The sequence below is a fragment of the Shewanella sp. SP2S2-6 genome, assembly GCF_031931965.1.
Taxonomy (GTDB): Bacteria; Pseudomonadota; Gammaproteobacteria; order Enterobacterales; family Shewanellaceae; genus Shewanella; species Shewanella baltica.
In genome coordinates this window covers 115,343-230,685 of the sequence record NZ_JAUOEQ010000002.1, presented here as the reverse complement: position 1 = coordinate 230,685, position 115,343 = coordinate 115,343, and the positions used below count along the sequence as shown (strand labels likewise).

At 47.1% G+C, this 115,343-nt stretch carries 91 protein-coding genes and 1 riboswitch (2 of these 92 running past the window's edge); of the genes, 52 read left to right on the top strand and 39 right to left on the bottom strand.

Annotated features, from left to right (window positions below; translation table 11 throughout):
* On the top strand, positions 1 to 491 hold the 3' end of the coding sequence (locus tag Q4Q57_RS02975; protein ID WP_311889738.1) for a CYTH domain-containing protein. The gene continues 1,006 nt to the left of window position 1, outside the view; 491 of the gene's 1,497 nt are visible here — the last part of the coding sequence; its start codon lies off the left edge, out of view; it ends in the stop codon at positions 489 to 491.
* A gap of 145 nt (positions 492 to 636) precedes the next feature.
* Here Q4Q57_RS02975 and Q4Q57_RS02970 read toward each other — a convergent pair whose 3' ends face one another.
* The 8 genes from Q4Q57_RS02970 to Q4Q57_RS02935 form a co-directional block, all read right to left on the bottom strand.
* Positions 637 to 1,461, bottom strand: a complete 825-nt coding sequence (locus Q4Q57_RS02970) for an ion transporter (RefSeq protein ID WP_311889674.1) — start codon at positions 1,459 to 1,461, stop codon at positions 637 to 639.
* Between the two features lie 155 nt (positions 1,462 to 1,616).
* Entirely contained in the window at positions 1,617 to 1,946 is a 330-nt protein-coding gene (locus Q4Q57_RS02965; RefSeq protein WP_006082928.1) for a hypothetical protein, read from the bottom strand.
* A gap of 101 nt (positions 1,947 to 2,047) precedes the next feature.
* Positions 2,048 to 2,701, bottom strand: coding sequence for a DUF4178 domain-containing protein (locus tag Q4Q57_RS02960; protein WP_006082927.1), 654 nt, complete (start codon positions 2,699 to 2,701; stop codon positions 2,048 to 2,050).
* A 162-nt stretch (positions 2,702 to 2,863) separates the two neighbouring features.
* On the bottom strand, positions 2,864 to 3,553 hold the full coding sequence (locus tag Q4Q57_RS02955) for a PspA/IM30 family protein (protein ID WP_006082926.1): 690 nt from the start codon (positions 3,551 to 3,553) through the stop codon (positions 2,864 to 2,866).
* 11 nt (positions 3,554 to 3,564) lie between these two features.
* Positions 3,565 to 3,978, bottom strand: coding sequence for a DUF2170 family protein (locus tag Q4Q57_RS02950; RefSeq protein WP_311889673.1), 414 nt, complete (start codon positions 3,976 to 3,978; stop codon positions 3,565 to 3,567).
* 78 nt (positions 3,979 to 4,056) lie between these two features.
* On the bottom strand, positions 4,057 to 5,781 hold the full coding sequence (locus Q4Q57_RS02945; protein ID WP_311889672.1) for a polyamine aminopropyltransferase: 1,725 nt from the start codon (positions 5,779 to 5,781) through the stop codon (positions 4,057 to 4,059).
* A 4-nt stretch (positions 5,782 to 5,785) separates the two neighbouring features.
* The gene (locus Q4Q57_RS02940) at positions 5,786 to 6,685 is read right to left on the bottom strand and encodes a DUF350 domain-containing protein (RefSeq protein WP_006085958.1); all 900 of its coding nucleotides are present in this window, start codon (positions 6,683 to 6,685) and stop codon (positions 5,786 to 5,788) included.
* Positions 6,686 to 6,698: 13 nt separating this feature from the next.
* On the bottom strand, positions 6,699 to 7,673 hold the full coding sequence (locus Q4Q57_RS02935; protein ID WP_012088366.1) for a hypothetical protein: 975 nt from the start codon (positions 7,671 to 7,673) through the stop codon (positions 6,699 to 6,701).
* Between the two features lie 238 nt (positions 7,674 to 7,911).
* Between Q4Q57_RS02935 and glnE the strand changes: the two genes are divergently transcribed.
* Entirely contained in the window at positions 7,912 to 10,767 is a 2,856-nt protein-coding gene (gene glnE, locus Q4Q57_RS02930; protein ID WP_311889670.1) for a bifunctional [glutamate--ammonia ligase]-adenylyl-L-tyrosine phosphorylase/[glutamate--ammonia-ligase] adenylyltransferase, read from the top strand.
* 105 nt (positions 10,768 to 10,872) lie between these two features.
* Positions 10,873 to 11,844: a sensor domain-containing diguanylate cyclase gene (locus Q4Q57_RS02925; RefSeq protein WP_311889669.1), complete on the top strand. Its 972-nt coding sequence runs from the start codon at positions 10,873 to 10,875 to the stop codon at positions 11,842 to 11,844.
* A 91-nt stretch (positions 11,845 to 11,935) separates the two neighbouring features.
* Here the strand turns inward: Q4Q57_RS02925 and Q4Q57_RS02920 are convergent, their stop codons facing one another.
* Positions 11,936 to 12,895 (bottom strand): sodium-dependent bicarbonate transport family permease, encoded by a 960-nt coding sequence (locus Q4Q57_RS02920; protein ID WP_311889668.1) that lies wholly within the window; start codon positions 12,893 to 12,895, stop codon positions 11,936 to 11,938.
* A 138-nt stretch (positions 12,896 to 13,033) separates the two neighbouring features.
* Between Q4Q57_RS02920 and Q4Q57_RS02915 the strand changes: the two genes are divergently transcribed.
* The gene (locus tag Q4Q57_RS02915; RefSeq protein WP_311889667.1) at positions 13,034 to 14,032 is read left to right on the top strand and encodes a LysR family transcriptional regulator; all 999 of its coding nucleotides are present in this window, start codon (positions 13,034 to 13,036) and stop codon (positions 14,030 to 14,032) included.
* A 155-nt stretch (positions 14,033 to 14,187) separates the two neighbouring features.
* Here the strand turns inward: Q4Q57_RS02915 and Q4Q57_RS02910 are convergent, their stop codons facing one another.
* Both Q4Q57_RS02910 and zapE read right to left on the bottom strand, forming a co-directional pair.
* Entirely contained in the window at positions 14,188 to 15,813 is a 1,626-nt protein-coding gene (locus Q4Q57_RS02910) for a methyl-accepting chemotaxis protein (protein ID WP_311889666.1), read from the bottom strand.
* Positions 15,814 to 16,507: 694 nt separating this feature from the next.
* Entirely contained in the window at positions 16,508 to 17,827 is a 1,320-nt protein-coding gene (gene zapE, locus Q4Q57_RS02905; RefSeq protein ID WP_311889665.1) for a cell division protein ZapE, read from the bottom strand.
* A 282-nt stretch (positions 17,828 to 18,109) separates the two neighbouring features.
* Here zapE and Q4Q57_RS02900 point away from each other — a divergent pair, with 282 nt between their 5' ends.
* The 7 genes from Q4Q57_RS02900 to Q4Q57_RS02870 all read left to right on the top strand — a co-directional run bounded on the left by Q4Q57_RS02900 (position 18,110) and on the right by Q4Q57_RS02870 (position 26,061).
* Positions 18,110 to 18,913, top strand: coding sequence for a polymer-forming cytoskeletal protein (locus Q4Q57_RS02900; protein WP_311889663.1), 804 nt, complete (start codon positions 18,110 to 18,112; stop codon positions 18,911 to 18,913).
* Positions 18,914 to 19,505: 592 nt separating this feature from the next.
* Positions 19,506 to 20,786, top strand: coding sequence for a porin (locus Q4Q57_RS02895; protein WP_311889662.1), 1,281 nt, complete (start codon positions 19,506 to 19,508; stop codon positions 20,784 to 20,786).
* Positions 20,787 to 20,798: 12 nt separating this feature from the next.
* Positions 20,799 to 21,752 carry a tripartite tricarboxylate transporter substrate-binding protein gene (locus tag Q4Q57_RS02890; RefSeq protein WP_311889661.1) on the top strand — a complete coding sequence of 318 codons (954 nt, stop codon included), beginning with the start codon at positions 20,799 to 20,801 and terminating at the stop codon, positions 21,750 to 21,752.
* A 10-nt stretch (positions 21,753 to 21,762) separates the two neighbouring features.
* Positions 21,763 to 22,230 carry a tripartite tricarboxylate transporter TctB family protein gene (locus Q4Q57_RS02885; protein WP_006082912.1) on the top strand — a complete coding sequence of 156 codons (468 nt, stop codon included), beginning with the start codon at positions 21,763 to 21,765 and terminating at the stop codon, positions 22,228 to 22,230.
* Between the two features lie 2 nt (positions 22,231 to 22,232).
* The gene (locus Q4Q57_RS02880) at positions 22,233 to 23,753 is read left to right on the top strand and encodes a tripartite tricarboxylate transporter permease (RefSeq protein ID WP_011623841.1); all 1,521 of its coding nucleotides are present in this window, start codon (positions 22,233 to 22,235) and stop codon (positions 23,751 to 23,753) included.
* A 14-nt stretch (positions 23,754 to 23,767) separates the two neighbouring features.
* A complete protein-coding gene (locus Q4Q57_RS02875; RefSeq protein WP_012088375.1) occupies positions 23,768 to 25,381 on the top strand; it encodes a sensor histidine kinase in 1,614 nt (537 codons plus the stop codon).
* Entirely contained in the window at positions 25,381 to 26,061 is a 681-nt protein-coding gene (locus Q4Q57_RS02870) for a response regulator (RefSeq protein WP_311889654.1), read from the top strand. Before Q4Q57_RS02875 ends, Q4Q57_RS02870 begins: the two co-directional genes overlap by 1 nt.
* A 36-nt stretch (positions 26,062 to 26,097) precedes the next feature.
* On the opposite strand, the gene Q4Q57_RS02865 is transcribed toward Q4Q57_RS02870, so the two are convergent.
* Positions 26,098 to 27,756: an insulinase family protein gene (locus tag Q4Q57_RS02865; RefSeq protein ID WP_311889653.1), complete on the bottom strand. Its 1,659-nt coding sequence runs from the start codon at positions 27,754 to 27,756 to the stop codon at positions 26,098 to 26,100.
* Complete coding sequence (locus tag Q4Q57_RS02860; RefSeq protein ID WP_259520734.1) at positions 27,753 to 29,171, bottom strand: pitrilysin family protein; 1,419 nt, start codon at positions 29,169 to 29,171, stop codon at positions 27,753 to 27,755. Before Q4Q57_RS02860 ends, Q4Q57_RS02865 begins: the two co-directional genes overlap by 4 nt.
* A gap of 217 nt (positions 29,172 to 29,388) precedes the next feature.
* Between Q4Q57_RS02860 and Q4Q57_RS02855 the strand changes: the two genes are divergently transcribed.
* Positions 29,389 to 30,216, top strand: a complete 828-nt coding sequence (locus Q4Q57_RS02855; RefSeq protein WP_012196740.1) for a M14 family metallocarboxypeptidase — start codon at positions 29,389 to 29,391, stop codon at positions 30,214 to 30,216.
* Positions 30,217 to 30,310: 94 nt separating this feature from the next.
* Here the strand turns inward: Q4Q57_RS02855 and Q4Q57_RS02850 are convergent, their stop codons facing one another.
* On the bottom strand, positions 30,311 to 31,225 hold the full coding sequence (locus tag Q4Q57_RS02850; RefSeq protein WP_311889652.1) for a L,D-transpeptidase family protein: 915 nt from the start codon (positions 31,223 to 31,225) through the stop codon (positions 30,311 to 30,313).
* 879 nt (positions 31,226 to 32,104) lie between these two features.
* Here Q4Q57_RS02850 and Q4Q57_RS02845 point away from each other — a divergent pair.
* The gene (locus Q4Q57_RS02845; protein ID WP_006082903.1) at positions 32,105 to 33,835 is read left to right on the top strand and encodes a potassium/proton antiporter; all 1,731 of its coding nucleotides are present in this window, start codon (positions 32,105 to 32,107) and stop codon (positions 33,833 to 33,835) included.
* 130 nt (positions 33,836 to 33,965) lie between these two features.
* Here Q4Q57_RS02845 and Q4Q57_RS02840 read toward each other — a convergent pair whose 3' ends face one another.
* Positions 33,966 to 34,892 carry an LpxL/LpxP family Kdo(2)-lipid IV(A) lauroyl/palmitoleoyl acyltransferase gene (locus tag Q4Q57_RS02840; protein WP_006082902.1) on the bottom strand — a complete coding sequence of 309 codons (927 nt, stop codon included), beginning with the start codon at positions 34,890 to 34,892 and terminating at the stop codon, positions 33,966 to 33,968.
* A gap of 103 nt (positions 34,893 to 34,995) precedes the next feature.
* On the opposite strand from Q4Q57_RS02840, the gene hldE reads away from it, so the two are divergent.
* The 4 genes from hldE to Q4Q57_RS02820 all read left to right on the top strand — a co-directional run bounded on the left by hldE (position 34,996) and on the right by Q4Q57_RS02820 (position 38,621).
* The gene (gene hldE, locus Q4Q57_RS02835) at positions 34,996 to 36,426 is read left to right on the top strand and encodes a bifunctional D-glycero-beta-D-manno-heptose-7-phosphate kinase/D-glycero-beta-D-manno-heptose 1-phosphate adenylyltransferase HldE (protein ID WP_006085938.1); all 1,431 of its coding nucleotides are present in this window, start codon (positions 34,996 to 34,998) and stop codon (positions 36,424 to 36,426) included.
* Positions 36,423 to 37,250: a hypothetical protein gene (locus Q4Q57_RS02830; RefSeq protein ID WP_311889651.1), complete on the top strand. Its 828-nt coding sequence runs from the start codon at positions 36,423 to 36,425 to the stop codon at positions 37,248 to 37,250. Before hldE ends, Q4Q57_RS02830 begins: the two co-directional genes overlap by 4 nt.
* Before the next feature lie 151 nt (positions 37,251 to 37,401).
* Complete coding sequence (locus tag Q4Q57_RS02825; RefSeq protein WP_006082899.1) at positions 37,402 to 37,881, top strand: TetR family transcriptional regulator; 480 nt, start codon at positions 37,402 to 37,404, stop codon at positions 37,879 to 37,881.
* Between the two features lie 155 nt (positions 37,882 to 38,036).
* Positions 38,037 to 38,621: a hypothetical protein gene (locus tag Q4Q57_RS02820; protein WP_311889650.1), complete on the top strand. Its 585-nt coding sequence runs from the start codon at positions 38,037 to 38,039 to the stop codon at positions 38,619 to 38,621.
* A 197-nt stretch (positions 38,622 to 38,818) separates the two neighbouring features.
* Here the strand turns inward: Q4Q57_RS02820 and Q4Q57_RS02815 are convergent, their stop codons facing one another.
* From Q4Q57_RS02815 to Q4Q57_RS02805, 3 genes are all read right to left on the bottom strand, one after another.
* Positions 38,819 to 39,199, bottom strand: coding sequence for a hypothetical protein (locus Q4Q57_RS02815; protein WP_311889649.1), 381 nt, complete (start codon positions 39,197 to 39,199; stop codon positions 38,819 to 38,821).
* Positions 39,200 to 39,418: 219 nt separating this feature from the next.
* Positions 39,419 to 40,903, bottom strand: a complete 1,485-nt coding sequence (gene pntB, locus Q4Q57_RS02810; RefSeq protein WP_006085934.1) for a Re/Si-specific NAD(P)(+) transhydrogenase subunit beta — start codon at positions 40,901 to 40,903, stop codon at positions 39,419 to 39,421.
* Between the two features lie 11 nt (positions 40,904 to 40,914).
* Positions 40,915 to 42,441 (bottom strand): Re/Si-specific NAD(P)(+) transhydrogenase subunit alpha, encoded by a 1,527-nt coding sequence (locus Q4Q57_RS02805; RefSeq protein ID WP_311889648.1) that lies wholly within the window; start codon positions 42,439 to 42,441, stop codon positions 40,915 to 40,917.
* A 419-nt stretch (positions 42,442 to 42,860) separates the two neighbouring features.
* Here Q4Q57_RS02805 and Q4Q57_RS02800 point away from each other — a divergent pair, with 419 nt between their 5' ends.
* The 6 genes from Q4Q57_RS02800 to Q4Q57_RS02775 all read left to right on the top strand — a co-directional run bounded on the left by Q4Q57_RS02800 (position 42,861) and on the right by Q4Q57_RS02775 (position 50,864).
* Positions 42,861 to 44,660: an assimilatory sulfite reductase (NADPH) flavoprotein subunit gene (locus tag Q4Q57_RS02800; RefSeq protein ID WP_311889647.1), complete on the top strand. Its 1,800-nt coding sequence runs from the start codon at positions 42,861 to 42,863 to the stop codon at positions 44,658 to 44,660.
* A gap of 99 nt (positions 44,661 to 44,759) precedes the next feature.
* The gene (cysI, locus tag Q4Q57_RS02795; protein WP_311889646.1) at positions 44,760 to 46,457 is read left to right on the top strand and encodes an assimilatory sulfite reductase (NADPH) hemoprotein subunit; all 1,698 of its coding nucleotides are present in this window, start codon (positions 44,760 to 44,762) and stop codon (positions 46,455 to 46,457) included.
* The gene (locus Q4Q57_RS02790; protein ID WP_311889645.1) at positions 46,450 to 47,232 is read left to right on the top strand and encodes a phosphoadenylyl-sulfate reductase; all 783 of its coding nucleotides are present in this window, start codon (positions 46,450 to 46,452) and stop codon (positions 47,230 to 47,232) included. The genes cysI and Q4Q57_RS02790 overlap by 8 nt, the downstream gene beginning before the upstream one ends.
* 314 nt (positions 47,233 to 47,546) lie before the next feature.
* A complete protein-coding gene (locus Q4Q57_RS02785; RefSeq protein ID WP_311889644.1) occupies positions 47,547 to 47,690 on the top strand; it encodes a hypothetical protein in 144 nt (47 codons plus the stop codon).
* 312 nt (positions 47,691 to 48,002) lie between these two features.
* A complete protein-coding gene (mtgA, locus tag Q4Q57_RS02780; protein WP_311889642.1) occupies positions 48,003 to 48,788 on the top strand; it encodes a monofunctional biosynthetic peptidoglycan transglycosylase in 786 nt (261 codons plus the stop codon).
* A gap of 339 nt (positions 48,789 to 49,127) precedes the next feature.
* Positions 49,128 to 50,864: a hypothetical protein gene (locus Q4Q57_RS02775; protein ID WP_006085928.1), complete on the top strand. Its 1,737-nt coding sequence runs from the start codon at positions 49,128 to 49,130 to the stop codon at positions 50,862 to 50,864.
* 88 nt (positions 50,865 to 50,952) lie between these two features.
* On the opposite strand, the gene Q4Q57_RS02770 is transcribed toward Q4Q57_RS02775, so the two are convergent.
* Together Q4Q57_RS02770 and Q4Q57_RS02765 are read right to left on the bottom strand one after the other, a co-directional pair.
* Positions 50,953 to 52,509, bottom strand: coding sequence for a S41 family peptidase (locus Q4Q57_RS02770; RefSeq protein ID WP_311889641.1), 1,557 nt, complete (start codon positions 52,507 to 52,509; stop codon positions 50,953 to 50,955).
* Positions 52,510 to 52,742: 233 nt separating this feature from the next.
* Positions 52,743 to 53,627 carry a phospholipase A gene (locus Q4Q57_RS02765; RefSeq protein WP_113939007.1) on the bottom strand — a complete coding sequence of 295 codons (885 nt, stop codon included), beginning with the start codon at positions 53,625 to 53,627 and terminating at the stop codon, positions 52,743 to 52,745.
* Between the two features lie 442 nt (positions 53,628 to 54,069).
* Between Q4Q57_RS02765 and cobA the strand changes: the two genes are divergently transcribed.
* The 5 genes from cobA (at position 54,070) to cysC (ending at position 59,857) form a co-directional block, all read left to right on the top strand.
* Complete coding sequence (cobA, locus tag Q4Q57_RS02760) at positions 54,070 to 54,912, top strand: uroporphyrinogen-III C-methyltransferase (RefSeq protein ID WP_311889639.1); 843 nt, start codon at positions 54,070 to 54,072, stop codon at positions 54,910 to 54,912.
* Positions 54,913 to 55,013: 101 nt separating this feature from the next.
* The gene (cysD, locus tag Q4Q57_RS02755; RefSeq protein ID WP_006085924.1) at positions 55,014 to 55,922 is read left to right on the top strand and encodes a sulfate adenylyltransferase subunit CysD; all 909 of its coding nucleotides are present in this window, start codon (positions 55,014 to 55,016) and stop codon (positions 55,920 to 55,922) included.
* 82 nt (positions 55,923 to 56,004) lie between these two features.
* A complete protein-coding gene (cysN, locus tag Q4Q57_RS02750) occupies positions 56,005 to 57,447 on the top strand; it encodes a sulfate adenylyltransferase subunit CysN (RefSeq protein ID WP_311889638.1) in 1,443 nt (480 codons plus the stop codon).
* A gap of 3 nt (positions 57,448 to 57,450) precedes the next feature.
* A complete protein-coding gene (locus Q4Q57_RS02745) occupies positions 57,451 to 59,175 on the top strand; it encodes an SLC13 family permease (protein ID WP_311889637.1) in 1,725 nt (574 codons plus the stop codon).
* A 64-nt stretch (positions 59,176 to 59,239) separates the two neighbouring features.
* Complete coding sequence (cysC, locus tag Q4Q57_RS02740) at positions 59,240 to 59,857, top strand: adenylyl-sulfate kinase (protein WP_107946645.1); 618 nt, start codon at positions 59,240 to 59,242, stop codon at positions 59,855 to 59,857.
* 101 nt (positions 59,858 to 59,958) lie between these two features.
* Here cysC and Q4Q57_RS02735 read toward each other — a convergent pair whose 3' ends face one another.
* Together Q4Q57_RS02735 and Q4Q57_RS02730 are read right to left on the bottom strand one after the other, a co-directional pair.
* Positions 59,959 to 60,798 (bottom strand): TIGR03899 family protein, encoded by an 840-nt coding sequence (locus Q4Q57_RS02735; protein ID WP_259504516.1) that lies wholly within the window; start codon positions 60,796 to 60,798, stop codon positions 59,959 to 59,961.
* 160 nt (positions 60,799 to 60,958) lie between these two features.
* Complete coding sequence (locus tag Q4Q57_RS02730; RefSeq protein WP_311889635.1) at positions 60,959 to 62,167, bottom strand: MFS transporter; 1,209 nt, start codon at positions 62,165 to 62,167, stop codon at positions 60,959 to 60,961.
* Positions 62,168 to 62,433: 266 nt separating this feature from the next.
* On the opposite strand from Q4Q57_RS02730, the gene Q4Q57_RS02725 reads away from it, so the two are divergent.
* The 5 genes from Q4Q57_RS02725 (at position 62,434) to Q4Q57_RS02705 (ending at position 68,208) form a co-directional block, all read left to right on the top strand.
* Positions 62,434 to 63,840, top strand: coding sequence for a hypothetical protein (locus Q4Q57_RS02725; protein ID WP_106649611.1), 1,407 nt, complete (start codon positions 62,434 to 62,436; stop codon positions 63,838 to 63,840).
* Positions 63,841 to 63,881: 41 nt separating this feature from the next.
* Positions 63,882 to 65,042, top strand: a complete 1,161-nt coding sequence (locus Q4Q57_RS02720; RefSeq protein ID WP_259590505.1) for an imelysin family protein — start codon at positions 63,882 to 63,884, stop codon at positions 65,040 to 65,042.
* A 155-nt stretch (positions 65,043 to 65,197) separates the two neighbouring features.
* Positions 65,198 to 66,823, top strand: a complete 1,626-nt coding sequence (locus Q4Q57_RS02715) for a di-heme oxidoredictase family protein (protein ID WP_071940124.1) — start codon at positions 65,198 to 65,200, stop codon at positions 66,821 to 66,823.
* A 216-nt stretch (positions 66,824 to 67,039) separates the two neighbouring features.
* On the top strand, positions 67,040 to 67,561 hold the full coding sequence (gene hemG / locus Q4Q57_RS02710; RefSeq protein WP_107404864.1) for a menaquinone-dependent protoporphyrinogen IX dehydrogenase: 522 nt from the start codon (positions 67,040 to 67,042) through the stop codon (positions 67,559 to 67,561).
* A 119-nt stretch (positions 67,562 to 67,680) separates the two neighbouring features.
* The gene (locus Q4Q57_RS02705; RefSeq protein WP_259578384.1) at positions 67,681 to 68,208 is read left to right on the top strand and encodes a cytochrome b/b6 domain-containing protein; all 528 of its coding nucleotides are present in this window, start codon (positions 67,681 to 67,683) and stop codon (positions 68,206 to 68,208) included.
* A gap of 177 nt (positions 68,209 to 68,385) precedes the next feature.
* Here Q4Q57_RS02705 and Q4Q57_RS02700 read toward each other — a convergent pair whose 3' ends face one another.
* The 3 genes from Q4Q57_RS02700 to nfsB form a co-directional block, all read right to left on the bottom strand.
* Entirely contained in the window at positions 68,386 to 69,141 is a 756-nt protein-coding gene (locus tag Q4Q57_RS02700) for a DsbA family protein (protein WP_311889628.1), read from the bottom strand.
* A gap of 352 nt (positions 69,142 to 69,493) precedes the next feature.
* Entirely contained in the window at positions 69,494 to 70,138 is a 645-nt protein-coding gene (locus Q4Q57_RS02695) for a DNA-J related domain-containing protein (protein WP_071940128.1), read from the bottom strand.
* Between the two features lie 347 nt (positions 70,139 to 70,485).
* Positions 70,486 to 71,139 (bottom strand): oxygen-insensitive NAD(P)H nitroreductase, encoded by a 654-nt coding sequence (gene nfsB, locus Q4Q57_RS02690; protein ID WP_220592143.1) that lies wholly within the window; start codon positions 71,137 to 71,139, stop codon positions 70,486 to 70,488.
* A 747-nt stretch (positions 71,140 to 71,886) separates the two neighbouring features.
* Between nfsB and Q4Q57_RS02685 the strand changes: the two genes are divergently transcribed.
* Genes Q4Q57_RS02685 through Q4Q57_RS02675 form a run of 3 tightly spaced genes read left to right on the top strand, consistent with a single transcriptional unit; the run spans position 71,887 to position 73,963 of the window.
* Positions 71,887 to 72,594 carry a hypothetical protein gene (locus Q4Q57_RS02685; RefSeq protein ID WP_311889627.1) on the top strand — a complete coding sequence of 236 codons (708 nt, stop codon included), beginning with the start codon at positions 71,887 to 71,889 and terminating at the stop codon, positions 72,592 to 72,594.
* Entirely contained in the window at positions 72,591 to 73,295 is a 705-nt protein-coding gene (locus Q4Q57_RS02680) for a hypothetical protein (protein WP_311889626.1), read from the top strand. The genes Q4Q57_RS02685 and Q4Q57_RS02680 overlap by 4 nt, the downstream gene beginning before the upstream one ends.
* On the top strand, positions 73,292 to 73,963 hold the full coding sequence (locus tag Q4Q57_RS02675; RefSeq protein WP_259562554.1) for a PP2C family protein-serine/threonine phosphatase: 672 nt from the start codon (positions 73,292 to 73,294) through the stop codon (positions 73,961 to 73,963). The genes Q4Q57_RS02680 and Q4Q57_RS02675 overlap by 4 nt, the downstream gene beginning before the upstream one ends.
* 454 nt (positions 73,964 to 74,417) lie before the next feature.
* Here Q4Q57_RS02675 and Q4Q57_RS02670 read toward each other — a convergent pair whose 3' ends face one another.
* The 3 genes from Q4Q57_RS02670 to Q4Q57_RS02660 are packed head-to-tail and all read right to left on the bottom strand — an operon-like array spanning position 74,418 to position 76,558.
* Complete coding sequence (locus tag Q4Q57_RS02670; RefSeq protein WP_283629999.1) at positions 74,418 to 75,143, bottom strand: amino acid ABC transporter ATP-binding protein; 726 nt, start codon at positions 75,141 to 75,143, stop codon at positions 74,418 to 74,420.
* Positions 75,136 to 75,816, bottom strand: coding sequence for an amino acid ABC transporter permease (locus tag Q4Q57_RS02665; protein ID WP_006085903.1), 681 nt, complete (start codon positions 75,814 to 75,816; stop codon positions 75,136 to 75,138). The genes Q4Q57_RS02670 and Q4Q57_RS02665 overlap by 8 nt, the downstream gene beginning before the upstream one ends.
* A 7-nt stretch (positions 75,817 to 75,823) precedes the next feature.
* Positions 75,824 to 76,558 (bottom strand): basic amino acid ABC transporter substrate-binding protein, encoded by a 735-nt coding sequence (locus Q4Q57_RS02660; RefSeq protein ID WP_011847627.1) that lies wholly within the window; start codon positions 76,556 to 76,558, stop codon positions 75,824 to 75,826.
* Positions 76,559 to 76,991: 433 nt separating this feature from the next.
* On the opposite strand from Q4Q57_RS02660, the gene Q4Q57_RS02655 reads away from it, so the two are divergent.
* A complete protein-coding gene (locus Q4Q57_RS02655) occupies positions 76,992 to 77,810 on the top strand; it encodes a hypothetical protein (protein ID WP_409438182.1) in 819 nt (272 codons plus the stop codon).
* 7 nt (positions 77,811 to 77,817) lie between these two features.
* Here Q4Q57_RS02655 and Q4Q57_RS02650 read toward each other — a convergent pair whose 3' ends face one another.
* Positions 77,818 to 78,708 (bottom strand): LysR family transcriptional regulator, encoded by an 891-nt coding sequence (locus tag Q4Q57_RS02650; RefSeq protein ID WP_063883785.1) that lies wholly within the window; start codon positions 78,706 to 78,708, stop codon positions 77,818 to 77,820.
* A 122-nt stretch (positions 78,709 to 78,830) separates the two neighbouring features.
* On the opposite strand from Q4Q57_RS02650, the gene Q4Q57_RS02645 reads away from it, so the two are divergent.
* The 5 genes from Q4Q57_RS02645 to Q4Q57_RS02625 all read left to right on the top strand — a co-directional run bounded on the left by Q4Q57_RS02645 (position 78,831) and on the right by Q4Q57_RS02625 (position 83,835).
* Entirely contained in the window at positions 78,831 to 79,265 is a 435-nt protein-coding gene (locus Q4Q57_RS02645) for a CidA/LrgA family protein (RefSeq protein ID WP_006082862.1), read from the top strand.
* A gap of 2 nt (positions 79,266 to 79,267) precedes the next feature.
* A complete protein-coding gene (locus Q4Q57_RS02640) occupies positions 79,268 to 79,987 on the top strand; it encodes an LrgB family protein (RefSeq protein ID WP_063883784.1) in 720 nt (239 codons plus the stop codon).
* Positions 79,988 to 80,165: 178 nt separating this feature from the next.
* Positions 80,166 to 80,657, top strand: a complete 492-nt coding sequence (locus Q4Q57_RS02635; protein ID WP_311889624.1) for a GNAT family N-acetyltransferase — start codon at positions 80,166 to 80,168, stop codon at positions 80,655 to 80,657.
* Positions 80,658 to 81,051: 394 nt separating this feature from the next.
* A complete protein-coding gene (pbpG, locus tag Q4Q57_RS02630; RefSeq protein ID WP_220592148.1) occupies positions 81,052 to 82,017 on the top strand; it encodes a D-alanyl-D-alanine endopeptidase in 966 nt (321 codons plus the stop codon).
* A gap of 192 nt (positions 82,018 to 82,209) precedes the next feature.
* On the top strand, positions 82,210 to 83,835 hold the full coding sequence (locus tag Q4Q57_RS02625; RefSeq protein ID WP_311889621.1) for a rhomboid family intramembrane serine protease: 1,626 nt from the start codon (positions 82,210 to 82,212) through the stop codon (positions 83,833 to 83,835).
* A gap of 29 nt (positions 83,836 to 83,864) precedes the next feature.
* Here Q4Q57_RS02625 and Q4Q57_RS02620 read toward each other — a convergent pair whose 3' ends face one another.
* The 6 genes from Q4Q57_RS02620 to Q4Q57_RS02595 form a co-directional block, all read right to left on the bottom strand.
* A complete protein-coding gene (locus tag Q4Q57_RS02620; RefSeq protein ID WP_063883781.1) occupies positions 83,865 to 84,962 on the bottom strand; it encodes a calcium:proton antiporter in 1,098 nt (365 codons plus the stop codon).
* 142 nt (positions 84,963 to 85,104) lie between these two features.
* Positions 85,105 to 87,417: a hypothetical protein gene (locus Q4Q57_RS02615; RefSeq protein WP_311889619.1), complete on the bottom strand. Its 2,313-nt coding sequence runs from the start codon at positions 87,415 to 87,417 to the stop codon at positions 85,105 to 85,107.
* Between the two features lie 116 nt (positions 87,418 to 87,533).
* The gene (locus Q4Q57_RS02610) at positions 87,534 to 89,261 is read right to left on the bottom strand and encodes a hypothetical protein (protein ID WP_311889617.1); all 1,728 of its coding nucleotides are present in this window, start codon (positions 89,259 to 89,261) and stop codon (positions 87,534 to 87,536) included.
* 12 nt (positions 89,262 to 89,273) lie between these two features.
* The gene (locus Q4Q57_RS02605) at positions 89,274 to 91,571 is read right to left on the bottom strand and encodes a hypothetical protein (RefSeq protein ID WP_311889616.1); all 2,298 of its coding nucleotides are present in this window, start codon (positions 91,569 to 91,571) and stop codon (positions 89,274 to 89,276) included.
* Between the two features lie 351 nt (positions 91,572 to 91,922).
* Positions 91,923 to 93,131 carry a NupC/NupG family nucleoside CNT transporter gene (locus Q4Q57_RS02600; protein ID WP_311889614.1) on the bottom strand — a complete coding sequence of 403 codons (1,209 nt, stop codon included), beginning with the start codon at positions 93,129 to 93,131 and terminating at the stop codon, positions 91,923 to 91,925.
* A gap of 295 nt (positions 93,132 to 93,426) precedes the next feature.
* Positions 93,427 to 94,374: a LysR family transcriptional regulator gene (locus Q4Q57_RS02595; protein WP_006082852.1), complete on the bottom strand. Its 948-nt coding sequence runs from the start codon at positions 94,372 to 94,374 to the stop codon at positions 93,427 to 93,429.
* Positions 94,375 to 94,594: 220 nt separating this feature from the next.
* On the opposite strand from Q4Q57_RS02595, the gene Q4Q57_RS02590 reads away from it, so the two are divergent.
* Positions 94,595 to 95,578, top strand: coding sequence for a dienelactone hydrolase family protein (locus tag Q4Q57_RS02590; RefSeq protein ID WP_311889613.1), 984 nt, complete (start codon positions 94,595 to 94,597; stop codon positions 95,576 to 95,578).
* 145 nt (positions 95,579 to 95,723) lie between these two features.
* On the opposite strand, the gene Q4Q57_RS02585 is transcribed toward Q4Q57_RS02590, so the two are convergent.
* From Q4Q57_RS02585 to Q4Q57_RS02575, 3 genes are read right to left on the bottom strand one after another with little or no spacing between them, the layout of a single operon-like run.
* Complete coding sequence (locus tag Q4Q57_RS02585; protein WP_311889612.1) at positions 95,724 to 97,004, bottom strand: cytochrome c; 1,281 nt, start codon at positions 97,002 to 97,004, stop codon at positions 95,724 to 95,726.
* The gene (locus tag Q4Q57_RS02580; RefSeq protein ID WP_006085889.1) at positions 97,004 to 97,537 is read right to left on the bottom strand and encodes a (2Fe-2S)-binding protein; all 534 of its coding nucleotides are present in this window, start codon (positions 97,535 to 97,537) and stop codon (positions 97,004 to 97,006) included. Before Q4Q57_RS02580 ends, Q4Q57_RS02585 begins: the two co-directional genes overlap by 1 nt.
* Entirely contained in the window at positions 97,534 to 100,431 is a 2,898-nt protein-coding gene (locus Q4Q57_RS02575) for a molybdopterin cofactor-binding domain-containing protein (protein ID WP_311889611.1), read from the bottom strand. Before Q4Q57_RS02575 ends, Q4Q57_RS02580 begins: the two co-directional genes overlap by 4 nt.
* Positions 100,432 to 101,528: 1,097 nt before the next feature.
* On the opposite strand from Q4Q57_RS02575, the gene Q4Q57_RS02570 reads away from it, so the two are divergent.
* Entirely contained in the window at positions 101,529 to 101,948 is a 420-nt protein-coding gene (locus tag Q4Q57_RS02570; protein WP_311889610.1) for a hypothetical protein, read from the top strand.
* A gap of 99 nt (positions 101,949 to 102,047) precedes the next feature.
* Complete coding sequence (locus tag Q4Q57_RS02565; RefSeq protein WP_259578420.1) at positions 102,048 to 103,871, top strand: ATP-dependent nuclease; 1,824 nt, start codon at positions 102,048 to 102,050, stop codon at positions 103,869 to 103,871.
* A 467-nt stretch (positions 103,872 to 104,338) separates the two neighbouring features.
* Here Q4Q57_RS02565 and metH read toward each other — a convergent pair whose 3' ends face one another.
* Positions 104,339 to 108,073, bottom strand: a complete 3,735-nt coding sequence (gene metH / locus Q4Q57_RS02560) for a methionine synthase (protein WP_311889609.1) — start codon at positions 108,071 to 108,073, stop codon at positions 104,339 to 104,341.
* 453 nt (positions 108,074 to 108,526) lie between these two features.
* Here metH and Q4Q57_RS02555 point away from each other — a divergent pair, with 453 nt between their 5' ends.
* From Q4Q57_RS02555 to Q4Q57_RS02525, 7 genes are all read left to right on the top strand, one after another.
* On the top strand, positions 108,527 to 109,246 hold the full coding sequence (locus Q4Q57_RS02555) for a histidine phosphatase family protein (RefSeq protein WP_311889607.1): 720 nt from the start codon (positions 108,527 to 108,529) through the stop codon (positions 109,244 to 109,246).
* Positions 109,247 to 109,449: 203 nt separating this feature from the next.
* Positions 109,450 to 109,616: riboswitch (cobalamin riboswitch) on the top strand.
* Positions 109,617 to 109,715: 99 nt separating this feature from the next.
* Positions 109,716 to 110,609, top strand: a complete 894-nt coding sequence (locus tag Q4Q57_RS02550; protein WP_012088423.1) for an ABC transporter ATP-binding protein — start codon at positions 109,716 to 109,718, stop codon at positions 110,607 to 110,609.
* Positions 110,578 to 111,735, top strand: coding sequence for an iron ABC transporter permease (locus Q4Q57_RS02545; protein WP_311889736.1), 1,158 nt, complete (start codon positions 110,578 to 110,580; stop codon positions 111,733 to 111,735). Before Q4Q57_RS02550 ends, Q4Q57_RS02545 begins: the two co-directional genes overlap by 32 nt.
* A 170-nt stretch (positions 111,736 to 111,905) precedes the next feature.
* Positions 111,906 to 112,988 carry a nicotinate-nucleotide--dimethylbenzimidazole phosphoribosyltransferase gene (gene cobT, locus Q4Q57_RS02540; protein WP_311889604.1) on the top strand — a complete coding sequence of 361 codons (1,083 nt, stop codon included), beginning with the start codon at positions 111,906 to 111,908 and terminating at the stop codon, positions 112,986 to 112,988.
* A gap of 106 nt (positions 112,989 to 113,094) precedes the next feature.
* A complete protein-coding gene (locus tag Q4Q57_RS02535; RefSeq protein ID WP_212599388.1) occupies positions 113,095 to 113,883 on the top strand; it encodes an adenosylcobinamide-GDP ribazoletransferase in 789 nt (262 codons plus the stop codon).
* Positions 113,880 to 114,506, top strand: a complete 627-nt coding sequence (cobU, locus tag Q4Q57_RS02530) for a bifunctional adenosylcobinamide kinase/adenosylcobinamide-phosphate guanylyltransferase (protein ID WP_311889602.1) — start codon at positions 113,880 to 113,882, stop codon at positions 114,504 to 114,506. The genes Q4Q57_RS02535 and cobU overlap by 4 nt, the downstream gene beginning before the upstream one ends.
* A gap of 105 nt (positions 114,507 to 114,611) precedes the next feature.
* On the top strand, positions 114,612 to 115,343 hold the 5' end (the start) of the coding sequence (locus tag Q4Q57_RS02525) for a cobyric acid synthase (RefSeq protein ID WP_311889601.1). Its footprint extends 903 nt past the window's final position; only the first 732 of its 1,635 coding nucleotides appear in the window; its start codon is at positions 114,612 to 114,614; its stop codon lies beyond the right edge, outside the window.

Sequence of the window (115,343 nt, the reverse complement as noted above, 5' to 3'; positions counted from 1 at the left end):
AGATGAATCTGAAGGGACGTTTACTCTCCCTGTGGCAACAAACTGAATATGGTCAATTACAGCTGGCGATAGTTGAACTATTGCTTAAGATCAGTGCAGGTGAAGTGGACATCAGTAATCAGCCTAGCTTACGCCAGCATGCCGACCGCGCCCAGCAAGCCTCTTGGATGGCAATCGTGGAGGTAATGCCACTCAATAGTGTCATGACCAGTGCAAATTACCTGCAAGTGGCTGCAGTGCTTGATGAGAGCATCTTAGTCGGTCACGCCTATGGCAGTTTATATGAGGCGAAATCACGGGATGCATTTCGCGCACCTTGGCAAGATCTGGTGCTCGGGATTAAAACCTTAGCCTGCTACCGCGCGGTGCAGGATGCGAGCCGAGCGTTGGATATTGATTTAACTGAATGGCTGGAAGATAAACAGCAAAGTTTGTTATTTGCCATGGAGTCGACGCGTCGTAATGCGATGCAGCAACAGGCCTATTGGTAGGGTTATGTTTATAACGTTGAACTAATTCTAAGTCTATTGACTGGCGCAGCACTGATTCTAGCTCGGCACTGAAAAATACTAAGGGCTCAATCCACATTGGATTGAGCCCTTTCTTTTGCAGATTGTTAGCCCATTCTTCGCTAAATCAGTTATTTCTGGTTTCGATAACCTGTTTAAGCTCTGCAATTTTTGCGAGCATTTGCGCTTGGTTCTGTTCCATTTTCTGCTGGTTTTCTTCCATTCTAGCTAACGCTAGTTCAAGCTCTGATTTGATTTCGGCTTTATGGGCCTCTTGGCGTTCTTGACGCTCAGTTTCATCGGGCGCGACAAATACCGACGCCATATAACCTGAGATCACCCCAAAAAAGCTCACGCCGCTGACAATCACAATACCGCCTATGATATGGCCAGCTGTCGTCACCGGATAATAATCGCCGTAACCGACGGTCGAGATAGTGACTAACGCCCACCAAATCGCTTGTTCTGCGGTTTGGATATTAGCGCCTTCGGTGCCGCTCTCGACGATCAAAATGATCACTGAGGCTAAGGTTAGAATCGTCACCATGGCGACCAGCAAACTGGCTAAGGTGGCTTGTTTACGTTGTTTGATCAGTGGAAGCAGCAGTGAACGACTCATGCGGATCAGGCGTATTACCCGCAGGATTTGGAACAGCCGCGCCATCCGCAGGGCTTCAATTGCCGGAATGCTGGCAATAAAATCAATCCAATGGTGTTTAATGAAAAAGCGTTTATCGCGAGCACGGATCAACCCAATAAAGAAGTTGATCATGAAAATCATACAAATGCTGGTATCGACGAAAAAGAGTAAGCGATAGGTTTCGCTATCGAGGCGGCCGAAGGTCATGACGAGCACTATGATCACCGACAGCAAGGATAGCAACATCATCGCCATTTCGAATGGAGAAGGGCTGCCAAGGGTGCGAAGTGACCATGGGGTTTTATCTGTCATGCCAAACATGATCCCTGTTAAGTGCGGCGAATGTCTCAACTAAAGTAAAAGACTTTAGGCTATGAGTAAATTGTCTTAGTCAATAAAAGGGCTATTTGTCGATTAATCACGCCAGCCATTCACATAAAGGGCTGGCGCGTGAAGTGATTGCGGCGTTAGGTTTCATCCACAAAGTGAACTAAATCGTCGAGTACACGGCGTTTAATTTCTAGCTGTGAATCGGCGCTTAACCCATATTTTTCTGCCAGTTGTACATAGTCATCGGCATTGAGTGACACGGTAAGGCGCGGACGCGATGGCCGCTTCGATACGCTTAGGCCCAAAATCGTGCGAATTTGATCCGAAGGGCTCACACCTGCATCTAACGCGGCTTTACGAATTGAGTATTGAAATTTTTCATCGAGATCGAAAGCCACTTGCGTTGCTTTTGCGGCTTGTTGGTTCTTCAACCATTGCTCGGGGAGAGGGTGTTTGGTTTTACTCATGGCGTATTACCTATTGCTATCAACCGTTTCTAGCGCTTATCTGTGAGATTGTATTGGGATTATCGATAAAGTGCGAGCACGCACTTTATCTTATTTTTGGGTTATTTCGCTGGCCAGTAATCTCGAATATCCGTCAGTGGACGATATAGGGTCAAGACAACATCTGTGTCGCCACCTTCGTAGACTTCCACTTCGACGGCGCAGCTTTCGTCGTCATCGAGCAGTAAATAGTACTCGAAGGGCTCACCCGTGGCGCCATTGGCGTCTTGTGGTGGTTTTTGACCGCGGTAATCTTGACGATGGAAATAGCCAAAAGCGGCAAACGTCACTTGGTGATATTGCTTTCCAAGCCATTGTTCCAGTTGTTCCGCTAAGTCGGCCGGTAATATTTGAGTGGTTAACTCGGCATGACCCGGTTCATCGAACAGGGCGCTGAACTGCTCAAGATCGAATAACTGTTCCACTTGGGCGCGGGAAATCTTAATCGAAAAGGCGAGATAGGTTTCGTCGTCTTCTTCGATACTTAAAAAGAGTGTATCGCTGCCATGACCTTTGAGTAACCATTCGGTTTGCTGTTTACGTTCAGACTCGTAGGTATGTACGGCTTCGACCCTCAATTGCTGACCACGAAGTTGTGGCGGCAGGGCAAAACTGTCATCAATTGAGATCATGTCGCCCACATTGAGCTGGGATGGGTGATTGAGCTCACGCTGTGGCGCTGCTTTCTTACCAAAAATACTATTGAAAAATCCCATAGTGACTCCTGCTGACTATGCTCGCGTGCGGCTTCAAATCGATTGGCTGCGGATCGTAACGGGCAATAGTGGTCAATTATTTTATGCGGATGAAACAAAAAAATGCCGAGGTCAGTAGGGGGTGATGATCCCACTGATACTCGGCATTCGGTCAATCATTGCTTAGCTTTTACGTGCTTTGATTCGGTCTAGCACAGCATTTGCATTCGACTTTTGCTCACCAATACCGGCTTCGGCTAGCTTAGATTGCAGTGACTTGTCACTGTTTTCATCGGCTAAGGTTTCTGCCGCTTTGAGACGGTCGTCAAACTGTTGCTGACGAGCCTTGATGCGCTCGAGTGAATCTTTAGCGTTCAGCAGCTTAGAGTTGCTAGACGCGAACGAATCAGTAATGGTTGCCGTGGCTTTTTGCACGCTTTCAGTGGTTTTAACCATGCTCAGCTGACGTTGATAATCAGACAGTTGGCGCTCGGTTTTCTTCACTAAATCTTTCAAACGTGCAGCATGGGCGCTAAAGCTATCGTTAGCGCTTTGTTGCTCAGACAGCTCTTGATCTAACTCGGCAATTTTCTCTGCAATTTCAATTGCTAAGGCTTCATTACCTTTGTCCAACGCTTGAGTCGCATAACCTTCGTGTTCGGCAATCGAACGTTTCAGGCGGTCGATTTCACGGCTGGCTTGCATTTCTTTCGCCATGACATCGGTCAGTTCACGTTTAGCATTGGTTAAATGCTTTTCTGCGTCACGGATTTCCTGTTCGAAAATACGGGTTGAGTTTGCGTCAACGATGCCTTGACCCACTTCGGTAGCACCACCACGAAACGCTGTTAAAATTTTATTCAGAATGCCCATTTTGTGGCTCCTTATTTCAGATAGTCGACCATTTCATCGATAACTTCTAAACAGTTATCGGATAAAACTGATAATTCTTGCTCGATTTCGAGCATGCTAGATTGTAGTGATAGCGCACCGTAAACTACGTATTTGTCATCAATTTTGGCAAAGGATGACAGAGGCATTGGAATGTTGAGCTCTAGCATGGTTTCAAACATTTCGCTGCGACGTTCTTGGTTTACTTCGTTCTCGCCCCACAGGTAACTGATGCAAAGAATCTGGTTATCCGTCACCGATACGAATACTGGGATTTCTTCACGGCCAACCACATTCACTTGCAGTACTTCGACTTCGCCATCAATAGGATAACAATCGAATTGAAAGCCGGTTTGGCTATTATTGCCAAGACTGTTGAGGTGATTGGCAAGGGTATGGATATTCATATTTGTCCTTATTGACATATTATGTCTGTGTTCAAAGATAGCACTGAGACATAATATGTCAAGCACTATCTCATCCTATTAAAAAAGATTCAGTCCCTGATTCTCGGACCAATCTTGCAAATGGTAGTGATACAGCTGCAACGAACCCAATTCATTGGGTTTTATTTTGGCGGCATCTTGATAAAAATTGGCTGGAAACTCAAAGGCACCATCCACTAAACCTAAGGTGAGCCAGTCATCTTTGATGGGTAGCTCAGTTAACTTAGCTAATCTGTGTTGTGCATCGAGTCCGCCTGCGGTGGCGATACTCCAGCCCCATTCGCCAAAACTGGGCACATTATGGTGGTACTGTTTGACGTCAAATCCTGCCAATGACAAGGTTTTTGCTACCGAAATAAAGGCCTTAGGGGCATGGTAAGGCGATGTTGACTGTACTGTCAGAGCGCCATCACTGCTCATAAGTTCCTTTAATTTACGGTAGAAATAATCCGAATATAGCTTATTAAGATCGGGATGGCTCGGATCGGGCAAGTCCACAATAATCGCATCGTATTTCACGCCTGTGGCAATCAGCTTATCGACGCCATTAAATGCATCGTCGTTGATCACAGTAACACGGGGATCGTTCAGCGCATTGCCGTTGAGCGTCAACATAGCGCGGCTCAAACGCTCGGGCATATCCGTATCGGGCGACTTAAATAATTGCACTAGGCCGACATCGAGATCGAGCAGCGTCACTTGCTCAGGCTCCCAGCGCAGCACTTGCTTAAGACCGAGTCCATCGCCACCGCCAATGATCAACACCTTGTTATGGCGAGCACTGGCGGCGAGTGTAGGGTGCACGAGAAACGCATGGTAGATGTGTTCGTCTATGCTCGAAAACTGTAAGCGACCATTGATGTATAACGCATAAACGGGCGGCAGACCGTTACCGCGCAGTCGCTCGGTGAAGGTCAACTGCTGGAAACGTGTCGCCTTGGCGTAAACCACTTTGTCTTTATAGAGCAAATTATTGAATTCTTGCTCCCAGCGTGGGCCGTGGATGGCTAACACGAGTAAAATGCCTGTCACGATAAAGTGCCCAGTTAAAAGCAGTTTAGGGCGGCGGATTTTAGGCCAGAAGCGCCAGATAAACACAAAACCCGCCAATAAGTTGAAGCTGGCGGTTAAGGCGGCGGCAAGTTGGATATCAATGGCAAGCATAAAGCCCACCCAAATGGCGGCACCTATGCCTGCACCTATGTAATCGGCGCCGTAAATTGTTCCCGCATTGTGCAGCAAATGCTCGTCAGAGAGTGATTGGCGCACCCTGGCGATCAGTGGGATTTCCATACCTATCATCAGGCCCAGTAACACGCCCCACACATAGGGTAGGTATTCGCTGAGTTTTTGCAGCGAGCCTATCATGCCGCCTTCGGGCAGTTGATCTGGCGGTAAACCTAAGGTGTTGGCAATCATTAAGGGCAGTTGTTGGCCGAAACCAATCACCGCCGCTGTGATTAAAATGGCGAGTGAGCCACAGAGTGCGACTGTGAGTTCTAAGATCACAAAACCAGTAAAGGCATCACGGATCTTACGGGCGGCGAAGGCACCTAGCCCCATGGAGACTATCATCAAGCCAATCATGGTGTAGATGGCGGCTTCTAATGCGCCTAAAATGCGCCCCGCATAGTGGGATAAAAGATATTCGTAAATCAGGCCGCAGCCTGCTAATACGGCCATGATGCCCAATAATAGGACATCGTCGAACCAACCTAGGCGGCTAGGTTTAGCCGCCGAGGGGGTTAAGCTGGTTTCTTGCATTCGATTAGGCCATCAGTGCCGTAAGGATAAGTGCGATAGCGATACTGATCGCCATTTCAACGGCGGCGATGCCGATATTGTGTTGTCTTTCTACTTCATCGGCTAAATCGATACGGGCTAATACCAGTTTCTTCACGACGAACAGCAGTAAGGAAAGCGCGATCAGCATGATGACTGAGAACACTAACCAGCCGATCACGTTAGTCACATAAGCCGTTGGATTGAATATAATAAAGTGGCTGGCAGCGTTAAAGCTCAGCGCCATGGCTATCATATAACCCGCATGACGCAGTGCTAATGCTGTATGACCTTGTACTAAGGCTTGCTGCATTGACGAGTCTTGATTGCGGCTTGCAAAACGGTTTTCGCGCCAGCGTGTCAGTAGCACTAACATCAACTGCGAAATCGCAAAGGCGCTGAAGATAGCGATAAAGGTATCTAGGGTTAAGTCTTCTGCCCATAACAACACGGCGCGGATGATAATCGCAGTGGCGATGGCAGCACTGGCATCGACAATTGCGACAGACACATTGCCTTTGATGATTTGCTCGTTCTTATCGAACTCGTTTAACGCAATCTTATCGTGGAGGAAACGACCCAGTTTAATCAGCACTAAGCCGAATAAACCGTAGGCGCTCATGCCAATGGCTTCATTCAGATAAGAGTGTGCGGCAGCACCAGTGATAGCGCCCGTGAGCACTATACCCAATGCGGCAACGGCGCCCGCGGTACTGATACCGAAGGCAAAGTTATCACGCTCCGCCAGTTCTTTACTGCTGTTAACTTTAACGCTCCAACCTTGCAAATAACGCATCAGCGTTAGCAAAATTACGGCTATGGTGAGATCGATAGCCAGAATGATGGCTAGCTCTGGTGTGATACCGAAATCCTGAAATAGTGTCATTGGAAATCCTTAGTTACTTGCCCCGGCGCACACTGCGGGTAGTGCGATTACTGGAATTACGGAAACTGCTGTCTTTAGCATAGTTAGAGCGGAACTTACTACTCGAACTCTTGCTTGCGCTCGTGGTGTTGCTGGCCTTGGGCGTGCTGGTGCTTTCACGGGATAACGCCGTGCCACCGGTACGCGGTTTGGCATAAGGGCTGTCGAAGCGCTTACCTTGGGAATCGAAACGTTTTTTCGTTTGTTCGAAGGTCTTATTTTGCGCATCCGCTTGTTTGGGTGAGGTATAGCGATAACGACCTACGTCATTGTAATAGCTATAACCTCGGTTACCCGACCAACGATCGTAGGAAACTGGGCGATTGAAAACATTCGAAAACATCGAATACATGCCATACCAAGCCCAAAACGACGTGCCGCTCGAGTCGGTTTGCCAGTTACCGTAAGACGGATTACCAACTAGCTGACTGCCTGGACCAAAATCTTCGCCGCCATTGGCTAATGTTGCGGCCTCACGGCTAATCGCATTCACGCGGGCCAGTTTGCCGTCGGACATATCGGCGACCACGTTGACAGGATCTGACAACATATCGTTAAACAGACTGGGATCTGCGGCTTGATAAAGATTTTCCGCTTCGGCCAGCTGTTGATCGAGATCAGCAAAGTTACTCGCCACTTTCGACTCATCTAATCGACGTTTCAGCGAGGTATACATGGGACCTTGGGTGCCAGAATCCTTTGCTAATTCATCAAGTAATGGGGCTAAATCAGGTTTCTGCTGCTTTAACAGTGTGGTGTATTGTTTTAAGAGGTTAGCGTTACGCAACTGCCCGTCATCGATCATCGTCGTGAGCGTAGCGAGACGTTGCTGCGTGAGTTGTTGATACTTCGCGATTTTATCCGGTCTCTCATCGCCACAACCCGTCAGCGACAGCATAACGGCTAAAAAGAGGATCGATGTGAGAACACGGGTTAGCATTCCTGCCATGTTTTCTCCAAATGGTAATGAAATAAAACTCAAATACTTGCAGGCAATAATAATCTGCTTGCCCAATATGCCTGCTGCGCAGGTTATAGTACCCTTAAATGCCACAGATAAAAGGGGATACCTTTATTTGTGTGCTACATCAGGTAGCTGCAAGTCTCGTCGAACATAACATGATGTGGCGTCAATCTATATCATTTACGACATAATATGTCGATAGCTAAATTTGTTAGGGATTATTATGACCATGCAAAAAGACAGTAATAAGTCATTGTCTATTCTCGTTAATCAAACCGCTGAGCACAACTGGCTGCGGTTAGAGGAAGTATGGTCCGAAGGACTCGCGCAATTAATACCTGCCCAGCAGCAAGAACTCAAAACGGTTCTAGGGCTCAGTGATTACGTGGCGGCCCAGTTATGCCGACATCCCGAGTGGATTAACAGGCTGTTTGCCGGCGAGTTAAGCTTGATTGAGCGTAAAAACTTTGATCTTGAGTTACACGAAGTGCTGAGCAGCGCCACAACTGAAGAGATGGCAAAAGCCAGCCTGCGACGGTTTCGTAACTACCAAATGGTGCGCTTAGCTTGGCGTGACTTTTTAGACTACGCCAGTTTAGAAGCATCCCTGCTCGATCTGTCGGCGCTTGCCGAAGCGTTAGTGATTTGCGCCCGCGATTGGCTCTATAAAGATATGTGCGCCCAATACGGCACGCCGATGGACAAAGAAGGCAATGCACAGCCATTGCTGATTTTAGGCATGGGCAAGTTAGGCGGCCGCGAGCTCAATTTCTCCTCCGATATCGACTTGATTTTCACTTTCCCTGAACATGGTGAAACCGTCGGTGGGCGTCGCAGTTTAGACAATCAACAATTTTTTATCCGCATGGGACAAAGGTTAGTGAACTTGCTAGACCAAGTTACCGTCGATGGTTTCGTGTTCCGCGTGGATATGCGTTTGCGCCCCTACGGAGAAAGTGGGCCGCTGGTGGTGAGTTTTAGTGGCCTTGAGGATTATTACCAAGAACAGGGCCGAGATTGGGAACGCTATGCCATGGTCAAGGCGCGTGCGCTCGGACCTTGGAGCCATTTCTCCGATGAATTACACAGCCTGCTCAGACCCTTTGTGTATCGCCGCTATATCGACTTTTCAGCGATTGAATCCCTGCGAAAAATGAAGCAACTCATCGCCCAAGAAGTGCGACGTCGTCATTTGACCGACAATATTAAACTCGGCGCGGGCGGTATTCGTGAGGTCGAGTTCGTGGTGCAGAGTTTCCAATTAATTCGTGGTGGCCGCGAGCCTGCGCTGCGTCAGCAGAGTTTATTCGGCGCTATCGATACGCTCTACAGCTTAGGGCAGTTTGAATATTTGGCGGTCGATGAGCTTAAACACAGCTATTTACTGCTGCGCCGAGTGGAGAATTTACTGCAAGCCATAGACGATAAACAAACCCAAACCTTGCCGAATAATCCACTCGATTGGGCGCGATTGTGCCATGTGCTCGATATGGCCAACGAGGTCGATTTACGCACCCATATCGAAGCGGCAATGAGCAAAATCCATCGTCACTTTAAAGCCACCGTGGGCGGTGAAGAAGGCGAAGAAAAGGCCGAGCATTGGACAACGCAGCTGTGGCATGTGCAAGATATTGATGATGCCGTCGCGCTATTGGCCGAACAGCAAATCGACGATGACAAGCTGTGCCCTATGCTCAGCAGCTGGCGTGAGACTGTCACTAAGCGTTCCATTGGTCCACGCGGGCGGGAAACCTTAGATAAATTAATGCCAAGATTATTGGAAGAGTTGATTAATCAACAGAGTCCATCGGCTGCCTTTGAGCCCGTGTCTAAGGTGCTGGAGCAGATTTTAACTCGCACCACTTACCTTGAGCTTTTGTGTGAAAACCCTGGCGCGCGGCAACAGTTAGTGAGCCTGTGCTGCGCCAGTCCTTGGATTGCCGCGCAGTTAGCTAAGTTTCCCATGCTGCTCGATGAGCTTATCGATCCGTCGCAGCTTTATGACACAACCTCCATCGATGATTATCCGAGCGAGCTGCGCCAGTACATGTTGCGGGTGCCCGAGGATGATATGGAGCAGCAGATGGAAGCGCTGCGACAATTTAAGCTGTCACAACAACTTAAAATCGCCGCCGCCGATGTCACGGGTGTTTTACCTGTGATGCAAGTGAGCGATCACTTAACCTTTTTAGCCGAAGCCATCATAGAGCAAGTGGTGATGCAGGCGTGGCAACAGGTTTCAGTGCGCCACGGTGTGCCCGCTCACCTTGAGGGCAATGACACCGGCTTTGCCGTTGTCGGCTATGGCAAGCTCGGTGGGATCGAATTAGGTTACGGCTCCGATCTCGATTTAGTTTTCTTGTGTGAAAACAAAGCAGATAACAGCCAGACCAATGGTGAACGGCCGATTGAAGTCGGCCATTTCTACCTCAAACTCGCCCAGCGTATTCTGCATTTGTTCTCTACTCGTACCACTTCGGGTGAGTTGTACGAAGTGGATATGCGTTTGCGTCCTTCTGGCGCCTCGGGTTTGATGGTCAGTGAGATTGAACGCTTTGGCGAATACCAAGCTAACGAGGCATGGACGTGGGAACATCAAGCCTTAGTGCGCTCACGTTTTGTTTTCGGCGACAATAGTTTAGCGGTCAAATTTAGCCGAATTCGCGCCTCGATATTAGAAAAACCACGGGATAAAGTTGAGCTGCAAAAAGCAGTACGTGAGATGCGTCAGAAGATGCGTGATCACTTGCTCAAAGCCAGCGATGGCATGTTTGATCTAAAACAGAGTCCCGGCGGTATTGCTGATATCGAGTTTATTGCCCAGTACTTAGTGCTGGCTAATGCCCATGAGTATCCAGAACTAACGATTTGGTCTGACAATGTGCGGATTTTTGGGGTGTTAGCTGAGCTTGAACTTTTGCCTATAATGAGTGCCCAGCATTTAACCCAAACCTATTGCTTGCTCAGGGATGAAAATCATCGCCTGACTCTGCAACAAAAGGCGGGGCAGTTACCTGTGTTAGAGGTTGAGGAACATGCCGAGCGAGTGCTTAATATCTATCGCGCTGTGCTGGAATAGTACAGTCATCTAAAGGGAGTAAGGCTGGAACGAATATCGGCCTTAACTCCGCAAGAATAAGCAATTTAGGCTAGAGTTTAATGAGAGCAGTTAGCAGAGAGCACCATGCAATTACCTACTATCCCTGAAAACGAGCTGCAACGTTTGGCCACGTTACGCGCACTCAATGTGCTCGACACCGATGCCGAGGAACGTTTCGATCGTATCACTCGGCTCACGCGCAGAATTTTCTCCTTGCCGACTTGTGTTGTGACCTTAGTGGATGCCGAGCGGCAGTGGTTTAAATCTCGTCAAGGACTAGAGGTGACTGAAACACCAAGGGAAATTTCATTTTGTGGCCATGCGATCAATCAAGGCGATATTTTTATCGTGAACGACGCCCTCAAAGATCCGCGTTTTAGTGACAATCCACTGGTGACGGAGCAGCCGCGTATTCGCTTTTACGCTGGCTATCCCTTAACCATTCATAGGCAATATCGGGTCGGGACCTTGTGTTTAATCGGCACTGAACCGCGAGAGTTTACGGCTGAAGATATTGAAACCTTGACGGATTTAGGCGAAATGGTGGAGGCGGAATTACTCTCTATCGCGCAAAACACCTTAGATCCTTTGACCACGATTTCGAATCGGCGTGGATTTGAGTTACTGGCCCATCAGGCGCTGGCGAGTTGTCGACGTACCGAATCTGAGGCGGCCTTACTCTTCTTCGATCTCGATTTCTTTAAGGAAGTGAATGACAACTTTGGTCACCTCAAGGGCGACCAAGTGTTATACGATTTTGCTCATATCCTGATGACCGCTTTTAGGGAGTCGGATGTGATTGCAAGGCTTGGCGGCGATGAGTTTGTGGTGCTATTAAGTTTTGTGCATAGGGATACAGTCGATCGCGTGATTGAGCGTTTTAAGCAATTACTTGAGCAATATAATCAACAGCATCCTAAGCAACATAGCTTAGCGACCAGTATTGGTATCGCCCATTGGACGCCAGATTCTGAGATGAGTTTAGAGGATCTATTAGATTCCGCCGATAAGGCCATGTATCAGGATAAAGCCGCGCACCACAGTGATGCGCCTTAAATCATGTGTGCTTAAGCAAGATGAAAAGGGAGACAATTATGTCTCCCTTTTCATTGATTTTTATTCGACCAAGAAGTACTAAGCTACGCCATTAAGCCGTAATGAGCATGACCCAGTGTTGATATAAAGGTAAGCCAATTAACACATTAACCGGAAACGTAATGCCGAGTGAGGCCAGCATAGCCAGTCCAATATTGGCTTCGGGTATTGCGGCTCGAATGGCCGCAGGCGCTGCGATATAAGATGCACTGGCACTTAATGCCGCTAGCACTAAAATACTGCCAGAAGGTAAGTCCAGCCATAATCCTACGGCAATACCGCACCAAGCCAATACAAAGGGCGTTACGGCGGCGAACACCAATAAGCGCCATTGTTTCAGTGGTAACGGCAAACACACTTTAGCCGTCACTAAGCCCATTTCCAGTAAAAATAATGCCAGTAAAGTTTTGAACCCACCGAGTAACACAGGTGTGAGCGGCGCAAGCCCCGTTGGGCCGTAAAGCCAACCTATCACCACACCACCAACGAGTAGTACAACGCCGCGGCTGGTTAACGCTTCGTGCAATACGCTCGATTGAGTTTCATTCTTGGGTGATGATTCAATTGCTTTTTTGGCGCTTAAGTACCTGTGTAGCCAGAGCATTACGACGATCGCAGGCAGCTCCAGCAGCACGAGATACAGGGTGGTTTCGGGCCTTAAGATCAGTCCAGATTTTTCCACCATAGCCATCACCACCGCAAAGGTTCCCGCGCTGACGGAGCCGTAATGGGCGGCAATGCTAATGGCATCTGTGTGACCAATGCGAACCAGCCGAGTTAACACTGGGTATAGGGCCAAGGGGATAATGAAGCCTAAAGCAACAACCGCTAACAGCTCAGTGAGCACTAAGTTTTGGGTGTGACCGTGGAGCGCCATTCCGCCCTTTAAGCCCAAAGTGAGCATTAACAGTATGGATAGGGTTTCGTAGATCGCGGGAGGGACTTTAAGATCTGACTTCACTAGGCCAGCTAACAAGCCTAAGGCAAAAAAGGCAATGACAATATCGGGCATAAGTATCTCATTAAGTTTGATTTTTAAGCCGTGCAGAACAGGCTTAAATGTCGGGTGGTCCTGATGGCTGGTGATTTTGGACCTAATTGGTTATATTGAAAAATAAATTGTTTACCACTTAGGTATAGATAATTGTCTATGGATAAGCGTTCGTCATCGACTCAGCTTAAATTGCGGCACTTGAGTTTCCGTTTGCTGCAGGTTTATGTGCAAGTGGTGCGGTTAGGCAATATTTCCGCAGCGGCGAGGGCCTTGCATTTAACCCAACCCACAGTTTCATTACAGCTTAAAAAGCTGGCCGATGTATTGGGTGAGCCGTTACTCGAGAGTCGTGATGGCCGCATGTTACCGACCTTGATTGGCAATGAACTCTACCGCGCCGCCTGCGATACCTTGAGTCGTTTTGAGGATTTCGATGCCTTTATGCAGCAGGCCAAAGGTGGCAGCGTCGGGCATATTAATATCGGTATCGTCACTACCGCCAAATACGTGTTACCACGGATTTTAGGGGCTTTTTATCGGCAGTTTCCGCAGGTTAAAGTGACCTTAAACATAGGTAACCGTGCCCATGTTTTGGGCCGATTTGAGCGCCAAGAAGATGATTTATATCTGTTTAGTCATCCACCTAGTGGCGATAACGTGCTATCTGCGCGGATCATTAAAAACCCGCTGCAACTGATTGCGCCAAAGGATCATTGGGCGGTGGGCCGTGAGCAAGTGAATTTTAACGATCTCAAAAATGAGCGTTTTATCGTGCGCGAGCCAGGTTCTGCCACCCGTTTAATGTTTGAGTCTTGGTGCAGCGGTCAAGGCATCACGCTTAGTGACACTATGCAAATTGAGAGCAATGAGGCGATACGCCTAAGCGTCGCGTCGGGCTTAGGCTTGTCGGTGATTTCGGCGCACACGCTGCAAGAAGGGCGCGAAAAACCGGCTATTTTGCCAGTGATGGGTTTTCCGCTCGAAAGTAACTGGTATCTGGTTGGCCGCAAAGATCGCCGCTTGCCCTATGCTGCCATGCAGCTGGTGGACTTTATGGCGGCGCATTTGGCCGAGTGTATCGAGCCAGAATGGGTTGCTGCCGATATCAGTGAACTGGCTATGCACTTTAATCAGGCGCCGCAAACTCGGTCTTAACTGAGTGCATGTTTTTGATACTGAATAATTTTATTAAGTTAGAGATGTGGTTATAGATTGAGGGTAACGTCTTTTCGCACACCTTGTGCAGTTACCCTCAGGTCCCATTGTAAAACGAGATTTGGCCTTAAATCTGACGACTGTACGAGGCGACTTTACACCTTAAAGCGCGTCAGTAGGTTGTTCAGTTCTACTGCTAACCTTGATAGTTCATGTGCCGATGCACTGGTTTGCTGCGCTCCCGCGGCGCTTTGGCTGGCGAGATCGCTAATGTTCACAATGTTTTTATCGACCTCACGGGCGACTTTCGCTTGTTCTTCTGCGGCGCTTGCGATGACCATATTGCTGTTATTCATCGTACTGATTTGAGCGTTAATCGTGTTTAATGCATCCCCAGCGAGCCTTGCGACAGCGAGTGCTTGCTCTGCCTTTTGGCCACTGTGCTGCATCGATAGCACAGCGGTTTCGGTGCCGTGCTGGATCTTGTTGATCATGTCTTCAATTTCACGGGTCGAAGACTGAGTACGGTGGGCTAGCGCGCGCACTTCATCGGCAACCACCGCAAAACCACGGCCAGTATCGCCCGCTCGTGCCGCTTCAATGGCTGCGTTGAGGGCCAGTAAATTCGTTTGTTCTGCAATCGCGCGGATCACATCTAAAACTTTGCCAATATCGACAGCTTGCATGGCTAAGGTTTGGACGATCTGCGAACTTTGCGTCACATCCTGATTCATGTCGATAATGGCGGCGACGGTTTGATCTACTTGTTTTTTACCTAATTCAGTATTGCGGGCGGTTTCTTCTGAGGCTTCTGAAGCGAGGACTGCGGTATTGGCGACTTCATCCACCGCCGAACTCATCTCGGTAATTGCGGTTGCAGCCTGTTGTATTTCATCATTTTGTTGTTGTATACCGCGGGATGCATCTTCAGTCACAGAATTGAGTTCCTCGGCGGCGGAGGCGAGCTGGTTAGAGGAGTTTGCGATGTGGGATAAGGTATCGCGCAGGTTCTGCTGCATTTTTGCTAGTGCTTGCATCAGTTGACTGGTTTCATCTTCGCCATCGGCACTAATTTTCTGTGTTAAATCACCGCTTGCGACTGTCACTGAAATGTCTACCGCTTCTTTCATTGGCTGCACAATGCTACGGGTTAATAATGTGGCCACGATAAATGCGGCAATCAAGGAGGCTATTATCACTACGCTGTTGAGTAGCTTACTTTCTTCGTAGGCTTGTGCGGTGAGTTCGCCTTGTTTGCCTGCATATTCGGTATTTAAGTCGCCAATGCTGATAAGCGTTTTAGTTATTTTATCAGCTTGTAACGTCATCACTTCATCCATGATCCGTTTAGCTTCAGTCGTGTCATTGGCCTGCAGCTTACTGATCATTTGATCTTGATTCTGTAAATACAGCTCTAAATTATGACTAAAATCCTGATAGAGGGCTTGCTCACCAGGCAAACTAATTAAAGGCTCGTAGGCCTTTTGATCCGTTTCAATGTTCTCGCGAATTTGCCTTAAGGTTTCGAGCCCTTTGTCACGCTCAGCAGCTGAATCGGCGAGTAACAGACGAAATGTAAATACCCTAGCGCGCATCACGTTAAGATTGATGCTAGAAAGGGTGACGAGTGTCGGTAGGGTATTTTTTTCAATTTCTTCAGAGGAGGCGCGCATAGATGACATAGTTTGCAGCGACATGAGCCCCTGAAGTAACAAGACTAGGCCGAGTAAGCCAAAGGCAGTAATGAGTCGTGAGCCAATCTTAATTTGTCGTAACCACATAAGCGAGTCGTCCCTGTATTTAAATGAGTTCCGTCTAAGGTCGTTCTTACTGCTTTTGAGCTAATACTTTTTAATCACTGCTGTCGAGCCATGAAGCTTGAGCCAAAAGGCTGAATTCATGCTTGCTAACGTTAAACTAACTGTTATCGCGCCGAGTCGGAATTGTGAGTTTTTGGTTTAATACACTATAGATTATATTCTCTAACTTTTTCGTTTTGGATTGTAAATTTAGCCGATTAAAAGCGACTGGCCGTAAATTAGTAAAACTTAAACTAAGTTATACCGTACCTTAAATATTGGCGTTAGCAAACTGTATTGCCCAATTGAGTGTGATGATGTCTGTGGTTTTATTTCGACTATCGATTAGAGTCAGGTCAGTTTGAATAAAGGTATGAACGTGATTACTATTTTAATTTTAGATAGTTAAAGTGAATTTTTTGCTGGTTTAATCAGGCTCTAATAAAGCAATTTAGGTCGTTAGCTTTATGTTTAATATCAGCATTTAAAGAGAGTATTCAAACCGTTAGTATTCTTTTTGTATAAAACCTTTGTAATCGACTGTTCCTTTAAGCGTTTTTATTTCTTGTGATCAGGATTGTTCGATAATAAATGGATAAATGAGACGTAAACGATTGGTGCTTATTTCTTGTCTCTTTTCTTATCTCTTTTCTTATTTATGCGAAGCGATAAATAATCAATTATTTTTCGGTAATTCATGCCGGCTCATTTCTATTAATCGGCTGTAGGTACGGCGGAATTCAAAACTAAGTGCGCCACCTTGGTAGAGTTCGCTCAGTGGCACGTCGCAGCTGAGATAAAGGCTGACATTTTGATCGTACAACTCATCAATTAAGCTGATAAAACGTCGCGCAGGGTCGTCGTTGGCGGCGTAGGAGAGTTTGCGCTCGCCCGTCGTTGCGGCTTGGTTTTCTCCTGTGCCGTCCTCCGTGCCGCGGGCACGGATCCAGCCTTTCACTTCGCCGCCTAATTTAGGAACGCCACTCACCATTAAGATCTTAAATCGACTGGCGATTTCGATGTAATCGAGTTGGGATCTCGGGCCGTCACACAGGGCATAAAAGTCGAACCAAGCAACAGCGTTGTCTGTGGGCCCTATAGCTGCGCGGATCACTGGGATTTCACGGTTGCAGATGGTGAGGCTAGCATTGCTCATTCTGCTACCGCAGATACTAGTCTCACGAATACCAGAATCGCTAATGCCAACAGCGCTCATACTGAGTGTATTTGGCGTTAACCCATTCACTAGCTTGTCAAAAATATACTCAAAATCGAGTGTTCCGGTAATGCCGATATTGCGGGAAATCGAGGCACTCATTTCAGCGCTATCAATGCCAATCTCGTTGTTTAATAAAGTATTGATGGCGTGAATCCTGTGGTCTTGGTTGCCATCGAGATGCAGCATTTGCGTGTGTGTTTGTAGCAGTTGGATACAAGGTAAAAATCTGTGTCTCGCTAAGCCGTTCTCATATAAGCGCTCAATAGGAATATTAGAGGTCGCGACCAGTACCACACCTTGTTCGAATAGGCACTCAAATAGCCCTGCGAGTATCATGGCATCGCCAATGTCCGAGACAAAAAACTCATCGAAACACAGCACCTTGCATTCTTTCGCTAGATTTTTTGCTATAAGCGTTAACGGATCGCGTTTACCCGAATGCTCACGCAGTGCATTGTGTATCCGTGCCATAAATCGGTGGAAATGCAGTCTTAACTTGCCTTCACTTGGCAAACAATCGAAAAACAAATCCATCAGAAAGGTTTTACCCCGACCGACATCGCCCCACAGATACAAGCCTTTGATGGATTGTGAATGGGAGTGGCGTGCTGAATAGGGTTGTGGCATCAACTGTTTAAATAACATATCGAGCGCCAACACCGCCTGTTGTTGCGCCGGATCGTCAACTAGATTTTCGCTCACTTTGGCGCGATACACTTCCAGTGGCGTCATCATTGGCGTTATCGATTGCGAGCTAGCGGAGTTTGAATGAGCCATGTCGGGGTCTCGTTGGCGGTTGTTTTAGGTGTTCGCTGCAGTCAGTATGTGCTTTAGCTTTGATTAAGTGCGATATCAGTACTCGCCTTTTGAGGCATCATGCTACTCATACTTAGGTACTCGGGAGCCATATTGCAAGATGCTCAGGGTAACATAGTCGCTGGCGTGACTTAAATCCCGCTCAGAGGCTTAGGTCAAATACTAAACAAAACCAGTGCTTTATTCTTGGGGACTTTTACCTTAACATCTTTGTCACAAAAATAATGATATGGAATGAATCCTATGGCTAGCAAAGGCAATGGCATTACTTTTATCAGTGCACAAACCTCGATTGAGGGTGACATCCAGTTAGAGAGCACGGCATTAATTGCGGGTAAATTGCAGGGCAAGATTGGCTCAGCTGGACAAATTAAGATCGAACTCGGCGGCGAGATCTCCGGTGAAGTCAGCTGTGATGAGTTGCGGGTGTGCGGCGTATTTAGTGGTCGAGTCTGTTGTAATAAGTTGATTATTACCAGTTCTGGAGTGGTTGACGGCGAAGTTGCAAGCCATCAGATGGAGATCTACGAAGGCGGCCAGTTTATTGGTCAGCGGATTAAAGGCCCTGAGCTTGATGCCTTACCTGATATGCTAAAAGCGATCGCCCCAGCGGCTCAACGCTCGGATGCGCACCTATATGCCAGTGAGAGCGGTTCATTAAGAGGCGATAATCGGGCGATTCGCCCTTGGTTGTATGTTGCTGCGGCAACTGTCGTCATCGCCTTGGGCTTTAGTTTTGGACCCGAGCCATTGCGTGAGTGGTTACCGAATGTGAGTGATAGCCCGCTCAACACTGAAGTGTCTCCTGTGACTCAGGGGCTAGATGCTGAAAAAGCTGCCAATCCATTACTGACTGAACAAATGACTGCGCCAGATACCGCGAATGCCGACAATACGGCGGCGTTATCCGCAGATACCGATCCGCTGGCTTTGTCGCAGGATTCGGCGATGGAAGATTTACAGCAAATGGAACAAGGCCATGCACAGATGGCGCAGGGTGATAATGGCACCGCGCCCGCCAGCGAGAATGCAGGCAATAAGCTCTGATTGCTAAGCGAAAGTTCGAATCAATTAGCTTGAATCAATAAGCTCGAATAAATAGGTACTCGCATCGTTGGGTCGAGCATTTGGTGTTTTTTGTTCGACCACTGTTATTTGCTCATCGTTGCTAATGCTTATCGCCCAATATCCAGCTCAATCCTACTCAATATCCCTTCAAGTATTGCTCCAAGTTCCCTCAGAAGCGCTTAACGGCGCTTTGCTTTTATGGATGGCTTCTAGCTTAATTTAACGTTCTAAGGGTAAATCCGTCCTATTTTTATGCTATTTCACTCATCTGTTAACATTCAGCGCCAGCTAATATTCCTGTCATATTTTCATTGAGTTATCTCTCATTCTTACCCGTTTTGTGCACTTCAAGCCATTTCCATTGAGTTAAGTTCATTTTGTTCATGAACTTTATGATTTTTAGTCACCTTAAGTCCCTTAATGAAGATTAAGTGCGTTAAATATCTTTAACGAAATGTTAACGATACATTTCATCCTCTGGGCGAGGAAGTAGTCCGTCACAGACCTGACACAATTCTAATAACACAGGCATTCCCACAGGGAATGGCAGACTGCAATACAGGAGGCATTGATGCCTAGATTGACCTTACTTGCCGCGGCAACCGCTGTGGCTTTTACTGGTTTTGCGAATGCGCAAGACTTAACGCCACAAGAGCTTCAAGCACAACTCACCCAATTGACTCAAGAAGTTAACCAGCTAAAACAACAGCAGGCAGCGAATGCCACTGCGACTCCATCTAAGCCTAGCGCGCCAGCTTTTGAGATAGGTGGTCGCATTCAACTCGATTACAACCTCTTCAATGGTGCCTATAACGCCGAACATAACGGCAGTAGCGCGCAGGATATTTTCCCCCGCCGAGTACGTACCTTTGTTGAAGGCGAATTACAGGATTGGGATTACAAGCTACTGCTTGAATTTGCTGAAAATACTGCTGAAATCGTCATGGCTCGGATGCGTTATTCGGGTTTTGAGAATGGTCCTAAACTGCAATTTGGTAAGTTGCGTGAGGATATCAGCCTCGATGCGCTCACCAGCAGTAATCACATTGCGCTGATCGAACGTTCTAGCCTCGCCGATACTATGTCGCCGTACTTCCGCTGGGGTGTTTCTGCCTATCAATATTTCCCAAGCACAGGTTTGCGTTACGCCTTGGGTGTTTATAAAAACGATGCCTTTGGTAGCGATGGCAAAGATGAAACCGATGATTTGAATTATGCCCTTAGCTCGCGAGTGACTTGGTCACAGGCCAAAGAATCGGGCCAAGTGTTACATGCGGGCTTGTGGTACTCGGCGCGTCAAATGGGCGGCGATGACTTGTCTGCCAGCTTTGCTCGCGGCGAACTGCGCGAGACTAATACTCGCCTGATTAACTATGTCGCCGGTGGTGAAACCGCAGCGATTGATAATCTAAACCAAGCGGGTTTAGAGCTGGCATTTCAACATAAGGCTTTGTTACTACAAGGCGAATACGCTCAGCGTAATTTAACGACTCAAGATCCTCAGTCAGTGCTCGATGGTGAGCGTTATCAGGCGTATTACCTGCAGGCGAGTTATTTCTTAACGGGCGAACAGCGCAGCTATTCCAAGGGCAGCGCGGTGTTTTCCCAGCCTAAGGGCGTAACCGATGCATGGGAATTGGCGGCACGTTTTTCTAGCGTGGATGCGAGCTCCGACTTCCAAGGTACTAAAACTCAGACCTATATCTTAGGCGTGTCTTACTACTTTAATCCAAAAATAAAAGTGATGGCTAACTACATCCATTCTTCCGTCGATGGCGCAGGCACGATTGCCTTAGTCGGCAATGAAGATGTGGGCGATGCCTTCGCTGCCCGTTTGCAATACGTGTTTTAGGAGTAATGAATCATGTTGAAAATGAAATCTTTAGTCATGAGTGCGCTGTTACTCGGTGCCTCTGGCATGGCGAGTGCTGATGTCCACTTTATCATTCCTGGCGGTCCAGGCGGTGGTTGGGATACCACAGCGCGCGGTGTCGGTGAAGCTTTAGTGAAGTCGAAAATCGATGGTAATGCCTCTTTTGAGAACCTCTCGGGTGGCGGTGGCGGTCGTGCGATTGCCTCTATGATCAAATCGAAAAACAAACAGGGCGATATTTTACTGGTTAACTCGACTCCGATTGTGCTCCGTGCACTTTCTGGGCAAATCCCGTTTAGTTATCGTGATTTAACGCCGGTTGCAGGCATAGTCGCCGATTACGGTGCCTTTGTGGTGCGTAACGATTCACCGTTGAAAACCTGGGACGATGTGTTGGCGGCCTTTAAGGCGGACCCACAAAGATTCAACATCGCTGGCGGCTCAGCGCGCGGCAGTATGGATCACTTAGTTGCGGCGCAAGCGATTGCGGCGGCGGGCTTAGATGGCGGTCGTTTGCGTTATGTTCCCTACGATGCGGGTGGTCAAGCTAAGGCTGGCTTACTCTCGGGCGAAGTCGATTTATTGTCGACGGGATTCAGTGAAGCGTTAGAAATTGCAGGCAGTGGTCAAGGTCGGATCCTTGCTATGACGGCACCTGAAATCGTTGCCGAGCATCCAGAGGTTCCGACGATTAAATCTCTCGGTTATGACATGACGTTTACTAACTGGCGCGGCTTTTTTGCGGCACCCGATACGCCTAAAGCCAAAGTTGATGAGTATGTGGCCAAGTTTGCGGCGCTGATTAAGACGCCAGAATGGGAACAAGTGCGTGCCCGTAATGGTTGGATCAATTTGTTTGAACCCCAAGCCGAATTCATTAAGTCATTGGAAGCACAGGAGCAACAGCTTAAAGCCACTATGTTGCAACTGGGCTTTATTAAGTAAGGAGTGACAGATGTTGAATCGTGATCTGATTGGTTCCTTGCTATTTGTCGCCGTGTTTACCGGATATGGCGTGCTGGCATGGCAAATTCCCTTATTGCCGTTTGAAGAATTTGAAGTCGTGACGTCTTCCACTATGCCGAAGATTTATGCTGCCATGGGGCTGATGTTTAGTCTGTTTTCTCTGGTTGCTGTCTTGCTGAAAGGAAACACGGTTCAACAGCGGGGGGCGCTGCTGACAAAAGCCGCCTTACAACAAACCGCGGCGCTGATTGTGCTGATGGTCTTGTATGCCGCCGGACTCGAACCGTTGGGGTTTGTTGTCGCTACTTTATTGTTTTTGGTCGCTGGATTTTGGTTGATGGGAGAGCGCCGCTTTAAGATCTTGTTGCTCGCCTCTGTGCCCGTGGTGTTGGTGTTCTGGGTGTTGATGACGCAAGTCTTAGGTATTTACTTGGCCTCAGGTTCTCTTTGGAGTTAACTATGTTCGATGCAATGTTTATTGGTCTATCGACCGCGTTTGAATTGCAAAACCTCATGTATGTAGTCTTAGGCTGCTTGGTCGGCACAGTGATCGGTATGCTGCCGGGATTAGGGCCGATCACAGCGATCGCCTTGATGATCCCTGTGACTTACAGTATTGGCCCCAGTTCAGGGATGATCTTAATGGCGGGCGTGTACTACGGCGCTATTTTTGGTGGGTCGACATCATCAATTCTGATCAACGCCCCGGGCGTAGCAGGAACGGTTGCGACGTCATTTGATGGTTATCCAATGGCGCAAAAAGGCATGGCGGGCAAAGCATTAGCGATTGCGGCCTATGCTTCGTTTACCGGCGGCACTATCGGCGCCATTATGTTGATGGTCGCGGCGCCATTATTAGCGCAAGTATCACTGAGCTTTCAATCGGGCGATTATGTGGTCTTGATGTTCCTCGGTTTGACGGCCATTGCAGCGTTTTCGAATCGTGGCGATTTCCTCAAGGCCATGATGATGACTCACTTAGGTTTGTTGCTCTCGTCAGTGGGGATCGATCCTTTCTCGGGGATGGAACGCTTCACCTTCGGTCAGCCAGATTTACTCGATGGCATCAGTTTTCTGTTAATCGCTATGGCAACTTTTGCCCTGTCGGAAGCGTTAATGAATGTGATTAAGCCGCCGAAGTCGACAGAAAACATCAACTTTTCAGCGCAGCCTATTGGTAGCACTCGCTTAACCAAAGAGGAAGTGAAAGAGATAGCGCCTGTGATTGGTCGCTCGTCGATTTTTGGTTTTTTGATTGGGGTATTACCGGGCGCAGGCGCAACGATTGCCAGCTTTATGGCCTACGGCACTGAGCGTAATTTATCCCGCGGCGCGAAACGCGATGAGTTTGGTAAGGGCTCGATTCGCGGTGTTGCGGCGCCTGAGTCGGCTAACAATGCGGCCTGTACTGGCTCATTTGTACCCTTATTGACCTTAGGTATTCCGGGGTCGGGTACCACGGCCATCATGCTCGGTGCATTGATCGCTTATGGTATTCAACCTGGCCCTATGTTGATGCAGGAGCGTCCAGACGTGTTTTGGTCTGTGATTATCTCTATGTATTTCGGCAATATTATTCTGCTGGTGCTGAATTTACCGCTGATCCCTTATTTTGCCAAAGTGCTGGCTTTGCCTAAGTCGATTCTGACTGTGATGATTTTGTTCTTCAGTTTGATTGGGGTGTATTTGGTCTCGTTTAATACTTTTGATCTGTTCTTGATGATAGGTTTTGCGATTGTCGCTGTGGTGCTGCGTTTGCTGGCATTCCCAATGGCGCCGCTGCTACTGGGCTTCATCCTCGGTGATATGATTGAGCGTAACTTCCGCCGTGCTATGATCGCTTCCGATGGTTCTTTGAGCTTTCTGTGGGAACGCCCGCTGACGCTGACTATCTTGATTGTGGCAATTGCTATGCTGGCTGTGCCCTTGATCGGTTTTATTCGTAGTCATCGTAGTGATAAATTGGCGAAAGCCTCTTAAGTAAAGGTACGCTAATGAGACGCCCTAAACGCTTAGAAACCTGGTTAATCAGTGGGGTAACTTGCCTGAGTTTGTTGCTGTGCGCCTTATTTGGCGGCATCAGCTATCAAATTTTGAGCCGCAGTATTACTGAGCAATCGGGCGCTAAGGCATTAGGGCTGGCCCATGCGGTCGCGACACGGGCCGATGTGATTACCGCTTTGCAAACGGGGCATTCGAGCCCCCAATTATTGGCCGCGATAGAGGGGATACGCCTAGCGTCGAAGGCCGATTTTATCGTGGTGGGCGATACCCATAAATACCGTATCGTGCACCCAGATTCAGATAAAATTGGCAAGAAGATGGAGGGCGGTGACAGCCAAGCGGCATTAGAAGGGGAGTCCTATATCTCCGAGGCGCAGGGCAGTTTAGGCCGCTCTATTCGCGGTAAAGTGCCAGTGCTTGACGAGCAAGGCCAAATTATCGGCTTGGTTTCGGTGGGCTTTTTGAGTCAGTCCGTGGGCGCGTTAATCGATAAACGTATTCCTGAAATCATCATGACAGTCCTAGGAGTGTTACTGATGGGTGTGCTGGTGGCTTTTTGGATGGGACGGCAAGTACGGGAAATGTTGTTCGGCTTGCAACCTGCTGAAATTGGGCGTTTATTTGTCGAGCAGGACGCGATTCTTAACACAGTGCGAATGGGTGTGGTGGCATTGGATGCCGATGGTCGTATCCGCAAGTTGAATCAAAGGGCGCGGGAGATCTTAGCCTTATCTCCGACCTGCCAACCTAATACTCTGATGTTGAGTGATTTATTGCCGCAGCACGCCGACTTTCTACTGACGAACCAAAACAAAACCATCAGGGGATTCGAGTTATTTGCCAATGAGCAATGGCTGGTGATGTCGCGGGTGCCGTTTCAGGTACGGGATCAAAATGATGGCTTGCTGCTGACGATGCGCCCCGCCGATGAAATTGAGCGCTTGAGCCAGCAACTTGCCAAAGTGCAAGAGTTTGCTGAAATGCTCAGAGTTCAAACCCATGATTACTCGAATAAACTCCATACCCTAGGCGCATTATTACAGCTCAAAGCCTACGACAAAGCGGTCGAATTTATCGGTCAAGAAAGCCAAGGTTGGCAGGCTCAAATCCATTTATTACTGTCGCAAATCCATGAGCCGACGATCGCCGGATTACTCTTGGGTAAGTACCACAAGGCGAAAGAGCTGAATATTGAGTTTCAAATCAGCCCAGATAGTCAACTTAGCGATGTGCAAGACGCCATTATGCTTGAGCGGATGGTGTCGATTATGGGCAACCTTATCGATAATGCCATTGAGGCTGTGCACAGGGCGAACAATCATAAGCCCCGCCGCGTGGTCGTAACTTTAGATGAAACCGCCTCTAACCTGATTTTTGATGTGGAAGACAGTGGCGATGGGATTTCTAAAACCGAGTACAGTACGATATTCGATCCAGATTACAGCTCTAAGCAGGGGGCGCAGCACGGTGTGGGCATGTATATCGTTAATACTTACCTGTGTGCCTGCCATGGCAGCTTAGAGTTTGCCGACTCAGATTTAGGTGGAGCGCGTTTTTCTGTGTATATTCCCACTAAACCTTTACCTGAAGTCGGTACCGTTTAATGCATACAGTGATCATCGTCGAGGATGAAGTCGAAGTCGCCCATTTGGTTGCGCAATATTTGTTCTCGACCAATCGTTATAAAGTGATTGGCATGGCCAGCGATATCAGCACGGCGCGGTCCTTACTGGGCGCTATCACGCCTGACCTTTTACTGTTAGACGTGTATTTACCCGACGGTAATGGTTTGAATTTACTGGCAGAATTACGCAGCCAAGGGATCCGCAGCGAAGTGGTATTGCTCACTGCGGCCAAGGAAGTGCAGATTTTAGAAAAAGCCATGCAGTTAGGGGTGTTCGATTTTCTGGTGAAACCTGTACTCTTGAGCCGATTAGACCAAGCTTTGAGTCGATTCGAGAGCCGGCAGCTCAAACTTTCTGCCACCGAAGAGCTGACTCAATCCGTGGTCGATGCCTTTATGGAAGTGCCGACAGGGACGACCAAGGCTGCCGCTCGTTTGCCAAAGGGGGTCGATCAATTGACCCTACAGAAAATCCGCGAAGTGTTTGATGCTAAGCCGCAGGATAAACTCACGGCGCAAATAGTGGGTGAAAAGCTAGGCGTTAGCCGTTCTACCGCGCGGCGTTATTTAGAATTTTTGTTGGAATGCAATGAGCTGGCGGCGGATCAGAGTTATGGTTCCATCGGCCGCCCCGAACGTTGCTACCACAGAGTGCGCTAGTCTTCTGTTCAGCTTTTGCTTTTCTACTTTAAGAAGTTAGTCCACCTTGATCCTTTCAAGCTGCCACTCTGGCAGCTTAGAGGTTAAGTCTGGGATTATTTTATCGATATCGCCCCGCAAGATAATCAATGGCTCACCGCTAAACGCCCCGTTGGCTAACTGTTGCAGCCTTGCGGGCGTTAGCGCCTGCAACTCGGCATTTAGCTGTTGCACATCAACTTGAGTTAATCCTGTCGCAACTTGTTGGAGATATTGGTTTTCACGCTGAATGCTGTTGTCTTGGCTGAGTAAATCCTCACCTATCAAATAGGTTTTAAGTGCATTGATTTCGCCTTGGCTGGCACTTTGGGTTTTAACGAGCGCGAGGTGATCAAGTATGCCCACCACAAACGCACCCGTATGTTCTATGGCTGTACTGCCGTAAAACTTGATGCTACTGGACAGCGGTGTATTGGCACATTGACCGTAAATGCCATAGGTGAGGCCGCGCTTTTCCCGCAAATCATAATAGAGTCTGCCCGAAAAACTGCGTCCCATCAGCGCGGATAAACTGCGACAGCTTAAGGCGACTTCCTGTGAACTGAGTTGACTCGTCTCGGACATATCGCCTAACTCACTATCAATGGTATGACCTATGGCATGATTTATGGAATGGTCTATGCGATAGTCTATGCGATAGCCTAGGCGGACTTGAGTTTGCACACTTCCCGGCGCATCGATAAGGTAAATCTTTTGGGTTTGCTTAGGTGTGGTTGTTTCTCGCTTATCGGCTTGCTGTGACGGCTTAGGAAAGGATTTAGGCAAGGATGTCGTCAACATAGGCCACTGTTTAATGCTGGCTTGAAGATTAAATTCGGCGTTTTTAGCCTGCGAGTTGGGTAGAAACAGATGCCACTGTGCTTGCGATGCCGCCTGCTGCTGGATCTGTTGCAGCTGCTTTAGGTTAAGTGAATCGAACAGTGCATCATTATTGAGTACTTTATTGTAGGGATGTTCAGGTCCGAGCAATTTCTCGCGCCACAGTTTATCTATCTCTGCGCCACTAAAGGCATTCAAGTGCTTATTGAGCTTGAGTTGACGGCGAATATTGTCAATATCGACGGGGGCGGTTGTCGCATCAACAAAGGTATTTGGCTGCCAAAATTGCACTAGCAAACCGTAGATATGATTAACATCGTCAGGGCAGGTGAGGCTTAGATTTATGCTATGCAAGCTGACGCGAATACTGAAGGTCTCAAGGCAGGGATCTGCGAGGCTAATCGCCAGTGCGCGGGCTTTCTCTTTTAAGGCAATCTGTAAAATATCGGGATTATTGAAGGGAGCCTGCGGACTTATCGTCGCTAAACTGATCCTGTTGCTTAGACTGTTACTGCTTAGAGCATGAGTGCTTAGACAATTGCTGTTTAGATCATGATTGCTTTGCACTGAAGCAAGTCTATGTAACTGATAGGGTAAATCCAACTCGGTATGAACTTCATCGCTAAACATTGGATCCGTTGCGGGGATGATGATGCCGCTTTCTGGTAAATGATTGTCTAAAGGATAGGGCGTGTTGAAGCTCGCTAAGCTCGGTGGTTCAGTCGGTGTAAAGACGATTTGCGTTTGCTGACAGGCACTCAGTAATAACGCCATAACGCAGCACATTAAGCTTTGTAGTTGCTTAGGTCGTCCATGAGTCGCAGTTAGATTCATCATAATACCGCATCCTCTAGGCTGTCGCTCATATCACTAGGCAGCCATTCCAGCAGTGTTTTTCCCCAGCGAATATACCAAGGTGGCAGTAGGTCGACCCGTACATAGTTTTGAGTAAAATACTGTGCCGCAACTCTTTGGATATCGCCTGCCGTGACTGCGTTAATCCGCTGCCACTGCGCGCTAAAGGGATGGTCTTTATCTTGAACTGAGGTTGCCGAAAGCTGCGTGGCTAATGTTTGAGTATCACTGAGTTGTTGTAATCGATTGTTTAACCACACTTGTTTAAGTGTGCACAGGCTGGTTTCATCCAGAGCCTCTTGCTGTGTTTGTGCGACAAGTCCGAGTACTTTTTCCACTAAGGCATCGAGTGAAGTACGAGCGCGAGGAACCAAGACAATATTGGCAATCCCATGATTTTCTAGCTCAAAGGGCAGGGAATAGCTGAGCATCTGCGCGGGATTATGCTGGCTAAGTTTAGCGATTGCACTGGCGGTATTTTGAAATAAATAGCCTTCGAGCAGTTGAATCGCTGCCGCATCGGGATGATCTTTACCTACGGTATGCCAAGCGAGCAATAATCCAGGCCAAGGTCCGCGTTCATCGACTAACTCAGCATGCATTTGTTTAGGCTGGATGTTCAACTCAGTGAATCTAGGTTCAGTCGTCGCTGGTTTAGGCCAAGTCGCAAAATCTTGCTCAATCCATTGCAGGGTTTGTGGACTTAACTTGCCGACAAGGGAAAGCTGCATCGTGTCGGGGCGATAATAAGCACGGTGAAAGGCGGTTAGGCTTTCAGGTGTGGCTTGCAAGATATCTTCGCGACTACCAATAATACCGTGGCCATAGGGCGTGCCTTGCACTTGATCGAGTAAGAACGCCATCGCGCTGCGGACATAGGGCTGATTATCTATGGTTTGCGCCATTTCCTGCTGTACGGTTTCCTGCTGATTTTTAACGGTAGTGGCATTAAGGCTTGGACGGATAAAGCGGTCGGCTTCGAGATACAGCCCCAGTTCTAATGCTGGGCTTGGCAGCGTCACATAGTAATTGGTGTAGTCAAAATGTGTGCTGGCATTAAAACGTGCACCTAAAGCACTGAGCTGCTGGGCATAGGTATCACCGGGGGCATTCTCACTGCCCTTAAATAACATGTGCTCAAACAGATGGGCATAACCGCTCTGACCTTGGGCTTCGTTGCGGGCGCCTAAATTAAATTGGCTGGCGATTGTGACTGTCTGTTTATCAGCCATGGGCAGTAACCGCACCGTCAAGCCATTTTCGAGTGTGTAGATTTTTAGGTTCGCTTCGAGCGCGTATAAGGCTTGTGCATCATGCTCGGCGTTGCATTGTGCCAGCAGCGAATTGCTAAAAGCACTGGTCGCAAGGGCGATAAAAAAGGCGATGTGAGTTCTCATAAGTGCATCCTGCCGAGCATATTTTTTGAATTCGTTAAATAACTCATCGAAGCTGAATGCCGTTACCAAGTGGCGATTAACCCATCAACAGGTATCGATACCGATTGCGATGTGGTTAGCGACTGCTCGGATTTCATCGAAATCAGTTGAATAGCATTCAGTTTTTAAAAAGAACTGCTATGATGGCACAGTTCTTTTTCTGGCATAAGTACAAGATATGGTAAGCAGATCCCCGTTCGAATCCTTTCAGTGGAAAAGCGATATTTTTAACTGTGAAAGCACTGATATTGATAATTTTTATCTGCTGCTTGAGCAGGAAATGACCCGTTTGGGCATGGTTGAGAAGAATTTGGGTGAAGTCGGTAAATACAAGGTTAGCTTGTATCAGTCTCCCGCCGCTAAGTCAGGCTTACCTTCTTTATTGATCAGCGCAGGATTTCATGGCGAAGAATCTGCAGGCCCTTGGGGTTTGCTACATTTTTTGAGTGAAGCTTCAGCAGACCTATTTGAACGGGTGAACTTAAGTTTATTGCCCCTCGTTAATCCAACCGGATTCAGCCGCGGCCATAGATTTAACAAGTACGGCGAAAATCCAAATCGCGGTTTTGTATTTGAGAATGGTAAACCTAAAGCCAACGAACATACGTCGGTGGAAGGTAAGTTGTTGTTAGATCATGCGCAGTTACTGATTGCCGCTTGCCGTGACGGTATTTTAACTTGCCACGAAGATGTCTTGAGCCGTGAAGCCTATGTGTATTCTTTTGAGCCAAGCCAAGTGCCAGGACGCTTTAGCCTCGATTTGCGCGATACCTTAGGCGGTTATTTCCCGATTGCTGAGGATGGCGAGATTGATGCGTGTCCTGTGAAGGATGGCTTAATCTTCAATCACTTCGATACGTCGTTTGAAGCGTGTTTAGTGCGAAGCGGTGCCCGTGTGGGGGCTTGTACCGAAACACCAGCGCTGCAAAACTTCGACCAACGCGTATTGGCAAACAGTGCTGCTATGACTCACTTCTTAGCCCTGTGTGCACCATTATGTGATTGATCTTGTTATTCTATTAGGTGTTTAATCATCTAATAAATGACAAAAAAATACCCGCTGATAGCGGGTATTTTTTTAGGTGATATTTGCCAGTGAATTATTGATTAATTCGCATTGGCACACCGGTACGCTCATCGAGCAGCTTTTTGATCACAGAAGAATTTGTGTCAGCTTTAGCGATAAACTTGGCGATATCTCTAGGTAATGAAATCGCGACTGGCTCATTGGATTCAAACTCAGCCACAGTACGAGAAAGAGGTTGATGCACGGCTAAGTAGCGCTTACCGTCTGGCTCTTCAGTTGCTTTAATCGGCTGGTTCACGAATTGTACGCGGGTGCCCACAGGTACAGTCTTGAATAGATGCTCGATATCATCGTGGCGCAAACGCACACAACCTTGGCTGACACGTAAACCGATACCGAAACTCGCGTTAGTACCGTGAATCGCATACAAGTTGCCGATATACAGCGCATACAGTCCCATAGGGTTGTCTGGACCCGCTGGCCATACTGCTGGCAGGATTTCACCCTTAGCAGCATATTCTTTACGAATGCGCGGTGTCGGGGTCCAAGTTGGATTGGCACGCTTACGTTGTACTGAGGTCACCCAGTTTTCTGGTGTGTCTTTACCAATTTGGCCAATACCAATAGGCAGGACTTCAACTGTTTTTTTGCCTTTTGGATAGTAATACAAACGCATTTCGGCCACGTTGATCACTATGCCTTCACGGGGAGCGTTAGGCAGGATCAGTTGTAATGGAATTAACAGTTGGCTACCTGGCTTTGGCAGAAATGGATCTACACCTGGGTTAGCTTCGAGTAAGTTACTAAGACCGAGCTGGTATTTGGCAGCAATATCTTCGAGAGTGTGTTTACCCTCTGGAACCGTATAATACTGGTTCTCGCCAATTAGCCTGCTTTGGGCGGCTGGTAAAGGATATTCCGTTGCTAAAGCGGACAGACTAGGGAAAACCAAAGTCAATAATAAAGCTGTGGTGCGAAGCATACTCATAAGCGGATACTACGATTCCTGTTAATAAAAAAGCGTGTTTAACGCAGCTTTCTCTGTTAAAACGAGAGCGGCAATTTGACGAGCAAAATGCACTGGCGCGCGAAGCTCGCATCCTTCCTTATTTTGGACATTATTTCAACTGAAATATGATCCGTACAGCGTATTTATCGCTTAATTTTTGTTTTAACGGTTTTCTTCGATGACTGAGGTTGTCAGTATTTAGACTTACCGTTAAACCCTCTGCCTACTTTATCGCCCTATGCGCTGCAATTCCCTGTTTTAGGCTACTGTGCTGTAGTGCTTCTATGATGGTCGCTCAGCCAAAAATGATGGCTGAATGGATTGGTTTTAAGAAAATAGCGTGCGTGCACTTGCTTAAGATACTTTTTGAACTAGGTGATGCTCAACCTGACAAAGTCCGCCGAGTTGAATTGATTGTTAGATAAATAGTGTGAAAACAATTAGCTTGAGAGTGATGTTCGAATATTCGCCGTTTCACTCGACATTGTTTTATCTGGTGCAGAATTCACTATGATACCCTTAGTTTATACAGGTTTATCAGCCTGGTTTGGCTTTAATGATTTAAGTTTATGTTGAGTTCGTTGTTTTTAACTATCTGATATTCATTTATTTTAATTTTTATAAGTCGTGTGAAAATGTTCTGCGGTTCTTTAGGTTTTACGTTAGCCTTTATCTCAAGGTTAATGCAAAGTTACGTTTATGGCATTTTCTATGTAGATGATTGAAATTTAATATTTAACGCTCCAATAATTCGCTATTTTTGTGCTAATATAAAATCATAAAATTGTAAGTTGAGTCATTTTTAACCTCGGTGATTTGTCTATCGTTTAACTAAACAACCTGTATAAGGAGGCGTTTGTGGATGCAAATTCCATCAATAGTTTTTTTCTGATTGGCGCCTTGCTAACTGCAGTGAGTGTTTTACTCAGTCCCATGTCTTCCCGTTTGGGTATCCCGATTCTTTTGATCTTCCTTGCCGTGGGTATTTTGGCTGGTGAAGATGGCCCTGGCGGCATACTGTTTGATGATTATTCCACTGCTTATTTAGTCAGTAACTTAGCGCTTGCTATCATCTTACTCGATGGTGGTATGCGTACCCGTGTCGCCAGTTTTAGGGTGGCGCTGTGGCCTGCATTATCGCTAGCGACCTTTGGCGTCGCTATCACAACCAGTATCACTGGCATGATGGCCGCATGGCTGTTTGACTTGCATTGGTTGCAAGGTTTGCTGGTGGGGGCGATTGTGGGCTCGACCGATGCCGCCGCAGTATTCTCCTTATTGAAAGGGCGCAGTCTCAACGAGCGGGTTGGGGCAACCTTAGAAATCGAGTCCGGTAGTAACGACCCTATGGCGGTGTTTTTAACCGTGACGCTGATTGCGATTCTCGCCAATGTGGACACTGAGATGTCCTTCAGCTTTATGTTTATCAGCTTTATTAAGCAATTTGGTCTGGGTATTTGCTTAGGTTTAGGCGGCGGCTGGATGCTGTGGAAGCTGGTTAATTTGAGCAAATTAGCCGACGGCCTGTACTCTATTTTAGTCTTAAGCGGTGGTCTGATTATTTATGCGGCGTCTAACAAACTCGGCGGCAGTGGCATTTTATCGATTTACTTAGTCGGGCTTTTCCTCGGCAATAAGCCGACCCGTGGTCGTCATGCGATTTTAAACGTACTGGATGGCATGACTTGGGTCAGCCAAATCGGTATGTTCTTGGTATTAGGGTTATTGCTTACCCCTTCAGATTTAGTCGATATCCTGATCCCAGGTTTTGCACTGGCATTTGGGATGATTCTATTCGCTCGTCCTGTCGCTGTGTGGATCAGTTTATTGCCCTTTAAGAGCTTCAGCAGTCGCGACCGCTGGTTTATTTCGTGGGTAGGACTACGCGGTGCTGTACCTATCATCTTAGCGGTATTCCCTATGATGGCGGGCTTACCGGGCGCTCAGTTGTACTTCAACTTAGCCTTCTTCGTTGTACTAGTATCGTTACTGGTTCAAGGTGCGTCTTTGACCACTGCGGCGCGTTTAGCTAAGGTAGAACTGCCCCCAAAGCCGTTGCCCGTTTCGCGTTCGGGAGTTGAAATTTACCCGAGCAGCGAATGGGAAGTGTTTGTCTATCGTTTGAGTGAAAGTAAGTGGTGTATTGGTGAGCCGCTAAAACGCTTAGCTATGCCTGATGGAACACGGATTGCGGCGGTATTTAGGAATGACACTTTACTGCATCCATCGGGCAGTACTCGCCTCGAAGCGGGAGATATACTCTGTGTGCTGGGTCAGGAGAAAAGTTTAGAAGCCTTAAGTAACCTCTTTAGCCAAGCGCCTGAAAATAAAGAAGTACAACGTTTCTTCGGTGATTTCTTTATTGAAACAGATGTTAAGCTTGCAGATCTCGCACCAATTTATGGCTTGAGTTTAGATAATCTCGCCGATGATATGACAGTCGCCGATCTGGTAGTGTCACAGCTTGGCGCTAATCCTGTGCTGGGCGATCAGTTCCAATGGCAATCGCTGCATTGGGTGGTGGCGGGGCTGTATGAAGGCAAAGTCACTAACGTGGGTATTCGTTTACCGACCGAGCATTCGCTGTAATCTCATGGGCTAGATGCTTCTTGCCATAGAGAGTTGAAGTTGAAAGTTGTCATCGACAATTGTAATCGAAAGTCACCATAAAAAATGCCAGCTTATTTGCTGGCATTTTTGTACTCAAAGCTAATTGAGTTTATTGATATAACGACTTGTCCGTTGGATCTGGACGGGTTTTAAAGCGGCGATGCAACCACATATATTGGGCGCGGTTTTTATCTATGATGGATTCGATAATCTTGTTACCGCGAATGGCATCGGCTAATTCATCTTCGCCGGGGAAATTATCCAGCGGTGGCATCACTTCAATCCGATAGCCCTCATCACCTTCAGTACGTTCCACAAAAAAGGGTAAGACTTTGGCTTTGCCGAGTTTGGCTAACGTGGTGGCCCCCGTAATAGTTGCCGCATCTGGCATGGCATAAAACGGGATAAATACCGCGCTTGATCGGCCAAAGTCTTGATCGGCCGTGTACCAAATCACATCGGGATTACGTAGGCAGCGCACCATTTGGCGCAAGTCGCGTTTAGAAACGAGACCTTTATTCGAGCGTAAACGGCCTTTAACTTGGAGGTATTCCATCACAGGATTGTTGTGTGGGCGATAAACCCCCACGCCGGGTTGGAATTGGCCGAAAATACGTGCGCCCATTTCCAGCGGTAAACAATGCACTGCAAACAGGATAACGCCGTGGCCAGCATCGAGGGTGTCTTGCACGTGTTCTTTGCCTGTGATGCTCATGTGTTGCTGCACTTTTTCATCGGACCACCACCATGCATTGATGGTATCGAAAATGGCTTTGCCTGTTTCTTCAAAGTTACGCGTGAGTAGGGCTTCTCGCTGTGCTTCTGACATTTCAGGGAAACAGAGGGCCAAGTTACGGCGCGCCGTATGAGTGCGACTGCCAGCAAATTTCATCACTAAGCGACCTAAACCTTTACCCAGTTTCATCTGCCATGAGAGCGGTAGAAGCTGAGTTAAGCGCATCAAGAATACGCCAAACCACATGGGCCAATGCTTAGGATGATATAAAGAAGATGAAAACTCGGCTTTCTCGACCACAAAAATACTCACTACTTTTGAAAATTACTGCTTATTCTAACTCAATTTTTACTGAAAATTAGGTACAATCACGGTTTAATTTCTGCATAAAGATAAGAGCACTATGAAGGTTTCTCTGCCAGCATTTGAAAAAGCCAGAGTGTTAGTCGTCGGCGATGTGATGTTAGACCGCTATTGGGTTGGCCCAACGGGACGTATCTCCCCCGAAGCCCCCGTACCTGTGGTGAAGATTAATCAAGTCGAAGACAGACCCGGCGGCGCGGCCAACGTGGCGCTCAATATCGCGACCTTAGGTGGTCAAGTCCAACTTGCTGGGCTCGTCGGTCAAGACGATACCGCCCATGCCTTAACGCTTGGCGTGCAAACCTTAGGGGTTGAACCCCAATGGTTAACCATTGCAGACAAGCCAACCATCACTAAGTTGCGGGTGTTATCACGCAACCAGCAATTGATCCGACTCGATTTCGAAGAAGCCTTCGACAAGGCCGATAGTGTGCGTTTGCTCAAGCAATCAGAGGCCTTACTCGATTCCGTCGATGTGGTGGTGTTGTCAGATTATGCGAAGGGCGCTATCGATCAGCCGCGTGATTTCATTGCGCTTGCCCGCGCAAAAGGTGTGATGGTGTTAGTCGATCCTAAGGGCAGTGACTTTGGCCGTTATCAGGGCGCGTCATTGATCACCCCGAATATGAGCGAGTTTGAAGCCGTTGTTGGCACTGTGACCTCAGAAGCGGATCTGCTGGAAAAAGCCCGTGGTTTACTTAAGCAACATCATTTTGATGCCATCTTAGTTACCCGCTCTGAAAAGGGCATGACCTTAGTGACTGCCAATGCGCCCGAGCTGCACATTCCTACCGTTGCCCGTGAAGTCTATGACGTGACGGGTGCTGGCGATACTGTGATTTCTGCCTTAGCAACCTCATTAGCCGCGGGCGCCGATTTACCGCAGGCTTGCGCAATTGCGAACACCGCCGCTGGCGTGGTGGTCGGTAAACTTGGCACTTCTACCGTGAGCCGCATTGAACTTATCGAAGCTCTAGCTTTGCATCATGGAGAATCGGGTTTTGGGGTGGTGAGTGAAGATCAACTCGCCTATGCCCTAGAGCAGGCCAAACTGCGCGGTGAGCGTGTGGTGATGACCAATGGTTGCTTTGATATTTTGCATGCGGGCCACGTGAGTTACCTCAAACAAGCCAAAGCCTTAGGCGATCGTTTGATTGTTGCAGTAAACGATGATGCCTCGGTTAAACGCCTCAAGGGTGATGGTCGTCCGGTCAATCAGGTTGATCGCCGTATGGCCGTGTTAGCGGGCTTAGCCTCTGTCGATTGGGTGGTGCCTTTTAGTGAAGATACGCCGCAGCGCATTATCACTAGACTGCTGCCAAATCTACTGGTTAAAGGCGGCGACTATAAGCTTGAAGATATCGCAGGCGGCGCTGAAGTGATTGCCGCCGGAGGTCAAGTGCAAGTGCTGGGCTTTGAGGATGGTATTTCAACCACGGCGATTATTCAAAATATCATGGCTAATCAGTGAGCTTAGTTGCTCTGGTATTCGCATCTAGCTTGTCTTGGACGCCCATTGCCGATAAGCAGGCTTTGATTTGCCCTTTACCAGAGCTGGGCACTTGCTTGGCATTATTGCCTAAGCAAGTGTTGGCGCAGCTGCCCGCCACGTTAGATCAATTTAGGCGCGATTTAGGCCAGCGAGGCGCCATGGTCATGCCCGTCGATGACAATAAGATTGCGGGCCTAGTCTTAGTCAACGAGTTGCAGTCGCCGCAAGTGCAGTTAGCCAGTGTCGATCTCGTGACTTATCAATTACCTTTGCTCGAACAGCCGCAATTAACCCTATGGCATGAGCTCGGTCATTTAGAGAACCTCGCCCTACAAGGCACAGTATTACCGACTCAATTGAGCGCATATCAGCATGAATGGCTAGCCGATATTTATCTGGTTTGGCGTATCGCGCGGGAGCGAGGTGATTTTGCCTTGGCATGGCAGCAATACCATAGACGCAATCTCGATGCGTTAACAAGTCCGCAATACTTGTCGCATTGGAGTTCGCCTATGCTGATACAAGTGTTGCACCACTATAAGGTGGCTCACGTGGCGAGTTTTGCCGATTATCGGGATTTTTTGGCGGATTTTTATCCTAAAGCCGAGCAATTAGCGCCGAGGTTATTAGGCGAGTATTCGAGCTTAATGCAACGCACTTTTGGCGCGAGTGTGTTGCAACCCCTTCCTGAATATCTATTTTGGCGAAAAGCCGAACTTGGACATTATCTACAACCCACCTTCGTTTTACTCATGGGCGAGGAAAAAGCGCATAACTGGTTGGTACAAAATTCAATGTTATGAAGGTGTTAATGAACTCTATGTTTAAGCCTGTTTTAAACTGAACCCTAGCTGAACAAAAGCGAAATACGCTGGTTGCAGCCGAGTGAACAGCAGTAATCCCTGAGCGGCTTTGGTAAGCTTTCTCCCTAAAAATAAGAGGGGAGACTTTACTATGGCTAAGCGCTCGCGAGTACAAACTGAGCAAACCATAAATCAGATTATGGATGAAGCGTTAAGACAAATTTTGACTATCGGCTTTGAGACTATGTCTTATACCACGTTATCTGAAGCAACGGGGATTAGCCGCACAGGTATTAGCCACCATTTTCCACGCAAGAGCGATTTTCTCGTTCGCTTAGATAGCCGTATTGGTAATCTATTTGTTGCGGCTCTGGATTTTTCTAGCCAAGAGGCATTAGAAACATCATGGATGCAGGCTATGCAGGAAGAGCATTACCGCGCAGTATTGAGACTGTTCTTTAGTCTTTGTGGTGGTGCCAACAATGAGATCACCCTCTTTAGAGCGGTGAGCACAGCACGTCAGCAAGCGATTGCTGAGTTAGGCTTAGCGGGCGATCGCACGATCAACCACTTATTAGGCCGTACTGCTGTGATGTTGTTGTCCAATTTCGATGTGGCAAAAGCTGCATAATAGACTGACCAATTAATATAAAAATGGAGCCTTATGGCTCCTTTTTTATCAGTAAAAATCGTGATTTTTACTGAGGAAACTCATTCTTTAGTCGTGTAAGATATGCCCTCTATTGCGTTATACCGCCTTTACTCTTGATTTGACAGGATAAACATATGGACATGACACCCAACTCTAATGCCGCCGATGCTCCCAAACGTAACATCAAGCTCGATAATACAGAGCTCATCAAAACCAGTTTTTGGGTGAGTCAGATCTTTATGATCATTGCGACGGTTGTCGGTGTGTATTTAGCCGCGCAGGAAGGGTTGTCACAGGCAATTAAATTTGATGCCCTGAGCAATATGCAGAATAACTATCATCTGCGTCATGCCCTATATGATGAAGTGAGTGACAATGTTGAAATCTTGAGTCATTACGCTGACACAGTTGAGACTGTGAGTAGTAATAGTTTAGTGAAAATGCATCCGCAGATGGGATTATTTGTCTGGGATAACATGCGCTATTCTGCCAATGCGCTAGAAACACCGAGTGATATTTTGTCTGATATTCGTCGTTTGTATTTAGAGTCTGAGAAGATCATTAGCAATATTGAAACCCGTCACTATAGCGTTTCTTACGGTAAGGATCAGTTGCAAAATGTATTGAGTAAAATCAAAGAAGATACTTTGCCAAAACTCAAAACGAATTATGAAACCCTGTCAAAAGAGCTTAAAGATAACGATATTGCCGTCGACTAACGTATCTTGGCTTAGCTCCCCCCCAAACATCAGGGGTCATTCTTATCCCTGATGTTTGAATCCATTGATGAATTCAGTGTTGCTGACAAGACTTCTGCATGATCTGCTTTAGTCCCCCAGTATTTTATGGCACTTAAGCTAATGATGAATCTAGCCAGCTTTTATTCGTCTGCATTTGTCATCAAAACCATGTTGAGTTAGCTTAATTCCTGTCGATAGGCTTGAGTTAATTTTTGCTGTTGTAGATAGATGCGAATCGCCAAGAAGGTTAATGCGGCAGCAATAGCAGCGCTGATGATGTGGTGAAACACTAAGTGACTTATCAGAAATGTGGGCAAGTCTTCTAAGCTGTCGATAAGGAAAAGCTTAGTGATTAAGCCGATATAGACCAGAAGATGCAGAGCCGCAGCTGTGATGAAAAGGCGTCTAAATTTCCCAATCAGTTTGATATCCAAATTGAAATGAAACCAGCGACAAAACAGATACCCACTGAGGCCGATGGCAATCGATATCCAGCCAAGTCCGAGTAATGAGGTTTTGATTAATACGCCAGACAGGATAAACAGTCCAAGTAGCATTCACTCTTTCCTTCAAATAGCGTTAGATTCTACTTCGCATTTTGACCTGCGAAAGCGATGGGGATTGTGGGCATGTAAAGCCTCACATCCTATGGGCGCGGAGACTAGCTTAAAAGGCTTAAAGAAATGTGAAATGAAAAGGGAGCCTAAGCTCCCTTTTATCATTGAAACAGGGCGTTTCGCCTAAGCGATTGCCACTCTGTTGAAGTTACATCAGACTCAAAGTGCTTTTAAAATCGCTTCGACACTGGCCTTGGCATCCCCAAACAGCATTTGGGTATTATCTTTGAAGAACAGTGGGTTTTGCACGCCGGCATAACCTGTGTTCATCGAGCGTTTAAAGCCGATAACGTTTTGCGCTTTCCACACTTCGAGCACTGGCATGCCTGCGATTGGGCTACCTGGATCTTCCATTGCCGCAGGGTTAACCGTGTCGTTCGCACCAATTACTAGTACTACGTCAGTGTCGTTAAAGTCGTCGTTGATTTCGTCCATTTCAAGCACGATATCGTAGGGGACTTTCGCTTCCGCCAGCAGTACGTTCATGTGGCCGGGTAAACGGCCTGCAACAGGGTGAATGCCGAAGCGGACTTTCACACCAAGATCGCGGAGTCTTTTGGTGATTTCAGCGACAGGATATTGCGCCTGTGCCACTGCCATTCCGTAACCTGGGGTGATGATGACAGAGGTGGCATTTTTCAGCATATCCGCCACATCTTCGGCGTTGGTTTCACGGTATTCGCCCATTTCTTCATCGGCAGTCGAGGCCACACCATCTGTGCCAAAGCCACCAGCGATTACAGAAATAAACGAGCGATTCATCGCCTTACACATGATGTAAGACAGAATTGCACCCGATGAACCCACTAATGCGCCAACGACAATCAAGAGGTCGTTCGACAACATAAAGCCCGCTGCCGCCGCTGCCCAACCTGAGTAGGAGTTCAGCATAGACACCACCACTGGCATATCTGCGCCACCAATCGATGCGACTAAATGCCAGCCAAAGGCGAAGGCAATCAAGGTCATCAATAGCAGTGCTGGCATAGTGCCGCCAGTTTGGACGAAGTACACTAACAGGGCAAAAGACACGAGCACTGCCACTAGGTTTAACTTGTGGCGATGCGGCAGCATCAAAGGTTTAGATGAAATCACGCCGCGTAACTTGCAAAAGGCCACGATAGAACCTGTGAAGGTGACCGCACCGATGAAGATCCCTAGGAAAACTTCGACCAAGTGAATGTTAAGCATGGCGCCAGTGAGATGTTCTTTGCTGGCGGCTTTGGCCGCTTCACTTAGAGCATCGTGCACTGCGGCGAGGGTCGTATTAATATCGCCACCGACAGCCACGACAACTTGCGACACTTCCTGTGGGTGTAAGTCGATAAAGCTGTTAAAGCCAACCAATACCGCGGCCATACCGACGAAGCTGTGCAAGATGGCAACCAGTTCAGGCATTTCAGTCATTTCGACTTTTAATGCTAAACGGATACCAATCGCGCCGCCAATCACCATGGCGATTAAGATCCACGCAATACCGTTAGTATCAGGGTTGAAAATGGTAGCCAGTAGGGCAATTGCCATACCTAAGATACCGAATAAATTGCCGTGTTTTGCCGTCTCTTGCTTAGACAGTCCCGCGAGACTGAAGATGAAGAGAATGGCGGCAATAATGTAAGCTGCTGTTACCAGTCCTTGAGACACGTTAAACCCCCTTAATCCTTACGGAACATCTTCAGCATGCGCTGAGTGACAGTGAAGCCACCGAAGATGTTAATACTGGCGATCAGCACAGCGATAAACGCCAGTACAGTGACCAAAGTTGAACCCTGACCGATTTGCAGTAGGGCGCCGACCACGATAATGCCCGAAATCGCGTTAGTGACTGACATCAAAGGCGTATGCAGTGAGTGGGATACGTTCCACACCACATAATAACCCACGACGCAGGACAGCAAGAATACCGTGAAATGGGACAGGAACTCTGGCGGTGCAACCGATGCCACGGCAGCAAATCCGGCAACGCCTAAGGCGGCGAGCACGTATTTGAGCTTAGATGGCGCTTTCGGGGTGGTGTCTTTAGGCGCGATTTTTGCGGCAGGTTTTGCTGGCGCCGCAGAAACCGAAATCGGTGGTGGCGGGAAGGTCACTTCACCTTCTTTAATCACAGTCATGTTGCGCATGACCACATCATCGAAGTTGATGCTGGCAGTGCCGTCTTTCTCTTTGCACATTAACTTCATCAGGTTGACTAAGTTAGTGCCGTAAAGCTGTGAGGATTGCGCCGGCAGACGACCGGGTAGGTCGGTATAACCAATCACTTTTACGCCGTTAGGAGTGACAAACAGCTCGCCCGATTGCGTGTATTCGCAGTTACCGCCAGTTGCAGCGGCCAAATCGACGATCACTGAGCCGCTCTTCATGCTATCGACCATCGCTTTAGTGATGAGCTTAGGCGCAGGACGGCCGGGGATCAGCGCCGTAGTGATGATGATATCGACTTCTTTGGCTTGCTCAGCAAACAGCGCCATTTCGGCAGCAATAAATTCATCCGACATGGTTTTAGCATAACCATCGGATGAGCCACCTTCTTCGTTACCAAAATCGAGTTTAAGGAACTGGCCGCCCATAGATTCGATTTGCTCGGCCACTTCTAAGCGCGTATCGAAGGCGCGCACTATGGCGCCAAGCGAACCAGCAGTACCAATGGCAGCAAGACCTGCCACACCAGCACCAATCACTAGCACTTTAGCGGGCGGCACTTTACCGGCAGCGGTAATTTGACCGGTAAAGAAACGGCCAAATTGATGCGCGGCTTCAACAACGGCACGATAACCGCCAATGTTGGCCATAGAGGAGAGTGCATCGAGTGACTGGGCACGGGAGATACGTGGCACCATGTCCATCGCCATCACGTTGATCTTGCGTTTAGCTAACTTCTCAACCAGCTCAGGGTTTTGTGCGGGCCAAATAAAGCTGACGACAGTTGCTCCGTCTTTGATTTGTTCGATTTCGGCGTCGCTTGGCGCATTGACCTTAAAAATCAGATCGGCTTGCCAAACGTCAGTTGTCACTTTCGCGCCTGCAGCTTCAAAGGCTGCATCATCGAAACTTGACAGTTGACCCGCATTGGCCTCAATAACAACTTCAAAGCCGAGTTTTTTAAGCTGCTCGACGGTGGCTGGAGTCGCGGCGACCCTAGTTTCACCGGCGAGACTTTCTCTCGGTATTCCAATCTGCATGACTTCTCCCTGATGGTTTATATAATCGTTCCGCCTGCTGTGCTTCCTTCATCGTACTCAACTGCAAAATCTGTCATCGCCAGCGATTACTCGGCTGGTGATTCGAGTCAGTTCGGGCATTCAATCTAGGATGGACACTTTTTGTTTTAAAAACAAACTATTCTGTGGGCAACAGAAATTTCTGTTCGACAGGCTCATGACCATTGTGGCAATACTTTAGCTTGGCACAAGTGCATATTTCTCAAGCAGGCCGTTTCTGCACTGGTCGGATCAAAAACTTTTAACCAGTGCACACTTTTGTAGCTTAAATTTTGCACTTTGTATATTCCAAAATGGAATTAAAAATCCGATTTTATTCTTTTTTGCTTTTCTTAAACCGCGATAAGCTTGTGGACATTACACTGTCATAGGGCCGTCTCATGTTGTTAAAAGAACTTTCATCGCTGGCTTCGCCATTGTCTCAAGGACAAGTCGAGAAGCTAAAACAACTCACTTCTGAGTTAAGTGCTGTGCAACTGGCTTGGGTGAGTGGTTATCTTGCTGCCACCGCCAATGCTGGCCAACTAGCTCCCGCTACCGAAGCGCAAACTGCTCAAACAGTGACGATTCTCTATGGCAGCCAAACGGGTAATGGCCGTGGTGTTGCCAAAGCGCTCGCCGATAAGGCGCAGGCACAAGGTTATGCGGTCAATCTGGCTTCAATGGGCGAATACAATGTTCGCCAACTGAAACAAGAAACTGTGCTCTTGCTGGTTGTCAGCACCCATGGTGAAGGTGAAGCGCCGGATGACGCGATTGAATTACATAAGTTTTTAGCATCGAAACGTGCGCCTAAGTTAGACAATCTACATTACTCAGTGCTTGCGCTGGGGGATTCAAGCTATGAATTCTTCTGCCAAACCGGTAAAGACTTTAGTACTCGTTTAGCGCTACTGGGTGCTAAGTCATTGTTACCTTTGGTTGAATGTGATGTGGACTATGAAGCCGCCGCTGGTCAGTGGCACGCCGATGTATTAGAGGCCGTTAAGCCGCTTATCGAAACCTCGTCCGCCAGCGTGGTATCTATCGGTACCGCTAAAACGATTGGCGAAAGCGAGTTTACTAAGCAAAACCCCTATAGCGCTGAAGTGCTAGCGAGCCAAAAAATTACCGGCCGCGGTTCAGACCGAGATGTGCGCCATGTTGAAATCGACCTTGGCGATTCAGGCTTAAGCTATCAAGCGGGCGATGCCCTCGGTGTGTGGTTTAGCAATAATGAAGTGTTAGTCGATGAAGTCTTAGTGGGTCTGTCGTTGGCCGCCGATGAGTTAGTGACCTTAGGCACAGAATCCTTGACCCTTAAGCAAGCTTTGCTTGAGAAGAAAGAGCTGACTCAGTTGTATCCTGGATTAGTCAAAGCGTGGGCCGAACTGAGCGGCAGCGCTGAACTGCTGGCATTGAGCGAAGATAAAGAGCAAGTGCGTCACTTTATCCTTAAGCATCAATTTGCGGATTTAGTCGCCCAGTATCCGTTAACAAATAGCGCTGTCACGTTAAGCGCGGCAAGATTGCTTGAGTTACTGCGCCCATTAACCCCAAGACTTTACTCTATCGCCTCAAGCCAAAGTGAAGTGGAAACCGAAGTCCATTTAACCGTAGCGTTAGTGGAAGATGAGCGTCACGGCGCGGCCCGTTTTGGCGGCGCGTCACACTTCTTAGCCTCTGCGCAGGAAGGCACTCAGGTTAAGGTTTATGTTGAGTCGAATAAGCATTTCCGTTTACCTGAGAATCCAGACACGCCAGTGATCATGGTTGGCCCTGGCACAGGTGTTGCGCCGTTTCGTGCCTTTATGCAGGAGCGTGTTGCCCAAGGTATTCAAGGCGATAGCTGGTTATTCTTCGGCAATCCACACTTTGAGCAGGATTTCTTGTATCAAACTGAGTGGCAACAGTATTTGAAAAATGGCGATTTAAGCCGTATCGACGTGGCGTTCTCACGCGATCAAGCCCATAAAGTTTATGTGCAGCACCGTATTAAAGAACAAGGCCAAGCCCTGTGGCAATGGTTGCAAAACGGCGCGCATCTGTACATTTGTGGTGATGCTGAACGTATGGCCAAAGATGTTCACCAAGCCTTGATAGAGGTAGCAGTCGAAGTCGGTGGTTTGAATAACGAAGCGGCTGAAGCCTACTTTGAAACACTGCGCAGCGATAAACGTTACCAAAAAGACGTGTATTAATCTCAACCGTTGCGCATATAAGAAACGCATAAGAATAGCCAAAGCTGCACACGTGATGACCTGTGCAGTCAGCGAACCGAATTTGAAGAGGCAGTTGCCATGAGTGAGCAAAAGTTAGCGTTAAACGAATACCTAAAGACCGACAGTGATTACCTGCGCGGTACGATTAAAGAAGGCTTAGATTCTGCGGTAACCGGCAGTTTCAGTGACGGCGATCAGCAGTTGATCAAATTCCACGGCTTCTATCAGCAAGATGACCGTGATTTACGTAACGAGCGTAAAGAGCAAAAACTTGAGCCTTTATATAGCTTTATGTTGCGTGCCCGTGTACCTGGCGGTATTTGTTCTCCGCAGCAATGGTTAGGCGTAGACAAAATTGCGTCGACCTTAACCAGCTCAAACAGCATTCGTTTGACGACCCGTCAAACCTTCCAATACCACGGTATTCCTAAGCGTAACTTGAAGACCATTATTCAAGACTTAGATCGTGAAGCGCTGGATTCGATTGCCGCTTGTGGTGACGTTAATCGTAACGTGATGTGTAATCCTAATCCGGTGGAATCGAAACTGCATGAGCAGGCCTATGCGGTGGCGAAACAACTGTCTGATCATCTGCTGCCACACACGCGTGCTTATGCCGAAATTTGGTTAGACGAAGAAAAGTTACTCTCAACCGAAGATGAAACCGTTGAACCTGTATATGGCAAAACTTATCTGCCACGTAAGTTCAAAATGGCGGTTGCGGTTCCTCCCGATAACGATGTTGACGTTTACACTAATGATTTAGGCTTTATCGCCGTTGCCGAAAACGGCGAGCTGGTTGGCTTTAACTTAACCGCGGGCGGCGGCATGGGCTCGACCCATGGCGAAGTGGAAACCTTCCCACGCCTAGCGGACGACTTTGGTTTTATCAAAACTGAAGACGTGATGAAGTTTGCCGAAGCTGTCATGACAGTGCAACGCGACTGGGGTAATCGTGTTAACCGTAAACGTTCACGCCTTAAATACACTATCGTCGACCATGGCTACGAGCAGTTTAAAGCCGAAGTCGAACTGCGTGCTGGAGTGAAGTTTGAGCCTAAGCGTGATGTAGTGATTGGCGATCGCGGCGATCGTTATGGTTGGGTTGAAGGTGTTGACGGGAAATGGCATTTAACCTTATTTATCGAAAGCGGCCGCATTAAAGATTTACCGGGTCAAACCCTGCAAACGGGACTGCGTGAAATAGCTAAGATCCACAAAGGCGATTTCCGCATGACCTCGAATCAAAACATGATTATCGCAGGTGTGGCGGCAGAAGATAAAGCCACGATTGAAGGCTTAGCCCGTAAACACGGACTACTGGGCCAAGTGTTAACGCAAACCCGCGGTCACTCGATTGCCTGTGTGGCGTTGCCGACGTGTCCATTAGCGATGGCGGAAGCCGAACGTTATTTTCCTGAGTTTATCGATCACATCGATGCGCTGCAGGCAAAACACGGCATCACTGAGCAAGCGATTGTGGTGCGGATGACGGGTTGTCCAAACGGTTGTGCACGTCCATTTGCCGCTGAAATTGGCCTTGTGGGTAAAGCGCCAGGTCGTTACAACTTGTACTTAGGCGCAAGCTTTGAAGGGACTCGTCTGAACAAGATGCACAGAGAAAATATCCAAGAGGCGGAAATTCTCGCCGAATTGGATGCCCTGTTTGGCCGCTACGCCGTTGAGCGTGATGGAGGCGAAACCTTTGGTAACTTCACCGTCCGCGTGGGCGTTGTGAAGGCGGTGATTGATGCCGCTAAGGATTTTCATGGTTGATCATCAACAAAAAACCAGTGATACAGTGCCGACTGTGGTCAGCACGGCCGAGTTAACGGCGCTATTGAGTGCGCCTAAGGCCGAGCAAGCGATAGAGCTTGAACGCATAAATCAGTTCTTAGCCGGATTGAGCGCACAAGAGCGAGTGTTGTGGGGCTTAACTTATTTGCCCGGTAATCATGCGCTGTCATCAAGCTTTGGTATTCAAGCCGCTGTGATGCTGCATATGGTGAGCCAGGCACAGGCGAATATTCCGGTTATCCTAACGGATACAGGGTATTTGTTCCCTGAAACCTATCAGTTTATCGATGAGCTGACACAGCGTTTGTCACTGAATGTAAAAGTGTATCAGGCGCCGATGACTTCGGCTTGGCAAGAGGCGCGCTTTGGTAAGTTGTGGGAGCAAGGCATAGACGGGCTAGAGCAATACAACCGTTTAAACAAAGTTGAGCCTATGCAACGCGCCTTAGCCGAGCTTGACGTCGGCACTTGGTTTGCAGGGCTGAGACGTAGCCAAGCCACCACCCGTGAGGCGCTGCCGATACTGGCGATTCATGGCACTCGCTTTAAGTTACTGCCGATTATCGAGTGGTCGAATAAAGATGTGCACCTATATTTGACTCAATTTGACTTGCCGTACCACCCACTTTGGGACCAAGGCTATGTTTCTGTTGGTGATACCCATTCGAGTAAACCACTTGAATTAGGCATGACAGAGGAAGAAACGCGCTTTAATGGGCTGAAACGTGAGTGTGGTCTGCACTACGAAATTTAGTTTCCCCATTGAAGTTTAGTCATCTTATTGATTTAAAATATTAAACGCCTCAATTACCATTGGGGGGGGGGTATTGCAGTTAGATAAGTCTTTGGTTGAATTTAATACTCTGGGTTGACGAGAAAGTGAAGCGATGTCATTTAAGCGTCATTTCAGTGAGATATATTGATATTCATAGAGTTAGTGTTGCTGGCTTTTTTCAAGAGTAAAAATGTTGTACATTTTTACTCACAGGGTTATGCACATTGATTGAGCCTGAGCTATATTTTGAAGTTCCCGTAGATGGTTTTGAGGGGTTTTACTGTGAAATAGACATGACTTGTGTCTTTTTCGAGGTTAAGTGGTTGTATATCGGTATTTATGGGCTGGGTTTGCTGTGTATTGATATCATTCGACTGGATGCAGTGAAAGCGTTGAAAACCGGACTCGCAGCTGCGAGTATCAAGCAGTTTGATTGACTTGCTAGCCCTCGTTAATCAGCCATCATTACCTCGGTCAGCTGTCGTCAAAGCTGCCGAGGTCAAGTTAAGTCAAGCCCTCGCCATCTTCAATAGTGATTTGTCATTGTGGTTATTTCTCTGCCTATCTTTGATTCTCGAGTAAGATATCCTTGGTGTTTCCTCTATTGTCGTAGCATGATCGACCCGCAACTCCCTTAACGCTTTAGGCGGTTTTCTAATAAGCCTTGGGTGTTGCAAAGAATGCCTAATGGATTGGCTTGGCTGGATATCATAAATGAGAGATGAGAGTGCGCGGATGAGATGGTGTAAATGACGGCTCCTTTATATGCGATGCGAGATCATGTCAGGCGTCCTAGTGCCAATAAGTCGAGTAGTCCTGCTCCTCAGAGGCGTAAGCGTGGCTTTCGTCGTTTATTGTCTTGGCTATTCAAGGGATTAGTATGGGCATTAATTGGCTCAATCTTATTGGTTATTCTACTCAGATTCGTTAATCCACCCATGTGGACTTGGCGGATTGAGCGCGCCTTATTTCCACCTGCACCTATGGGGGAAGTCATGCATCAGTGGCGCGATTTAGCGCACATTTCTCCTGAGTTACAATTGGCGGTGATCGCCGCAGAAGATCAACGTTTTGCCGAGCATGCGGGATTCGATTTAGCCGCGATAAGCTCGGCGCTGAAATACAATCAGAAAGGCACTAAAGTTCGCGGAGCCAGCACCTTAAGTCAGCAGGCGGCGAAAAACCTGTTTATGTGGTCTAGCCGCAGTTTTTTTCGTAAGGGACTAGAAGCTTGGTTTACCTTAATGATGGAACTGACTTGGGATAAGTCACGCATCCTTGAAGTGTATTTAAATATCGTCGAATTTGGCCCAGGTATTTACGGCGCCGAAGCGGCATCAAAGCATTATTTTGGCAAGTCTGCGGCAAAACTGACCCAATATGAAGCTTCATTACTTGCAGCTATCTTACCCAATCCTTGGCGTTATAAAGTGTCACCTCCGTCGTCCTATGTGCAGCAGCGTTCCGCTTGGATCCGCAAACAAATGCGCCAGTTAGGTGACGTCACGCTTAAAAAAGTCCACGAAGCGGGATGAAGGTCTGACGTGTGAGTTTGGCCCAGATGCATTTATGTGTCATTGGGCACTTTGTTAATCGTCGACGACTTAAAGATCTTTTATTACTGAATTGAAATAAGATTGGAAACCTGTTGAATTAAGGTTAACGCTGATGCGTTTTAACGGTTTGATTCCCTATCCTGTTCGCTTCTGTATCGGTTTAATGTTAAATTATCGGGCAAAATTTATACCTTAGTTTTCTGATTTTGCATTATCTGCGTAAGGGATATGTAAGAGCGGATAAATATTCAAATACCTAGGTATTACTTTAGGTATTGATTTCATAAAATTGAATTGTCATTAAATGGAGTTTCTTAAATGAAAAAGATTGTGATTGCCGCGGCAATTATTGCAGCTGGTGCGGGCGGTTATTGGTATACGCAGAATGGTGCTGGCTCGAGTGCCTCTGCCAACCCTTTGCTCGACTATGTGCCTGCTGATACGCCGATTTTTTCGGGTCAGCTAAAACCCTTCCCGTTAAAAGCGTATTTACAGTCTATTTCTGGAAATTACCAGCAATATCCAAGTAACGCGCTTGCCGAATTTGGTGAGCTGGATAGCCCTATGGGTAAGTTCTTCGTCAGCATTTATCAGCAGTATATGGATGGCATTAAAGAGCCAGCCTTACTGTTGAAAACCTTTGGTTTTCCAGATGAAGTTAAGCCTTATATCTACACGTTAGGCGCTTTGCCTGTATTAAAGATTGACGTTAATCAAGTCGATGCTTTTTGGGCTGTATTAGATAAAGCCGAAAAAGACAGTGGTGTGACCCACGAAATGCGTAAAGTGGGTGATGTTGATTATCGCGCTTATGCATTATCGGATGAGACTTCAACTGAGAAAGCTGAACTGTTATTTGCCCAGAAAGATGGCATTTTAACGATTACTTTCAGCACCTCTATTACCGAGCCTGAGTTATTAGAAATGGCATTCGGTATTAAGAAGGCGCCGCACTCATTGGCCGCTTCTGGCATATTAGACGATATTATTAAGACCCATGGTTTTAAAGATGACAGCATCAGCTTTATCAACCATGTGGAAATTGTAAAGGCGTTGACTTCAGCCGATAGCAATATGTTATCCAAGCAATTGACAAAGTTTTTTGCTAATGAAAGCGTTGGTGAAGATCCATTAGCTCAAATTAGAACACCAGAATGTCGCACCGAATTAACCGCTATTGCGGCTAATTGGCCGCGCACGGTTGCGGGTTTAACCGCGTTTTCTGTGACAGAAAAAGAAAGCCATATGGCGGCCTCATTTGTGGTTGAAACTAAGAATCAACCGATTCTTGCGGCAATGCAAAAGATGCGTGGCTTTATTCCTGCACATCTGGCGGATATCGACAGCACTATTTTCTCTATGGGCATAGGCTTAGATGTCAACGAAGTTGCACCTTCATTAACGGCTATTTGGGATGATCTGCAAAAGCCGCAATTGACCTGTGCGCCACTGGCCGAGTTGCAAGCTGAGTTGAGCCAACAGAGCCCAGCTATGCTAGGCATGTTCACTGGTATGGCGAACGGTGTGAAAGGCATGAGCGTTTCATTGCTCGACTTTAAAATGAGCACACAAGATCAAGAGCCTAAGTTAGAAAGCTTAGATGCGTTAGTCAGCCTCAGCGCCGAAAATCCATCTATGTTGTTCAATATGGTGAAACCTTTCGCGCCTATGTTGGCCGAAGTGCAATTAGCCGATAACGGCGATGCCACTGACTTATCACCCATATTGATGTTGCCTCCTGAGTTAGGTGTTAAGCCTATGCTCGCGATTAAAGGTCAGCATTTAGTGGTGTATAGCGGTGATAAAGGTCTGGCGTTGGCAAACAAATTAGCGGGCGAGAAACTGTCTGCGAATGGCATGTACAGCTTATCTGCTGACTACGGCAAGATGTTCACTCCAATGCTGACGTTGTTAGAAATGAGCGGCGAGCCAATCCCTGAAGAAATGAAAATGCTTAAAGATTACAACATGCGAGTTCAAATGAGCTTCGATGTGAATAAGCAAGGTTTGGTTATAGGTTCAGTTGCCAATTCTAAAGCGACTGAAAAGAAATAATTCTAGGATCCATTCTTTAGCTAACTGATATCAGTTAACGAATCAATGTTTGAAATGAGCCAGCAGATTGCTGGCTCTTTTTTTTGATTCAATTCAGCTTAGCTTGAGCTAGCTTAGTGGGTTGTGATGTTTGAATTATCTGAGTTTTTGGTTTAGCGGAACGCACTAAACTCACTAATCCTTGCCATTGAATATCACTGTTTTGGGGGAGCCAAATATCGGGCTCAGTCCCAGCACCTGACAAGAGTTTTCCCTGTGCATCATAGGTTAACGAACTACTGAATCTTATGTCTAACCCACTGTTTGGCAGTTTAAAATGGTACTGTCGAGCAAAGTCGCCCGAGGTTTTTTCACCAATCAAATTCGCCCTAGACCAAGATTTAGTGCGATAGGCAATCCACTCACATTCTTGGCGGCATTTAGGGCTCACGAGCAGCGCTAAGCGATTTCGCCCTTCAGGAGTCACCGCAGGTTTAGTGCGAATATACCAAGGGCTGAATTTATCTTCATCGACTGAGGGTAAGTTGCGGGTGAGGGATTTTAGTCGTGGCACACTGTATTCGAGCGCAGCTAAAGGCTTAAAGTTGAGTGGCTGCAGATAGTCATTTCTCAGCTCCGGTGAGCGGCGATAGTGTGCAAATCCCATCACGTTCGGCGCTAAAGTGTTATTTAAATCCGCATCTTGATATCGCGATAATAGGGTCAATAACTTTGGGCTAAAACCACTAGCATCACGTAAGTCGATGATCAGTAATGGATGCGTCATACCCTTGAGCAGTTCTTGCTGTAGATCTCTATCCAATTCAAAGGCGTACAGATCGCTGATCTTCAGTTTGACCGTAGTATTGTTAACTGTTTCTAATTGATTTGGAGTGTCTTGAAATTCGGTGCGCTCAAACTGAGATAACTGATTAATGAATTCAAAAACACTCATATCTTGTGTCTGATCTTCTTGATTATTTTCCACTAATTGAGTCTGCGGTTCGCGGCTTGGCAGGGCGAGAGTCACCTGCTGGGTTTGCAGATCATCATTAATCAGCGTAACCAGCACATAGGGCTTGATGCTGAGCCCCAAATCTTCACGCAGCAGGTTCAGTTTTTTCAGCCAAGGTAACTGCATTTCTTGGCTCTGTTTTGCAGGCTCAGGTAGATAGGCCTGGCTGGCTGCCACCCATTTACTCATAGGTAAACCGTCGATATGAGTCACAAAGGGAAAGTCGTTGTTGATTGGACTATTATTGCTATCTAAGGCTAACCACTGGTCGTTAAGTGGTCGTAAGGTTAACGGGAGTTCGCCGCTTTGATCATCGAAGTTATGCACTTGAGCGCCTGGATCTTTGAGGGTATTGAGTAATTTAGTGACTTCAGCAGCAAAGCGATCATTGGGAGTAATATCTTGATACTGTTCAACAATAAGGCTAGCCATAAATTTAAGCTGCGGGTTGGCTTTGTCGGTCGTTAAGGCATAAAACGCTGAGTGTTGCTCGATTTGATCCAATAAGGCATAGAGATCTTGGCGTACCTCTTGCGCATTAAGCATAGGTGCAGTGTTATCTTTTGGCACAGCGAAAAACGCGAGCTTAAGTAAGCTCGCGAAAATAATGACACTGAGTAGCATGACTATGCTGCGGTAGCTAAAACTCATATTCCTCCATGATGTTAAGGCGCTGCTTCAGGGCACAAAAAGGTGTGCGACTATCGGCTTAAATGCCATTCGGATCAATGTAAATCGTCCCGCTGAGCCATAAACTCAGGTCCATCTGAGCAATTTAGCAGCAGGTTTGGTAGATTAGCAGCAAATTATGGTCGATTTTTGTACTTAGTCACTTTATATACCCAAACAATCTTAAATAGCGGGATCAAGTGGGTATATCTTTCTTAAAGAATATCGTTGAGTGAAATTCCGATACCAATACGTTGATTGTGATAGTTGTAATCGATTAGGCTTTCGCCATAACCATTAAAGTATTGAGTATAAAAGCGTAAGTTGCCGACGATAGGATGACTCCAAGTCAGTTCTGCTGAGCCTCTGTCGATATCTTCTAGATTCGTTTTAACGGTTAAAGTGAATCTATGTTCATCGATACCATAAACGCCAATAAACTCTGCTTTACCTATATAGTCATCAATATTAGGGTTATCGTCGCCGCTGGCTTTATATGGATCTGTTTTTTCATCTTCAGGAATACGCCACCACACTTTGGTGGAGAAGGCGAGTGGGCCTGCATCAAAAATCATAGTGGCATAGAGTCGATTCCAACTGCGGGAAAGTGGCCCTGCTTTACCATTCGATTGATGTACGGCACCAAATCCCCAAAAGGAATTGGTCACACTGCCAATTTTCCAATCGTTATTAAACAGCATAAAGACTTCAGGCTCGTGATTGGTTTCCCTAAAAGGCGATGAAGTGTCTTTGTTATAAACCTGCCAATAGGATTGATTGGTGTAAGCAAAAAATAAATGGCCATTATCACCAAACACATTGTACCAAATAGGAAATTTAAAACTGATTTGGAACTTAGCCTCAAACTCATCTAATGAATAGGGGTTGAGTATTGCATCTTCGGTGAAAGGTGCCATGTTGGGATCTGGGCTGTAGGTAACTGGTAAAAGGTAATTCACTTTATGTGGCGTAATCACAAAAGGTAGATCCGCCGTGGCAAGTTCATCTTTTACTCTTCCTTTGACTAATGATTCTTCGGCATTTATGTCCGTACAGGCTAATAGCCCTGCCAATGCAATACCTGAGTAAAGTGGTTTCATCTGCCCTCCTTGATGTGTTTATTTATTTGTCAGTCGTACTCAACAAAGATAGTTATTTCCAGCTTAACATTAGAAAGTGAATTTATGGTTATGGAAAAATCCTGTGTCACTTAATGACAAATCTTGTAGTCAGCCATTTTTAGTCCCATAGAGACATGTTTAGGTAGAATTTTTGGCAATAACATAGTGCCAAAATCATGCACTTAGCGGACAGAAATTATTTTGATGCAATTCGCTTAATCTTATTAAGTCATTTTTATTTCAATGGGTTAACTTGGATTTAGGGCATTTTTGATTTTGAAACCCAAGGTTTTCCCCACTTTAAGTGAGTGGTCACTCATTCTTTTATATCTAAATGATATAAAAACTAATAATTATCTATTTATTATGGAATATAAGACGCGCTATATTTCTACAGACTAAAGTGATCTTGGGGATTCTGATGGAAATTTTCTCTTTACCGGGCCAAGCGGCCAAAGGCAAAGTCTGGCTGGTGGGTGCAGGTCCCGGCGACGTTGAGCTATTGACGTTAAAGGCATGGCGCATCCTTAAAACTGCTGATGCAGTGCTATACGATGCTTTAGTCAGCCAAGATATCCTCGATCTTATTCCCAAAGACGCTGAGAAGATTGCCGTAGGTAAACGTGCGGGCAAGCATAGCGCCGCACAGGACGAGATTAATCAGTTACTTGTCACTAAAGCCTACACCCGTAAAAATGTGGTGCGCCTTAAGGGCGGCGATCCTTTTATTTTCGGCCGCGGGGGCGAAGAGTTACAAACTTTAGTCGAAGCTGGGGTTGAGTTTGAAGTCGTTCCCGGCATTACTGCTGCCAGCGGCACGTCAGCCTATGCGGGAATTCCCCTAACCCACAGAGACCATGCCCAAGGCGTCACTTTTATCACTGGCCATTGTCAGTTAGAGAGTCGCCCTATGGATTGGCAAGGTTATGCTAATCCTAACAATACCTTAGTCGTGTATATGGGGATTCTGAACGCAGGCATTATTCGCCAAGGTTTAGTCGATGCGGGCCGAAGCCCTGAAACACCCGTGGCGATAGTGTCAAAGGCAACCACTAAAGAGCAACGTCGTTTTATCGGCCGTTTAGGTGAGCTTGAACAGCTTGCCGCCGATCCAGAATTACAAATGCCAGCTTTGATGATCATAGGTGAAGTCGTCACGCTGAATGACACCTTGCATTGGTTCAAACCTGAAGCGATTGAATCGACTCAGGTCAGCGATGAACAGACTCAATCGGTTAGAGTCTCGGGCGCGTCGATAAACTAAGCCGCAAACAGTCAAAGCTATTAAGTAGTTAAAAATATTAAACAAATTAAGCTAATCCATGCTGTGGTAACACGGCGAATTTAAGGTAAACGGAGAATAGTATGGCCGGGCGTGAATTAAGCCACTTACAACAACTGGAAGCCGAGAGCATCCAGATCATTCGTGAAGTTGCAGCCGAATTCGATAATCCTGTGATGTTGTATTCCATCGGGAAAGATTCTTCCGTTATGTTGCACTTAGCGCGTAAAGCCTTTTATCCGGGCAAGATCCCATTCCCGTTGCTGCATGTCGACACGGGTTGGAAATTCAAAGAGATGATCGCGTTCCGTGATGCGCAGGCAAAGAAATTTGGCTTCGAGTTACTGACGCACATTAACCCAGAAGGGTTGGCGCAGGGGATTAACCCTTTCGACCATGGCAGTGCGAAACACACTGACATCATGAAAACCCAAGGCTTAAAGCAAGCACTTAACCAATACGGTTTCGATGCGGCTTTCGGTGGGGCTCGCCGCGATGAAGAGAAATCTCGTGCCAAAGAGCGTGTGTATTCGTTCCGCGACCGTCACCACAGATGGGACCCTAAAAACCAACGTCCAGAACTGTGGCGCACCTATAATGGCGCAGTGAACAAGGGCGAAAGTATTCGCGTATTCCCGTTATCTAACTGGACTGAGCTGGATATTTGGCAATATATCTATCAAGAAAACATTGAGTTAGTGCCTTTGTATTTTGCGGCTAAACGTCAAGTGGTTGAGCGCGGCGGTCAGTTAATCATGGCCGACGACGAGCGGATGAAGTTAGCCGAGGGCGAGCAGTTTAAAGAAGAAGTGGTGCGTTTTAGAACCTTAGGTTGCTACCCACTTACTGCTGCCATGCATTCTGAGGCCGACAGCCTAGAGAAGATTATTGAAGAAATGCTGTTAACCCGTTCAAGCGAACGTCAGGGCCGATTGATCGACTCAGATCAAAGTGCCTCGATGGAGCAGAAGAAGCGTCAAGGCTACTTCTAATCTCGGCAAGGTTAACCCTATTTCGCGAAGGTGCGTTGGTAAAGCGCGACCTGTAGCCAAGCAGATCAAGAGTGAGAACAAGATGGACAAAGCGGTCAATAAAACCAATCGCATGGCGGCAGAAATTACCCTCCATGGTGTGAAAGAATATCTAGCTCAGCAGCAGAACAAAGGCTTACTGCGCTTTTTAACCTGTGGCAGTGTGGATGACGGCAAGAGTACCTTAATCGGCCGTCTGTTACACGACAGCGCCCAGATCTATGAAGATCAATTGGCGAGCCTAAAGAGCGACAGCGCTAAGATGGGTACCACAGGTGAAGCGATTGACTTAGCTTTGCTGGTGGATGGTCTGCAAGCTGAGCGCGAGCAGGGCATCACTATCGATGTGGCTTACCGTTACTTTTCAAGTGATAAGCGTAAGTTCATCATCGCCGATACCCCAGGGCATGAACAGTACACGCGCAACATGGCAACGGGTGCATCGACCTGTGATTTGGCGGTGATCTTAGTCGATGCTCGCTATGGCGTGCAGACTCAGACTAAGCGCCATGCGTTTATCGCCTCATTACTGGGTATTCGTCACTTTGTCGTTGCCGTAAACAAGATGGATTTACTTGGGTTTGACGAGCAAGTATTCAACCGTATTCGCGCCGATTTTACCGATTTCGTTAAAGATTTCGGTAACCTCGATATCCACTTTGTGCCCTTATCGGCGCTTAATGGTGACAACGTGGTTGAGCGCAGCACCCAAAGCGACTGGTATCAAGGCGGTACTCTGCTTGAGCTGTTAGAAACCATTGATACGCAACGTGAACTCACCGCATTGCCCGTGCGTTTCCCTGTGCAATATGTGTCGCGTCCTAACTTAGATTTTCGCGGTTTTGCGGGTACTTTAGCCTCTGGCATTATCAATGTCGGCGACGAATTAATCGCTTTGCCATCGGGCAAACGCAGCAAGGTTGAACGCATTGTTACCTTCGATGGCGACATACAAGAAGCGGTTGCTGGCCAAGCTGTGACGATCACGCTGGAAGATGAAATTGATATTTCCCGTGGCGATTTACTGGCAAGACCGGATTCTGCGCCAGCCGTCGCTAACGTGATCAGCGCTGACATAGTGTGGATGGATGAAAAGCCATTGCAACTCGGCCAGTTATACGACATCAAAGTGGCCGGTAAGAAGACGCAAGCCTCTGTGACTGGCATCGATTATGTGGTTGATGTTAATACCTTAGCGCGCAGCGCGACGGATACGCTTGGGTTAAACGCCATTGCTCGCGTGACCTTAGAGCTGACCGAAGACATAGTGTTTGATGCCTATTCGTTAGTGCGTGATACGGGTGGAATGATCTTAATCGATCGCCTGAGTAATGCGACGGTTGCCGCAGTGATGGTGGTGTCGGGCCAGCATGTTAACAAACAAACCGCATCGCAATTTAGTGCCTTTGAAGTCGAGTTTAATGCTTTAGTGCGTAAACACTTCCCCCATTGGCAAGCGATAGATATTTCTAAGCTTGGAGCTTAATTTGTGAGTGACTTGTGGCTGTTAGCGATTATTTTGTTAGGGCTTGTTGCTGGCTTAATTAGCGGCCGTATTAATCCTGCGGTATTGTTTTTATTTGCATTTTTGCTCTGTTATTTGCTTGGCATGGTTGCGCTCGATACCGCATTAACAAGCTTTACCAATATTGGCTTAGTCACACTTGTCCTCTTGGTATTGGCTGCGACGGCATTGGAAAAAACCTCCCTGCTGGGAAAGTTGAGTCAAGTCATAGGCAATAGTTCTTTGCCTACGACAATGGCAAAACTCGGGTTATCTACTGCCTTGCTGTCGTCCTTTACCAATAACACGGCTGTGGTGGCGTCGCTTATTGGGGTTGTGCGTCGCAATCAAGCGCACGCACCTGCTAAGTTATTATTACCGTTGAATTATGCGGCAATTTTAGGTGGCACACTGACCCTGATTGGCACCTCGACCAACCTGATTGTGAACTCCTTTGTGGAGAACGCCGGCTTGCCCGCCTTAGGGTTCTTCGAGTTCACACCGGTCGCCGTGGTGATCGTTATCGCAGGTATGTTATTGCTGATCCTACTGGCGAACATTCTGCCCGACAGACGGGAAGAATCGGATGAAGAGGCGCTGCCTTATTTGCTCGAAGCCCATGTGGCAAAGGGCTCGTCCTTAGTCGGCCGCAGTGTGGTCGATAACAAACTCAGGGCACTGAAAAAGTTATATCTGGTTGAGTTAGAGCGCAGCGGCATTTGTATTTGCCCAGTGCCGCCCCAGTTAGTGCTGCAAGCGGACGACGTACTGCGTTTTAGTGGCGCGGTGGAATCGGTTGAGTTATTGCATCAATTCGATGGTTTAGATTGGTTTGGTAAGCATCAAGCCAAGGGACAAAATTTAGTTGAAGCTGTGCTCGCGCCATCATCCCGTTTAGTCGGCAGTTCGTTGAAAGAGTCACGTTTTCGTGAACAGTTCGATGCGGCCGTGATGGCGATCCGCCGCGGCAATCATCCGCTGAAGGGCGGGCTTGGCGACATTATTCTGCAACCCGGTGATGTGTTGTTATTGACGCCAGGCGATGGTTTTAGCAATAGCGCAAAATTGAGTTCAGAATTTGCGGCGATTAGCGGCTTAGATTTGAATGTGCGGTTAGACAGTCGCCGTGGTCGTTGGGTATTGCTCGGCTTTGCGGTCACGATCGTTTTGAGTGTCACCGGTGTATTGCCATTGGCTAAAGGTTTAGTGCTCCTGCTGCTGAGTTATTTTGTTATTGGCGCTGTTACTTTGGCTGAGCTTAAACGCCGTTTTCCATTGGAGTTAGTGGTGATAGTGGGGAGTGCATTAGGGCTAGCTAACTTGATGATGAGCACCGGCCTTGCGGACAGTTTAGCCCAAGGATTACTCTCGGTTATTAATGGTTATGGGGTGTTTGGCGCGTTTATCGGTGTGTATTTTATGACCTTGTTGTTGACGGAATTAGTCACTAACAATGCTGCCGCAGCGCTGGCTTTCCCTATCGCCTACGCGATTGCGCTTAATTACGGCGTCGATGCAAGGCCTTTTATTATGGCCGTGGTTTTTGGTGCCAGTGCGAGCTTTATTTCACCCTACGGCTATCAAACCAATTTGATGGTGTTTAATGCGGGTAATTATCGCTTCAGTGACTTCGTCCGCCTAGGATTGCCGTTATCTGTGCTGTATTCCCTGATAGTGATATTTATGGTGCCGATCATCTTTCCATTTTAGTGATTAGCTTGAGTTTATTGCCCTTGTGTTAGTCGTTTAACAGCATAGGGATTGAGGAGTTTTTATGACAAATATCGTGTGGCATCAACATCCTGTAGATCAAGCCGCCAGAGCCGAACAGAAAGGCCAAAATCCAGTATTACTCTGGTTTACCGGACTGTCTGGCGCGGGTAAGTCGACACTGGCTGGCGCATTAGAGCGGGCGTTATTTGAGGCGGGATTCCACACTTATTTGCTTGATGGCGATAATGTGCGCCATGGACTGTGTAAAGACTTAGGGTTTACGGTTGAAGACCGTGACGAGAACCTGCGCCGTGTCGGCGAAGTGGCCAAATTAATGGTGGATGCTGGGCTTGTGGTGTTATCGGCCTTTATTTCCCCGACTCGTGAGGAGCGCGATAGCATTCGTGCCCGTTTCCCTGCCAGTCAGTTCATTGAAGTGCATGTGTCGACGCCATTAAGTGTGTGCGAGCAGCGTGATCCTAAGGGGTTATATGTGAAAGCACGCAGTGGTGAAATCAGTAATTTCACTGGTATTTCATCACCTTATGAAGCGCCATTAGCGGCAGAATTGACCATAGATACCAGCAAAGGCGATTTAGCGACTCAAGTGCGCGCCTTAATCGATTATCTGACGGCAATCAATGTTATCAATGCCGATAGGGCTAAAGCGCTAGCTTAACATTTAGCCCTTATCTTACTTAAAAGGAGCCTTTAGGCTCCTTTATTATTTCTGGGTTTTGCTGGTTATGTTGTTGATTTATATTTTATTTTTATGGGGTGTTATTCTATTTTAAAATCCTTAGCGAACAAGAGTTGCAGGGCCTTGAGGTATTCTTGATCCGGCTTAGGTTGCACGAGTTGGGCCAGTTCATCACCAATCGGCGTTAAGCGATAATAGCTAAAAAGCAGATTGCCGCTCTTAGGCGTGAGCTTCATTTGTATGCCTTGCAGGGCAAATTGAATCGGTGTTTTATTGTTGAGTAAGCCGGTTTCGAACTCGCTGCTGTGCAGTATTCCCGCATCGACTAAGGTCAGAATGCTCGAGTAGGGTAGGCCAAACTGGGATAAGCCTAAATTGACTGAGGTCGTTTTACGAAAATACTGGCCAATACCACCGGATAAGCGATAGCCGCTGATGAGTTTTAGGCGCTGTTCGCTATTGACCTTAGCCGCCATGCCGAGGGCTTTTTCAAGGATTTGTGCTTCCCTGTGCGTCAGTTGCTTAAGTAGCGCTAAGGTGCGCAGACTGAAGTTGCCGGGATTGACTATCTCGCTCGATAATATCCGTGCCCACAAGTCTTGCATCCTACGGTTATGGATTTGCTCCGCCATCAAAAAGAATTGATGACTCCAGTCGGGATCGAGATCGACTCCTGTCACATCAGATGGCGTATAACTGAGGGCTAAGGCAAAAATGGTTTCCACATTGGCTTGATACTGGCTCGATAACTTGCGGGCTCTATGTTGGGCGCGTTCGGCGATGGAAGCATTCGCAGGGCGATATTCTTGCTCACTGGCTAAGCCTAATTGACGGCCGAGTAGCAGGGCTTTCTTGCGAGCAGATGCCTCGGATGTTGACTCGCCTTCTTCTGCCAACATTAAAATATCTGAATCCTTCATCGCGTTAATCCTTGAGCCTGCATTAGGGGTGAAGTGAGGGCATAGCGCTCACCTTTATCTGTCGAACTTATTTGCCTAGCTTAGATGGCGATCACTTTAGCGTTCAGTTCTAAACTCAACATTGAGCTTAGCTTATTCCTAGGCCCGTTATTATGCCGCTTTATTCGACCGCTTTAGCGATGGATTTCGCTTTTTTGCTCGTCCAAGACCATAAGGTTTCATTACCCGGTTCAGGATGGCGCGGTACATTGAGCGCCAGAATTAACGAACATACGGCAAAGCCTGCGCCTATGTAAAATACCAAGGCGGGATCGGTTAACCATAATAAGCCCAAAAGCACAGGAATAATCACAGCGGCAATGTGATTAATGGTGAAACTCACCGACATAGTGGCGGCAATATCTTTGCTGTCGGCGATTTTTTGAAAATAGGTTTTCATCGCGATAGCCATAGCAAACAGTAAATGGTCGATCACATACAGCGCTGCAGCCATGTGTGCTTGCTCGACTAAGGCGTAACTGATGAAGACTATGATGAGTCCGACGTATTCCACTGTCAGCGCATTACGCTCACCAATTCGGCCAATAAACCGCCCAATCGCAGGCGCAAACAGCAGATTGACGACATAGTTTATTAAGAACAGCGCGGTAATTTCACTCACGCTATAACCAAACTTTTCGACCATCATAAAGCCCGCAAACACCATAAAAATTTGCCGTCTCGCACCCGAGAAAAAGGTCAGCAGGTAATAGAGCCAATAGCGCTTACGCAGGATGATTTTTTTATGTTGGACTTCCGTGGTCTCAAATTTTGGATAATACCAAGCCATAGTTAGCACCATGACTAGACCTAACGCACCAATAATCAGATACATGTGTTGATAGTCTAGTTTCAACCAGGTCATCACCAGCCAAATACTGGCGTAGCCCACTAAGGCCGCGGCCGAGCGCCACGCCAGTGCTTTCCCCATAAAACCCGCAGTATCTTTTTTATCGACCCACTGCAGCGTCAGTGATTGGTTGATGGTTTCAAAATAGTGAAATCCAACAGACATCAATACCGTCGTCAGATACAGGCCTATGACTTGAGGAAAGAAACCTGTCACTGCTACGCCAATGCATAACAAGGCCAGAGAAAGCAGGGCGAAGGCTTGTTCTCGAATGAGTAAAAGCACAAAAATGGCGGTAAAAGCCAAAAAACCCGGGATCTCGCGCAGGCTTTGTAACATGCCGATTTCAGCACCAGTGAACTGAGCTTTTTCAATCACGAAGTTATTGAGCAGTGCCTGCCAAACGGCAAACACGAGCGACATTACAAAGGTCATCCATAGCAAGAGTGCTTTAGGATCTTTGGTTTGAATGGATTTCATGGATATGGACTCAGGCGATAAGTGTGCAAATGCTAATGCTTTTTTGGCTAATAGGCTAGATCACTTAACGCTTAAAGAGTGTGTGGTTTATGAATCAATATAGCGATTTCTTTGAATAAAAATACGGCCGTCAGATCCGCTATACAATCAGATACTAATGTAATTTGTTTGTAAATTTAATTGTAAATTCTAATGCAAATCATTCTCAATTGATCTATTTTGTTCGCGCATTTACGGGGAAGCTGTTACACAGCGCGGAGAAAGAAATGAGAGCAGAGTTAAAGTTGAGTTCACTGGCCATCTTGGTCACTGCGTTCATAGGTGGGGTTAATTGCACTGCACAGGCAGCGACGGACCCTGCGATTTTAGAGCAGGCTATCGCAAGGCAAGAGGCTCAATTACAAGAATTAAAGCAGCAGTTATCAGAATTAGCTGCGCAACAGAAACAGCAGCAAGTTCAGCAGGCAGACTATCAAACTAAGACCAATACCGCGGTAGATAGTGTTGAAACCGCCGCCGATAAACTTAGCAAGTTTTCATTTCAATCCTACGGTACCGCCGTTTATACCAGTGATGAGTACTTTGATAACGTCCAAGACACCACACCAGAGCGCCGTAATCGTTTCGATTTAGAGCGCGTTGTCACTGAGTTCGGCTATCAATTTACCGATGCTTGGAGCATGGAAGTCGAAATAGAGTATGAACATGGCGGCACAGGCGTCGCCTTAGAATACGATGGTTTTGATGAGTTCGGTGAATTTGAAACTGAAGTCGAAGCTGGCGGTGAGGTGATGATTGAAAAGGCCGAGCTGCGTTATCGTCCGTCTAAAGCCTTTGGTATTAAATTTGGTAATATCCATGTTCCTATTGGCTTGACCAGTATGCTGCACAAACCAAATCAATATCTTACCGTGATGCGTCATCGAAGCGAAGCCGCCATGATCCCCGCCGTTTGGAATGAAAACGGTATCGGTATATATGGTGAAATGGCTGATTTCCACTATCAGGCCCAAATTATCAGTGGTCTCAATTCAGAATATTTTAGAACCTATGATTGGGCAGCGTCGGGTCATCAAAAACGATTCGAGCATGTTAATGGCGACGATTTAGCATTTGCAGGACGTTTAGATTACGGCAACTTTAAGAAAGGTTCCGCCGTTGGTGTCGCTTACTACTATGGCAATACCAGTGGTAATCGTCACAAGAGTAATAAAATCAATGTGGATGGCACAGTTAGCATAGTGTCCGTCGCAGCGGCTTATGTTGAAGGTCCTTGGATCTTACGCGGTCAGTATCTCTACGGTACCTTAAGCGACAGCGATGCCATTACTCAAGCAAATAAAACAACGCCAGGCTTAAGGCCCGGTAACTTCGCACAGTTGGGATCGCAGTCACAGGCTTTCTTTGTTGAAGCTGGCATCGATTTGAATCATTTCACCTCTCTTCCGTTAACCGTATTTGCCAACATAGATTATTCCAATCCTTTGATGGAAGTCGAAACTGGCACAGCGACTCAGCGTTTTGAAAATACTTGGACCAGTGTCGGCATTAACTATTTCCCTATCCCACAGATAGTGATTAAAGCGGAAGCAGGCTTACAACAAGTGGCTGTCGCGAGCATTCCAGATACTAATTTCTTCGCCCTTGGCGTGGGTTATCAATTTTCGCTCTAGTCACATTCACTTTTGATGGAACAAATAGGACATTAAGCACTATGACATTACGTAAAACGGCAATAGCCATCGCCCTTATGAGTACCTTAGCTGCCTGTGGTGGTTCTGGATCGGATGATTCAACGCCCACAACACCAACTACACCGGATAATCGCTTTAGTTACGTCGCCACTGAGATGATCATTAACTTGACCGATGACGTTATCGTGGCTGGTTATGCGGACTTAGCCGCGAAAGCGGAAGCACTTTTACTGGCGACTCAGAAGCTAACTAACTCAACAGCACAAGCGGATTTAGACGCAGCTCAAGCTGCGTGGAAAGCGGCACGTTTACCTTGGGAACAAGGTGAATCACATATTTTTGGCCCAGTTGACTCACTTAGCATCGATCCACATCTTGATAGCTGGCCACTCAATACGACCGATCTACAAACACAGCTAAATACTAACTCAGGTTTTGATGCTGAGACCATTAAGGGCTGGAACGATGATGTACAAGGTTTTCATACCATTGAATTCTTATTATTCGGCGATGGTGTGAATGGTAATACTAAACCTATCAGTCAGTTAACAGCAAAAGAACGTGAGTATCTCATTGCATTGGCCGAAGTGTTCCGTGATTACACTAAGCAACTCGACGATGCTTGGCAGATAAACCACAATCCGCAAGATGCTGCCGCTAAACCCTACGCTGAGTTGCTGAAGAATCCCGGTGTAGCAGGCAATACTATTTACTCATCGCAATTGGCTGTAGTTGAAGAGTTGATCAATGGCATGATTGCGATTGTCGATGAGGTCGGTAACGGTAAGATTGCTGATCCCTTTGGTGATTCCCTTGCCACCGCCGATACTTCAAAGGTGGAGTCGCAATATTCTTGGAACTCATTAGATGACTTTGCCAATAACATCATTGGTGTACGAAATGTATATCAAGGAGAGTTTACCGGTAACAGTGATCGTCAGGGCATCATTAACTTCGTGGCCGCTGCCGATGCGAACTTAGCGACACGTGTTAGCAGTGAAATCGATGATGCCATTATCAAGATCCGCGCTATTGCCGGCAGCAATCAACAGCCTTTCCGCCAAGCGATTAAAGATGATGCGGGAAGAGCGCGAATTCAAGTGGCTGTGGATGCCTTGACTAAGCTGAAAACCACACTTGAGTCTGATGTCATACCATTACTTTCTCGTTGGAAATCTTAATTTCATATTCAGAGCAATGCTAAGGCGATAGAGGTTCTTCGCATTGTCATGAAATGACGCTAAACGACGGAACCCGTTTGGTGAGTTATGTCTTAAGCAGCAAGGATGCAATTGCATAGTTGCTGCTTTGTCATTTTATTTGTGTGAGATTTTTGATGAATAACAGACACGTTTTATTACCTGCATTTTTCATTGGCTGTTTACAGCTGAGCGCCTGTGGTGGCAGTGGCGATGCACAAGATGTTGATACACCCATACCTGAACCCATTGTTTATCCTGAATATACGGATATCACTGCCAGCGGCGGCGCAACGACAACCTTTGATGCAGGCAATTCAGGACATGGTTTCTCTACACCATCGGTAAATCTAACAGCGACTGAACTTGCGCTGCACATGGCGGGCGATAAGTTTTTTGAGACTTCTTTTACCACGGCACCAAACGCTGAACACCCTGAGTTAGATGGTTTAGGCCCCGTATTTAATAACGCTAACTGCAATGCATGCCATCAACGTGATGGACGCAACTCGACTCCACAAGTCAGCGCAGGTCAGGCACGAGTCAAACTGGGATCGGATGCGGGCATCTTTTTGCGGATAAGTAAGGCTGCCAATGACGTCTGTATTAAAGGCGATGTGAGTAATGATTATTGTGCACCCATTCCAGTACCTGATTTCGGCGGACAACTGTTTCATCGAGGCGTACTGCAAGCACGTGGTGATTGGCAACAGAATCAGTTTATTGGGCAAGCGGATGTTTACTTATCCTATGATACAAAATCAGTGACTTACCCAGACGGTACTGAAGTCTTATTGAAGAAGCCGCTATTTGAAGTGGAAAACCCCTATGATGCGCCAGGAGAAACTAAGCAAAGCCCCAATTTGACCTCAAATCTTTTGCAAGACGATGTGTTAATGGGATGGCGTAATGGAATGCCAGTATTTGGCTTAGGTTTGCTCGAAGCGATTGCGCAAGAGGATATTTTGCAACATGTCGATGAAAATGATGCAAATCATGATGGTATTTCTGCAAGGGCAAACTATGTTTTTGATGCTGTGAAGGCACAAGCGGGTGATCAGGAACCTGTGTCTTTAGGCCGTTTTGGTTGGAAGGCGAATACCCCAAGTGTGCGTGTACAATCCCTAGGTGCACTGCGTGGCGATATTGGCATAACCAATCCTTTATTCCCCGATGAAAGTATCAAAGGTACGGCGCTACATGATGCTTATCTCACTCGAACAGGTTTTATTGATACAGGGGAAGATGAAAATGGTGCGCCTGAAGTCGGAGCTGAGTTCAGTGATGCTGTTGTTTTTTATGCTGAAACCTTGGCCGTTCCTGCAAGGCGGAATGTCGCTCAACCGAATGTAAGAGAGGGAGCGAGATTATTCACTCAACTTAATTGTACCGCTTGTCATGTGCCCTCTTATACCACTAAAACGAGTGGCGACATTGGTGGACGAGCCATGAGTGATAGCTTAAAAGGACAGAAGATATATCCCTTCACTGATTTATTATTACACGATATGGGCGAAGGGCTCGCCGATGGCCGACCAGACTTTTTAGCCTCGGGAAGCGAATGGCGTACAAGGCCACTATGGGGTATAGGTTTAACTCAGACGGTTAATCCTCAAGCCGGTTTCTTACATGATGGACGAGCCGCAACTCTAGAAGAAGCGATATTGTGGCATGGTGGTGAAGCTGAAAAGAGTCAAATTGCCTTTATGAATTTATCTAAAAATGAACGTGAGCAAGTCATTGCATTTTTAATGTCTTTGTAAAGCGTGACAGGATGATTTGTCGATTCATCCTGTTTACTGTATTTCAGTATGGGCAAACCTCAGGGTTTGCCTTTTTTTGTGAGCTTGCTAAAACTACCGCATATACCTGAGTGGTTTGGGGCTAAGCCCGTGATCTATTTCATGTAAATTGCAGGGTAAATCACCTAATATGAAATATCTTAATGGTTATTTTACTTGGGATTAATCGAGGCTAAATTGAAAAGAATTCTCATCATTTATTCTAGTGTTCACGGCCAGACCCAAAAGATTGCAACTAAGCTCGCGCAGCAGTTAACGGCCTTGGACAATGACGTGGTTACCGCTGATATCAAGGCCGCTCCCGCGCTCACTGAGTTCGATAAAATCATCATAGGCGCCAGTATTCGCCATGGTAAACATAATCCTAGCTTGTACGAATTTATCGAAAAGCATCAAGCCGTGTTGACGGATAAGGTCAGTGGTTTTTTCTCCGTTAGCTTAGTGGCGCGTAAACCCGAGAAAAACACGCCAGAAACTAATCCTTATATGCAGGCATTCTTAAGTAAAACCACTTGGCGGCCACAGTTATTACGAGTTTTTGGTGGTAACTTGAACTATCAAGGCTATAACGCCTTAGATAGAAATATCATCCGTTTCATCATGTGGCTAACGAAAGGACCTACGGATCCTGTTACGAATGTGGAATACACGGATTGGCAGAAAGTGGCTGATTTTGGTGAGCAGATCCATCGCGCCTAATTTTGGCATTAAATCACGGCGCCGCGTTTTGCCCCTAGCCCACTTTATTCGCGCTCATTAAGCCGTCACGAATGCATTCATCGCAAAGGGCAAAGGAAGCATTAAGTAGGATGAAAAATATGATGAGTAAACTCAGCTCCTTGTTCCGAGTCATGATGGCGTATCTGCATGTGTGGATTGTGATATCGAGCAGTTTACTCGTGTGTGCCAGCCCGTGGATTTTTATGGGCCGACGGATACCCGATAACGCCGGTTTTTGGGACTATTTGCATGTGTATTTAGGGTTAGCGTGCGCAGTGCTGGGGATATTGTTCTTGCTCAGCAATACCTTGCATGGCAAATGGCACCAGTACTTTGGTTGGCTAGCTGGCGATTGGGCGCAGTTAAAACAGGATATGGTTGGACTCACAAAAGGCAAATTCCCCGTCGCAGGCGGCAAAGGGTTATTTAGTGCCATCGAAGGTATAGGCATGCTGTTGCTGGTGGCGACTGGGATTACGGGTGTCGCTTGGTTGTTATTTCAAGGCACACCCACAGCGCTGGCGTGGCGCAGTTATCATCAAATTTTTGCGCAGGCTTTTATCGGTTTCTTGATCGTACATTTAGTCTTGGCAGCGAGCCATATTCTCGATTTTATTCGCCAATAATAGATTGGAAAATATCACTAAGTGACTGTGTTTATATAGGCGATTGAATTAAGTACTTATATTGCAAGCTTGTATCGAATGCGAATAAAAATGGCCTCCTAATTTGGAGGCCATTTTTTATGCTAGCGCGTATCTTGGATTAACGCTTGTACCTTAAACGAACCTATGTGTCTGGAATTAGCTTAGACGTTGCTGACGTGTCACACCAATTGCGGCGGCGAAGACTAAAAATAACCAGCCTAGGCTGCCACCCGATGAGGTTTTAGCAGCTGCGGCATCTTTCTCAATGGCAAGATAGTTAATTAACCCAATCAACTCATCTAAGGTTTTGATGCTGTTTAAGTTTACTGCGTATTTATCGTTCACGATAAAGGCGGGGACGCTGTCGATTTTGAATTCATTTTGCTGAGTGCGCCACAGGGCCAGCTTTTCATCGGTGCTTTTGCTATCGGCTAATTCGTCGTATTTAGCGGCATCGACGCCAAATTGGGCGAAGACTTTTTTGATGTCATCACGGCTGTTAATTTGCGGCTCGTGCTGATGGCCTGGTGCACTGTGATCGTGGCCGTTTGCGCCCTCAGCACCTTGGATTGCGGTAAACATGGCATGGGTTAAGGCGTCTTTGTTATCAAGGCTTTGGATCACGGCTAATGAACGCATCACTTCGGTGCCAATGTCGCTATTCATAAAGTCGACATGCTTATTGTCGAAACTTATCTGTTTGTTGAGGTTTGCCTTGATATCAGGCAAATAGTTGGTTTCCATATTGAAGCAGTTATGGCAATAAAATGAATAGAATTCAGTGAGTTTTGGTTCGCTGCTAGGCGCTTTGGTCGAGATTTGAGTGTAATGTGTGCCTTCAACAAAATTGGCGGCAAAGGTGCTCAAGGGTGCAATCGCTAAGGTAACAGCCAAGGCTAATTGTTTAATCATAGTTTCCTCAAATTCGGTGGGATTAAATTCACTGTGTCAGTTGTTGTTATCGGCAAAATTTAACGGCCAACATAAGCCATAAAGTGAGCTTCAATCTAGAAGTTTAGCTAGCCAAAATGCCAGCGTAACGCATAGGTTCAGGTTAAATGGAAAGGCTTAATTATGACTGAATTGGCCCGTCGCGACTGGGCTAAATCTGTGATCCCAATGGAAGTTTTGTCTTAGATTTACTTTAGCGTCGCCTTGGCGTCGCAATAGTGCAGACAGGATCACACCGCTAAAGCGATAGGTGTCGATAGGTAACGATTCGATAGTTGTTGATTAATGGCAAGTGCTCTCGCTGGTGAAATGCTTAGGCAATGTCCCTAAGTGACTGCCACGCTTCACACACTTCGCGAAAACGCGCCGCATCACCTTCGGGTCTGTCTGGGTGCCACTTGAGCGCTAAACGGCGCCATTGCTTGCGGATATCACGGGCGGTAGCACTCTCGTCTAATTCGAAAACCCGCAGTGCATTACCCTTATTCATCAGATTGATATTTAAGCCAATATAGCTCTTATAATTGCTCCAGAAGGCCTCAAGCAATTCACGCACTACGTTTTCGCTGGTATCGTAGTTATTCCAATCGAGATAATACTCACGCAGGGACGTATCTTGCATAATCAGCAGGTTAACGTTCGATGGGACTAAGCGGAAGATTTGGATTTCCATGGCTTTGACTTGCAGCCATTGCTTTGGCAGTAATATTTCTTGCAGTTCAAACAAGGCGTTCATCAGCAGGAAGTTACGTTTGAATAAATCGTTACCCGGATTTTCATCAAGCTGGTGGATCAGCCCTTGAGTTTGTAATTCTGTGGCTAAATGATGAATTTTCCAACTTTGGTTCGAGGCTTGTAAAACCGTGAGTAATGGCCAAATCAGTGGGTTATCGCCCTTAGTGTTTGCAACTCGAATCGATTGAGGTTCTTCAGTGAGCGAGGGTTTGGCAAATAACATACTGACTGTCCCATCCTAAATTGTGAGTGTGACCAATGCGCCGATAAAACCGCTGGGCTGCAAAAAAGATGACTCGAAACTACGATAAACGATGATCCACTAAGCTATGCCGTTCTGGACTGTGCAGCAAATCATGCCATAGAGGCAAAGTGTAGGCAAAGATGAATTTTAGAGCAATACCGTGGTGGTTTACTCCTACTTTAGATGGCTTCTTGTGCAAATAAGCCGTTAATAGCAGGCAGGTTTTAGGATGTTGTTGCTGAAGCGGGTTACTGCGCTAAAAAATATGCCCTTGTTTATATCACATCAAATCAAGGGCATGCTGATTGCTCACTTAAGAGGTAGAACTAGATTTCGGTGAAAATCACCTCTTGTTCTAGGCGAGATTTAGGCAATTTAGCGTTGAAATCATCTTCTGCGTGATAACCCAAGGCGACAACTACGCAGGCGCATAGACCTTGTTCTCTTAAGCCTAAGACTTGATTCATTTTAGTGGCATCAAAACCTTCGATCGGACACGCATCAATATCTAATACACTTGCACCGAGCATTAAGGTGCCAAGCGCTAAATAGACCTGTTTCTCCATCCAATGCTGGGCATCTTTCATCTCAAACTTATGCATATTGGCGAAGAATGAACGGCCATTATGCTGGGCTTGTTTTGCTTCCTCATTAGCTAAGCGGCCATCCTTTTCCTCTTGTTCAAGGATTTGCAGCAAATACGCTTCATCTAATTGAGTACGAGTGCAGAGCACCAACACATGGGAAGCATTGAGGATTTTTGGGGTATTAAAGGCATAATTCTCAGTTGCTTGAGCGACTAACGCTTTTCCCTCAGCCGTGCTCGCTAGTACAAAATGCCAAGGCTGTGAGTTTACTGACGAAGGGCTGAATTGCAGTAGGGTTTTGATGTCTGCAATTTTTTCCGCTGGAATCGTCTTTGTTGGATCAAAGGCTTTAGTGGTGTAACGTTTTTTGGCGAAGAAACTTAAATCACTCATGTAACAGCTCCAAATCATCAGGAATACAAATTCAATGGCAGCATTTTAAGCAGGTTCAAGTAAAAAACAATGTGATCAAGACAGGTATTAGTTTCAAAAAAAATTTGAAACTGGGTGCCGATGCAACGCTAAAAAGGAGTAAAACGCCAAGTCGTTTAATTGAGATTTTGGATAGGGAATCGGTGTCTTTACCGTTGAAGCTCGATTTCATTTTAGGGAAATTATAGATAAATATCAGGGACAGATGCTGGCAGCAAAGATTAGGGCAAAGCTTTAGCTGCCTTAGTTGAATGGCTATTAACCCTCCAAAGCCGAGGTAAAGGAACCTTTAGTCATCCTGAATTTATTGTCACTTTTTTGCCCCAAAGCAAGATAACTTTGTTGTCAGTTGTGCAGCATTCATTGTCATTGTTTCCCCTGTGATTCGCCATAAACTCGTCCCTGAGGGCTCGACGACGGCATCCATGCCGCCAACGGTCACAGTTGCAACAATGCCAATCTTAACTAACACTTCTGCTGTTCGTTTAGCTAAAAAGCTATTTGCCCCAAAGTCAGTTAGAGTTGATGCTTCATGTCGACAACTCACTCTCCATTTTCCATACTTTACCTAATCTGACAGAAACGCTTTAGACCATCAGGTCCAACATGCCAATTCTGTCCAGCTACCGCAATTTTCTTGCAAAAGTCTTTACCTTCTGTTTGAATGTGTTTTCTGTTCGCGAACAGAAAACACAGCGGAGCAGGATTATGCTTAAACCACAAGATCTATTAGTTACTTTTAAAATTCTGAGTTATGAAATTGGTTGCTCATCTGTAGAGAGTAGAAGTCACAACTCAAGGAAGGCTCCATGGGTAATATTTGAACCAATAAGTGTGTACGACAGGGAAAAGGATGAGATTATCGTTTCTGATGAACCAGATGACTTTGAAGCTGCAGATCTAGCATTGATTGAACAGTTCATCCTAGAAGGGGAGTCGGAAGAACAACGAGCTAGTTGGACTTATAGAAAGTTGGCGCAACAGCTTTTTATGTCCCTCAGTGAAGTAAGTCAAGCAATCAAAAGAGCGAGTAAAGCAGGGTTATTGATAAAAAGAGGGGACAAAGGCGTCCGAGTCAATAAGACCGTACTAATTGACTATGTCCGCTTCGGTGCAGGAGTTAGCTTTTTTGTCGAGCGAGGGAAAGTTGTCCGAGGTATCCCAACCGCTAGTGCTGCTTCATCATTTAAAGATATATTCGTCTCTTCAGCTGAATTTCCTACCGTCTGGCCTTGTGCCCGAGGGACTGTTAAGGGGATCGCCATAGCCCCTATTTACAAATCAGTGCCAAAAGCGGTTATGATTGATCCGTGGCTCTATAAGCAATTGGCATTATTAGATATTTTTAGAGTGGGTAGTGCTAGGGAGAAAGAGGAAGCAATGCCTTACCTAGCCAAGTTGAAAGGTAATTCATGACAGAACATGAAGCATTAATACTGCCCATAGCTCATGCTTTGGGTAACGACTTATTGGAGCAGGTAGCGTTTGTTGGAGGGGCCACTGTGTCCCTTCACTTAGATGATGCTCAACCCATTGATATCAGTAGTACTAAGGACGTGGACTTTATTGTCTCAGTGTCGAGTTATTATGGTTATCAGGTGTTGGCAGAACAGCTGCGTAGTCGAGGATTCAAACCGTCTATACCCGAAAAAGGCGAAGAAGCACCAATGTGTCGATTCGAATGTGAGGGTATTTTAGTTGATGTGATGCCTGATAAAGAAGACATTCTTGGTTTTTCAAACCCCTGGTTTCAGGTCGGGCTTCAAGAGTCTGTCACATACACTCTGCCAGATGGGTTAACAATAAAAATAGCCCAAGCTAAACATCTATTGGCCACAAAGCTTGTGGCGTTCGCTACTCGTGGTAGGGATATGCTGAGTAGTAAAGATGCTGAGGACATTGTCGTGTTAGTTAATGGCAGGGATGCTTTGCTTGACGAAGTAAAAGAATCTCCCATTGAACTTAGGCAGTTCGTTCAAGAGGCAATGTCCAAATTCATCGCTAACTCTGATTTTGACTACTTGTTAAGAAATGCTCTGAATGGCGAAGAGGAAGAAAGGTTTGAAATGATTGAAGAGCGCTTTAATGAGCTTTCATCTAAGGAGTTTCTTCTTTGACCCCTAGCATTTTAGCTTGTGAAGTAGGAGGCTGTGAGCAAGTAAACGCCGATTACGCAGATCACTGGGCTGTTCAAGGTGGGCACTTCTATGTTGTTTGCGATGGCATTGGTCACAATGAGAACACTGCAGCAGCAGTTAGTGAGTTTTGTGAGCTGTTAAAAGGTGAGTTATCAGGGGGCATTATTAGTGATGAAACAGCCCTCGGTGATGCAATCATCAATGCTGTAAGGTCCTTAGAGCAACGGAGAGTCAGCTTTGCATTTTGTACGACTGCCGCATTGAAGTTGAACGATAGCTTGGTAGTTGCGCATTGTGGAGATTGTCGGCTGGGGTTCTTAACTCCTGAAGGCGTTGATTGGAAGACAGTGGACGACGTTCCTCACTATAAACTGCATCGTGACGGGGTGTTGGATAGGGACAGTTACTTGAAAGCTCGACACTTGGTTTCTTGTAAGATTAAACCTGGTGTTATAAGAGAGAGTCTAAAGGTTTACTCTTTGGACAATCCAGAACCCCAGTGCATGTTGCTATGTAGTGACGGCTTTTGGTCATATGTAGAGGTGGATCTTGAAGGGACTCAGGTTCTCAGTATGGAAGTGATTGACAGAATGCTGCCAGAATTGGCAAGCAGTGCATCTGATAATTTCAGTGTTATCTTGGTCTAGCAACTGGACGGAATTGCACTTCCTAATAAAAAAACTAATTTGATTTGGCTTGGTTAAATCGCATGGCGAAACTAATAGTTGTCCAAAAGCGTGCTGCATAAGGCTTTTAAATCTACAGATTACGCTAATGCCAAAAAGGTGAGCTAGGGTGATTTGCGAGACGACCGTCCGCCCCATGGACGGGGCGGTCGAGCATCCACGGATGGACTGGCTGCGAGTCGATGAGCGAATGCCATGGCTCGCCCATCCGTAGGAGTCAGCATTTAAGTTACCAAGTAACAAGTCATTTTGTCGTACTAACCCTCTATTTTTTACGTGCTTCTGTCTAAAAGTGGGTTACGTATCTCTTTTAAATCTACAGGTTACGCTAGTGCTAAAAAGGCAAGCCAGAGAGCTATGCAAGATGGCAATCCGCCCCTGCCTCCAATAATGAATTTAACTAAAGCCGCTTAAGCTAGCGCAATACCTTGCTTAAAAACGCTTGGGTACGGGCTTCTTTGGGGTGGCTAAATAGCTCATCTGGCGGGCTTGATTCAACTACATAACCGCCATCCATAAAGATCACTCGATCGGATACATCGCGCGCAAAGCCCATTTCGTGGGTGACAATCACCATGGTCATGCCCTTTAGCGCTAAGTCTTTCATCACGTCTAGCACATCGCCGACCATTTCTGGATCGAGTGCCGATGTCGGCTCATCAAATAACATCAAGTCTGGTTCCATCGCTAATGCACGGGCAATGGCAACCCTTTGCTTTTGGCCGCCAGACAAACTGGCGGGATAGGCATTGGCTTTGTCACTTAAGCCAACCTGTGCCAGTAGGTCGAGGGCTTTCGTTTCGGCCTGAGCTGGCGTCATCAGTTTTAGGCTGATGGGTGCTAAGGTGATGTTTTGAATGACGGTTTTATGGGGGAACAGGTTAAAGTTTTGAAACACCATACCCACTTTTTGCCGCAGTTTATCTACGCTCGCATTTGGCGCTGTGATGAGTTGGCCTTCAATCTCGATATCGCCTTGGCTTGGCTGCTCTAACAGATTGATACAACGCAAAAAGGTACTCTTGCCGCTGCCGCTTGGGCCAATCACACTCACCACTTCACCCTGACGAATATGCTCACTAATGCCCTTGAGCACGAGGTTATCGCCGAAGTTTTTATGCAGGTTGGTTATTTTAATCACTTTGTTTCAACCTCTTTTCAAATTTCGACAGCACAAACGTGAAGCTGTAGGTCAGGAATAGGTAAATAAGGGCACAGGTAAATAACGGCACACTGTCCTCGAAGGTACGGCTACGGATGATTTCACCGGCTCGCATAAGGTCGACGCCACCGATAAAGCCAATAACGGCGGTTTCCTTGAGGAGCACGATAAATTCATTTCCGAGTGCGGGCAGAATATTCTTGATCGCTTGGGGCAAAATAATCGACTTCATGGTCATCGCTTGGGATAAACCGAGCGAACGTGCCGCTTCGGTTTGACCTTTGTCGACGGCTTGAATGCCCGCGCGGATAATCTCAGAGATATACGCGCCGCTATTGAGGCCAAAGGCGATGATGGCGGCGGTGATTTTATCGACATCTAATGCTGAAAGTACGATGAAGTAAAGGATCACTAACTGCACAACCACTGGCGTGCCACGGATAACACCGACATAAAGATTGGCGGGGAAGCGGATATACCACTTAGACGACATCTTCATAAAGGTGGTGCCAATGCCTAACACTGCGCCTAATAACATGGCGAAGAAAGTGACGATTAACGTCACTTTCAAACCATTTAATATCAGCAGTATGCCTATCATGCCATCTTCGCCAATCGGGCTAAACAGCGAGGTATTAATTGCGTCTATCATGCTGATATCACTTTATATGGGCAGAAACGAGCGTCTGATATTGGCCGTCGGCTTTCATGTTAGCCAGTGTTTTATTGATGCTCGCCAGCAGTTCAGGCTGCTCTTTTGACACGGCGAAACCATAAAACTCAGCAGGAAAATCCAGTTTAATCATCTTTAATTCAGGATTTTTAGCCAGATAGTTAGCGGCAGGTTCGCTGTCGAATAACACTAAATCTACCTTTGAATTTTTAAGCTCCATAATGGCTTCGAAACCCGTATTAAAGGCGGTGATATTTTGGGTGTATTTTTTCGACATAATGTCAGCGGTTGTGCCTAACTGCACCGCAAAGTGTTTGCCTTTAATATCTTCAAGCGTATGAATGCTATCGTTATCTTTGTTGACTAGTACGACTTGAGTCGCTTCGTAGTAAGGCTCTGAGAAGTTTACGTTGGCCTGACGTTCAGCAGTAATCGTCATGCCCGAGGCGATAAAATCAATCTTGCCTGAATTAAGCGCGACGATCAGTGAATCGAATTTCATGTTTTCGACTTTCAGTGTCTTGCCCGCGTCTTTAGCGATTTGCTTGGCCAGATCGATATCAAAGCCTTTGATTTCATCGCCACTTTGGCCGCCAACATATTCAAAAGGAGGGAAGGCGGCATTGGTGCCAACGACTAACACGTCATCGCTTTTTCCGCATCCAGCTAACAACAAGGTGGCAGTTAAGGTCAGGCCGCCTAATAACATGGACTTTTTCATTTAAGACTCTCTTGTTCGATTTCACTATCAGTGTGGCGACTATAGGCAGATGAGCATTAAGTGTCAATAATTATGCTATTAATTTGATTAAAAATTCATTTTTATTTTGCAGTTTTAAGTCGCAAGATTGAGGCCCGCTGCTTTCCTGTACAAATTTGTGTGTAAGTTGTTTTTTCTGGGTTGAATTATTGTGCTTTGGTCTATAACTATTGTTACTGTTAGGTTTTTGGCTATCTATACTTCTGTGGTGTTTATTAGCGGCTTCTCAATGAGAGTGTCATAATTTGAACTATCGCCTATTATTCTTTGATTAAATTGGCTAGTTTAGCCGCTCTTTAACGGCAACCTTAGTTGGTGTTATTCCTATTTTATGCAGTTTAATCCTCTGGCTGATTTGATTATCAAGCTAGAAACGATGTTTCAGGAGTTAAAAGTGAACTATCTCAACTCAGCATTAGTGTGTTTAGCCCTGTGCTTATCGGGTGCACTGCAGGCCGAAGAGCAAACTCAGTGGCATTACAGCTTAGGCAGCCATGATTTTGTGGTCGAGGATTCTCACACCTTAGGGGTGAATGCGAGTCTATTGTTAGAACATAAAACCCAAAACGATATTTTGCTGACGGCGGCGCTGGATGCCTATATAGACGTAGATGTCGATAAACTCGACCCTGACCACATCCCTGTGTGGTTTAAGTCTGCCTATGCCGCGAGCGGTGAACTTTATCGTGTTAATCCCGCGTTTTCATTCGGTTGGCAGTTCGATTTACAGGGAAAGCGTAATACCGTTAGCTCGGTTGAGAAACAAGCTAAGGTATTTCCTGGGCTGACAGCTAACTTTGATGGGCAAGCATTACAGGCCCAGTTCAAGGCGGGTGCGGGTTATTACTATCTCGAAATCGATGACGATGTGCCTAGAACCCGAGGTTACGACCGTGGCGATTTTGGCAATGGTACGTTTGCTTATACCTTTATGGGGAGTTTAGGGGCGGATGTGACGCCTAAGCTACATATGCAAGTGGCCGCGCAGACATGGCAGGACGAGGGCAAATGGTTAGAGAATCAATATCGCTTTGAGCTGAGTTACCAAACCGATTTTTGGCGGCCTAACAGCATGCTCGTGTTGAGCGCCGAGCACACGCAATACAATTTAGACCACTATGCCAAAGTCGATATTAACTCGGCTGAGTATTTGCCTATTCTGCCATGGGATAGCGATACGCTAGTGCGTTTGAGCTTAGTGATCCCTTGGTAACATAGTGTCACTTATGAGTTAAGTGCTTCTCGACTAAAGCGATCATGGCTTGAGCTGCAAAGGACAATACTTGGTCTTTGCGCCAAAAGAGCGATAACTCCCAGCGCAGCTCGTCACTCGCCAGCGGGATATTCACGACGCCGGGCACGCTGTAGCGCCGCGCGATAGAGCGCGGTAATACCATCACCCCAGTGCCCGCCGCGACTAAGGCAATCCCGAAATCGGCTTGGCTAACGCGGGTGATGTTTTTAGGGACAAATCCGGCGTGTCGGCAGGCATTGAGCACTAATTGATAGAGGGTGTATTCGGTTTCGAACATCACCTGAGGGTCGGCACTGAGATCGCTAAACGACAGTATCTGTCGGGTGGATAACGGATTTTCCTTGGGAAGCACCACTACCATAGGATCGTTAAACACCCGAATACCATCATAGCCGTCATCAAAATCGATAATCCCTGTGGCCAGTTCAATCTCACCCTTTTGGATCGCCGAAGTTTGTTCTACACCGCCACGGACGAGCAAGTGCATGTCTATTTGCGGATATTGCTGGCGATACTTGGCAATAATGGGGGCAAAAATCTCGGCGCTGCCCAGCGGCGCTAATCCCAGATTGAGTTCGCCTGCGGTTAAGCTGCGCTGCGCCGTGAGTTCGGCGAGCATGCGTTGCCTTCCGGCGAGCAGGTCTTTACCGTGTCGATAAACGACTTCGCCTGCGGGAGTGAGTTTAACTTGGGTGCCGCGTTTACCGCGCTCAAGTAAGGTGAGATCGAGTTCTTGTTCTAACTGGCGCACGGCTTTTGATAACGCAGGTTGGGTGAGGTGGACTTTATCGCTGGCTTTACCAAAGCCTCCGGCATCGACGATTTCGATAAAATAGCGAATAACTTTGAGGTCCATTGGGCTTCACCTTTAAATGCATTCTTAAAATTCATGTATTACATTCTTAATATTCATTTTTTTTATCAAATAAGCAAGCCTAGAATAGCCCCATAGAAAACTTTGTTCTAACCGAGAAAATCATGTCATTCCCACAAGCCGCAATACGTCAGTGTCGACATTGGGCTTTGTTATTAACCCAAATCGGCCTCTTCTGTTTACTGTCCTTTGCTTGTCATTGGTTCGCCACTTGGGCACATTCTCCTATTCCTGGGAGTGTGATTGGCTTAGGCATACTCTTATTTTTATTAGGTTTTAAACTCATTCCAGAAAATGCCGTACAACTGGGCGCCGCTTGGTTGATTGGTGAGTTATTGCTGTTTTTTATCCCGCCAGTGATTTCGGTCATTAAGTACGAAGGTTTGTTTGAGCAATACGGCACCAATATATTGTTCACTTTAGTGATGGGCAGTGTGTGTGTGATGTTTGGTACCGGTTTTGTGGTCGACAGAGTGTTTCGTTTTGAGCGCCAACTGAACATCAAAAAGCAGGCCCGTCGCCACGCTAAGGCAGCTTAGTTATGACTGACTCAAAAGTAGTGGATTTTGTGTTGTCGCAGACCGGATTAGCCCTATTTAGTTTATTGCTGACGGTATTTTGTTACTTCGGCGCTAAGCGTCTCTATAAGTACCACAGAGTCTGGTGGTTAGCGCCCATAGTGTTAGCGCCGATAGTGATTACCTTATTGGTGTTTAACCTTAAGATCCCATTGCCAACCTATTTTGAATACACCCATTGGTTAATGGCTATGTTAGCGCCCGCGACTATCGCCTTCGCTTTACCGATTTATCGTGAGCGTAACTTGATCCGCCAATATCCGCTGACGATAGGGTTAGGTGTAACGGCGGGATTATTTCTGGGGATGCTGTCTTCTTGGCTGCTGGTGAAATTTGTGCCTCTGCCGGTGGAATTGTCTAAGAGTTTGCTAGTGCGTTCGGTGTCGACGCCCTTCGCGATGGAGGCCACTAGTGCCTTTGGCGGCGTGCCTGAGTTGACGGCCATGATGGTGTTAATCACAGGCGTGATTGGCATGCTGGTGTGTGAGCCGTTATTCAAATTTATGCGGATTCGTACTTCGTTAGGTAAAGGTGTGGCACTGGGCGCCTCGGCCCACGGTGCTGGCGCGGCAAAAGCCACTGAAATCGGCCAGCAAGAAGGCGTTATCGCCAGTTTGACTATGATTTTTATTGGTATCGCTATGGTGTTAGGCGCCCCCGTTTTTGCGTTGATTTTTATCTAGGTTTTGAATTTTATCGTGTGAGTTTTATGGCTTGAATTTACACACCTCAATTTTGGCAAATTTGCCTCTTCGGGCGCTAACACCTTCTCAGTTATGCGCCCTTTTTTTTGCTTGTGACCCGTCCTAAATATGGCATGCTGTACCCAGTTGAAATACAAAGTATTCAGGATGATTACAGATGTCTAATGAGCGAGATAAACCGTTAAAAACACAACAAAGCGTGAGTCTACGTCCGGTTGAAGAAACTGATCTTGAGGCGATTTTTGCCCATCAAAGCGATCCCATTGCTAACCAGCTTGCACAGTTTCCACCAAGGGATCGGGAAGCGTTTTTTAAGCATTGGCATGGGAATATTCTTGGACAAGTCAATGTGCTAGCGAGGGCTATCGATTTCGATGGCAAGTTTGTGGGCAACATAGGCCATTGGCATAGTGACGGGCAGGCGCTGATAGGATATTGGATTGACCGTGATTACTGGGGCAAAGGCATCGCGACCCAAACCTTAGCGCAATTTTTGCCTTTAGTGAGTGCGAGGCCACTCTTTGCCGAAGTGGCTAAGCATAATCTAGCCTCCCAGCGAGTCCTCTTAAAACACGGGTTTGTGCTGACGGGTCAATTAATTCAAGAGAGCCAAGATACTGAAGCATTGCTCGAATTTGTTTTACGTTAGCCTATAACGGCTCAATCTCGGTATTTATGGCGTATGTTAATGCGTTTATACGCCATAAATCACATCTTCCAATCCTTAAAATCCCTGAACTGCAACCGCTTTTGTTAAAAGTATAAAAAGTCGTTCATTATTTTTATTGCCAATGATTCTACTGCCAAAACTCTCTTTTAAAGACGTAGTTGCTGTAGTAAGTCAAAAGACTGGATCTAGCCGCTTGATTATTCAAGATTAGTGACAGGTTAAGCTGGTTTTACATAAGAAAAATCGAGGAGAAACTGCTGATCTTGCAGATAAAAGTCTAATTGCATTCTATTTCTTTCACGGTAGAACTCCTATACTTAGCCAAACCTGTGCCATAGCACAATCGATCCCTTATCTATTCAGTGAAATCTAAATGAAGATCCGTTTTCTGCTCAGTAGTTTTATCCTTGTATGCAGCAGTCTCACTGTTGCCGCGACAGCGCATTCAGCCGATTCGGCCTCTGTCACTACTAAACATGCCAACAAAAATGCACCCGCTAAAAAAGCACCTGCAAAACAGCAAGAAGTGGCATCGAGTAGTGCTATGGTGGTCGACCTTAAAACCAATGAAGTGTTGTATTCGAGTAACCCTAATGCCGTGGTGCCCATCGCCTCAGTGACTAAGCTAATGACGGCCATGGTGACTTTAGATGCAAAGCTGGCGATGGACGAAAAGTTAGCGGTTAATATTAACGACACCAAAGAAATGCGCGGCGTCTATTCTAGAGTGCGTATCGGCAGTGAAATTAGCCGTAAAGACATGTTATTGCTGACCTTAATGTCATCAGAAAACCGCGCAGCAGCCAGCCTTGCTCACCATTATCCCGGTGGGCATAAAGCCTTTATTAAGGCGATGAATGCCAAAGCTAAAGCTCTGGGCATGAAGAATACCCGTTATGTTGAGCCGACGGGTTTGTCGTACAAAAACGTCTCTAGTGCCAGCGACCTAATTGTGCTGCTTAAGGCCAGTGAAGGTTATCCTATGCTAGGCCAATTGAGTTCGACCGAGAAAAAGACGGTCACCTTTGCTAAACCTAAATACAGCTTAGATTTTCGTAACACTAACCGTTTGGTTTATAAAGATAACTGGAATATCCATCTCACCAAAACTGGTTTTACTAACGAAGCTGGGCATTGCTTAGTGATGCGCACTGAAATGGCAAAACGCCAAGTGGCCTTTGTGGTGCTCGATGCCTACGGTAAATATACCCATATTGCCGATGCAAACCGTTTACGTAACTGGTTAGAGACAGGCAAAGTCACCCCGATCCCTGCCGAAGCTAAGCAATATAAGAAACAGCGTAGCCAGCAGCAATTAGCTAAGTTGAGTGAGACCTAGGCTTTGACCTAGAAGTCGAGCAGGAGCATATCTCTTGCCTTAACGGCTTTATAAAGACTAAAAAACCAAAGGCCAGATGAGCAATCCATCTGGCTTTTGGCTTTTTTAATACTGTAAGTCCTTGATGATTTTTGGTAAATTCCCCGTGGTATTATTACCATAGTGATTGATGTACTCAAGGAAGAAATACGCGTGGCTGTTCTGCTAAAAAAACTTCAACTGATCTATTTTCCCTTCTTATTCATGAGCCTGTTATTTATCTCTGGCTACAGCTTAATCCATTGGCTGTTGTTGATTAAATTTGAGTTTTTTAGCTTAGATGAAGATCTGGTCAATTTGGGATTACCACTGATACTGTCATGGCTCTTGTTGGTTATTTTTCTGAGGCCAAGGCTAAAACTGCTGAAGTTTGTTAAGGATAATTCGCGCTTTTTCTATCTACTTTTCGCCGTGCAGCTCGTGGCTGTGCCTTGCATTATTGCGCAGGAGTATCTTAAAACAGCAACGGGTCAGTTAACCCAATTAGCATCGATCCAAGAATTGTATCTGCATAAAAAGACACAGTATTACCAGTTACAGCAAGCTTATATTGATAAGGCGCAAATTGGTGTGCAGCGAAAGATTGAGGTGACAGGAAAAGGTAACAGTCACTTGAATATGACGCTCTATATTGCGATGCCGATTTTTGCGAGTGGCGCCGATCGTCGCCGAACTTCTGTCTTAGCTTGGTATGGTAAAACTTATCAGCAGGAGATCAGTAATAGACTCGAACCCGATGAAAAGGAACAAGCATACAAGGCATTTTTGACTCAATCCCAACGTGAGTTTGATCAGTTTGACCCGCAAACGTTTGTTTACCTTGAGCGATTAGCCCCTTCGTCGCTGCAGAGAGACTTACTTAGCGCAGCAGAGAAAAGTCCGCTTTATCAAGCTGAATACCCAACGATTTTTATGCCGAAGTTTGAGCCATTTGAAGCCCGTAATGGCCACAAACTCGCTTGGATGCTGATTTGGTTTGTTGCAGGTGCGTTAGTCTGGTTTGTGCTCTTGCTGCGGGTGAAACTGGATGAAGAGGTTCTTAAGGCTGAAACAGTTACAAAGCGTTTTAACCATGCGGGCACAATCGCCGAGCTTAACGATTTTTTTGAAATGATACGGCCCAAGCCGGGTTTTATTGCAACTCCTATTCTGATGTATTTCAATGTATTAGTGTTTATCCTTATGGCATGGTCAAGCCAACATTTTATTAATTTACAGGGTAGTTTCATGCTCGAATGGGGGGCTAACTTTCGACCTAAAGTGCTTGCTGGTGAGTGGTGGCGCTTAATCACGAGTACCTTTATCCATGGCGGTTTAGCCCACTTAGCGCTGAATCTTTACGGCTTGTTTTTTGTCGGCAGCTTTCTTGAACCTGTACTCGGTAAGTGGCGACTATTTTTGGCGTATTTGATCACTGGGGTATTGGCGAGTATCGCCAGTATCTGTTGGTATGATGCCACTGTGAGTGTCGGTGCATCAGGCGCCATTATGGGGTTATTAGGCATACTCGTGATTTGGGTTTGGAAAAAGATTTTCCCTGAGGATATTAACTGGGTACTGAGTATTAACTTGGCATTTTTTGTGACCATAAGTCTGGTCGCAGGATTATTGGGTGGAGTGGACAATGCTGCCCATGTTGGCGGATTGCTGAGTGGGTTATGGGTTGGTTACCTTTCGCTGCGTTATGCTCTAGGTGCTCAGGTGGCTCGAGGTGCTCAGGGGACTCGGAAGATTGAGGGCCATAGCCCAGTTAAAAAGCGTAAGCCGAGACGCAAATAAGTCGCGCTCGGCTTTGGATTTAAGAAGGTTTAGGCGTGTTCAAACATTAAGAACAAGTAAACGATAAACAGCACTATATGCGTCGCGCCGTGCAGGGCATTGGTGCGACCGCTGCTGAAGCTGACCTTGCAGACCATTAAACTGGTGATTAACAGCACCATGTCGGCGGGTGACAAGCCTAAATGCACTTCTTGACCTATCACGCCGCCAATAATTAATACTGCGGGAACGGTAAGGGCAATTGTGGCGAGTACTGAGCCGAAATACAGATTCATCGCCCGCTGTAATTGATTGTTTAATGCCGCCTTAAATCCGCCCACCGCTTCGGGTGACAAGATCAAACAGGCCACGATAAAGCCACCTAATGCCTGCGGTGCGCCTAAGGTAGCGACACTGTAATTGATTGGCATGGCTAAGGTTTTTGCCAATAAGATCACCACAAGCAAGTAACCAATCAATAGCACGGTATGATAGGCATTACTGCGTAATATGCCGTGGTGTTCCTCGTGGTCTTCATGATCGGCATCGACAAAGAAATGACTGTGGCTCTTGGTTTGTACGACTAAAAATACGCCATAGAGCAGAATCGAAATAATGATCAGCATCCAAGACATGGCTTTAGACATGCTGCCGATAGTGCCGCCTTCGGTAAAATTGGGCAACACTAAACAGAGTAAGGCGAGGGGGATAATGACGACCAAATAGGATTTTACGCCATCTAAATTAAAAAGCTGGGTGTGGTAACGCCAGCCGCCAAGTAATAAGGTGAATCCCACTAAGCCATTGATAATCAACATGACCACGGCGAACATAGTGTCGCGCGCCATCACAGGGTTAGGTTCTCCTGTCAGCATCACGGAGGAGATCATCACCACTTCGAGTGATATCACCGACAGGGTTAAGATTAAAGTGCCATAGGGATCGCCAAGCTTAATTGCTAGCGCATCAGAGTGGCGCACCACTGAGAAGATAGCCCAAGTGACAACGCCTAATAGGGCGAGTGATACGGGAATATAGGTCGAGAGCGCAGTGCCATCGGCGAGTAGGCTATCGCCACCGGTTTTGAAGAATACTAAGGTCAGTATTCCCAGTAGCAGGGCGAACTCGTCTTTCATAAATGTCTTCATAGGCAGTTTGTCCAAAGCGAAAAAAAGGCCGTTAGTATAGACACTTGTTATGGCACACTTTGCATGAAACTTCTTTTAGATTTGGGGTTAAGGATAATTATTTGAGCTAGATCGCTTTTTAATCCTAAACCCCATTTCTAGGTTAGCCGTGGTGCTCGGTTTTAATCAGCTTACCGAGTTGATCATAGTGATTCCAATCACCTGACTCTCGGTCACTGATGTAACTGCCTTCGGTGCGTTTTTCGCCATTAGGCCAAAAGCTTTGCCACAGACCTTCCTTGCGATCCCTCAGATACGTGCCTTGCTCGGCTAACTTACCATTATTGTGATAATAGCTGGCATCGCCTTCTTTTTGGCCTTTAACCCAGGTTTCAACGAGTTGTGGCTTACCGTTCTGGTGATATTGTTTAACTTGACCATCGAACGAGCCTTTGGCATATGTGGCCTCTAGTTTGAGTTGGCCGTTACTGTAGTATTCCTTCGATTGACCATGGTTTTGCCCGTCTAAAAATTCAGTGCTGGCCGCTTGTATCCCATCCTCAAACCAGCTTTCCCATAGCCCAGTTTGATTGCCTTTATTCATAGTGCCGCTGAGTTTTAGTTGGCCATTATTGGGATAATATTCGGCATACGGGCCTGTTTTATCATTTTTATCATAGGTTTCGGAGCGGTAAACCACTTGCTTAAAGCTGTAAAACTCCCTAACTCCGTGACGCTTGTTTTCCTGCCAATGGCTTTTTTGTTGGATATTCCCTTCTGGAATCGTGCCATAGGTAGGGTCTTTTTCTTCGTAGCGATAATCAATCCACAGACCCGTTTTTTGGTTGTCGAGATATTGCCCAGCAGCACGGCGACGTCCGTGGTAATACTCAATATAGTCACCATTGAGTTTTCCATCGTTAAAGGTTTGCTCCCGTTGTTTTAGGCCTTCGCGGTACTGGATCCATAAGCCTTGTTTGTTGCCGTTTTGATATTCGCCTTCCTCATTAGGATCGCCATTGGCATACCAGCGGGCAAAATGGCCATCGAGCGGATAACGGCTGGCATCCTCCTTTTTCTTCGAGGCATAATGGGCGAGTTCGCGAGGTTTGCCATTGTCATAAAAGGATTCATATTGACCAACCCATTGACCGTTAATGCGTTTGCCCCGCTCATTAACAGTGCCATCCTCAAAGTAGGACTCTGATTTACCCGTCAGTTTACCTTCGACATATTCATCTAAGCTGCGCAGTTGACCGTTGCTATGGTAACGGCGTGATTCACCGTGTCGCTGCCCCTGTTGCCATTGCTCAGAAGATTGCAGTTTGCCTGCGCTATAGCGCTCAAATAGTCCATCTCGAATGCCCATGTCGTAGTGGCTTTTTTCGAGTAAATTACCTTCGGCATCATAACGCTCCGATGGGCCATGAAGCGGATATTGGCCATTTTCAGCTAGCGTTGAGTCTTGATAACTGCGCAGTTCCTTAAGTTGGCCATTGTCGTAGAAATACTTTTGCGTACCGGCAAGTTGGTTCTGCTTATAGTTGAGATCGCTGGTGAGGTTTCCTTCGGCATTAAAATATTGCTGCTGCCCATCTAAAGCGTCGTTAACATACTGTTCTTCAACTAGTAATTTACCCGCATCGTTAAATTGCTGACACTTGCCTTGGCGTTGCCCTGCCTTATATTGGCATAGGCTGGCGAGTTCGCCATTGGGATAAAATGTCCGTTCTTCACCATCGAGCTGATTAAGGTTGAACTGGCTGGCACTCGATTTAGTTCCATCGTCGAAGAAGGTTTCCCACAATCCTTGGCGGCGACCTTCGGCATTGAAGCGGCCTGTCACAGAGGCTTGCCCGTCGGGATTTTGCTCTAAATAGGGGCCGGAGAGTTGGTTGTTCGCATAGCTTTGGCTTTGGGATAAAGTACCGTTTTCATAGAAACTTTCCCATTTACCGTGGCGCAGGTTATCGAGGTAGCTTTCTTGGGCTTGCAGTTTACCACTGGCATAGAAGCGTTTTACTTGCTCTTTTTTACCGTCTTTATAGCGCGTTGTTTGGGTGAGTTGGCCGCTGCTGTTGTATTCCTTCCATTCGTCTGTGGGCACGCCTTTGGTAAATTGCTGCTCTTCTGTGACTGCACCACTTAAATCGAACAGTCGCCAAGTGCCATCTTGATAACCTTGCTGATAGTTTCCTTCGATAAGCTTGCTGTTATTGGTATGAAATATTTGCCATTTACCATTCGGTATCCCTTCGGAAAACTGACCTAAGGTATATCCTTGGTTATCGCGGACTATGGCGATATCGCCATTTAAGGGCATGCCAGTGGCGAGATTGTAGTAGCTGGGAATTCCGTCTTGCTGACGAATTTCGACCATCATGGAGGAGAGATTTTGCGTGGCCTGCGCATGGAGACTCACTATGCTAGCCCCTGCAATGGCGAGGCTAATCACGCGAAATGGGGTATTGAACATGCTGATTCCTTGTTCTGGGTCTTAAGGCCAAGGTATGTACGGCCTATGTAAGAATCCTAATTTTAATTATCTATTGCGCTGTGCACTCAATGCAGTGCACAGCGTCTAGGCTTAAGCTAAAACCGAGGGAAAACATCATCAGAAGTGACCACAGGGGGTGGCATTTCCTGATTTAAAAACTGGCCATTATGGTAGCTATTAATCACCCGTATCCAGCCATGATCCTTAAACTCGTATTGTTTACCATCAAGCCTGCCTAGTTCGTCATAATTGGCGATTTGGAGCACATAGTCTTCAGATGAGCGTAATTCCCAATGGCCGACTCGTTTACCTTGGTCGAAGCGACCATACCAATAGCGTCTTTCAGGGTTGGGAATTGGGCGGAAACCGTACTCACCATCGGTAAATATCCAATCGCCATCCTGTTCACCATTACGGTATTCGCCTTTTTCATACACTTGGCCGTTACTGGCGTAACGCTGGACTAATCCATCGGGCTTGCCATGTTTAAAGTTAATAGATTCAAGCAACTGGCCAGAGTTGGTCTTGTTGAGGTATTCACCGTGGAGCTCACCATTATCATCGTGGCTATAGGTGAGGGTGGCGTCGTCCTGAAATTTCTTCCAAGTACCTGCTTGTTTATCTTTGGCATATTGACCTTGCTCTACTAGCTGAGTTTTCCCTGTGGCTGGCTCAATTTTCACCGTCTCATAGGCGCCTTCACGCTTACCCGCCTGATAATATTCGCGGGAGAGGGTGATGACATCGTTGTAGTCGAAAGATTTTATCTGTAAGCCATTCAATTGCTTATTGAGTCGCTCCTGGCGCTCGATTAACAAGCCTTTTTTGAAGGTTTCGGAGAGTGACCAGTTTTTGAGTTTGTCTTCTTCTTGAGTCTCAATCAATTGGCCATCGCGATAGCGCTGCTGTTTACGATAAACCCAGCTATTACCTTGGTATTTGCTGTCTGTGGTTTTTTTAATTTGCCCTTGTTCATCGTATTCGATAGCTTGGAGGACATCACCCTTATCGTTGGTGACTTCCTTTAATTTGATCTGGCCATTTTCATAGTAAGTCAGTTGCTCACCGACCTTATAATCAGCTTGATATTGGTAGTGGCGCTCGACCTTGCCATCCGGGAAGTATTCAAAATAATCCCCCTGTTTTTTATCTTTAACATAAGCTTGGGTCGAAAGCAGTTTACCAAAGCCCCAATTCGTTTCGTTGCCATGTTTGAGCCCATCCACCATGGGGATTTCGAGGTGTAAGTTGCCATTGTCATAGTATTGGGTGACACAGGTGCCACTTTTACAGACTTTACCTCTAAGTTTGCCTTCGTCATCATAGAGTTCGCTTATGCCGACTTCTTTGCCATTTTGATAGCTCGCTTTGTAACGGATATTGCCGCCTTCCCAGTAATTCGTTTCTAGGCCTTGTTTCACGCCATTTTCATAGTGCGTTTCAACATACAGTTGACCGGTGGCAATGTATTTTTTAAGCAAGCCATGAAGTTGGCCTTGCTCGTTACGAAAGCCTTGCTCGTACGGTTTGCCATCCTCAAAGTAACATTGATACGCACCGCGAAATTGTTCGCTGGTGATTTTTTTACCGATCTTGTTATCGGCGAGGGCGCTGGCGCAGAAAAGCATATCTTTGTTTTTGTAATAGACCTCAGCCTTATAATTGCCATCGATCATTTCAGTCGATAGCTTTAAATAGTACTGAGCCTGTTTCTCATCTTTGACAACCTTCCAATGGGCATCGAGTAACACCTTTTCCGCATTGACAGAGGTACTGATAAGCACGAGTGCTCCAAGGAGCCGTTTTACTGTAAATAGACGCATAACCGCTCCTTTTTATGGCAAAGGTTTAAAGGTGAATTCATAGGGGATATCGACGGGCTCTTTGGCGATCGTCATATAACTCACCTTGGCGGCGGGGCCTGCAATACTCAAATAACGGCCATCGACCAGCACCTCGTTTATCCGCTGCTCAGTATTTTCGGGGAGTCGAATGGTTAACAGGTTGCCTTGGGCATCTTCGACCTTAAAGTAATTTTTAAGATCGCTACTTGGCTCATTGCCATATCCGGTTTGCGTCAGCCAAGACTCTAAATCGATTAACCAAGGGCGGTCGGTTACAGCCAGTTCTAAAGGCTGCCAGTGAATATCACCTTGGCAATGGATCTTGCCCTTGATCTGTTTATCGTAGAAAAACTGCCGCACGCGGTCTGGGGTCATCAAACTATAGGCTGCCCCGTTTGGGGCGTTGGGATCAAACTGCCAAGTGACGGGATTTTTACCCTCATTAAAACCTTGATCTATTTCAGGTTTGCAGGCGGTTGCCAAGGCAGCTGACATGGGAATATACAGATTATGACCATTGTCAGTTACAGGTTTTATCCCTTGGATCGTACTGAACTCATTTTTTGCAGCATCTAGCGCCGGATTGATAAAGCTACCTAGGCCAGCGTTACCAAACTCGGTGGGAGGATTCGCCAGATTTTTGTTGTAGTCGCTAAATTGTACAAAGCGGATCGTTTTGGTTTGAGTCAACTCCGGTTGGGGTTGTTGCTCAATTAACATTAGGGTTTTAGGAATTTCATCCAGCTTGAGTAACAGTGTGTTGCTGGTGAGGTGATGGCTCTCATCGGCTCCAATCAATTGCTCTAGCAGTTCCTTTTCCGTCGCCGTTAGCCAAGAGGGATAATTACCTTCGCGACGGGCCTCAGCCATCATGCCTTTAAATTGTTGGAAAGGCAGATTAATACTCTGATCCTCACTCTGCTTTGACACGACTTTAAAGAGTTTCGCCTCGGCATCGAGCACTTGGATTGTTAGGCTGGCATCGCCAACCGTGTAAGGTGTTGCCAGCAGTTCATCCCACGACTTTTCGACTATCTTATTCGTCTGTGGGATAAGTGTTAGCTTGGCAGTAATATGGTCTATCTGTTTGAGTTTATTCGCTGTGTTATCCCAACCCGTAGCAATAATATCGGTTGAAGACTCAATCGAGGGATGGTAATTCCTCGCCCAACCTTTACCGTGCTGCCAGAAGTGAATGTCAATCGGTTTGCCGTTTGCGTCATAGGCGGTTAAGTCTTCATAACGCACATCGGCTTCCACATATTGCGGACTCATATTGTGGACAAAGCGCAATTGCAGATCTTCAGGGGTATCAGTGCCCCAAGGGCCAAGATTATCTAAAATACCTTGTTGATCAGGTAATAAGGATTGAATAAATGCCTTATTATTGGGGCGATATTCCTGCGGTATATCGCTAATGCGGTACAGCTCCTTTTGCCTATCATCCCTATCGCGCTCAGCATCAAAGCTATCATCGGCATGCCAAAGCGTGCTCATGATATACGGCCTCTCCTTAGGCGCCATTACGGTTCGGTGGGTAAAGGTACGCCCTTGGCGCTCTTCCCGTTGAAAAAACGCCATGCTCTCTAACCAACCCGTTTTGCGGTTAACTTCGAACTTGCCATAGGCCTTATACTTGTCTTTCTCCCCTTGTAATACGGCGATCAACTTATCTTCACTTACTTGCTCAACCGTCCAAGTTAAGCGCCCATCCATGGGGGCGTTGATGCTATAACCGACGCTAGGCTCAAGCGCTACAGGCAAGGTTGGGGCTTGTTTAAACAAGTGATTAAGATTTTGCCAGCGCTCAAATAACTCCTTGATATCTTTTTGATCCATCTTGGCAATGGGGGTCAGTTCGCGGACTTCACCATTACTAAATTCCACATTAAAGCCATCTTTAACCAACTGAAAGATTTCATTGGACTTGCCTTTGGGGTCAATATTACTCACCGGGATCGGCATGCCATAATCGCTAATTTGCAACAGGTTAGGTTGGATAAAAAAGCGGGCGTTATGGGTTAACGGTGTGGTCAAGCTGGCCGCCTTACCCTCTACATCTTGTAATTGGTAATCCAGCAGTAATCGTGCCTGCAACACTTTGCGAGTTTCGAAACCATCGTTGAGGCTTATGGTAGAAATAATCTGATACTCGCGATCTGCGGGTATATTCGCCGTAACCGATTCTGAGGACGTCGTTGAGTCATCGCAGGCGGTTAACAAGAGTGTGATACTTGCCACTGTCAGTACGATTGCGGCGTGAACTGCCTTGTATTTCCTTGTGGCCATTTGTGCTCCCTTGGTTACGCATGTTATTGAAATGTAAATGTATTAATCTTGGTTTGGCGACATTATACACAAAAACTATCTGAGGCAATAAAACGACGTCATCAAAATGTGAGCTTAAAAGGCGAGCAAGCAAGGTAAAGAGACTGTCCGTGCTTATTTTGTTTGCGACGAGGTTTAGGTCAGCCTTGCGGCAGTAAAGACGAGCTTAAGCGGATAATTAAGCGGGGGATAAAGCAAAACCCAAACCAAGGCGTGCTTGATTTGGGTTTACGCTGGGATCCGCTGTTTCTATTTCGATGCTCGAGATCAGTGATTGATACTCGAGGACAGAAAGCTGTTATCGAAAACAAGCTACAGCGAGAGGATCACGCTGGCAATGGCCGCACTCATGAGGTTAGCGAATACGCCAGCGGCAATGGCGCGAAAACCATTACGGGCGATAAACTCACGGCGCTCTGGCACCATGCTACCCAGTCCACCGATCAAAATTGCCATGGTTGAAATGTTCGCAAAACCACACAGGGCAAAGGTGACTACGGCCTGAGAATGGGCGCTCAGTTGGTCTTCGACTTTCATTAACTGGATAAAGGCCACGAACTCATTCACCACGATTTTTTGGCCAATCAGTGAGCCCGCAGTAATGGCTTCATGCCAAGGAATACCCAGCAGCCACGCCATAGGGGCGAACAGATAACCGAGTAAAAATTCGAAGCTTAACTGGTAACCGAACCATTCACCCACAGCGCCTAACATGCCGTTCAACAGGGCGATAACGCTGACAAAAGCTAGCAGAGTGGCACCAATCCCGACTGAAATCCGCATGCCAGACATAGCGCCATCGGCTAAGGCTTCAACCACATTGGTGGCGCGTGGCAGTTCGACTGAGGTGATTTCATCTGAATTGTTTTTGTCATTTTCGTTGGGTGGCATGAGGATTTTTGCCATCAACAGACCCGCAGGTGCTGACATAAAGGCAGCGGCAATCAGATAGTTAAGATCGACACCTAAAGCGGCATATCCCACTAAGGTACCGCCCGCGACTGAGGCTAAACCACAGCTCATTACCGCGAAGAATTGCGAATCGCTCATGTGCTTTAAATAAGGTTTGATCACCAGCGGCGCTTCAATCATGCCGACGAAGATATTCGCCGTGGCAGATAAAGACTCGGCGCGGCCCGTGCCCAATAAACGCTGCAGGCCACCACCAATAATGTTGATCACCTTAGGCATAAGACCAATATGGTATAGAGCTGAAATCAGCGCCGAGAAGAAGATGATGATACCTAAAACATTGATCGCAAATACGAAGCCGACTTTACCCGTGGCGAGATCGCCAAACAGAAAGCCAATCCCTTCGTTGCCATAGGCTATCACGCTCGACACGCCCGCCGTAACAGATTGCAATACGCCCTTACCCGCAGGGACGTAGAGCACTAACAGGGCAAATATAATTTGTAAGCCTAGGGCTAAAATCACAGTGCGGTAGGGAATGTTCTTGCGGTTCACTGACAGTAACCAAGCAAAAAACAAGATGCTAATCATGCCTAATATCGCGGTCATAATGGGTTTATTCTTTTGAGTGATAGAAGAAGTCGCGCATTGTAGGCCGAGTCAGCGTAAGGGCAAGTCGAGGGCGTTACTGGGCTGTTACGATAAAAGTGACGAAAATAGCAACTATTTAAGTTGCTGTTTATGTTGGATAATAAAAGTTATTTTGGCTACTGTTGCCCAGAGGAAATAATATTTGTGTCTGCGGCAATAATAGAAATCACGCCACAGACGACTTTAGGCTGGTGCAGTAGTCAGTGCTGGTTTGAAATGCAGCTTAAGTGACTGTAGCTTAAATGACTATAGCTTAAGTGACTGTCTTACCTAACCAAGGTTTGAGCTTTTTATCCCAGTAGGGCGGGTGGCCGATATGGGACTTTAAACATTCGATAATCACTTTGTACTTAGTCGGTAAATGGCGCCGCCTTGGGTAAACCACGTAAACGGGCATCTGTTGCAGCGGTTTCCAATCGGGTAAGAGTTGAATAAGCTTGCCGCTTTGAAACTCATCACTGAGTAAATACGTGGCCACGTAGCCTATACCTCTTCCTGCAATCACAGCATTACGCACAGCTTCGGCTAAGTCGACACGGTAATTCCCCGCGACATTGACGGTTTGCTCAATGTCATCCTTAGCAAAACTCCATCGATCATAATTACGGCTTTTACTTTGATAGATAACACAATTGTGCTGAGCTAACTCCCGTGGATGGTGCGGGATGCCGTGCTTGAGTAAATAATCGGGGGAGGCGACCACCACAAAGTTAGTCTCGGCGAGATGCTGGGCGATATAACCTTCGTTCAGCTGTTCATGGTTAGTGATCCACAGATCGAGACCTTCTTCTAGCATGTCGGCCTTATGGTCGAACAGGCTCAGCTCAAATCGTAATTCGGGATACTTTTCCTGCAACACTTCCAGCGCGGGGATGATGTGTAAGGTGCCAAAGGATTGAGAGGAACCGAGGCGAATCGTGCCGCTAATGTCGTCGCGGGCATCCAGCATCATGGCATCGGCATTTTGCGTTGCTTCAAACACTTGCTCACAATAACGCGCGAATTGCTGGCCAGCGTCAGTTAACACTAAGGTGCGCGTGGTGCGCTGCACTAACAGTAAGTTCAGCTCAGCTTCCAACGCGCCAATTTGCTTGCTGACATAGGAGGTCGAGGTTTTTAACTTAGCTGCCGCTTGGGTAAAACTGCCACTGGTCACCAGAGTGTGAAATATCACCATCTGGCTAGCTCTATGTTGTATCACGCCAAGCCCTCTAGAATCTAAATCGCTATTTTAAGCTAGCCTAGCCTTAACCGACAGCCGTTTGTGCCAATCGTGTGTTATTTCAAACCAAGCTTACAAAACAGCACACGTTAAAGTCAGTTGCCCTAAGTACGATTGTTCCTTTACTCTTGAGTTAAATCTTAACACCCACAAGCTAGGGAAGTGACCTGTGGTTAGCTTGTTCAACGGAGGAATAACGATGACACAGCAAGACAAGCAAGCCGTAGCAGAAACAAGCCAGATGAGTGCTCAGAAAGTACAACCGATACCGCAGGAAGCCTTTGACTGGTATGACGAATATGCCCATGGCATTATCGATCGCCGTGAGTTTATGGGGCGGCTAGCAGGACTGGTGGCGCTAGGGTTTACCTTGACCACGCTCACGGGCGCACTGATGCCCAATTACGCCTTAGCCGAACAAGTGTCGTTTAATGACCCCAGTATTCAAGCCAGTTATGTGAAGTTTCCTTCGCCCAATGGTTACGGAGAAGGGCGCGGCTACTTAGTTATGCCCGATGAGTTATTGCTCGCGGGCAGTGCCGCAGGAGAGCCGAAAACCTTAGATCCCACTAAAAAAGCCGCAGTGGTGTTAGTGGTACATGAGAACCGTGGCCTTAATCCCTATATCGAAGATGTGGCTCGCCGCTTAGCCGCGCAGGGTTATATCGCCTTCGCCCCCGATGCGCTGTATTCCCTAGGTGGTTATCCGGGTAATGATGATGCGGGCCGCGCCATGCAAAGCAGTTTAGACAGAGCCAAAATCGAGCAAGACTTTATTGCCGCTGCGCAGTTTTTAAAATCCCATCCCCAAAGCAATGGCAAACTCGGCGCCGTGGGTTTTTGTTTTGGCGGCTATATCGTCAATATGCTGGCCGCCACGATTCCCGATGAGCTTAATGCTGGCGTACCTTTCTATGGCACACCCGCGGCAGCGGAACTGCGTAGCCGCGTGAAAGGGCCGCTAATGTTGCAGTTTGCTGGATTGGATCAGCGGGTGAACGACACTTGGGCCGAGTATGAAACCCAGCTAAAAACCAGTAAAGCCGATTACGTCGCCTATCTTTACCCGAATGTGAATCACGGTTTCCATAATGACTCAACAGGACGATACGATAAAGCTACCGCCGAGCTCGCATGGGCGCGCAGCTTAGCCTTTTTTGATACTCGACTGCGTGGTGAGTAAAGCTGGCTTTATTATTGAGCTGATTAATGAGTAAGTGATAAATCCAAATGAGACGTAAAAGTTCACTCTGATACCTGTGTGCATTTAAGCAAAAGCCGACGCTAGAGTCGGCTTTTATCTTAAATCTCCCACATACCTATGTGGGTTAGTCGTGCTCGAGGATCACTTCTTTTAAGCTTTGGATGGTTTTCACATCGAGATTACCGGGTTGTGTGCTCCAGGTGAGTCTTAGGTAATTGGCTAAGTTTTTAATCTGCTCGTCGCTTAACTCATCAGCATATCCCGGCATGGCATAAAAGCTGGTGGTGGCGTTGTAATGCTGGCTTTGAATACCTTTTAACATCACTGCGACGATATTGTGCGGACTCGCTTTATCTAAGGTGGCGTTACCTGCCATAGCTGGGGCGACATTAGGGCGACCTTCACCATTTTGACCATGGCAACCGGCGCAGTAACCTTTGTAAAGCGTATAGCCTGGCAGTTCAGGTTTATGGCCGTTAAAGGTGAGCGGATCCGGTTTAAGATCATCGTCGGTATCGAGCAGATAACTGCTCACCGCGCGCATATCATCGTCGGTTAAGTGGCTAAAGCTGTGATACACCACGGGATACATGCCGCCAAAGACAGTACCTTTGCGGGAATAGCCTTCAGTAAACAGCGACTTAAGATCCTCATGGGTCCAGTTCTGCCTGTTAAGCTCGGCGGGACGAATGTCCGATGCTTCTAGCCCTTCGATAATCGCGCCCTCAAAGTGCTTGTCCTGCTCCATGGCAAACAGCGTGTCTCTTGGGGTGTGGCATTCACCGCAATGCCCTAGGGCATTGACTAAGTAATTGCCGCGATTCCAATGCTCGCTTTTTTCCTTGCTCGGGGTAAATTCCTTGGCATCGTGGGCGACTAAGTTCCAAGCTTTTAGGCCAAAACGCAGGTTAAACGGAAAGTAAACATCATTGTCGCGATTGGCTTGCTTGATGGGTTTAGTACTCATCAAATAGGCATAAATCGCCTTAGTGTCGTCGTCCGTCAGCAGGCTGTAGGACGTGTAGGGCATAGCAGGATAGAGGTTGCCGTTGACGCCAACACCGTGGTGCATGGCATCAAAAAAGTCCTCGTAGCTGTATTTGCCAATCCCAGTTTCTTTATCAGAAGTGATATTGGTCGAGTACACAGCGCCAAAAGGCGTTTCGAACGGCAAACCGCCCGCGAGTTCGCGCCCGCCTACCGCAGTATGGCAGGCCACACAGTCGCCTATCTTCATCAGATACGCGCCGCGTTCGATGTCACTATTTGTTGTATTGCCACCTTCATCGGCAACGCTGCTGGAACAGGCGAGCAAACCTAGCCCTAAACTCAGGAGTAGATTGTGACTCAGCAGATTTTTTATCCTACGAATGTGCGGGAAATGGCGCAGATTGGCTGATTTCATCACAGGGTTAACCCCTTAGTGTTGAGGATCAGATCTTTGACCGCCGCATAGTATTTTACGTAGCCAGTACAGCGACATACGTGTTCACTCAAGGCATCTTCAACGACTTTTTCAACTTGATCTTTAGCGATAGGTTGTCGCTCTAATCGCTCAAGCAGTGCGGTCGATTCGTTGACAAAGCCCGAGGTACACCAGCCACATTGAAACGAGAAATGTTCCAAAAAAGCCTCTTGCACTGGGCTCAGGGCGGTGATTTCACCAAGGGAGTTTTGTCTAGCATGACCTTCGACTGTGCGGACGCGTTTACCATTAAAACGCTCGACGCCATTGATGCAGGTACGCACCACTTCGCTCATGCCTTGCTCGTCATCGACGATCACAGTACAGGCGTGGCATACGCCCGCGCCGCAACCAAACTTAGTGCCAGTGAGGTTTAAGTACTCATGTAGAAACTCAATCATCATCACACCATCGGCGACTTCAATCGGGCCTACGGCTTGGTTATTAATGGTCAGTTTAATAGACTGGCTCATGCCATGGCCTCCTTAATTTTTTTCGCTGTCATAGGTAAATCGTAAAAGCGGACATGGGTTGCTTGATACACGGCTTCAATCAGTGCCGCGACCACAGGGATCATCACCACTTCGGCGATACCACGGCTGGGATCGTTATCAGATAACTGTGGCAATATGGTATGACGTTGATCCCACACGCCCACATGCCGCGCTAACGGCACCTGATAGCGATTGAGGTTCCACGTACCATTGCCTGCACCTGCTTCAAATGGCGGTAAGCCTTCATGTAGTGCATGGCCTATTCCCATTGCCAGACCACCTTGAATTTGTCCTTCGACCAGCTCTTTAATAATCACCTTGCCCGCTTCTAACCAAGTATGAGAACTCAGAAGCGTGACTTCGCCATTGCCCTCGTTTACGGCCACTTCAACCAAAGTGGCGCAGGGGGCGTAGTAGGTCACCATGGCATTGTTCAGTTCGGCTCTGGGATAACTCATGGCTTGACGATCGATCAAGTGATAGCCATTAGATTTCATGCTGGCTTGACGCGCTTTGATACTCATAGTCGTGTCGGAAGTGGCCGCAAACGTCGCGTTACCTTCGCCGTATTGCAGCGCCAGCGCATCGAGTGCTAAGCGCTCTTTAGTGCCAAGAATGTCGAAATCGGCTTCGGCCCAAGCCCAGCGATTAAAGGCATGGCCCATCACGCCGACCACTAAGCCCATGTCGTGGGCGCGTTTCGCGAGAATATCTAGCGACAATGGCGGAAAGCCCAAGGCGGTTAACTTGCCATCGACCCAGCGACCATCGCGGGCGTTATGCAAATTAGTTGAGCCCATTGGCGTGTTAAAATACAACTCGTTCCAAATCGATACCGCCGCAGGCCACAGGCCGTGACGATAGATCACGTCGGCGGCGATACGGGTGACATGGCTTTGATAATAGGCCGACATAGAAGCTGACGATGCCATGGCTTTAACGGGCGTCCAGCGTGGATTGGCCGCCATTTCATCTTGGCGTTGCTGCGAAATAATATAAGGATTATCGGTTTGCACTAATTGCATCGCATCCCAAATATCCACTTCGGCGAGTTTTACCTCATCGGCAAAGTTGCCGAGGGCATCGCTGACCACAACGGCTTGGGAGGTTTGCGTCCCTGTGCCCATTTCGATAAAGCCGATTTCTAGGGTGATTTTACCGTCTTTCGCTAGGCGAACCGCCGCACTTGGCGCCGCGGCGCCCGTACCATAATCTTTGGTGGCGATACCAAAACCGACGCCGTAACGCATCCCCGGATGTTTGGCCTCATAGTCCTTTTTATTCACCGCACGGTTTTGCCACACGGGATCATGTTCGGCCATGTCGAGCATTTCGCGGTAACGCAAAGTGCCATTAGGAATTGCGCCTTGCGTATTACGCTGGCCAGACTCCATCACGTTAGCGGCGCGCAGTTTAAAGGGATCAACCTTTAACTCGTCGGCTATCTCGTGGATCATGCATTCCATCGCCGTCATCGATTGCAGCGTGCCATAACCGCGCATCGAACCCGCATCAGGGTTACGCGACGCATAGGCGGTGGCGATAATATCGTTGCGCGGTGTGTAGTAAATGCTTTGCATCGCCGTCGCGCCAACCGAGGTCACAGACGGAGTGAAGTTCACTCGTCCGCCGCCATCGACTGTCATCTGCGAAGTTAAGGCTTGGATTTTTAAGGTCGATTTATCCACAGCTAAGCGGCTTTTCATGATGAACGGATGACGTTTAAGGCCAGATTGGAATTGCTCGAATCTGTCATTGGCGAGTCGGATTGGCCCCTTGGCATAAATGGCCGCGAGTACGCCGTAATAGGGGAATATCGAATGGTCTTTCGCGCCAAATCCACCGCCGATATAAGGCGAGTGCACCACCAGATGTTTTACCTTGCCCGCCAGTGGACCAGATAACAGCATGTGCACTGCCATCTCTTGAAAGTCCTGCGGCGACTGCGAGGTAATCACTGTATGAAATGTTTGGCTAGTTGCGTCATACCAGCCGTTAAAGGCTTCGGGTTCCATCATCATAGGATCGATGATCTGGGTGCGATATTCCCGCTCTAACACTTGCCATTGTTGATTGGCTTGGGCGCTAGCAATCTGCTTATCTATCTCGCCCGCATAATAAAGCCCGCGCTCAGACACTGTCCCTTTGGCATTCGGATTGCCTAACCATTCTGGCTTGCGATCTTTTACGCTGGGGAAAAATAGCCCATCGTGGAGCGGGCTATATAAATCTTCCCTTGCGCCATTTTCACCTTCAACTCGAATAAGGCGCCAGCTGGCGTAAGGGTCTTTGGTGTCCGACACAAACGGCGTTTGCTCACCAAAGCGCAGTAAGGTCTGATCAAATTGCAGTAAAGACTTAGCTTGCTTAAAGGCGGGGAAACTGTCGAACAACAATATCGCCACCGCATGACCTAAGTAGTCGGCGGTTTGCCCCTCGGCCAGTAACATGTTGTCACCGTAAAAATCGGGCAGCTTGATTTTATCGCGGGCCAGATCGGCGGCGGTAATCACTTTATAGGGCTTAGCAGACGCAGGTAGATGGTCGAGGGAAAAGCCTTGATAAACATGGGATGCATCGGCGGCGCGTAGAATAAAAGCGTAACCTTGCTGCTTGGGCCAGCCTTCCATGTCCATAGCGCGGTAATCACGGCCATAGACCTTTTGGCCTGTGACCTTCGCTATGCCGTCGTTACGAAACTTAGGTTTGGATTGACCATTAACCTGAGTTTGCCATTGGGCTGCCAGTTCAGGTGAGACAATTGCCGCATTCGCGCGACTCATTTCCCACAACAAAGGGGCCGAATATACGGCAACCCCGCCAATCACACATTGCTTGATAAAGGTCCGGCGTGATGTATTAGATGGTTCCATATCTCAACCTCAGTTGTGCTTCCGTGTCATATCAGCCGCGCTGCTTGGTATCGCCCGATATAGGCTTGTTGTCGATCGACTTTTTATTGATTGTTGCGACATAACTTTGATAAACACTGAATGTAAATTTACATTAGCCACGTTAGCATGTAGGGCTGAAAATGCAAATTTAGGCGGTTAATTGTCGCAGTTTTAATCAAGCTAAATTCGTGTGTAGCACCTGTGTTATCAGGCTTCTACAGTGATGTTCGCACTGTGATTCAACTCAGTTACGTTATGGCTGAGTTTTGCTCAGTGCCCTTTGTTCAGTGCTCTTTGGCCAATGTGTTCACCGAACCCATTTTCCCATGTCAAAATTGGCTCGCTTGCCAAAACAGACCGCCTGACACAGCGAGACTTCATGCCACTGCAAGATCAAGAGATAGTGCTATTTGATGGTGACAGGTTTAGTCACATGCAGTCATATCAACATTATTAAATCAGTGCTTGCTTAATTACTTGATTTGTAATGCTAAAGTTATAGACAAGTGTACGCTATGTCGCTATCTTAGGTTTTTAACAAGGATGAGCTTTAATCGCGTACCCGCGATTCGAGTCACTTGCATCAGGACGATGTGTCTTTTCTCTTTCTTAGATACCCAACTCCTCCTGCAAATTCGTGAATATGCTTTGGCACTTATGCTTGTTGCCACAGTGCTTATTGGCATTTTGCTCAATGTTCAGCAGTGGGCGTTTTGAGCTGGTGCAACCTTGTTTTGAGTGATGGCTTGGCTGACAGATGTTGGCGAAGTGCGGTAGCAATGGGGAAGCTTTGTCGAACGACAAAGTTGAAACGTTTTGATTGTGCTGATTTGTCTGGCTAGCTAATGGATATTGATATCTCTGCCAATTATCAGTGCAGCTAATTGCCTGCCGCAGGCTTTCGCACTGTTACACCAGTGACTCGCCGTGAATACATCCCTGTAGGCTCTACTAAAACATCCATGTTTTAGAAGGTCACTGGTGCAACAATGCCAGTTCGGGTGTATCCCGTAGTATTTATGTTTTCCTATGAAAAATGAGTAATTCAGAATAGTAATGGACTTTGGAAGTTAGGGATGAAATCAGTTTTACAAATTACCTTAGGGATCTTGTTAGCGGGCTTGGTCACTTTGTTAGTGCGAATTGGCTATTTGAGTTATGTCGAATACCGCCTGACACAAGGGCTTAATGAGTTTGCTATGCAACAAAAGCAAACGGAACTAGCTCGCCAGCAGGCAGCGAAAGATCGCCAGCTTGCTGAGTATCAGATTCAGCAAGAGTTACAGCAAAAAGCGGCTGAAAAATCCAGACTAGCCAAGCAAAACGAGGCCGCGCGACTACGTAAAGCCGAAGCATGGCGCAAGTATTATCTAGTCCCCGAAGACTGTAAAAACTTTAAGTCCGACGAACACATGGTCAATTGCATCAACCACAAAGCCGATGCAAAAGCAGAATTTGATAGGGCGTACGATTCATGGGAATTAGTGCTGCCATAGTTAATTTATGGATATGGTAATAAATTTTTTTAAGAAATTTTAACTCACCCATTAACTTTCATGGATGATGTTTTACTTTATAAACTAAGGGTGGGTGTTATGAAACTGATAAATGTTAATGTTGAAAATTTCAGAGGGATTTCAAATGCTAGTATAAAGATAGATAATTTCACTACGCTTGTTGGTGGAAATAATATCGGTAAGTCAACGATACTATGTGCAATAAAAATACTGTTGGATAATTTGAAACCTACTAGAGATGATTGGCCTGCCCACCAACCTAGTGATGAAGTTATGCGTATTACATGTGAATTTGGTGATATTCAACCTTGGGAACGACTAAAACCAGCGATATCAACGCTTTTAAATGGAGATCTACTGCAAGTAAAAATGGAAGCGATTTGGACCGATGCTGATAAAAAACCAGAGTGTTCATATTTTGTTAATCATAAAATAACTGTTACTCCATTTAACAATAAAGGTATTACTGATGCTAAGAAAGACCCTGAGTTAGCTGGAATACTAAGTCATTTAAATATTAATAACGCAGCTGAATATAAAGCTCGAATGAATGAGTTGGAAAGCTATTTAAAAGATAATCGGGCAGATTTGATTTCTGAAGTTTTAGATTGGCATGAGAAAGTTTTCGCTAATTCACTTCAGCAGGCTATTCCTCATGTAATGTATGTACCTGCAAGTTTTAAAATTGAAGACGAACTAAAAACAACCGCAAGCTCTCCATTTGCTTATCTTTTTATGAATAAGCTTTTTCCAAAGGTAAAGGCTGATATAACTTACACTAATTATATTGAAAGAGCTGCATTGTTACAGAATAAGTTAAAAGGAAAATCCGATGATGGTTCTGAGATTGAGGGGCTTGGTAGTGCATTAGATAGTATATCTACCACTCTTAATAGTATTTTAGATTTTGATTCAAAAGTGAGGCTTTCTATTGGTGATATAGATATAGAACCTCATTTTATGAAGGCTGCTACTTTTTTAATTGAAGAGGAAATGGAAACTAGTTTGCAGTATCAAGGAAGTGGGGTTCAAAGAGCTTTGGCATTTGCAATGTTAGAATGTAATGCATCTGTTGAGGCTAGTGTAACTGGTGCAACGAGGACTACGATTGTTTTATACGAAGAGCCAGAATTGTATATACATCCTCACTTGATGAGGAGGCTTAAAAATACATTGCAATCACGCTCTGAGCTAGTCGAATGGCAAGTTATTTGTTCTACTCATTCTCCTTTTTTAATCGATTTAGCAAATAAACCTCAATCAATAAAACTTTTAAAAAGAGGTGTCGGCAACTCTCGTAAAGTGTCACAGTTACCATCAAATATTTTTGAAGAAAGTCCTGATTATGATGAGCGAGTTAGATTACGTGCAGTTTTAGATTTTCATCCATCTGTTTGTGAGAGTCTTTTTGCTAAAAGAGTTGTTATTGTTGAAGGTGATACCGAAGTTGCAATTTTTAGTTTAGGAGCTGAGCTTGTTAAAAAATATGAAATAGAACATTCTCAACATCTTGATACAACGGTTATTTCGGCTGGAGGGAAGTGGACAATACCTGCAATTGTAAAAGTTTTAAATGAATTAGATATTGAGTATAAAGTAATTCATGATACAGATAGGAAAGGACTTTCAGATGAAGATTTAATCGTTGCCCACCATCTTCATCCATATAAAGCAAATGAAAAAATTAATTCAGTAGCTAAAGAGGGAACGGTTTTTCTGGTTAACGATACATTTGAACATGTGTTATGGGATAAGTTACTGGAGGAAAAAGATATTAAGTCAAGTGGAAAACCATATAATTCTTGGAAACGAGTCAGAGATTATTTGGATGGTACATTGGAATTGAGGCCTAGTTGTGAGGTGGCACTTAAAAAAATTATAGAATTTGCATACTGTAATTAGTTAATAGAGAAGATATGACATGCATAACTTTTTCAATACGAAAAGTTAACTCTAATGCCACAGAAGTTCACCGATCCCCTGCGAAGTTGTCGAAATACGCAGATAAAAATGCCGTGGCGACATCATGGATGATGGTGCAGGCTCGGGGGCACATGGATGTGCCATCTGAGCCGTTAGGCGATTTTTATTGGAGTATGAGACAGGTAACTAATGCATGTAACTTCGCTAGGGGCGGCAAGGGGAGATGCAAGAGGGGGATTGCTGTTGATCCCCTTCTTGCCCTGGTGTGGAATGGAATTCCACGACTTTGATTTTTTATTTTGATTTTAAAGTTAGACATTAAAACCAAAAATAAGGGGCTTCGACTCTGCCCCTTAATTCCACATTTGTCTAATTTCCCAAGTGAAACTTGGGCATTAACGAGTACCAATGATTACTCTGGGTCACTCCCTATTCAGGATCGCTGATTACTCAGGATCATAATCAAGCACTGGCGCCAGCCACTTCTCCGTCTCTGCTACAGTCATCCCTTTACGCTTGGCATAATCTTCCACTTGATCGCGGCCGATGTTACTCACGCCAAAGTAGCGCGATTTCGGGTGGGCGAAATACCAGCCCGATACTGCCGCGGTAGGGAACATGGCGTAGCTTTCGGTGATATTCAAGTCGATAGTTTCATCGGGCTTGAGCAAGTCCCATAACAAGCCTTTTTCTGTGTGGTCTGGGCAAGCTGGGTAACCCGGTGCGGGGCGTATGCCTTTGTATTTCTCGCGGATTAAGGCTTCGTTGCTTAACTGCTCATCGGCCGCATAACCCCAAAACTCTTTACGCACGCGTTCGTGCATCCGCTCGGCAAAGGCTTCGGCCAAACGGTCGGCTAAGCATTTGAGCATGATGGCGTTGTAGTCGTCGTGGTTGGCTTCAAAACGTGCCACATGTTCGTCTATGCCGTGGCCCGTGGTCACCGCAAAGCCGCCCATGTAATCGGCGACGCCTGAATCTTTTGGCGCGACAAAGTCGGATAGGCAGAAGTTGTCGTTACCGACACGCTCAAGCTGCATCCGCAGGTGATGTGTGGTCATTTCAACTGTGGTGCGCGACTCATCGGTATACAGCTCAATGTCGTCGTAATTGACGGTATTGGCAGGGAATAAGCCGATAACCGCTTTCGCCGTGAGCCACTTTTCTTCGATGATTTGCTTGAGCATGGCCTGACCATCGGCGAATAGCTTTTGCGCTTCTTCACCGACCACTTTATCGGTGAGGATTTCAGGGTAGTGGCCGTGCAGTTCCCACGAGCGGAAAAACGGTGTCCAGTCGATACGCTCAACTAAATCTTCTAACGGATAATTATCAAATACTTGGCGCCCGAGCACGTTTGGCGTGAACGGGGTGTAGTTCGCCCAATCGTGTTGGCAGCGGTTATCGCGCGCCGCTTCGAGTGACACTATCTCTTTGCGTTTAGCTTGGGATAAACGCTTAGTGCGCATGTCGTCGTATTCGGCATAGGTTTCGTCTATGGTCGCTTGGCGAGTCTCGTTGTTGATGAGTTTACTCACCATAGGCACGGCGCGGGACGCATCGGCAATATAAATGGCGCCATGGGGATAATGGGGCGCAATCTTCACCGCTGTGTGGATTTTTGAGCAAGTGGCGCCGCCGATAATCGCTGGAATGGTTAAGCCTTCGCGGTGGAAGGTTTTCACGTTATGCACCATCTCGTCCAGACTCGGCGTGATGAGGCCGGACATGCCGATGATATCGATATTGTGTTCTTTCACGGCGTCGAGAATTCGCTCCACCGACACCATCACGCCTAAATCGAATACCTCAAAACCGTTACAGGCGAGCACCACGCCGACGATATTCTTACCGATATCGTGCACATCGCCTTTTACCGTCACCATCAAAATCTTGCCATTCGATTGGCCTTCGACCTTTTCCAGCTCGATATAGGGGTTTAAGTAGGCCACGGCTTTTTTCATCACCCGCGCCGATTTCACTACCTGCGGCAGGAACATCTTGCCCGAGCCGAACAAGTCGCCGACCACGTTCATGCCGTCCATCAAGGCGCCTTCAATCACATCCAGTGGACGTTTCGCTTCTTGGCGCGCCGCTTCGGTATCTTCATCAATAAATTCGGTAATGCCTTTGACGAGCGCATGGGATAAGCGTTGGCTCACCGGCCAGCTGCGCCATTCTAAATCTTCTTTTTTACCCACCTGTGCGCCATCACCGCGGAATTTCTCCGCGATTTCAAGTAACTGCTCGGTATTGCTTGAGCCTTCGACTGGGCAGGGCAAGTTAAGCACTACGTTTTCGACCCGTACTTTAAGCTCAGGATCGATATCGTCGTAAATGGCTAACTGACCCGCGTTGACAATGCCCATGTCCATGCCGACTTTGATGGCGTGGTACAGGAATACCGCGTGAATCGCCTCGCGCACTGGGTTGTTACCGCGAAACGAGAACGACACGTTCGACACGCCGCCCGAAATCATCGCGTGGGGCAGGGTGGCTTTAATCGCTTTAATGGCATCAATAAAATCGACTGCATAGTTGTCGTGTTCATCGATACCTGTGGCGATGGCGAAAATGTTTGGGTCGAAGATGATGTCTTCTGGCGGAAAGCCGACCTTATCGACCAGCACCCGATAAGCGCGGGTACAGATTTCGATTTTACGCGCCTTGGTATCGGCCTGACCTTGCTCATCGAATGCCATGATAATGGCCGCCGCGCCGTAGCGTTTCACCAGTGTTGCTTGCTCGATAAACTTGGCTTCGCCTTCTTTGAGGGAAATCGAGTTAACTATGCCCTTGCCTTGAATACATTTGAGGCCAGCTTCGATCACTTCCCACTTAGAGGAGTCGATCATAATAGGTACGCGGCTGATGTCGGGCTCAGAGGCAATCAAGTTTAAAAACTTGTGCATGATCTCTGCGCCATCGAGCATGCCTTCGTCCATGTTGATGTCGATGATCTGCGCGCCGCTTTCGACCTGCTCGCGGGCGACATCGAGCGCCTGCTCAAACTTACCGTCTTTGATCAGCTTTAAAAACTTGGCTGAACCTGTAACGTTGGTGCGTTCACCCACGTTAACGAACAGGGATTGGGCGTCGATAGTCAGTGGTTCCAAACCGGCAAGGCGGCAGGCTACGGGAATATCGGGCAATACGCGCGGGTTATGTCTATCGACCGCTTCGCGAATAACGCGGATATGTTCAGGCGTACTACCACAGCAACCACCGATAATATTGAGCATGCCTTCGCGCGCCCAATCTTCAATCACGTTTGCCATGTCTTCTGGGGTTTCATCGTAACCGCCAAACTCGTTCGGCAGGCCTGCATTCGGATGCGCCGACACATAACACTCACTGATGCGGGATAATTCTTCCACATAGGGGCGCAATTCTTTTGGCCCAAGTGCACAGTTAAGACCGATAGATAACGGCTTGATATGACGAAGGGAATTGTAAAAGGCTTCGGTCGTTTGGCCAGTCAGTGTGCGGCCAGAGGCATCGGTAATAGTGCCCGAAATCATGATCGGCAATCTGTCTTTAGAATGCTGACCAAATAAGTCATCAAATACCGATTCAATCGCAAACAGTGCGGCTTTGGCGTTTAAGGTATCGAATATGGTCTCGACCATAATGATATCCGCGCCGCCTTCAATCAGCGCCTTAGTGGATTCTCGGTAAGCGCTCACTAACTCATCGAAGCTGACGTTGCGATAGCCAGGATCGTTCACATCGGGACTAATCGAACACGTACGGTTAGTGGGGCCTAACACACCGGCGACGTAGCGTGGAATGCCTGTGGCAGCAAACACTTCATCACAGGCTTCACGGGCGAGGCGCGCGCCGGCTAAGTTAATTTCGGCGGACAGCGACTGCATGTCGTAGTCGGCCATGGCGATAGTAGTAGCATTAAAGGTGTTGGTTTCAATGATGTCGGCACCGGCGTTTAAGTAGTCGGTGTGAATTTGTTTGATGATGTGGGGTTGCGACAACACCAATAAATCATTGTTACCTTTGACGTCAGTGTGCCAATCTTTAAAGCGTTCGCCGCGATAATCCTCTTCTTCGAGCTTGTGGTCTTGGATCATAGTGCCCATGGCACCGTCTAAGATTAGAATGCGCTCAGCAAGCTGTTTACGAATGTCTGCCAATATCTGGCCGGCTTTGGTAGAGGGTATCGTCATAAATAATTACCTTAAATACAGCTAAGTTAAGTCCAAGCATCGACCCTTGTTATGCTAAGTGCAGGGTAAAGCGTGTTGTGCAGTCCAGATATCGGCTCTCGTTATCGACCCTAGTTAGTGATCTAAATTAGCTAACTTAGTTAGGCTAAGTGCATTCCATTCTGCTCGGTCGATATTTGACTACTCGTTTTAGTTATTCATTGTTAGAGATTAGTTTTGGACATTTAAACGTATAGACGTCCATAATACGCGACTTATGATTGTCAGGGCAAGGTCAAAATTGACTGACGACAATTGCGTCCTATCAGCACTTTTCACCCAGTTTAACGGCTCTTTTTTTAGGACTAGTTGTAGAGCTAGTTGTTGGGCTAGGGCGTAATTGAGTATATAGGACGACGGTTCTAATGTGGGCTTTCAACAAAATTTGCCATGAGTGATAGACATAGGAATACGATGAAACAAGTTCGATTGTTATTGTTACGCCACGGCGAGTGTGAAGGCGGCGCCATTTTACGCGGCCGTGTGGATGTGCCTTTAAGCGAAAAGGGCTGGCAGCAAATGTCGGCAGCGGTTGAGGCGCAGGCAAGTACCTGCAGCGCGATTTATAGTTCGACTTCACGCCGCTGCGGCGAATTTGCCCAAGCCTTTGCCGCCGAATTGCATTCGACGGCGGCATTGATATCTGAGTCAAGGCCATTGCAGGCGCAGTTTTTGTCGGGTTTACAAGAAATCGACTTTGGCGATTGGGACGGTTGTCGACTCGATGAGCTGTATCAGCAAGAGGGCGAACGTTTAGCGGCCTATTGGCAAAACCCTTGGCAAACACCGCCGCCCAATGGGGAAACTATGGCCAGTTTCGAGTCGCGGGTGAATGGCGCGATTGACCAGATACTCGCCGCCGAGTTTGAACGATTGACCGTCGACTCAGATAGCGCCGAGCTGGCTGTGGGAGCGGGCGTGGCTGCGGGCGAACTGGCTGCCAAAGTATGGGTGGTGACCCACGGCGGAGTGATCCGTCACTTAATGGCGCGCGCCCTTGGGGTTGAACGGGCGGTGGGATTTTACAGTCAACTCGATTTACCCGTGGCGGCCGTGGTGAGCATTAATGTGCTGCAGGATGAGCACGGCGTTTGTTATTGGCGTTTAGATTGGCCGAGCGGGCGCTGCGAGTGATCCGCGTTGCCCTAAGGTGAAGATTTTTCTTGTCTTACCAGCGTGATTGTCGATTGCCTATTAAGGTAAATATAGGATAATGCTTTTTCCTGACGTCCCCGACGCACACGGCCTTGCAAGGCTGGTGGCAGTGTATCGGATGACGTCACAGAAATAGGTGTTGGGAGTTTTGAGTGGTGCGAGGGTGTTCTGTGGCAGTTATGGCCGAGACACGCTGCAAAGGCTTGAAATCAATCTCAACATAATAGGGAATCGGGGAGCTGCTCGTCAGTCAGCCCGAACTGTGCCCGCAACTGTGAGTGACTTTTTATATTGTTTTCAATACAAAAAGTGACGAGTCAGGAGACCTGCCTATTTCTGTTATCGCTGCGTGCAGCCTTAGTTCTCGAGCGGGTGACTCGAGGGAGCCGATGACAATGTGCACAACCTTTTTTAATTCAGGTTTGGACTCGCTAGGAGCACCACTTTGGTGAAACTCTCTGCCATCCAAACGAGCCATGCTTTGAATGACAGCGACACTCGCCCATCAGCGAGCCAGACGGTCGCGCTCGATGTCAGCCAGTTAAGCTGGTGTATCGATGGCAAAACCATTCTTTCCAATATTAACTTTGCGCTGCCAACGGGGCAGATGTTGGGTTTGATTGGGCCTAACGGTGCGGGTAAGTCTAGCTTGCTACGCTGTTTGTATCGCTTTGTTCGCCCGACTCAGGGCAAAATTACCCTGTTTGATCAAGATATTGAGCGTTTATCGCCCAAAGCGTTTGCCTGCCGCGTTGCCGTAGTGCAGCAAGACACGCCGCACTATTTCGATTTAACCACAGAGCAATTGGTCAGCATGGGCTTAACACCGCACAAGGGCATGTTCGATACTAATTCGAGCTGTGATGGCGAGCGCATTGCCAAAGCCTTAGAGAAAGTCGGCCTGAGTCATAAGATGCATCAACAGTACGAGCACTTATCTGGTGGTGAAAAGCAGCGTGCCTTAATCGCCCGTGCCATAGTGCAGCAGCCGCAACTGCTGATCCTCGACGAGCCAACCAACCACCTCGATGTGCGTTATCAAATCCAAATCCTCGAATTAGTTCGTAGCCTTGGCATCAGCGTGATTGCCTCTATTCACGATCTCAATTTAGCCAGCGCCCTGTGCGACAGTTTGTTGTTGATCCATAACGGTGAAGTCAGCGCTATGGGCACACCAACCGAGGTATTAACCGAGGCGCGAATTGGTGATGTGTTCGGCGTTTGCGCTCAGGTGTCGACCCATCCACAACATAAAAAGCCCTTAATCAGCTACTTTTATGGCTACCATGATTCGACGCACAACATGGCTGATGCTTTGGCTGAGCGAGGCGAGGGCGGATGATTCAGGGAGTAAACAGCATTTCATCTTACATTTGGGGCGTATCGTGACACCTTTGACGAGACAACAACTGATGCTGGTCGCATTAGGCATAATCACTTTGATAACCCCCATTGCCGCCACGAGTTTTGGCGCGGCGAACATCAGTTTTATGGATGTTATCCAAGTGTTTATCAATAAAATGGCCAACCTCACTCAAGCCAATGGCATGACAGAGCGCATCGTGATGGAGCTCAGACTGCCGCGTATTTTGCTGGCCTTTGTGGCGGGTGCGGGTTTGTCCTTGGCGGGCAGTGTGCTGCAAACCGTGACCCGCAATCCGCTGGCCGATCCATATTTGTTTGGTATTAGTTCCGGCGCATCCTTTGGCGCTGTGGTGATGTTGACGATATTCACAGGCTCTGGATTTTTTGAGAATACGGGTATGGCGGCGAACTCGGGGATTTTTAGTGGCTCGGGCGCCTTGTCGGGTTTGCTTTGGTTTAGCTTGCCCTTCGGCGCTTTTATTGGCGCCAGTTTGTCGGTACTGATAGTGCTGGCCTTGTCTGGCCTTGGGCTCAATAGCCAAGTGGAACGCATGTTGCTCTCTGGCGTGGCGACCTCCTTTATGTTCGGCGCGCTAACGAGTCTGTTGCTGTATTTCGCTAGTCCGCAGGCGACGGCTTCTGTGTTGTTTTGGAGTTTAGGCAGTTTCGCTAAGGCCAGTTGGTCCTTATTAGTGATGCCGACACTGGTGATTGGCGCGAGTTTGTTCATTATTTTAGGCATGAAACGGCAGATCATGGCGTTGCAAGCGGGGGATGAAACGGCGCATACCTTAGGGGTGAATGTGCCTAAGTTGCGACTCAATATGCTGCTGCTCTGCTCCTTGATTACCGCGATTTTGGTTGCCACCTGCGGCGGTATTGGGTTTGTCGGTTTGATGATCCCCCACACAGTGCGCATGCTGTTTCCCGGTCGTCAGCCGATTATTTTAACGGCGCTGGTGGGCGGATTATTTATGGTGTGGATTGATGTGCTGGCGCGCTGTTTGTTGGGCAATCAAGAGTTGCCCGTGGGCATTATCACAGCGGCCATAGGTAGCATGTTCTTTTTGCTGATTTTGCGTAAACGCAGAGTCATGGCGTAAGCACCTAGTCAGAACGTAATCCTAGAGTCATCTTGCAAGCGCAGACTGACGGGATAATCAGTATTTCTGTTGATATCCCACCCGCGATTGGAAATGCACAATTGGACATGTTCGTCATAAACGCGGGATGCGTTGTGGTTATTTAATGTAGATTACAAAGTGGAGTGTGGATGTCTCAGTCAGCCGTGTCTTTTCAAATAAGCCCTGTGAGTAAAGCGCAGGATCTGGTGATTCTGCAGAAAATTGATCTTAAGACTAAGCCGCCCGGCGCCTTAGGTCAGCTCGAATCCTTAGCCTTGCAGATTGCCCGCGTGCAAGCGACTGATTTGCAACAAACGGAGCAGCCACAAACGGATGTGCTCAAAATAGTCCGTCCAACCATGTTAGTGTTTGCGGGGGATCATGGCATTGCCGCAGAAGGCGTGTCGATTGCCCCTAGCGAAGTGACTCACCAAATGGTGCAAAACTTTGCCCATGGCGGCGCGGCGATTAACGTTTTTTGTCGGCAGGTGGGCTTTAAGCTCGAAGTGATCGATTGCGGTATGTTAACGCCAGTTGAAGGGGTTGAAGGCATTATCGATCAACGTCTTGGCGCGGGCACAGGGGCGATTCATTTAGAACCCGCGATGGCGCTGGAAACCGTCGATAAAGGCTTTGCTATGGCGCGCGATTTGATTGAACGTCACCATCAAGCGGGTTGTAACTTAGTCGCCTTTGGTGAAATGGGCATAGGCAATACCTCCTCTGCTGCGGCCATTATGGCGGCGATTATGCAGCTGGATGTGATTGATTGTGTCGGCCGTGGTACGGGCATTAATAGTGAAACCTTAGAACGTAAATTGATGCTGATTGAGCTCGCGTTATTGCTGCATCAAAGCGCCTTAACTGGGCCTAAGTCAGTGTTAGCTTGCCTAGGAGGTTTTGAAATTGTGCAGATGACGGGTGCTATGTTAGCGGCCGCTGAACGTAAAATGCTGGTGGTCGTGGACGGTTTTATCGCGACAGCGGCAGCATTAGTCGCAGTGCAAATCGCCCCCAATGTGCGTGATTATTTGATTTTTGCCCATCAATCCGATGAGCAAGGTCATCTGCGAATGTTAGAATTTTTGCAGGCTAAACCTTTATTATCCCTAGGGCTGAGATTAGGCGAAGGTACGGGGGCGGCGTTGGCATTGCCGCTTATTCAAGCCTCAGTAAATTTTTACAATCAAATGGCGAGTTTTAGTGATGCGGGGATTGAGGCTGTTGTATGATGTGCTCTGCTAAGTCGCTTATTTTACTTATTTAAAATAATAGCCTTTTAGCCAACCGTTTTAATTTTAAACCTTGCAGCAAGTGTGAATTCACTAAGGATGCTTTATGTCAGAACGCGAAAGCTGGCACAAAGAGATAGATTTATTTTTAGTTGCCATGGGCTATTTTACCCGCATTCCTATGCCTAAGTGGGTCGAAGTCGATAGCGATAAGTTGAATAAGGCCAGCCGTTATTTCGGTCTCGTCGGTCTTCTGGTCGGCTTGTTAAGCGCCATAGTGTTTTGGCTGACGCAGAACTGGCTCCCCGCTGGCGTTTCTGTTCTTTTAGCTATGTTGGTTGGCGTCTTGCTCACGGGCGGATTCCATGAGGATGGCCTCGCCGATACCTTCGACGGTTTTGGCGGGGGTTGGACGGCTGAAGACAAGCTGCGGATCATGAAAGACTCGCGCCTTGGCAGTTATGGCGCACTGGCGCTGATGTTGGCCCTGCTGCTGAAATGGCAGTTGCTAGTCGAGTTGGCACTGTACGATCCTGTCGTTGCGGGTTCAGCACTTATCGTCGCGCACACTGTGAGCCGTGTGGTATCAGCCAGTATCATTTTTAGCGAAAAGTATGTCCGCGATGACGAGACCAGTAAGTCTAAGCCGCTATCGCAACATCAAGGCATTAATGAGCTGCTTATCCTGATCGCCAGCGGCGTATTAGTGCTGTTATTCCTCAAGGGGTTAGCGGCATTGTCATTGCTATTGGTGATGATAGGACTGCGCCGTTTGATCATAGTGATCTTTAGACGCCAGATTGGCGGTTACACGGGTGATACCTTAGGCGCGGCGCAGCAAATATCTGAAATCATGTGTTATTTTGTATTGCTCGTTGTGGGTAACATACTGTGATCCACCTCGTCCTAGGCGGCGCCCGTAGCGGTAAGAGTCGCTACGGCGAAGCCTTAGTGCGTCAGTACACTGCGCTCGGCTTCGATGCTTGCTATGTGGCGACGGCGCAGGCGCTAGATGATGAAATGGCGACACGTATCGCCAAACATCAGGCGGGACGATCGGACGATGGTATCGAATGGCAATTGTTTGAAGAGTCGCTCGCCCTCACTGCACTGTTAAAACAGTTAGCAAAACCTGGGCGAGTGATTTTAGTAGACTGTTTAACTCTTTGGTTAACTAATCAATTACTTGCATCGAACGTTAACATCGATGATGAACCCGCGCCGACTGAGTGGAATGCGACTGACTTTGCCACTTCCACCTTTGCCGTTTCAACCTCTGACGATAAAGCTCATGCGAGTTGGCAGGCCGAGAAAACCGCTTTTGTGGATTCCCTCGTCGAGCTTGAGGGAGTGGTGATTTTGATCAGTAACGAAGTCGGTTCTGGCATAGTGCCCTTAGGTGAGTTGAGCCGACAATTTGTCGATGAAGCGGGCTGGTTAAATCAAGCCGTGGCGACCTTAGCGGACAATGTCACCTTAGTGGTCGCTGGTTTACCCTTAGCATTGAAACCACTTTAGACTTTGTGCTCAGTCAACGTTTTAAGCTTAAGTTGCATACTTAAGTTATTTTTAGACTGAGCTGTTATGTTAATGACTGCAAACTAGAATAAGCCTTTTAAACCTATGCCCTCTCCAAACACAGACAACACAGGCGGTGCAAATGCACTCGATACCGCTGACACTCCTGTAGTTAATACGCTTGCGGTTAATTCACCTCGGCGCGCGGCAGTCTTGATGGTGCAGGGCACAACATCGGATGCGGGTAAAAGCACCTTAGTGGCGGGGATTTGTCGTTTGCTCGCCCGTCAGGGGATTAAGGTTGCGCCCTTTAAGCCGCAAAATATGGCGCTCAATAGCGCTGTTACTGTCGATGGCGGCGAGATTGGCCGCGCACAGGCCTTGCAAGCCGTGGCCTGTTATCTTGAGCCCCATACCGATTTTAATCCCATACTGCTTAAACCAAGCTCGGACACGGGCGCGCAAATTATTGTTCATGGCAAAGCCCTGACGACACTCGAAGCCTCGGCCTTTTTTGGGCCTAAATCTAAGGATTACAAGGCAATGGCGCTTGGCGCTGTGCTGGAATCCTTCGAGCGATTAAGCGGTCAGTATCAAACCATAGTGGTTGAAGGCGCGGGCAGTCCAGCGGAGATCAATCTGCGTGAAGGTGATATTGCCAACATGGGATTTGCCGAAGCTGTGGATTGCCCTGTGATTATCATTGCCGATATCGATAAAGGTGGCGTATTTGCCCATTTGGTCGGGACCTTAGCCTTGTTATCAGAATCCGAACAAGCGCGGGTAAAGGGCTTTGTGATCAACCGTTTCCGTGGTGATATTAGCCTGTTGCAATCA

What these genes read in the sequence shown, in the direction of transcription:
- Q4Q57_RS02660 (WP_011847627.1), bottom strand. Translation starts at nt 76,558, where the DNA reads ATGAAAAAGTCCATGTTATTAGGCGGCCTGACCTTAACTGCCACCTTG.
- Q4Q57_RS02970 (WP_311889674.1), bottom strand. Translation starts at nt 1,461, where the DNA reads ATGACAGATAAAACCCCATGGTCACTTCGCACCCTTGGCAGCCCTTCT.
- Q4Q57_RS02665 (WP_006085903.1), bottom strand. Translation starts at nt 75,816, where the DNA reads ATGATAGACGCAATTAATACCTCGCTGTTTAGCCCGATTGGCGAAGAT.
- Q4Q57_RS02915 (WP_311889667.1), top strand. Translation starts at nt 13,034, where the DNA reads ATGGATAAGCGTTCGTCATCGACTCAGCTTAAATTGCGGCACTTGAGT.
- Q4Q57_RS02575 (WP_311889611.1), bottom strand. Translation starts at nt 100,431, where the DNA reads ATGGAACCATCTAATACATCACGCCGGACCTTTATCAAGCAATGTGTG.
- Q4Q57_RS02815 (WP_311889649.1), bottom strand. Translation starts at nt 39,199, where the DNA reads ATGCTACTTGGACTGTTTATCCTGTCTGGCGTATTAATCAAAACCTCA.
- Q4Q57_RS02855 (WP_012196740.1), top strand. Translation starts at nt 29,389, where the DNA reads ATGGTAAGCAGATCCCCGTTCGAATCCTTTCAGTGGAAAAGCGATATT.
- Q4Q57_RS02590 (WP_311889613.1), top strand. Translation starts at nt 94,595, where the DNA reads ATGACACAGCAAGACAAGCAAGCCGTAGCAGAAACAAGCCAGATGAGT.
- cysI (WP_311889646.1), top strand. Translation starts at nt 44,760, where the DNA reads ATGAGTGAGCAAAAGTTAGCGTTAAACGAATACCTAAAGACCGACAGT.
- zapE (WP_311889665.1), bottom strand. Translation starts at nt 17,827, where the DNA reads ATGGCTCATTCAAACTCCGCTAGCTCGCAATCGATAACGCCAATGATG.
- Q4Q57_RS02535 (WP_212599388.1), top strand. Translation starts at nt 113,095, where the DNA reads ATGTCAGAACGCGAAAGCTGGCACAAAGAGATAGATTTATTTTTAGTT.
- Q4Q57_RS02860 (WP_259520734.1), bottom strand. Translation starts at nt 29,171, where the DNA reads ATGAGAACTCACATCGCCTTTTTTATCGCCCTTGCGACCAGTGCTTTT.
- metH (WP_311889609.1), bottom strand. Translation starts at nt 108,073, where the DNA reads ATGACGATACCCTCTACCAAAGCCGGCCAGATATTGGCAGACATTCGT.
- Q4Q57_RS02715 (WP_071940124.1), top strand. Translation starts at nt 65,198, where the DNA reads ATGAATAACAGACACGTTTTATTACCTGCATTTTTCATTGGCTGTTTA.
- Q4Q57_RS02680 (WP_311889626.1), top strand. Translation starts at nt 72,591, where the DNA reads ATGACAGAACATGAAGCATTAATACTGCCCATAGCTCATGCTTTGGGT.
- Q4Q57_RS02605 (WP_311889616.1), bottom strand. Translation starts at nt 91,571, where the DNA reads ATGGCCACAAGGAAATACAAGGCAGTTCACGCCGCAATCGTACTGACA.
- Q4Q57_RS02940 (WP_006085958.1), bottom strand. Translation starts at nt 6,685, where the DNA reads ATGACACTATTTCAGGATTTCGGTATCACACCAGAGCTAGCCATCATT.
- cysD (WP_006085924.1), top strand. Translation starts at nt 55,014, where the DNA reads ATGGCCGGGCGTGAATTAAGCCACTTACAACAACTGGAAGCCGAGAGC.
- Q4Q57_RS02955 (WP_006082926.1), bottom strand. Translation starts at nt 3,553, where the DNA reads ATGGGCATTCTGAATAAAATTTTAACAGCGTTTCGTGGTGGTGCTACC.
- Q4Q57_RS02765 (WP_113939007.1), bottom strand. Translation starts at nt 53,627, where the DNA reads ATGAAACCACTTTACTCAGGTATTGCATTGGCAGGGCTATTAGCCTGT.
- Q4Q57_RS02580 (WP_006085889.1), bottom strand. Translation starts at nt 97,537, where the DNA reads ATGAGCCAGTCTATTAAACTGACCATTAATAACCAAGCCGTAGGCCCG.
- Q4Q57_RS02790 (WP_311889645.1), top strand. Translation starts at nt 46,450, where the DNA reads ATGGTTGATCATCAACAAAAAACCAGTGATACAGTGCCGACTGTGGTC.
- Q4Q57_RS02770 (WP_311889641.1), bottom strand. Translation starts at nt 52,509, where the DNA reads ATGAGTTTTAGCTACCGCAGCATAGTCATGCTACTCAGTGTCATTATT.
- Q4Q57_RS02635 (WP_311889624.1), top strand. Translation starts at nt 80,166, where the DNA reads ATGTCTAATGAGCGAGATAAACCGTTAAAAACACAACAAAGCGTGAGT.
- Q4Q57_RS02850 (WP_311889652.1), bottom strand. Translation starts at nt 31,225, where the DNA reads ATGAGTATGCTTCGCACCACAGCTTTATTATTGACTTTGGTTTTCCCT.
- Q4Q57_RS02685 (WP_311889627.1), top strand. Translation starts at nt 71,887, where the DNA reads ATGCTTAAACCACAAGATCTATTAGTTACTTTTAAAATTCTGAGTTAT.
- Q4Q57_RS02565 (WP_259578420.1), top strand. Translation starts at nt 102,048, where the DNA reads ATGAAACTGATAAATGTTAATGTTGAAAATTTCAGAGGGATTTCAAAT.
- Q4Q57_RS02600 (WP_311889614.1), bottom strand. Translation starts at nt 93,131, where the DNA reads ATGACCGCGATATTAGGCATGATTAGCATCTTGTTTTTTGCTTGGTTA.
- Q4Q57_RS02875 (WP_012088375.1), top strand. Translation starts at nt 23,768, where the DNA reads ATGAGACGCCCTAAACGCTTAGAAACCTGGTTAATCAGTGGGGTAACT.
- Q4Q57_RS02720 (WP_259590505.1), top strand. Translation starts at nt 63,882, where the DNA reads ATGACATTACGTAAAACGGCAATAGCCATCGCCCTTATGAGTACCTTA.
- Q4Q57_RS02785 (WP_311889644.1), top strand. Translation starts at nt 47,547, where the DNA reads ATGACTTGTGTCTTTTTCGAGGTTAAGTGGTTGTATATCGGTATTTAT.
- Q4Q57_RS02800 (WP_311889647.1), top strand. Translation starts at nt 42,861, where the DNA reads ATGTTGTTAAAAGAACTTTCATCGCTGGCTTCGCCATTGTCTCAAGGA.
- Q4Q57_RS02890 (WP_311889661.1), top strand. Translation starts at nt 20,799, where the DNA reads ATGTTGAAAATGAAATCTTTAGTCATGAGTGCGCTGTTACTCGGTGCC.
- Q4Q57_RS02555 (WP_311889607.1), top strand. Translation starts at nt 108,527, where the DNA reads ATGAAACAAGTTCGATTGTTATTGTTACGCCACGGCGAGTGTGAAGGC.
- Q4Q57_RS02640 (WP_063883784.1), top strand. Translation starts at nt 79,268, where the DNA reads ATGACTGACTCAAAAGTAGTGGATTTTGTGTTGTCGCAGACCGGATTA.
- Q4Q57_RS02920 (WP_311889668.1), bottom strand. Translation starts at nt 12,895, where the DNA reads ATGCCCGATATTGTCATTGCCTTTTTTGCCTTAGGCTTGTTAGCTGGC.
- Q4Q57_RS02705 (WP_259578384.1), top strand. Translation starts at nt 67,681, where the DNA reads ATGATGAGTAAACTCAGCTCCTTGTTCCGAGTCATGATGGCGTATCTG.
- Q4Q57_RS02950 (WP_311889673.1), bottom strand. Translation starts at nt 3,978, where the DNA reads ATGAATATCCATACCCTTGCCAATCACCTCAACAGTCTTGGCAATAAT.
- Q4Q57_RS02585 (WP_311889612.1), bottom strand. Translation starts at nt 97,004, where the DNA reads ATGAAATCAGCCAATCTGCGCCATTTCCCGCACATTCGTAGGATAAAA.
- Q4Q57_RS02645 (WP_006082862.1), top strand. Translation starts at nt 78,831, where the DNA reads ATGTCATTCCCACAAGCCGCAATACGTCAGTGTCGACATTGGGCTTTG.
- Q4Q57_RS02725 (WP_106649611.1), top strand. Translation starts at nt 62,434, where the DNA reads ATGAGAGCAGAGTTAAAGTTGAGTTCACTGGCCATCTTGGTCACTGCG.
- Q4Q57_RS02880 (WP_011623841.1), top strand. Translation starts at nt 22,233, where the DNA reads ATGTTCGATGCAATGTTTATTGGTCTATCGACCGCGTTTGAATTGCAA.
- Q4Q57_RS02610 (WP_311889617.1), bottom strand. Translation starts at nt 89,261, where the DNA reads ATGCGTCTATTTACAGTAAAACGGCTCCTTGGAGCACTCGTGCTTATC.
- Q4Q57_RS02570 (WP_311889610.1), top strand. Translation starts at nt 101,529, where the DNA reads ATGAAATCAGTTTTACAAATTACCTTAGGGATCTTGTTAGCGGGCTTG.
- Q4Q57_RS02895 (WP_311889662.1), top strand. Translation starts at nt 19,506, where the DNA reads ATGCCTAGATTGACCTTACTTGCCGCGGCAACCGCTGTGGCTTTTACT.
- Q4Q57_RS02730 (WP_311889635.1), bottom strand. Translation starts at nt 62,167, where the DNA reads ATGAAATCCATTCAAACCAAAGATCCTAAAGCACTCTTGCTATGGATG.
- Q4Q57_RS02960 (WP_006082927.1), bottom strand. Translation starts at nt 2,701, where the DNA reads ATGGGATTTTTCAATAGTATTTTTGGTAAGAAAGCAGCGCCACAGCGT.
- Q4Q57_RS02620 (WP_063883781.1), bottom strand. Translation starts at nt 84,962, where the DNA reads ATGAAGACATTTATGAAAGACGAGTTCGCCCTGCTACTGGGAATACTG.
- Q4Q57_RS02910 (WP_311889666.1), bottom strand. Translation starts at nt 15,813, where the DNA reads ATGTGGTTACGACAAATTAAGATTGGCTCACGACTCATTACTGCCTTT.
- mtgA (WP_311889642.1), top strand. Translation starts at nt 48,003, where the DNA reads ATGACGGCTCCTTTATATGCGATGCGAGATCATGTCAGGCGTCCTAGT.
- Q4Q57_RS02865 (WP_311889653.1), bottom strand. Translation starts at nt 27,756, where the DNA reads ATGATGAATCTAACTGCGACTCATGGACGACCTAAGCAACTACAAAGC.
- Q4Q57_RS02700 (WP_311889628.1), bottom strand. Translation starts at nt 69,141, where the DNA reads ATGATTAAACAATTAGCCTTGGCTGTTACCTTAGCGATTGCACCCTTG.
- Q4Q57_RS02695 (WP_071940128.1), bottom strand. Translation starts at nt 70,138, where the DNA reads ATGTTATTTGCCAAACCCTCGCTCACTGAAGAACCTCAATCGATTCGA.
- Q4Q57_RS02820 (WP_311889650.1), top strand. Translation starts at nt 38,037, where the DNA reads ATGGACATGACACCCAACTCTAATGCCGCCGATGCTCCCAAACGTAAC.
- glnE (WP_311889670.1), top strand. Translation starts at nt 7,912, where the DNA reads ATGACCATGCAAAAAGACAGTAATAAGTCATTGTCTATTCTCGTTAAT.
- Q4Q57_RS02825 (WP_006082899.1), top strand. Translation starts at nt 37,402, where the DNA reads ATGGCTAAGCGCTCGCGAGTACAAACTGAGCAAACCATAAATCAGATT.
- nfsB (WP_220592143.1), bottom strand. Translation starts at nt 71,139, where the DNA reads ATGAGTGATTTAAGTTTCTTCGCCAAAAAACGTTACACCACTAAAGCC.
- Q4Q57_RS02885 (WP_006082912.1), top strand. Translation starts at nt 21,763, where the DNA reads ATGTTGAATCGTGATCTGATTGGTTCCTTGCTATTTGTCGCCGTGTTT.
- cysN (WP_311889638.1), top strand. Translation starts at nt 56,005, where the DNA reads ATGGACAAAGCGGTCAATAAAACCAATCGCATGGCGGCAGAAATTACC.
- Q4Q57_RS02870 (WP_311889654.1), top strand. Translation starts at nt 25,381, where the DNA reads ATGCATACAGTGATCATCGTCGAGGATGAAGTCGAAGTCGCCCATTTG.
- hldE (WP_006085938.1), top strand. Translation starts at nt 34,996, where the DNA reads ATGAAGGTTTCTCTGCCAGCATTTGAAAAAGCCAGAGTGTTAGTCGTC.
- Q4Q57_RS02615 (WP_311889619.1), bottom strand. Translation starts at nt 87,417, where the DNA reads ATGTTCAATACCCCATTTCGCGTGATTAGCCTCGCCATTGCAGGGGCT.
- pbpG (WP_220592148.1), top strand. Translation starts at nt 81,052, where the DNA reads ATGAAGATCCGTTTTCTGCTCAGTAGTTTTATCCTTGTATGCAGCAGT.
- Q4Q57_RS02965 (WP_006082928.1), bottom strand. Translation starts at nt 1,946, where the DNA reads ATGAGTAAAACCAAACACCCTCTCCCCGAGCAATGGTTGAAGAACCAA.
- Q4Q57_RS02650 (WP_063883785.1), bottom strand. Translation starts at nt 78,708, where the DNA reads ATGGACCTCAAAGTTATTCGCTATTTTATCGAAATCGTCGATGCCGGA.
- Q4Q57_RS02900 (WP_311889663.1), top strand. Translation starts at nt 18,110, where the DNA reads ATGGCTAGCAAAGGCAATGGCATTACTTTTATCAGTGCACAAACCTCG.
- cysC (WP_107946645.1), top strand. Translation starts at nt 59,240, where the DNA reads ATGACAAATATCGTGTGGCATCAACATCCTGTAGATCAAGCCGCCAGA.
- Q4Q57_RS02735 (WP_259504516.1), bottom strand. Translation starts at nt 60,798, where the DNA reads ATGAAGGATTCAGATATTTTAATGTTGGCAGAAGAAGGCGAGTCAACA.
- cobT (WP_311889604.1), top strand. Translation starts at nt 111,906, where the DNA reads ATGTCTCAGTCAGCCGTGTCTTTTCAAATAAGCCCTGTGAGTAAAGCG.
- Q4Q57_RS02945 (WP_311889672.1), bottom strand. Translation starts at nt 5,781, where the DNA reads ATGCAAGAAACCAGCTTAACCCCCTCGGCGGCTAAACCTAGCCGCCTA.
- Q4Q57_RS02775 (WP_006085928.1), top strand. Translation starts at nt 49,128, where the DNA reads ATGAAAAAGATTGTGATTGCCGCGGCAATTATTGCAGCTGGTGCGGGC.
- Q4Q57_RS02935 (WP_012088366.1), bottom strand. Translation starts at nt 7,673, where the DNA reads ATGGCAGGAATGCTAACCCGTGTTCTCACATCGATCCTCTTTTTAGCC.
- Q4Q57_RS02805 (WP_311889648.1), bottom strand. Translation starts at nt 42,441, where the DNA reads ATGCAGATTGGAATACCGAGAGAAAGTCTCGCCGGTGAAACTAGGGTC.
- Q4Q57_RS02545 (WP_311889736.1), top strand. Translation starts at nt 110,578, where the DNA reads ATGCTTTGGCTGAGCGAGGCGAGGGCGGATGATTCAGGGAGTAAACAG.
- cobA (WP_311889639.1), top strand. Translation starts at nt 54,070, where the DNA reads ATGGAAATTTTCTCTTTACCGGGCCAAGCGGCCAAAGGCAAAGTCTGG.
- Q4Q57_RS02925 (WP_311889669.1), top strand. Translation starts at nt 10,873, where the DNA reads ATGCAATTACCTACTATCCCTGAAAACGAGCTGCAACGTTTGGCCACG.